The 112883-nt window shown below is 58.8% G+C and carries 121 protein-coding genes and 2 tRNA genes (2 of these 123 cut by a window edge); 62 read left to right on the forward strand and 61 right to left on the reverse strand.

Going from position 1 to position 112883, the window contains the following annotated elements; translation table 11 throughout:
• From Q7U39_17070 to Q7U39_17080, 3 genes are all read right to left on the reverse strand, one after another.
• Positions 1–1028, reverse strand: the 5' portion of a protein-coding gene (locus tag Q7U39_17070) for a restriction endonuclease subunit S (protein ID MDO9119672.1). The gene continues 394 nt to the left of window position 1, outside the view; only the first 1028 of its 1422 coding nucleotides appear in the window; the start codon lies at positions 1026–1028; the stop codon falls past the left edge of the window.
• A gap of 1 nt (position 1029) precedes the next feature.
• Positions 1030–2826, reverse strand: a complete 1797-nt coding sequence (locus tag Q7U39_17075) for a DUF262 domain-containing protein (GenBank protein ID MDO9119673.1) — start codon at positions 2824–2826, stop codon at positions 1030–1032.
• A 244-nt stretch (positions 2827–3070) separates the two neighbouring features.
• Entirely contained in the window at positions 3071–5365 is a 2295-nt protein-coding gene (locus Q7U39_17080) for a class I SAM-dependent DNA methyltransferase (GenBank protein ID MDO9119674.1), read from the reverse strand.
• Between the two features lie 406 nt (positions 5366–5771).
• Between Q7U39_17080 and Q7U39_17085 the strand changes: the two genes are divergently transcribed.
• From Q7U39_17085 to Q7U39_17120, 8 genes are all read left to right on the forward strand, one after another.
• Positions 5772–6065, forward strand: coding sequence for a helix-turn-helix domain-containing protein (locus Q7U39_17085; protein MDO9119675.1), 294 nt, complete (start codon positions 5772–5774; stop codon positions 6063–6065).
• On the forward strand, positions 6062–7099 hold the full coding sequence (locus Q7U39_17090; protein MDO9119676.1) for a replication initiation factor domain-containing protein: 1038 nt from the start codon (positions 6062–6064) through the stop codon (positions 7097–7099). Before Q7U39_17085 ends, Q7U39_17090 begins: the two co-directional genes overlap by 4 nt.
• 129 nt (positions 7100–7228) lie before the next feature.
• The gene (locus Q7U39_17095) at positions 7229–7528 is read left to right on the forward strand and encodes a hypothetical protein (protein MDO9119677.1); all 300 of its coding nucleotides are present in this window, start codon (positions 7229–7231) and stop codon (positions 7526–7528) included.
• Positions 7529–7578: 50 nt separating this feature from the next.
• The gene (locus tag Q7U39_17100) at positions 7579–8859 is read left to right on the forward strand and encodes a hypothetical protein (GenBank protein MDO9119678.1); all 1281 of its coding nucleotides are present in this window, start codon (positions 7579–7581) and stop codon (positions 8857–8859) included.
• Positions 8859–9134 (forward strand): DUF2523 family protein, encoded by a 276-nt coding sequence (locus tag Q7U39_17105; GenBank protein ID MDO9119679.1) that lies wholly within the window; start codon positions 8859–8861, stop codon positions 9132–9134. Before Q7U39_17100 ends, Q7U39_17105 begins: the two co-directional genes overlap by 1 nt.
• Positions 9131–10264 (forward strand): zonular occludens toxin domain-containing protein, encoded by a 1134-nt coding sequence (locus tag Q7U39_17110; GenBank protein MDO9119680.1) that lies wholly within the window; start codon positions 9131–9133, stop codon positions 10262–10264. Before Q7U39_17105 ends, Q7U39_17110 begins: the two co-directional genes overlap by 4 nt.
• A 154-nt stretch (positions 10265–10418) precedes the next feature.
• The gene (locus tag Q7U39_17115) at positions 10419–10628 is read left to right on the forward strand and encodes a hypothetical protein (GenBank protein ID MDO9119681.1); all 210 of its coding nucleotides are present in this window, start codon (positions 10419–10421) and stop codon (positions 10626–10628) included.
• 68 nt (positions 10629–10696) lie between these two features.
• A complete protein-coding gene (locus tag Q7U39_17120; protein ID MDO9119682.1) occupies positions 10697–10840 on the forward strand; it encodes a hypothetical protein in 144 nt (47 codons plus the stop codon).
• Between the two features lie 25 nt (positions 10841–10865).
• Here Q7U39_17120 and Q7U39_17125 read toward each other — a convergent pair whose 3' ends face one another.
• Positions 10866–11375: a JAB domain-containing protein gene (locus Q7U39_17125; protein MDO9119683.1), complete on the reverse strand. Its 510-nt coding sequence runs from the start codon at positions 11373–11375 to the stop codon at positions 10866–10868.
• A 267-nt stretch (positions 11376–11642) separates the two neighbouring features.
• Here Q7U39_17125 and Q7U39_17130 point away from each other — a divergent pair, with 267 nt between their 5' ends.
• Positions 11643–11969, forward strand: coding sequence for a helix-turn-helix domain-containing protein (locus Q7U39_17130; GenBank protein MDO9119684.1), 327 nt, complete (start codon positions 11643–11645; stop codon positions 11967–11969).
• On the forward strand, positions 11947–13044 hold the full coding sequence (locus Q7U39_17135) for a tyrosine-type recombinase/integrase (GenBank protein ID MDO9119685.1): 1098 nt from the start codon (positions 11947–11949) through the stop codon (positions 13042–13044). The genes Q7U39_17130 and Q7U39_17135 overlap by 23 nt, the downstream gene beginning before the upstream one ends.
• Positions 13045–13051: 7 nt before the next feature.
• Here the strand turns inward: Q7U39_17135 and Q7U39_17140 are convergent.
• Positions 13052–13127 (reverse strand) — tRNA-Lys (locus Q7U39_17140).
• Between the two features lie 74 nt (positions 13128–13201).
• Entirely contained in the window at positions 13202–14515 is a 1314-nt protein-coding gene (locus Q7U39_17145) for an adenylosuccinate synthase (GenBank protein ID MDO9119686.1), read from the reverse strand.
• 299 nt (positions 14516–14814) lie between these two features.
• Between Q7U39_17145 and Q7U39_17150 the strand changes: the two genes are divergently transcribed.
• Positions 14815–14890, forward strand: a tRNA-Ala gene (locus Q7U39_17150).
• Positions 14891–14989: 99 nt separating this feature from the next.
• The gene (locus Q7U39_17155; protein MDO9119687.1) at positions 14990–16834 is read left to right on the forward strand and encodes an ABC-F family ATP-binding cassette domain-containing protein; all 1845 of its coding nucleotides are present in this window, start codon (positions 14990–14992) and stop codon (positions 16832–16834) included.
• Positions 16835–16904: 70 nt separating this feature from the next.
• Here the strand turns inward: Q7U39_17155 and Q7U39_17160 are convergent, their stop codons facing one another.
• Positions 16905–17294: a PilZ domain-containing protein gene (locus Q7U39_17160; protein ID MDO9119688.1), complete on the reverse strand. Its 390-nt coding sequence runs from the start codon at positions 17292–17294 to the stop codon at positions 16905–16907.
• Positions 17295–17343: 49 nt separating this feature from the next.
• On the reverse strand, positions 17344–18639 hold the full coding sequence (locus Q7U39_17165) for a replication-associated recombination protein A (protein ID MDO9119689.1): 1296 nt from the start codon (positions 18637–18639) through the stop codon (positions 17344–17346).
• 111 nt (positions 18640–18750) lie between these two features.
• Here Q7U39_17165 and Q7U39_17170 point away from each other — a divergent pair, with 111 nt between their 5' ends.
• Complete coding sequence (locus Q7U39_17170) at positions 18751–19545, forward strand: alpha/beta fold hydrolase (GenBank protein MDO9119690.1); 795 nt, start codon at positions 18751–18753, stop codon at positions 19543–19545.
• 22 nt (positions 19546–19567) lie between these two features.
• Here Q7U39_17170 and folE read toward each other — a convergent pair whose 3' ends face one another.
• The 9 genes from folE to Q7U39_17215 all read right to left on the reverse strand — a co-directional run bounded on the left by folE (position 19568) and on the right by Q7U39_17215 (position 28295).
• Complete coding sequence (folE, locus tag Q7U39_17175) at positions 19568–20212, reverse strand: GTP cyclohydrolase I FolE (GenBank protein ID MDO9119691.1); 645 nt, start codon at positions 20210–20212, stop codon at positions 19568–19570.
• Between the two features lie 9 nt (positions 20213–20221).
• Positions 20222–20653: a 6-carboxytetrahydropterin synthase gene (locus Q7U39_17180; protein ID MDO9119692.1), complete on the reverse strand. Its 432-nt coding sequence runs from the start codon at positions 20651–20653 to the stop codon at positions 20222–20224.
• A gap of 122 nt (positions 20654–20775) precedes the next feature.
• Positions 20776–21096: an iron-sulfur cluster insertion protein ErpA gene (gene erpA, locus Q7U39_17185; GenBank protein ID MDO9119693.1), complete on the reverse strand. Its 321-nt coding sequence runs from the start codon at positions 21094–21096 to the stop codon at positions 20776–20778.
• Between the two features lie 64 nt (positions 21097–21160).
• A complete protein-coding gene (locus Q7U39_17190; protein ID MDO9119694.1) occupies positions 21161–21523 on the reverse strand; it encodes a 2Fe-2S iron-sulfur cluster-binding protein in 363 nt (120 codons plus the stop codon).
• A gap of 9 nt (positions 21524–21532) precedes the next feature.
• A complete protein-coding gene (gene nuoF, locus Q7U39_17195) occupies positions 21533–22825 on the reverse strand; it encodes an NADH-quinone oxidoreductase subunit NuoF (protein MDO9119695.1) in 1293 nt (430 codons plus the stop codon).
• A 225-nt stretch (positions 22826–23050) separates the two neighbouring features.
• Complete coding sequence (locus Q7U39_17200; GenBank protein ID MDO9119696.1) at positions 23051–23638, reverse strand: urate hydroxylase PuuD; 588 nt, start codon at positions 23636–23638, stop codon at positions 23051–23053.
• Positions 23639–23735: 97 nt separating this feature from the next.
• A complete protein-coding gene (gene mdh / locus Q7U39_17205; protein MDO9119697.1) occupies positions 23736–24674 on the reverse strand; it encodes a malate dehydrogenase in 939 nt (312 codons plus the stop codon).
• Positions 24675–24844: 170 nt separating this feature from the next.
• The gene (locus Q7U39_17210) at positions 24845–25255 is read right to left on the reverse strand and encodes a hypothetical protein (GenBank protein MDO9119698.1); all 411 of its coding nucleotides are present in this window, start codon (positions 25253–25255) and stop codon (positions 24845–24847) included.
• A 4-nt stretch (positions 25256–25259) separates the two neighbouring features.
• Positions 25260–28295, reverse strand: coding sequence for a VWA domain-containing protein (locus Q7U39_17215; GenBank protein ID MDO9119699.1), 3036 nt, complete (start codon positions 28293–28295; stop codon positions 25260–25262).
• 115 nt (positions 28296–28410) lie between these two features.
• Between Q7U39_17215 and Q7U39_17220 the strand changes: the two genes are divergently transcribed.
• Together Q7U39_17220 and Q7U39_17225 are read left to right on the forward strand one after the other, a co-directional pair.
• Positions 28411–28842 carry a ferredoxin-thioredoxin reductase catalytic domain-containing protein gene (locus Q7U39_17220; protein ID MDO9119700.1) on the forward strand — a complete coding sequence of 144 codons (432 nt, stop codon included), beginning with the start codon at positions 28411–28413 and terminating at the stop codon, positions 28840–28842.
• Complete coding sequence (locus Q7U39_17225) at positions 28839–29456, forward strand: hypothetical protein (GenBank protein ID MDO9119701.1); 618 nt, start codon at positions 28839–28841, stop codon at positions 29454–29456. Before Q7U39_17220 ends, Q7U39_17225 begins: the two co-directional genes overlap by 4 nt.
• Positions 29457–29689: 233 nt before the next feature.
• Here Q7U39_17225 and Q7U39_17230 read toward each other — a convergent pair whose 3' ends face one another.
• From Q7U39_17230 to Q7U39_17255, 6 genes are all read right to left on the reverse strand, one after another.
• Positions 29690–30124: a hypothetical protein gene (locus Q7U39_17230; protein ID MDO9119702.1), complete on the reverse strand. Its 435-nt coding sequence runs from the start codon at positions 30122–30124 to the stop codon at positions 29690–29692.
• Between the two features lie 207 nt (positions 30125–30331).
• A complete protein-coding gene (locus Q7U39_17235) occupies positions 30332–30766 on the reverse strand; it encodes a glycine zipper family protein (GenBank protein ID MDO9119703.1) in 435 nt (144 codons plus the stop codon).
• Positions 30763–31083, reverse strand: coding sequence for a DUF167 family protein (locus Q7U39_17240; protein MDO9119704.1), 321 nt, complete (start codon positions 31081–31083; stop codon positions 30763–30765). The genes Q7U39_17235 and Q7U39_17240 overlap by 4 nt, the downstream gene beginning before the upstream one ends.
• Before the next feature lie 27 nt (positions 31084–31110).
• Positions 31111–31929 (reverse strand): CbbQ/NirQ/NorQ/GpvN family protein, encoded by an 819-nt coding sequence (locus Q7U39_17245; protein MDO9119705.1) that lies wholly within the window; start codon positions 31927–31929, stop codon positions 31111–31113.
• Positions 31930–32026: 97 nt separating this feature from the next.
• The gene (locus Q7U39_17250; GenBank protein ID MDO9119706.1) at positions 32027–35137 is read right to left on the reverse strand and encodes a PAS domain S-box protein; all 3111 of its coding nucleotides are present in this window, start codon (positions 35135–35137) and stop codon (positions 32027–32029) included.
• A complete protein-coding gene (locus Q7U39_17255; GenBank protein MDO9119707.1) occupies positions 35134–36633 on the reverse strand; it encodes a phosphatidylglycerol lysyltransferase domain-containing protein in 1500 nt (499 codons plus the stop codon). The genes Q7U39_17250 and Q7U39_17255 overlap by 4 nt, the downstream gene beginning before the upstream one ends.
• A 225-nt stretch (positions 36634–36858) precedes the next feature.
• Between Q7U39_17255 and Q7U39_17260 the strand changes: the two genes are divergently transcribed.
• The 9 genes from Q7U39_17260 (at position 36859) to Q7U39_17300 (ending at position 44245) form a co-directional block, all read left to right on the forward strand.
• Complete coding sequence (locus tag Q7U39_17260; protein ID MDO9119708.1) at positions 36859–38307, forward strand: hypothetical protein; 1449 nt, start codon at positions 36859–36861, stop codon at positions 38305–38307.
• Positions 38308–38380: 73 nt separating this feature from the next.
• Entirely contained in the window at positions 38381–38626 is a 246-nt protein-coding gene (locus tag Q7U39_17265) for a glutathione S-transferase N-terminal domain-containing protein (protein ID MDO9119709.1), read from the forward strand.
• Between the two features lie 90 nt (positions 38627–38716).
• Positions 38717–39904 (forward strand): KamA family radical SAM protein, encoded by a 1188-nt coding sequence (locus Q7U39_17270; protein ID MDO9119710.1) that lies wholly within the window; start codon positions 38717–38719, stop codon positions 39902–39904.
• Positions 39901–41055 (forward strand): 2'-deoxycytidine 5'-triphosphate deaminase, encoded by a 1155-nt coding sequence (locus Q7U39_17275; GenBank protein ID MDO9119711.1) that lies wholly within the window; start codon positions 39901–39903, stop codon positions 41053–41055. Before Q7U39_17270 ends, Q7U39_17275 begins: the two co-directional genes overlap by 4 nt.
• Before the next feature lie 2 nt (positions 41056–41057).
• The gene (locus Q7U39_17280; GenBank protein ID MDO9119712.1) at positions 41058–41462 is read left to right on the forward strand and encodes a hypothetical protein; all 405 of its coding nucleotides are present in this window, start codon (positions 41058–41060) and stop codon (positions 41460–41462) included.
• A gap of 6 nt (positions 41463–41468) precedes the next feature.
• Positions 41469–42161 carry a TIGR04283 family arsenosugar biosynthesis glycosyltransferase gene (locus Q7U39_17285; protein ID MDO9119713.1) on the forward strand — a complete coding sequence of 231 codons (693 nt, stop codon included), beginning with the start codon at positions 41469–41471 and terminating at the stop codon, positions 42159–42161.
• Positions 42162–42164: 3 nt separating this feature from the next.
• Positions 42165–42929: a TIGR04282 family arsenosugar biosynthesis glycosyltransferase gene (locus tag Q7U39_17290; protein MDO9119714.1), complete on the forward strand. Its 765-nt coding sequence runs from the start codon at positions 42165–42167 to the stop codon at positions 42927–42929.
• Positions 42930–42956: 27 nt separating this feature from the next.
• On the forward strand, positions 42957–43691 hold the full coding sequence (locus Q7U39_17295; protein ID MDO9119715.1) for an SDR family oxidoreductase: 735 nt from the start codon (positions 42957–42959) through the stop codon (positions 43689–43691).
• Positions 43692–43840: 149 nt separating this feature from the next.
• On the forward strand, positions 43841–44245 hold the full coding sequence (locus Q7U39_17300; protein MDO9119716.1) for a hypothetical protein: 405 nt from the start codon (positions 43841–43843) through the stop codon (positions 44243–44245).
• Positions 44246–44344: 99 nt separating this feature from the next.
• Here Q7U39_17300 and Q7U39_17305 read toward each other — a convergent pair whose 3' ends face one another.
• Together Q7U39_17305 and Q7U39_17310 are read right to left on the reverse strand one after the other, a co-directional pair.
• Complete coding sequence (locus Q7U39_17305) at positions 44345–44668, reverse strand: glutaredoxin domain-containing protein (GenBank protein ID MDO9119717.1); 324 nt, start codon at positions 44666–44668, stop codon at positions 44345–44347.
• 9 nt (positions 44669–44677) lie between these two features.
• Positions 44678–44917 carry a BolA family protein gene (locus tag Q7U39_17310; GenBank protein ID MDO9119718.1) on the reverse strand — a complete coding sequence of 80 codons (240 nt, stop codon included), beginning with the start codon at positions 44915–44917 and terminating at the stop codon, positions 44678–44680.
• Positions 44918–45552: 635 nt separating this feature from the next.
• On the opposite strand from Q7U39_17310, the gene Q7U39_17315 reads away from it, so the two are divergent.
• From Q7U39_17315 to Q7U39_17330, 4 genes are all read left to right on the forward strand, one after another.
• Positions 45553–45987, forward strand: a complete 435-nt coding sequence (locus Q7U39_17315) for a response regulator (protein ID MDO9119719.1) — start codon at positions 45553–45555, stop codon at positions 45985–45987.
• Between the two features lie 95 nt (positions 45988–46082).
• Positions 46083–47129, forward strand: a complete 1047-nt coding sequence (locus Q7U39_17320; protein MDO9119720.1) for an ATP-binding protein — start codon at positions 46083–46085, stop codon at positions 47127–47129.
• A gap of 5 nt (positions 47130–47134) precedes the next feature.
• Positions 47135–49648 carry an ATP-binding protein gene (locus Q7U39_17325; GenBank protein ID MDO9119721.1) on the forward strand — a complete coding sequence of 838 codons (2514 nt, stop codon included), beginning with the start codon at positions 47135–47137 and terminating at the stop codon, positions 49646–49648.
• Positions 49600–50193, forward strand: a complete 594-nt coding sequence (locus Q7U39_17330; protein MDO9119722.1) for a DUF3365 domain-containing protein — start codon at positions 49600–49602, stop codon at positions 50191–50193. The genes Q7U39_17325 and Q7U39_17330 overlap by 49 nt, the downstream gene beginning before the upstream one ends.
• A 40-nt stretch (positions 50194–50233) precedes the next feature.
• Here the strand turns inward: Q7U39_17330 and Q7U39_17335 are convergent, their stop codons facing one another.
• From Q7U39_17335 to Q7U39_17345, 3 genes are all read right to left on the reverse strand, one after another.
• Entirely contained in the window at positions 50234–51331 is a 1098-nt protein-coding gene (locus tag Q7U39_17335; protein MDO9119723.1) for an AI-2E family transporter, read from the reverse strand.
• 132 nt (positions 51332–51463) lie between these two features.
• A complete protein-coding gene (locus Q7U39_17340; protein ID MDO9119724.1) occupies positions 51464–51907 on the reverse strand; it encodes a polymer-forming cytoskeletal protein in 444 nt (147 codons plus the stop codon).
• A 119-nt stretch (positions 51908–52026) separates the two neighbouring features.
• Entirely contained in the window at positions 52027–54318 is a 2292-nt protein-coding gene (locus tag Q7U39_17345) for a PBP1A family penicillin-binding protein (GenBank protein MDO9119725.1), read from the reverse strand.
• Between the two features lie 251 nt (positions 54319–54569).
• Between Q7U39_17345 and Q7U39_17350 the strand changes: the two genes are divergently transcribed.
• The 3 genes from Q7U39_17350 (at position 54570) to Q7U39_17360 (ending at position 57213) form a co-directional block, all read left to right on the forward strand.
• Positions 54570–54827 carry a hypothetical protein gene (locus Q7U39_17350; GenBank protein MDO9119726.1) on the forward strand — a complete coding sequence of 86 codons (258 nt, stop codon included), beginning with the start codon at positions 54570–54572 and terminating at the stop codon, positions 54825–54827.
• A gap of 39 nt (positions 54828–54866) precedes the next feature.
• The gene (locus Q7U39_17355; protein ID MDO9119727.1) at positions 54867–55229 is read left to right on the forward strand and encodes a response regulator; all 363 of its coding nucleotides are present in this window, start codon (positions 54867–54869) and stop codon (positions 55227–55229) included.
• 148 nt (positions 55230–55377) lie between these two features.
• A complete protein-coding gene (locus Q7U39_17360; protein MDO9119728.1) occupies positions 55378–57213 on the forward strand; it encodes an ABC-F family ATP-binding cassette domain-containing protein in 1836 nt (611 codons plus the stop codon).
• On the opposite strand, the gene Q7U39_17365 is transcribed toward Q7U39_17360, so the two are convergent.
• Together Q7U39_17365 and Q7U39_17370 are read right to left on the reverse strand one after the other, a co-directional pair.
• Positions 57210–58649 (reverse strand): sodium:solute symporter family protein, encoded by a 1440-nt coding sequence (locus Q7U39_17365; GenBank protein MDO9119729.1) that lies wholly within the window; start codon positions 58647–58649, stop codon positions 57210–57212. The genes Q7U39_17360 and Q7U39_17365 overlap by 4 nt on opposite strands.
• A gap of 91 nt (positions 58650–58740) precedes the next feature.
• Complete coding sequence (locus Q7U39_17370) at positions 58741–59115, reverse strand: hypothetical protein (protein MDO9119730.1); 375 nt, start codon at positions 59113–59115, stop codon at positions 58741–58743.
• Between the two features lie 396 nt (positions 59116–59511).
• Here Q7U39_17370 and Q7U39_17375 point away from each other — a divergent pair, with 396 nt between their 5' ends.
• Positions 59512–60624 carry a HEAT repeat domain-containing protein gene (locus Q7U39_17375; protein ID MDO9119731.1) on the forward strand — a complete coding sequence of 371 codons (1113 nt, stop codon included), beginning with the start codon at positions 59512–59514 and terminating at the stop codon, positions 60622–60624.
• A gap of 8 nt (positions 60625–60632) precedes the next feature.
• Here the strand turns inward: Q7U39_17375 and Q7U39_17380 are convergent, their stop codons facing one another.
• From Q7U39_17380 to Q7U39_17425, 10 genes are all read right to left on the reverse strand, one after another.
• The gene (locus tag Q7U39_17380) at positions 60633–61046 is read right to left on the reverse strand and encodes a DUF5069 domain-containing protein (GenBank protein MDO9119732.1); all 414 of its coding nucleotides are present in this window, start codon (positions 61044–61046) and stop codon (positions 60633–60635) included.
• Between the two features lies 1 nt (position 61047).
• Positions 61048–61635: a DNA-3-methyladenine glycosylase I gene (locus tag Q7U39_17385; GenBank protein MDO9119733.1), complete on the reverse strand. Its 588-nt coding sequence runs from the start codon at positions 61633–61635 to the stop codon at positions 61048–61050.
• Between the two features lie 28 nt (positions 61636–61663).
• Positions 61664–62095, reverse strand: a complete 432-nt coding sequence (locus Q7U39_17390; GenBank protein ID MDO9119734.1) for a hypothetical protein — start codon at positions 62093–62095, stop codon at positions 61664–61666.
• Complete coding sequence (locus Q7U39_17395; GenBank protein MDO9119735.1) at positions 62092–62565, reverse strand: GNAT family N-acetyltransferase; 474 nt, start codon at positions 62563–62565, stop codon at positions 62092–62094. The genes Q7U39_17390 and Q7U39_17395 overlap by 4 nt, the downstream gene beginning before the upstream one ends.
• 3 nt (positions 62566–62568) lie before the next feature.
• On the reverse strand, positions 62569–63099 hold the full coding sequence (locus Q7U39_17400; GenBank protein ID MDO9119736.1) for an alpha/beta hydrolase: 531 nt from the start codon (positions 63097–63099) through the stop codon (positions 62569–62571).
• Positions 63100–63109: 10 nt separating this feature from the next.
• Complete coding sequence (locus Q7U39_17405) at positions 63110–63910, reverse strand: class I SAM-dependent methyltransferase (protein ID MDO9119737.1); 801 nt, start codon at positions 63908–63910, stop codon at positions 63110–63112.
• Positions 63911–63932: 22 nt separating this feature from the next.
• Positions 63933–64301, reverse strand: a complete 369-nt coding sequence (locus Q7U39_17410; GenBank protein ID MDO9119738.1) for a hypothetical protein — start codon at positions 64299–64301, stop codon at positions 63933–63935.
• A gap of 2 nt (positions 64302–64303) precedes the next feature.
• Entirely contained in the window at positions 64304–64462 is a 159-nt protein-coding gene (locus Q7U39_17415; protein ID MDO9119739.1) for a hypothetical protein, read from the reverse strand.
• 25 nt (positions 64463–64487) lie between these two features.
• Positions 64488–64829 (reverse strand): hypothetical protein, encoded by a 342-nt coding sequence (locus Q7U39_17420; GenBank protein ID MDO9119740.1) that lies wholly within the window; start codon positions 64827–64829, stop codon positions 64488–64490.
• A gap of 81 nt (positions 64830–64910) precedes the next feature.
• Complete coding sequence (locus tag Q7U39_17425; GenBank protein ID MDO9119741.1) at positions 64911–66515, reverse strand: peptide chain release factor 3; 1605 nt, start codon at positions 66513–66515, stop codon at positions 64911–64913.
• Between the two features lie 111 nt (positions 66516–66626).
• Between Q7U39_17425 and Q7U39_17430 the strand changes: the two genes are divergently transcribed.
• Positions 66627–67409: a carbon-nitrogen hydrolase family protein gene (locus tag Q7U39_17430; protein MDO9119742.1), complete on the forward strand. Its 783-nt coding sequence runs from the start codon at positions 66627–66629 to the stop codon at positions 67407–67409.
• Between the two features lie 66 nt (positions 67410–67475).
• Here the strand turns inward: Q7U39_17430 and Q7U39_17435 are convergent, their stop codons facing one another.
• The gene (locus tag Q7U39_17435) at positions 67476–69083 is read right to left on the reverse strand and encodes a Na+/H+ antiporter (protein MDO9119743.1); all 1608 of its coding nucleotides are present in this window, start codon (positions 69081–69083) and stop codon (positions 67476–67478) included.
• Between the two features lie 152 nt (positions 69084–69235).
• Positions 69236–69616: a PilZ domain-containing protein gene (locus tag Q7U39_17440; protein ID MDO9119744.1), complete on the reverse strand. Its 381-nt coding sequence runs from the start codon at positions 69614–69616 to the stop codon at positions 69236–69238.
• 329 nt (positions 69617–69945) lie between these two features.
• Here Q7U39_17440 and Q7U39_17445 point away from each other — a divergent pair, with 329 nt between their 5' ends.
• The 19 genes from Q7U39_17445 (at position 69946) to hflC (ending at position 84120) form a co-directional block, all read left to right on the forward strand.
• Positions 69946–70302 carry a YciI family protein gene (locus Q7U39_17445; protein MDO9119745.1) on the forward strand — a complete coding sequence of 119 codons (357 nt, stop codon included), beginning with the start codon at positions 69946–69948 and terminating at the stop codon, positions 70300–70302.
• 12 nt (positions 70303–70314) lie between these two features.
• Positions 70315–71517 carry an RNA polymerase sigma factor gene (locus tag Q7U39_17450; protein ID MDO9119746.1) on the forward strand — a complete coding sequence of 401 codons (1203 nt, stop codon included), beginning with the start codon at positions 70315–70317 and terminating at the stop codon, positions 71515–71517.
• A 114-nt stretch (positions 71518–71631) separates the two neighbouring features.
• Positions 71632–72003 (forward strand): YciI family protein, encoded by a 372-nt coding sequence (locus tag Q7U39_17455; GenBank protein MDO9119747.1) that lies wholly within the window; start codon positions 71632–71634, stop codon positions 72001–72003.
• A 160-nt stretch (positions 72004–72163) separates the two neighbouring features.
• Positions 72164–72655 carry a VOC family protein gene (locus Q7U39_17460; GenBank protein ID MDO9119748.1) on the forward strand — a complete coding sequence of 164 codons (492 nt, stop codon included), beginning with the start codon at positions 72164–72166 and terminating at the stop codon, positions 72653–72655.
• Positions 72656–72704: 49 nt separating this feature from the next.
• Positions 72705–73130: a YciI family protein gene (locus Q7U39_17465; protein ID MDO9119749.1), complete on the forward strand. Its 426-nt coding sequence runs from the start codon at positions 72705–72707 to the stop codon at positions 73128–73130.
• 9 nt (positions 73131–73139) lie between these two features.
• Complete coding sequence (locus tag Q7U39_17470; GenBank protein MDO9119750.1) at positions 73140–73667, forward strand: SRPBCC family protein; 528 nt, start codon at positions 73140–73142, stop codon at positions 73665–73667.
• Between the two features lie 15 nt (positions 73668–73682).
• Entirely contained in the window at positions 73683–74285 is a 603-nt protein-coding gene (locus tag Q7U39_17475) for a DUF1579 domain-containing protein (GenBank protein MDO9119751.1), read from the forward strand.
• 72 nt (positions 74286–74357) lie between these two features.
• On the forward strand, positions 74358–74792 hold the full coding sequence (locus Q7U39_17480) for a hypothetical protein (protein MDO9119752.1): 435 nt from the start codon (positions 74358–74360) through the stop codon (positions 74790–74792).
• A 20-nt stretch (positions 74793–74812) separates the two neighbouring features.
• Positions 74813–75970 carry a sialidase family protein gene (locus Q7U39_17485; GenBank protein MDO9119753.1) on the forward strand — a complete coding sequence of 386 codons (1158 nt, stop codon included), beginning with the start codon at positions 74813–74815 and terminating at the stop codon, positions 75968–75970.
• On the forward strand, positions 75967–76227 hold the full coding sequence (locus Q7U39_17490) for a MoaD/ThiS family protein (protein MDO9119754.1): 261 nt from the start codon (positions 75967–75969) through the stop codon (positions 76225–76227). The genes Q7U39_17485 and Q7U39_17490 overlap by 4 nt, the downstream gene beginning before the upstream one ends.
• 17 nt (positions 76228–76244) lie before the next feature.
• Positions 76245–77102 carry a methyltransferase domain-containing protein gene (locus Q7U39_17495; GenBank protein ID MDO9119755.1) on the forward strand — a complete coding sequence of 286 codons (858 nt, stop codon included), beginning with the start codon at positions 76245–76247 and terminating at the stop codon, positions 77100–77102.
• Positions 77103–77109: 7 nt separating this feature from the next.
• Positions 77110–77502 (forward strand): TfoX/Sxy family protein, encoded by a 393-nt coding sequence (locus Q7U39_17500; protein MDO9119756.1) that lies wholly within the window; start codon positions 77110–77112, stop codon positions 77500–77502.
• Between the two features lie 264 nt (positions 77503–77766).
• Positions 77767–78099, forward strand: coding sequence for a hypothetical protein (locus Q7U39_17505; GenBank protein ID MDO9119757.1), 333 nt, complete (start codon positions 77767–77769; stop codon positions 78097–78099).
• 16 nt (positions 78100–78115) lie between these two features.
• Complete coding sequence (locus Q7U39_17510) at positions 78116–78520, forward strand: DUF2784 domain-containing protein (protein ID MDO9119758.1); 405 nt, start codon at positions 78116–78118, stop codon at positions 78518–78520.
• Between the two features lie 212 nt (positions 78521–78732).
• A complete protein-coding gene (locus Q7U39_17515; protein MDO9119759.1) occupies positions 78733–79656 on the forward strand; it encodes a cytochrome P460 family protein in 924 nt (307 codons plus the stop codon).
• Between the two features lie 191 nt (positions 79657–79847).
• Positions 79848–81035 carry a methyltransferase domain-containing protein gene (locus Q7U39_17520; protein ID MDO9119760.1) on the forward strand — a complete coding sequence of 396 codons (1188 nt, stop codon included), beginning with the start codon at positions 79848–79850 and terminating at the stop codon, positions 81033–81035.
• Positions 81036–81040: 5 nt separating this feature from the next.
• Positions 81041–82081 (forward strand): arsenosugar biosynthesis radical SAM protein ArsS, encoded by a 1041-nt coding sequence (arsS, locus tag Q7U39_17525; protein ID MDO9119761.1) that lies wholly within the window; start codon positions 81041–81043, stop codon positions 82079–82081.
• A gap of 105 nt (positions 82082–82186) precedes the next feature.
• Positions 82187–83263: an FtsH protease activity modulator HflK gene (hflK, locus tag Q7U39_17530; GenBank protein ID MDO9119762.1), complete on the forward strand. Its 1077-nt coding sequence runs from the start codon at positions 82187–82189 to the stop codon at positions 83261–83263.
• Positions 83260–84120 carry a protease modulator HflC gene (gene hflC / locus Q7U39_17535; GenBank protein ID MDO9119763.1) on the forward strand — a complete coding sequence of 287 codons (861 nt, stop codon included), beginning with the start codon at positions 83260–83262 and terminating at the stop codon, positions 84118–84120. Before hflK ends, hflC begins: the two co-directional genes overlap by 4 nt.
• A gap of 6 nt (positions 84121–84126) precedes the next feature.
• Here the strand turns inward: hflC and Q7U39_17540 are convergent, their stop codons facing one another.
• The 3 genes from Q7U39_17540 to cutA all read right to left on the reverse strand — a co-directional run bounded on the left by Q7U39_17540 (position 84127) and on the right by cutA (position 87462).
• On the reverse strand, positions 84127–85809 hold the full coding sequence (locus tag Q7U39_17540) for a formate--tetrahydrofolate ligase (protein MDO9119764.1): 1683 nt from the start codon (positions 85807–85809) through the stop codon (positions 84127–84129).
• A 156-nt stretch (positions 85810–85965) separates the two neighbouring features.
• Positions 85966–86997, reverse strand: a complete 1032-nt coding sequence (locus Q7U39_17545) for a peptidoglycan DD-metalloendopeptidase family protein (GenBank protein ID MDO9119765.1) — start codon at positions 86995–86997, stop codon at positions 85966–85968.
• 129 nt (positions 86998–87126) lie between these two features.
• Positions 87127–87462 (reverse strand): divalent-cation tolerance protein CutA, encoded by a 336-nt coding sequence (gene cutA / locus Q7U39_17550; protein MDO9119766.1) that lies wholly within the window; start codon positions 87460–87462, stop codon positions 87127–87129.
• A 398-nt stretch (positions 87463–87860) separates the two neighbouring features.
• Between cutA and Q7U39_17555 the strand changes: the two genes are divergently transcribed.
• The gene (locus Q7U39_17555; GenBank protein ID MDO9119767.1) at positions 87861–88181 is read left to right on the forward strand and encodes a rhodanese-like domain-containing protein; all 321 of its coding nucleotides are present in this window, start codon (positions 87861–87863) and stop codon (positions 88179–88181) included.
• An 84-nt stretch (positions 88182–88265) separates the two neighbouring features.
• Here Q7U39_17555 and Q7U39_17560 read toward each other — a convergent pair whose 3' ends face one another.
• The 9 genes from Q7U39_17560 to Q7U39_17600 all read right to left on the reverse strand — a co-directional run bounded on the left by Q7U39_17560 (position 88266) and on the right by Q7U39_17600 (position 97531).
• A complete protein-coding gene (locus Q7U39_17560) occupies positions 88266–89189 on the reverse strand; it encodes an SDR family oxidoreductase (GenBank protein ID MDO9119768.1) in 924 nt (307 codons plus the stop codon).
• A 16-nt stretch (positions 89190–89205) separates the two neighbouring features.
• Positions 89206–90003 carry a TlyA family RNA methyltransferase gene (locus tag Q7U39_17565; GenBank protein ID MDO9119769.1) on the reverse strand — a complete coding sequence of 266 codons (798 nt, stop codon included), beginning with the start codon at positions 90001–90003 and terminating at the stop codon, positions 89206–89208.
• Positions 90004–90056: 53 nt separating this feature from the next.
• The gene (locus Q7U39_17570; GenBank protein ID MDO9119770.1) at positions 90057–90311 is read right to left on the reverse strand and encodes an exodeoxyribonuclease VII small subunit; all 255 of its coding nucleotides are present in this window, start codon (positions 90309–90311) and stop codon (positions 90057–90059) included.
• Positions 90312–90365: 54 nt separating this feature from the next.
• Positions 90366–91676, reverse strand: coding sequence for an exodeoxyribonuclease VII large subunit (gene xseA / locus Q7U39_17575; GenBank protein MDO9119771.1), 1311 nt, complete (start codon positions 91674–91676; stop codon positions 90366–90368).
• An 85-nt stretch (positions 91677–91761) separates the two neighbouring features.
• Positions 91762–92541, reverse strand: coding sequence for a TIGR00282 family metallophosphoesterase (locus Q7U39_17580; protein MDO9119772.1), 780 nt, complete (start codon positions 92539–92541; stop codon positions 91762–91764).
• The gene (gene rny / locus Q7U39_17585; protein ID MDO9119773.1) at positions 92538–94157 is read right to left on the reverse strand and encodes a ribonuclease Y; all 1620 of its coding nucleotides are present in this window, start codon (positions 94155–94157) and stop codon (positions 92538–92540) included. The genes Q7U39_17580 and rny overlap by 4 nt, the downstream gene beginning before the upstream one ends.
• Positions 94158–94659: 502 nt before the next feature.
• The gene (locus Q7U39_17590) at positions 94660–94956 is read right to left on the reverse strand and encodes a cell division protein ZapA (protein MDO9119774.1); all 297 of its coding nucleotides are present in this window, start codon (positions 94954–94956) and stop codon (positions 94660–94662) included.
• Complete coding sequence (locus tag Q7U39_17595) at positions 94949–95203, reverse strand: hypothetical protein (GenBank protein ID MDO9119775.1); 255 nt, start codon at positions 95201–95203, stop codon at positions 94949–94951. Before Q7U39_17595 ends, Q7U39_17590 begins: the two co-directional genes overlap by 8 nt.
• Before the next feature lie 63 nt (positions 95204–95266).
• Positions 95267–97531, reverse strand: a complete 2265-nt coding sequence (locus tag Q7U39_17600; protein ID MDO9119776.1) for a transglycosylase SLT domain-containing protein — start codon at positions 97529–97531, stop codon at positions 95267–95269.
• Between the two features lie 140 nt (positions 97532–97671).
• On the opposite strand from Q7U39_17600, the gene rlmN reads away from it, so the two are divergent.
• From rlmN to larE, 4 genes are read left to right on the forward strand one after another with little or no spacing between them, the layout of a single operon-like run.
• The gene (gene rlmN / locus Q7U39_17605) at positions 97672–98760 is read left to right on the forward strand and encodes a 23S rRNA (adenine(2503)-C(2))-methyltransferase RlmN (protein ID MDO9119777.1); all 1089 of its coding nucleotides are present in this window, start codon (positions 97672–97674) and stop codon (positions 98758–98760) included.
• Between the two features lie 25 nt (positions 98761–98785).
• Entirely contained in the window at positions 98786–100159 is a 1374-nt protein-coding gene (locus tag Q7U39_17610) for a pitrilysin family protein (GenBank protein ID MDO9119778.1), read from the forward strand.
• A 2-nt stretch (positions 100160–100161) separates the two neighbouring features.
• Positions 100162–101538, forward strand: a complete 1377-nt coding sequence (locus Q7U39_17615; GenBank protein MDO9119779.1) for a pitrilysin family protein — start codon at positions 100162–100164, stop codon at positions 101536–101538.
• Between the two features lie 24 nt (positions 101539–101562).
• Positions 101563–102390: an ATP-dependent sacrificial sulfur transferase LarE gene (gene larE, locus Q7U39_17620; protein MDO9119780.1), complete on the forward strand. Its 828-nt coding sequence runs from the start codon at positions 101563–101565 to the stop codon at positions 102388–102390.
• Positions 102391–102406: 16 nt separating this feature from the next.
• On the opposite strand, the gene atpF is transcribed toward larE, so the two are convergent.
• The 4 genes from atpF to Q7U39_17640 form a co-directional block, all read right to left on the reverse strand.
• Positions 102407–102910, reverse strand: coding sequence for a F0F1 ATP synthase subunit B (atpF, locus tag Q7U39_17625; protein MDO9119781.1), 504 nt, complete (start codon positions 102908–102910; stop codon positions 102407–102409).
• Between the two features lie 74 nt (positions 102911–102984).
• A complete protein-coding gene (atpE, locus tag Q7U39_17630; protein MDO9119782.1) occupies positions 102985–103215 on the reverse strand; it encodes an ATP synthase F0 subunit C in 231 nt (76 codons plus the stop codon).
• 36 nt (positions 103216–103251) lie between these two features.
• A complete protein-coding gene (locus Q7U39_17635; GenBank protein MDO9119783.1) occupies positions 103252–104001 on the reverse strand; it encodes a F0F1 ATP synthase subunit A in 750 nt (249 codons plus the stop codon).
• Positions 104002–104003: 2 nt separating this feature from the next.
• Positions 104004–104249, reverse strand: coding sequence for an AtpZ/AtpI family protein (locus Q7U39_17640; GenBank protein ID MDO9119784.1), 246 nt, complete (start codon positions 104247–104249; stop codon positions 104004–104006).
• A gap of 174 nt (positions 104250–104423) precedes the next feature.
• Here Q7U39_17640 and Q7U39_17645 point away from each other — a divergent pair, with 174 nt between their 5' ends.
• The 3 genes from Q7U39_17645 to Q7U39_17655 all read left to right on the forward strand — a co-directional run bounded on the left by Q7U39_17645 (position 104424) and on the right by Q7U39_17655 (position 107607).
• Positions 104424–105902, forward strand: coding sequence for an anthranilate synthase component I family protein (locus Q7U39_17645; GenBank protein ID MDO9119785.1), 1479 nt, complete (start codon positions 104424–104426; stop codon positions 105900–105902).
• An 8-nt stretch (positions 105903–105910) separates the two neighbouring features.
• Positions 105911–106792 (forward strand): aminotransferase class IV, encoded by an 882-nt coding sequence (locus Q7U39_17650; GenBank protein ID MDO9119786.1) that lies wholly within the window; start codon positions 105911–105913, stop codon positions 106790–106792.
• Between the two features lie 143 nt (positions 106793–106935).
• Complete coding sequence (locus Q7U39_17655; GenBank protein ID MDO9119787.1) at positions 106936–107607, forward strand: lytic transglycosylase domain-containing protein; 672 nt, start codon at positions 106936–106938, stop codon at positions 107605–107607.
• Here the strand turns inward: Q7U39_17655 and nadB are convergent.
• Positions 107513–109201 (reverse strand): L-aspartate oxidase, encoded by a 1689-nt coding sequence (gene nadB, locus Q7U39_17660; GenBank protein ID MDO9119788.1) that lies wholly within the window; start codon positions 109199–109201, stop codon positions 107513–107515. The genes Q7U39_17655 and nadB overlap by 95 nt on opposite strands.
• Entirely contained in the window at positions 109198–109725 is a 528-nt protein-coding gene (locus Q7U39_17665; GenBank protein ID MDO9119789.1) for a hypothetical protein, read from the reverse strand. The genes nadB and Q7U39_17665 overlap by 4 nt, the downstream gene beginning before the upstream one ends.
• A gap of 286 nt (positions 109726–110011) precedes the next feature.
• Between Q7U39_17665 and Q7U39_17670 the strand changes: the two genes are divergently transcribed.
• Positions 110012–110230, forward strand: a complete 219-nt coding sequence (locus Q7U39_17670; protein MDO9119790.1) for a hypothetical protein — start codon at positions 110012–110014, stop codon at positions 110228–110230.
• Between the two features lie 111 nt (positions 110231–110341).
• Positions 110342–112072 carry an ABC transporter ATP-binding protein gene (locus Q7U39_17675; protein MDO9119791.1) on the forward strand — a complete coding sequence of 577 codons (1731 nt, stop codon included), beginning with the start codon at positions 110342–110344 and terminating at the stop codon, positions 112070–112072.
• 44 nt (positions 112073–112116) lie between these two features.
• On the opposite strand, the gene dinB is transcribed toward Q7U39_17675, so the two are convergent.
• A protein-coding gene (dinB, locus tag Q7U39_17680) for a DNA polymerase IV (GenBank protein ID MDO9119792.1) crosses the window boundary here: on the reverse strand, positions 112117–112883 show its 3' portion. 313 nt of this gene lie beyond the right edge of the window; only the last 767 of its 1080 coding nucleotides appear in the window; its start codon lies off the right edge, out of view; the stop codon is at positions 112117–112119.

Genomic DNA, 112883 nt, shown 5'->3' on the forward strand with positions numbered 1-112883 from the left:
GGAACGGACCGCTCCGGCCGTAGCCGAATCAACGCGGTGTGCTGGTTAACGTACGCCTCGCCAAGACCATCCGAAACAACTCCCACCGCCCCAATCTGGGCGGTGATAGAAAGCAGCAGGTCATTAGGCCTCGCTCGTGTTCTCTCTCCCTCCGCTCCAGTGGGCGGTGTCACGTAGCTGATGTGCTTCAGTCGCAGGTCGATCGAGGTAGTCGAGATGTTCCCAATTCGCAGGAAGACGAACCCATCGTCTGCATAATAGCGAGCCCATCCACGGGAGCCACTCGTAACGAACCGACAAAGGGACTTGAGCCTCCGCACCTCCCAATGCTGCGGAATGTCGCCGAGCCAGGGGATGCCGGAGGGCTTGAGGGGGGCGGAGGGGTCGAGGCCGCGGGTGACGGCGCGATGGATGATGGCCTGCTTCTGCTCGTTGAGCAGCGCGATCACCTTCCGCTTCGCCAAGATCGCTCGCTCCAGCCGCCCGTTCGCCCAGTCCAGAAACCGCACAATCGCCGTCTGCTCTTCGGGCGAGGGGACGAGCACGGGAATCTCTCGCATCCCAGGGATAGACAAATCCCACTGACCGACACGCACACCATCGGAAGCCTGTCCAAAGTGTGCGACGTAGGGTTTGCTGCGAAGCAACCTCTGACCAAAAGCGTGGTTGGCGATACGGAAGTCGAAGACATAGTAGGCTGGGCTGACGATGCCATCGCATGGTGCGATCCCCATTGAGCCCTGCCACGCCTTCATCTTGTTGATCACGAGATTGCCGGCACGAGCCACCTTGTAGTTGCTCAGGTCGTCAGGGATAACATTGTGATTCTCATCTACATCCGTGAGTGAGCGAACAAACACACCTTTCTCCCGAGCAACCGACAACAGCGGTAAGTCGGCCCGATTGCGTTCTGCTCGCTTCGAGATGAGCGAACGGAGGTTTCTCACCTCCCACTTCGCCGGGACAACGCCAAGCCACTTTGATCCCGACTCCTTGTATTCCGAATACGGCTTGAGGTTAGCGATCATCTCAGAGTGCCTCGAACCAGGTTTTAATTTTTTGCGCCATCAGCTTGCGACGCTCCTCCAGGAAGTTGTCATAGACAGGAATCTTATCCTCAAGCATTGACGTCGGAATACAGTGCATATCGAGATTCGCACGAAGATCTTTCCCTTCGGTAATCCCGCCATACTTCTTTTTCCCACCCTCGCACTGCTTGACTAGTTCCCGAAAGTACTGGTCTGGAGGGGTGTCGCTAATGGCAATGTTGATCTCGCTCTGCGCCAACACGAAGTTCGCGATCTGGTTGTATCGCCCCTTCGAGAGACCCTGCTTCTTGAGATAATTGCGCGGATAAATATGGTGCACATCACTGCGGTTCATCAGAAGGGCCTGTACCGTGATGTCACGCGACAGGAATCCCTTGTCGCCCAGTTTGGCTTGCGCCGCCTTATAAGCAAGAAAGTAAGGACTCTGGCCGGAAGAGGTATCCATGAGTTGCGGCAGCATGCCAGTCCAAAAGCTCGCAGGCAGTTCCGTTTCGATAACAGAATTGGCATAGGCAACCAAGCCGCGTGCCTCGACCTGACGGATATCGACATCGAAGGCCGTCTCTGGACTGCCGCTGTAGCGTCCGCGCAGGATGGACATCACATACCACCGGCCTACCAATCTTTCTAAATCGGCAGCGGGCAAGCCATCAGCCCGGCCGCGAAGATAAAGAATGTAGGCAAAATTGACGGCGTTCTGCCCGCCGAACAGATCGCTCGTGACAAAGCCAGCTGAACGCAGGATCATCGTAAAACGGTCAAAATGCGTTTTGTTGATGAAGCGCAAAATCCCCTGCTTGAGCCGCGCGAACGATGCCTCGGCAATCGCGTCCTCATACTGCCGGGTCTCGAAGTTGCGCCCTGAAAGGAGCGCCACGAGGTCCGCTAGCTTTCCGCGTCCGAACTCCGCGGTGAACGCCACACGTAGCATGTCAGTATAGGTGGGGTCGTAAATGTCGTCGTTCACATCTTTGAGCCACCGCATCTGCTGGAAGAACTCGGAGGCCGCGAACGCTTTGTCACCCTTTTCAATACGTCCGAGGAAATCCGGCGCAACAGCAAGATGGCAGAAATAGTCGATCGCCTTGCGCAGCATGTTACCGCCGTACGTCTCGTTGGCGGCGATCTTCGACATGGCAAAATCGGCCTGCGATAACTCGGCTCCGGCGGAGTTCACGCGGATGAAAATCTCAGTGACGGTTTCGATGTCGAGGTCTTCGGCGAGTTCGATCAAGCCGACATGATTATTGATAATCTTGCCGAGCCGTTGGAGCACCTTGCCCACCTGTTTGCGGTCGGCAGTAGGGTTCTTCGCAACATAGTCTTCCGTCAGCTCAATTAAGTCGGCTTCTGGTGCGAACACCGCAGCGACATCCTCGATCCAAGCAACGTCTTTGCGAATGGCAGGATTCGCAACCTCGAACTTCTCAGTTTGCGGATGAAAGGCGATCCGGATGCGGACGGTTTCATAGTCTTTGGTCAACACTTCCCGCCCGAGCAAACCCGCCATAAGTGCTGTGACTCGCTGTTGTCCATCGATAAGAATGCGCTTGCCTGCCGATGAGGTGCCGTCCTTGAGCTTAACCGTAGGGTTTCGCCACGCGATCAGGTAGCCAACGGGATATCCTTGATACAGTGAGTCGAGCAAATTACGCACCTTCGTCGGCTCCCACACGAACGGACGCTGAATTTCAGGGATTGCAATCTCGCCAGACTTGACCCATGTGAGCAGTGTCTCAATGGGATGGGGCGTGACCGAATAGCGTTGTGTGGACATCTATTTCCTCGCCTTTACAGATCGTCCCTCTGTTTCCATTAGACCGGAGAACCGCTTCCAACCAATTCGTTTCTTGTTGATGGAGTTGCCTTTTGGCAGCCACTCAATGTTGCCCTTACTGATTAGCAAGGTCCCTAGTTTCTCGCCATTCCGCTTCACCGTGATTGCGAGGTCCTTATGACCAATCACTTTGGTGTCGACTCTCGCACGGACTTGGTGTTGAGCCATACCCCCTCCTCAGGAATCATTTGCCAATGATCTCAGAAAGTAGTCCTTCTGTTTCCTTTTCCAGCGCGAGGATGTCAGCTTGAATTTCTTCTAGCGTGCGCAGTGGCTGCGGCTTGTAAAAGTGCCGCGTAAAGCTAACCTCGTAGCCGATCTTGGTGGCGTCCTCCTTGATCCAGGCATCGGACGTATAGGGCAGCACCTCGCGTCGGATAAAGGCTTCAATGCCGCCGTCCTCTAAGAGCGGCACCTGCTCGGTATCGCGCAGATCGGAGTCGGGCTCGTATTCGACAATGGCGGGCTTGCCGTCCACCGTGGCATCGAACAGACCGTGAAGCGGATCAGCTTTGGCCTTGCCTGCCTTGTGGACTTTGGCGACGACGGGAGGCGCGGTTTCGACGCGCCAACTCACGGCCTTGAAGATCTGCTTGAGGTCGGCGGCGGCGAGTTTAATGTCGGCCTTCTTGAGCGCAGCCTCGACACGGTCGCGGAAGACGTTGTGGTCCTCAAAGAGCTGATCGCCCAACGCCTCGCGTAGCTTCGTGGCGACTTCGACCAGGCGGCCATCGCGCTCCCAGGTTTTGGAATCGAGCAGTTTCTTTTTCTTCTTCTCGGGCAGCCCCTTCTTCGTTCCGCCGCCCTCTTCATCATCACCATCTTCCTCGTCGCTGCCCCACTCGGCCAGACGCTTCTCCAGCTTTGTCGAGATTTTAGAGAATTTTGTGAAGAGAGAGTCGCCGAACTCCTCGTAGAGTGTGGCACGGAGATCTTCATCGCCGGCTGCAAATCTCAGCGTCTCGATGGCCTTGAGCGTGAGCTGGCTGTGCAGACGAAGCGGGCGCTCGACGGTGACCTTCCAGTAGCCGAAGGCGGCGTTGGGGAAGATCTTCGACTCTGGCGTCTCCTTGAAGTCGAGGAAAGTGCGGCTAATGCGCTCGATGTCCTCGGCCGAGAGTTCGCAGTTCTTCTTGCCGAGGTTCTTGCGCAGCGGCTTGAACCACTGAGTCGCGTCGATAAGGTGCACCTGTCCCTTTCGATGGGCAGGCTTTTTGTTCGACAGCACCCAGATGTAAGTGGCTATGCCGGTATTGTAGAAGAGATTGAGCGGCAGCGCGACGATGGCTTCGAGCCAATCGTTTTCGATGATCCAGCGGCGGATGTTGCTCTCGCCCTGGCCGGCATCGCCTGTGAAGAGCGACGAGCCGTTGTGAACTTCGGCAATGCGGCTGCCGAGCGCGGACTTGGCATTCATCTTTGACGCCATGTTGGCCAGAAAGAGCATCTGGCCGTCGCTAGAGCGTGTGACGAGCGACAGCTCCTCGCCCTTGTGCATCACTTTGAAGCGAGGGTCACGCATGCCGTCCTTACCGCCCATCGCTTCGAGATCCTTCTTCCAGCTCTTGCCATAGGGCGGATTGGAGAGCATGAAGTCGAACTCCTGCGCCTGGAATGCGTCGTGCGAAAGCGTGGACCATTCCGCGCCGCCGAAGATGTGGTCGGCACTCTCACCCTCGCCTTTGAGAAGCATATCCGCCTTGCAGACAGCGTATGTCTCGGGATTGATCTCCTGCCCATAGAGCAAACAGGTGATCTGCTGCTTGCGCTTCTTGCCGATTGCCGTGAGCGTCTCTTCCCCCACGGTGAGCATGCCGCCGGTGCCACAGGCGCAGTCGTAAAGCAGATACGTGCCAGACTTAAGCTGGTTCTCGATCGGCAGGAACACGAGGTTTGCCATCAAATGCACAGCATCACGCGGAGTCCAGTGCTGTCCAGCTTCCTCGTTGTTGTCTTCATTGAACTTGAGGACCAACTCCTCGAATACCGTGCCCATCGCATGGTTGTCGATACCGGCCGGGGAGAGATCGATGTCGGGATCGAGGAACTTGTTGATGAGCGTGGCTAGAGCATCACCTTTAGACAGCGTTTTCAGCTGATTGTGAAACTTGAAATTCTCGAGGATGTCCTGAACGTTTTGCGAGAAGCCGTTAAGATAGTCCTCGAAGTCCGCGAGTAGCTGCTGCTGGTTTCCTCGGGACTTGAGATCGCGCAGAGTGAACTTCGATGTGTTGTAAAAAGCCTGGCCAGCAGCCTCGCAGAGCGCCGCACGCTGCTCGGTGATGCGTGCCTTATCAAGCATCTTCTTGGTGTCCAGCACCTTTTGCTTGGTCGGCTCGAGCACCGCGTCCATGCGCCGGATGACGCACATCGGCAAGATCACGTCCGGGTACTTGCCCCGCTTGAACAAATCGCGGAGGACATCATCGGCGATACCCCAGATAAACGAGACGATCTTGTTATGAGTTGCTTGGTCCACTAGGGGGTGCACTCCTTTACTATCATCGGGTTACAACTGGTAATCGCAGCCGAGAATACCTCTTTCAACGCGAGAAAGCACCCCACCTTGAGAGGGGAAATATGACAGAAGGAACCCTTCAGAACCATCGGGCCGGTGTGCCTGGATAGGTTGCTTTATATAGAGCAATTTTTCGGCACCTTTTTCTCCATTTTTTGGCAACACGGTCTGAGCGCTGTCTCGTGTTCACCCGTCTCGTCTAATTCGTGTTCCTATTGTGTCTGCATTGAACTTGCATCCCTCTCCGCCGCCGTTGCGTCAACTGCCCTAAACTGCCGCAAGCTGCCGCAAACTGCCTGATTCCCTTCACCCGCTCCAGACGGTACGGTGAGCACCGTCACGAGCTTCACCGGAAGGAGACTGTCACATGAAGCGCACGTTGTTATCCGTCAAGGAGCTGGCTCAGGAGTTGGGCATCAGTCCGGACTCGGTGTACCGCGCCTATCGGTCGGGAGAAATCCCGGGGGCACAAATCGCTCGGACGATCCGCTTCAACTTGGCGCAGGTCTGTCGGGCTATGGAGAAGCGGGCCAAGGCTATGCCGAACAGTCACTGTACGAAGCGCGCGACCGGCGGCGTGAGCCGACGGCGCGGCGCGACCAGCCCCCGTACAGTAAAACGGGGGCGGAATTTCCAAGATACCCCGAGGAGGAATCAATGAGTCTCTGGACCTGTGTGATCGGCTGGTTTCGCTTTACGGTGCCCGATGCCACCGTCGATGAAATTATTGCTCTCATCGGTGGGGAGTGGATCAAGGATCAGAAGGGCTTCCAGGGCTATACCCAAGCCTGGCTCTCCCGAGGCCATACCGGGGGGCTCGGCCGGATTGGCACCGGAGCCAAACGGGCTCCACGAGAAGTGCACGTGGATCTGTCGCAAGAACTCATCAGTGGCTGGACCTATGACCAGTTCAAACGCGTGGCTACGTGGGTTATTTCGAAACAAGGCCACTTTGGTCGAATTGACGTGGCTCTGGATGATCGCACGGGCGTGATCGATATCGATCGGATCTATGCGTCGGTCGTGGCAGGTAACTGCGTGTCGCACTTTCGGAAATCGCGGTTGATCTCAGGCCATGAGCTTGGTTCAGGCTCCGACACCGGCAAAACCATCGGTCTGGGGTCTCGGCAGTCGGATACCTATCTGCGGATCTACGACAAAGCGGCGGAGCAACGCGCCAAAGACAAACCTGTGGAAGGGGCGTGGATTCGGTGGGAAATGGAGTGGAAAGCGGAACGGGCGGCGGCTGTCGGGATGGCTCTCTCGGGCCTCGATCAGGACTCGTTTCAGAAATACATCGTCGGGGTGTTCCGGAGTGCCGTGGATTTCCGCGACTGCACGCGTGACGACGATCCGAAAGATCGCTACTACGCGCCACTCTTGGATTGGTGGCAGGTCCTCACCGAAGGCATGCAGCGCGCGAAGCTCGAAATTGCGAAGTCCGTGAAGAAGATCGAAGACGTGAAGCGGTGGGCAGAAAAGAGTCTCTCTCCCATGTTGGGACTGTTGTGTGCTCATCCGGAAGCGGGCGAACGCTGGTTAGTCAAAACAATTGTCGAGGGAGTCGAACGATGGCGCGCCAAACATCTGGCCCTCTTAACGAGCGGTCGAGAAGCCCAGAAGGCCAAGAAGAAGATCCGGTGGTGGAATCCCAGAGACGGATTCTCTGCGGCGTATGCCACACCGGGTATCTGAAGCTCTACATGTGCGGGCCGCGGTTGCGTGGCCGGTGTCGGAGTTGTCAGGCGGTCTGGGTGTTTTTGTGGTCCTGCTTCAAGCGGGGCTGGTTTCAGTGGTCCAACTAATCACAGGGAGGAGTCGATCATGTCGAAGTTCGTGGCCAATTGTGTGGTGATGGGGGTGAAGGCAAGACCGAGTCAGGATGGGAAACGCATCTTTCGGAACGCCGTGCTCTATTTCGAGGAAGACACGACCACGCTCGAAGCGAGTGTCTCCGATGAGCACGAGGCGCTCTACAGGCTGATGGACGCCAACAAGATGAAGCTGGCGCACGTGACCATCAATCTGCGGGAGTACAAGGGGCAACGCTTTCTGGATGTGACGGGGTATCAACCGATCACTGGGGCGGCCTCGGCTCCTGGCAAGGAGACTGCCAAGGCGTAAGAGGATGAGGCAATGGTCTGGACTGTCTTAACTGTCTCGGAGCAACTCACGTGGGCGATGTTTTTCGTCTGTACATTCCTGGTTGGCCTGTCTGTCGGGCGGCGCTAAGCCTCTCGGCATACCTGGGGTTCATCGCGGTGCTGGGGATCATGCTCTGTGTGACCCCGGCACAGGCCTTGGTTTCGACGACGGGCCATGCTCGGATTGCCTCGCAATCGGCGATGAATGCCCTGAACGTGGCCAAACGGTCGCTCGCCGTGCAATCCATTGGGTCGGCCATTGCCAGTTCAGGGTCCGGGGCCTCGGTCGCTGCTCGTATTGTCGCTAGTGGAGTGGGATGGCCGGCTATTGGGATCGCGGCAGGACTCGTGGTCGCGCAGTACTTCTGGAATCAGCAGCAAGTGGCCGACATCAAGAGTCAGGCGGGTGATCCTGGTCCGGTGTCGGCTGGGGCGAATCCGATGCCGGCCGGCACCATCATTCAACCCTGCCCAGGCACGGCCGGCTGTCTCCCGAACACCGATCAGAAACTCACGGCTCCCTCACCGCAACCGCCGCCCAGCCCGGGCTGCTCGTCGCAAATCTTTACCTCGTCTCCGCTGCCCGCTGGCTGGGCCGGCTGGTACTCGGAACCGGGTGTGCCCAATACCTGTGTGGCCTATCACAACATCGGGCAACCGAATCCCGCGACGCAAGCCCCGGCCAGTCCCCCGACGCCCCAAGACATCACGGACTACCTCGGGGGCTTGCCGGCCAGTGATCCGAACAGCGTGGAATCGAACTTCGATCAGGTGGGGGCCGGCGTGTCGCCCACCTCGGCTGAGACGGTCGTGGAGTTTCCGATCAATTCCACCGAACTACAAACCCAAGTGGTCCCGGCGTCCTCTGTATCACCGACCGATACCGTGCTGGATCCCTCGGCAGAACCAGAGGCAGGGCCAGTGAGCACCACGGAAACGCAGACTTCGACCACCACGACCACCACGACGACGAATCCCGATGGGTCAACGACGACACAAGAAGACACAACGACTGTATCTGAATGTTCTGCCCGGCAGCACGATAGTCGGACGTTAGGCACGATTCTCCAAACCCATATCGAGAACTGGAGAGGGTCGGGGATTGCGGGGGCCTTGTCCACGCTCCAGCTGCTCACCTGGCCCAGCGCCTCGCCCACGTACACCTTAAATAGTGGCCTGCTGGGCACCTTCTCGTTCGATTTCACGGCCTGGAACGGGATCTTGCTCGCGCTGCGCTCGTTAATCATTGCCGGGGCGTCCTTCGCGGCCTATCGGATCATCTTTGTCGGCGGATCAGCGGGGGCAGACTAATGGCGGCCATTCTGAATGCCATTCTGTGCTGGCTGCGCGACTTCTTCGGCACCTTGAACGATATCGTGCTGGACAGTTGGGACTCGGTCTTAGGACCGGCCGATACCATCCTGGCCTCGCTTGGCACCGGCTCACTCTCGACGCCACTGATTCCCGATCAATACGCCTGGTTGCTCGGGGCCACGGGCATGGCGCAAGCCCTGGCGATTGTGGCCGGGGCGATGCTGACACGCTTTGTCCTGCAATCGGTGCCATTTGTGCGGTGGGGATCATGATCGAAATGCTCGAAGGCGTCCCAGGGTCAGGCAAGTCGTACCACGCGGTGGCCGAAAAACTGGTGCCGTGGTTGCGGGCTGGCCGGCGGTTGTATGTCGCCATCGACGGCATTTATCTGGACCGGCTCGCGGCCTTTGAGAACCGAACTATTGAGGACCTGCACAAACAACTGACCTGTTGGGTGACGAAAGACGACGTGTTGGAGGGTCTTCTGACGGTCGAACCCGGCGCGGCCGTCTTGATTGATGAAGCGCAAACGATCTTTCGGTCGAAGGAAAAGCTCTCGCCCGAGTTGCTTCGCTGGCTCGAAACGCATCGGCACCGGGGGAACGATGTGGTGCTGATGGTGCAAGCGGCCGCGCAATGTACGTTAGGTGTCTTACGGTTGGTCGAAGTCACCACGAAGTTCCGACGGCTGGATCGGTTCGGGTTGAAGGGGCGCTATCAAGCGATGGTCCGGGGGAATCCGGAAGAAACCGAGACGATCCGGATGTACACCGGTCGGTATCAGCCAGCGCTCTATGCCTATTACTCGTCGTACTCCAGCGCGGCAGTGCGGGAGCAGACGCGAACTGGCTCCATCTTCAAATCGCCCACGGTGGTGCTCGGGGTGCTTGGCTTGTGTCTCGCAGGAGCCTGGTTTGCCGGGGGGCGGTGGCTGTCCGCAGGACCCGTCGCATCGGCGCCTCGTCCTTCCGTCGTCGCGGTCGAGATCCCGCGCGCGCCTCTTCGAGCAAGCGCCTCAGAAATGATTCCTGCTTCCGATCCTGACGACGTGGTGCCCGAACCGGTGCGAATCGTCGGCGGGATGGAATTTGACGAGGATGCAGAAAACTCGTGGCGGTGGATTTCAGACACGGGAGAGATCTTCACGGAAGACGAACTGCTGGTCCGCACCAACTTTCATGTCGAATCCGTCTGGGTGCATGGGACCAGAAGAGTCCAGGGATCCGGCGTGATCTGGGGCGGGAGACCGGCACCAATCCAAGAATCCACCGGCCTGGCGTCGGCGGTGCCAGCAGAGCTGCGGACCATTCCAACCGGGCCCGCGCTAGGAGGATCTGAGTCACTCTCGTTTGTGAATCCGAATGCGAAAGATTTGCTCGTGACGCCACCGGATCTCAGATAGGCAGCGCAGAGAGGAGAGGTACACGCGGATGGATCAAGCGGCACTCGATACAGTCGTCTACTTTGCCGGCGCGTTTTTCCTGGGTGGTTTTACGGTGGGGCTGATTGTGAAGTTTCTGATGGGGCAACTTTAACCAGAAAGGAGGTGATGACCAATGTTGAAGAAACTGTCTTGGGGCCTGGCGGCCTTGAGTGCGGTCCTGCTGAACGCCGGAGTCTCAATGGCTCAGGTGTTCCCGGTGGATGCGGCGACCACGACTACGATTACCAGCGTGAAAGCTGACATCGTAGCCTGGGGCGTGGTGTTCATCGGCGTCGCGTTGACGATTTTCGCGTACAAGCGCGTAAAGTCGCTGGTGCGGTAGGGGCACAGTGAGAGTGGCTCCTGCAACGCGTGGCAGGGGCTGCTCGTCTGAATCAGAAGGAGGCAGCCATGGCCTGGGCGACAGTGGCCACGGATTTACATCAATTAGGGACAGTGCTCTCGGCGGATCTCATCGGGTGGGGCGCGGCCGTCATTGGAGTGGCGCTCACGGCCTCAGCGGTCGTGTGGGTCTTACGGTTGATCCGGGCCTAGGCGAGACCCGGATCGATTCCCGACCTCAGCCGCCGGGCCAGCCTTGATCGGCGAAGCTGTAATAGCTCTCTCCAAGAATGAGATGGTCGAGGAGCATGATCCCCAGCAGCTCGGCTCCTGCTCGCAGCCGTGTCGTCAGCGCGAGGTCTTCCCGGCTCGGCATCACGTCTCCGGACGGATGATTATGGGCACAGAGCCAGGCGGCGGCATTCATCAGAATGAGCGGTTTCAGGACTTCTCGGGGATGGACGATGGAGAGTGAGAGCGAGCCGATGGACACGATATTGATCCCGATCAGGCGATGTTTCGCATCCAGGCCACAGACGACGAACTGCTCCCGGTCCAGGCCGTCAAAGCAGGGCCTGAGGACGGCGGCGGCTTCGGTCGAGGTGTGGATCGGCATCGACGACAGGGAACCCGAGTCCTCACACACCAGGGCGACACGATACCGAGGCACCCGATACGGCAACGCTGGCCGACCGGCCTTCACCAGCCGTTTCGGCTTGACTGGAATCTGTTCTGAGTCTTGATTCATCCGAATCCTCCTTGAAAAATTGTTGTCCCACCCCGCACAAACCAGGGGGGTGGGACAGACAAGGAGGAGGAGGGCACAGCGCTCTCGCGGCGGGCAGGCCTGGACGGGCGGAGGCCCCACGGGAGGGAACCCGGGAAGGCCTGATCCGCTGCTCGGTGGCGATGGCCCGCCCACCACTGGGGGCCCAGTCTTTGACCGAGGCCGGCGGCCACGCGGGCACATCTGGGGGGAGCGGGGGTGTCGAAGACTCCCCCGATTAGGTTGTCGATGCTGTTAACGGTCAAAGATCTCTCTGAACAACTGCGAATTAAGCCAGGGACGCTCTATTGCTGGGCTGCACAGGGCAAGATCCCCTGCCGGAAGATCCATGGGTTAGTACGGTTCGATTCCCTTGAGATTGACCGTTGGTTATCCGCCTTCTCGCCCCTACCGTCCGTGCCCGCCCCTGTAGGGCAACGGAAGCCCGACCACTCAGACGTGGACAGACTGATTGCGAGCGCAAAACGCGAGGTCTATACTTCCCGCCACGGGGAAACCAGACCGAGATCAAGCCTCATCGGGAAGGAGGAGCATGATGGGGCTCGTGAAGCGTAAACACGTCTGGTGGATGAGTTTCATGTATCAAGGACAACAGGTCCGCCGTAGCACAGGGACGACGGACAAACGGTTGGCGGAAGCGATTTTGTGCAAGGTAAAGGTCCAAATCACCGAAGGCCGGTTCTTCGAAACACGTGAGGAACAGGACCGGACCTTTCGAGAAATGATGGATCGTTACCTGAAAGAGCGTGCGGTGCTAAAGGCTCCGAAGAGCTATGTGCGAGACGTCACAGCCTTGAACCATCTCCTGCCGGTGTTTGGAGATAAGGTGCTCGCCATGATCACGCCGAAGATACTCGCGGGCTATAAGGCCCAACGGCGAATCGAACGAGCGGCTCCGGCGACGATCAACAAGGAGCTACAGCTCGTGCGTCATGCGTTCAATCTGGCGATGCGTGAATGGGAGTGGTGCCGGGAGAACCCCATGCACCGAGTCTCTATGGAGCCTGTGCGGAATGAAGTGGACCGCTGGCTGACGGCCAATGAAGAAGAACGCCTACTCGGCTCTGCTTCACCCTGGCTCAGAGAGATTATGGGATTCGCGTTGAATACAGGGATGCGCCAAGGGGAAATCCTAAACCTGCAATGGCAGGACGTGGATTTTGCGCGAGGCACGCTGATGGTGATGAAGAGCAAGAACGGCACGCGCCGCACCATTCCCCTGAATGCGACGGTGTACGAACTGCTCGCCGCGAAACAAGCGGTGACAGGAGCTACCTGCGGACCCGTCTTCAAAACTCCGCTGGGCAATGAACTCCAAGTTCGTTACCTGGTTCGTGAATTCTGTGAAGCGCGTGATCGGGCGGGAATTCCAGACTTCCGCTTTCACGATATGCGACACACATTCGCAACGCGACTCGTGCAGCGTGGAGTGGATTTGTACAAGGTACAACGGCTGCTCGGGCACAAGACCAGCACCATGACGCAACGCTACGCACATCATTCGCCGGAGAGTCTACGAGACGGCGTCAATGTCTTGGATGGGCCGCAACCGCAGCGGTTTAGCACAAATTTAGCACAAGGGGCTTTGGAGGCTGCTTCTGAGAGGGTAGAGACTCTCAGAAGTACTTGATTTACCGTGGTGAGCCGGCTGGGACTCGAACCCAGGGCCCTCGCCTTAAAAGGGCGATGCTCTACCAACTGAGCTACCGGCTCACGATGCGAAATGCTGTCATCCAACCAAGCGATTGTCAACCCCTGAAGAGTCCAAGGATCGCCAATCCGGCTGACTAGGAACGTGGTCGTCGGCGGGAACACTTCAGCGGATTACGCAGTATGATGGTTTCGGTGCGCTTGGATCCGGTCGAGATCATATCGATGCGACAGCCTGCCAGCTCTTCGATGCGTGCCAGGTAGCGCTTGGCTTCAGCCGGGAGCTGTTTGTACGTGGTCGCCCCGGTCGTCGAAGCCGTCCAGCCTTTCACCCGTTGATAGACCGGCTCGCACTGCATGAGCGCATCCAGGTCCGACGGCATTTCCTTGTAGAGGATACCCCCGTGTCTATACCCCACGCATAATTTTAATTCCTTACAACCGTCCAGCACATCCAATTTCGTCACTGCGAGCGACGTCAAGCCGTTTACCTGGGCGGCATGACGCACCACCACCGCGTCGTACCAACCGCATCGCCGCGCGCGCCCGGTGGTCGAACCAAACTCACGCCCGCGCTCCTGAAGGCCTTGACCCACGGCGTCGGTCAACTCCGTCGGAAACGGTCCGCTTCCGACCCGAGTCGTATAGGCTTTGGCGATTCCCATCACCGCATCGATCATCGTCGGCCCCACACCAGTCCCGGTGCAGGCCCCGCCGGCGGCAGAACTGGAGGACGTGACAAAGGGATAGGTTCCAAAGTCGACGTCCAAGTGGGTGCCCTGCGCCCCTTCAAACAAGACCGTCTTATCCTTGTTGATCGCCCGATTCAACAGCGTCGTCGTATCGACGATATAGCTCTTCAGGCGTTCCGCATAGCCCATGTATTGATCGAAGACCTTGTCGACCTGAAACGTCTCGACTTTATAGAGCCGCTCCAAAAACCAATTCATTTCGACGAGATTTTCTTCCAGCTTTTTTCTGAACAACGCCGGATTCAACAAATCGCCCATGCGAATCCCGACGCGGGCCATTTTATCAGCATAGGAGGGCCCGATCCCGCGACCGGTTGTGCCGATCTTGCGCGAGCCCTTTGACTGCTCGGATGCCCGATCAATGGCCTTATGGTAAGGCAGAATCATATGCGCCCGTTGGCTGACGGCAAAATTCTTCCCAAAAGCAATACCCAACGGTTGGAGCCGATCCATCTCTTCAATCAACGCACCTGGATCGACGACCACGCCGTTTCCAATGACACACGTCGTCCCGCGATAGAGAATCCCCGATGGAATCAGATGGAAAATATAGGTCCCGCGCTCGTTGATGACCGTATGTCCCGCATTCGAGCCGCCCTGATAGCGCACGACAATATTGGCATCTTTCGCCAAAATATCGACGATCTTGCCCTTACCTTCATCGCCCCATTGGGCGCCAATTATGACGAGATTTCCCATACCACCACTTCCTCTCAGCCCGTTCAATCACGAAAAAATGGCTCTGACCCGATGGGGAGATCAGAGCCGCGGGGGCCCATCGTAGGTACCGCCCATCCGTTTGTCAAGCCGATCCCCGCCTAAAACACCCAGAAAAACACCTTACCCCCACTCCAGGCACTTCTGCATCAACACCGTTCCCTACCCCGGTGGCCGTCGGTTCCAGCCGTCGCCCATGTTTCGCTTTCTTGACTGGGTGGGACCTGCGTGTTAGCATGCCGGAACTTCTCGCGGAGTACGTATCTCTAGACCAACGGTGTGGGGCTGTAGCGCAGTTGGGAGCGCGCGTGAATGGCATTCACGAGGTCGCCGGTTCAATCCCGGCCAGCTCCACCAAACCAACCCTCGGTTGAACCGCGCCCTCTAGATCGTTGAATGCATTTGCGCGCGGGTCACTACTTCTCATTCATCTCTCTATCTGATTGAACAATAGCCATGCTACAAATCGAATCAGTCCATAAACAATACTCCACGAGAATTCTGCTTGAGGGCGCATCGGCCCACCTTCGCCCGGGTTCCCGAGTGGGATTAGTTGGACCGAATGGGGCCGGCAAAACCACGCTCTTTCGAATGATCCTCGGGGAAGAATCTCCGGACAAAGGCACTATCCGCAAGCGTCCGCGGCTCCGCATCGGGTACCTGCCGCAGGAGCTCGAAACGATCATCGGCAAAAATGTGCTGGATGCGACCCATCGCGATCTCTACCCCGAACACGAGGCAGAGCGGATCCTCATGGGATTGGGATTTTCTGAAATCGATTTCACCCGGCAGGTCGAAAAGCTCTCCGGGGGCTATCGCATGCGAGTCGCCTTAGCCCATCTGCTGCTCACCAACCCTGACGTCCTTATGCTCGACGAACCGACCAACCACCTGGACAAACCGACCCAACGCTGGTTCGAGCAATTCCTTCTGGACTCGGAAATGACGCTGTTGCTCATCAGCCACGACACCGCATTCCTTGATCGTGTCGTCACCCACACCTGGGATCTCCGGCACCATAAGATCGAAGAATATCGCGGCAACTACACCGCCTTCCAACGTCTCAAGGCGGAGCGGGATGCCCAGCGTGAGGCCGCTGCGGGACGCCAGGCGAAAGAAGTCGCACGGGTTCAAACCTTCGTGGATCGTTTCCGCTACCAGGCCAACAAAGCCAGCCAGGTTCAATCGCGCATCAAGCAGCTTGAGAAGGTCAAGATGATCGAAGTGAAGCGCGATCCGAAGCGGGTGAAGTTCAAATTCCCCCTCCCCGCGGCGAGCGGGCGGCAAGTCCTTGAGTTGGATGGCGCGGCCAAGCGCTATGGGGAAAAAGTAGTCTACGAACGGGTTGATTGCTCGATCGAACGCGGGCAACGCGTTGCGCTGGTGGGAGAAAACGGAGCCGGGAAAAGCACGTTACTCAAGATGCTCGCGGGAGCGCTGGAGCCGGATAAAGGCAAGAGAACGGTCGGCCATGGCGTGACGTTGCACTACTTCGCCCAGCACCAGGCCGAGACCTTGAATCCAGAACATTCGATTCTCCAATCCCTCTCGGAAGTGTCCCATCAAGCGGAGATGAACTTCCTCCGCGGGATCGCCGGCGCCTTTCTCTTTACCGGTGACGATCAAAAAAAACCGATCAAGGCGCTGAGCGGAGGGGAACGCAACCGCGTTGCGCTTGCACGCATGCTGGTCGAGCCGGCCAACACGTTGTTACTCGATGAGCCGACCAACCATCTCGACCCGGCGTCGGTCGACATGCTCACCGATGCCCTCTCGGATTTCCCCGGCACGATCATCTTTATTTCGCACGACCCGACGTTTCTGACGAGAGTCTGCACACGCGTCATTGAGATCGAAGAAGGCAAGGCCCGCAGCTTTACCGGTGACTACGAGTATTACTTGTGGAAGAAAGCGCAGGAAATCGACTCTATTAAGGAATCAAGCGACGACTTAAAGGGAGCGGATCGCGGGAAAAACGCCGGACCAACCAGAGCCATGGCGTCGCAGGCTCCAGCCAAGTCCTCAGCCGGAGACCGTCGGGATTTGAACAAAACCCAAGCCCGGCTGGAAAAGCAGGTCACACGCGCCGAAGCCGACATCGCCGAGTGTGAGTCGAAAATTAGAGCGCGAGACCTTGAGCTGGCCGATCCCTCGCTCTACAAAGAGAAGTCTACCGCCTGGAGCGATCTCCAGATCGAGTATGACGGGTGGAAGAAGGACCTTGTGCGGCTCACCGCCCGATGGGAGACCTTGTCAGCCGAGCTGGAAGACGTGAAGCAGAAGCTCACGGCCTTCGCCTAGCAGAGTCCAGAAAACACCACGCATAGTTTTGAACGATGGGAAGCTAAACCGGAAGGCCCTGCATCTTCAGCTACACAGAAGATCTAATTGTTTCTTCGAGGTAGTAGAAGAGCCAGCGGTTCTTGTCTTTGGTCACCAGGTCGTCCCACACCACCCCCGTCAAAAATCCTTTTTCCCAATCCTTTACCCAGGCGACTGTTCCCTCCAGCTTTTCCTGCTGGTCGGCGCCGTCTGAGTCTAAGAATGCGAGAGACACGGTCACTCGCTCATTGATGGGGAAACGATCCTTGGTGTGCAGGCCGGCGCCGATCTTATTCACATTGTCGAGCACAGCCGTACTGGCGCGGCCACCGCTTTTGGGGGCAATGAGAGCAGAACCCACCAAGGTCGCACGGACGAACTTGCGTCGCTCACTGGCGACCGCGGCTGCAACTGATTGCTTCGACTCTCCGCGCTTCATAGGTCCTAAGTATAACCGATTAGAAAACTTTGTAAACCACCTAAAATCCTTATGGGCGAGGCTTCGGCCGATAGTACTGCCGTTCTTTCAAAACGTCGGGGAGATGCGCCTGATCGACCTTGGCCTGGGGATCATCATGGACGTATCGATACCCTTTCCCATATCCAATCCCCTTCATGAGCGAAGTCACGGCATTCCGCAAATGCAACGGGACCCCAAGATTTCCATGGACTTGAGCATCCTCCTTGGCCTCCAATAAGCCGATATAGGACGCATTGTCCTTCGGTGCAGACGCCAGATAGGTCGTCCCATGAGCGAGATTGATTTGGGCCTCTGGAAGTCCGATAAATTGCACGGCCTGAGCTACGGCATTGGCCACCAAAAGTCCCATGGGATCGGCATTCCCGACGTCCTCCGAAGCAAAAATGACCATGCGGCGTGCGATGAATTTCGGATCCTCTCCAGCCTCCAACATTCGCGCAAGCCAATAGAGCGCCCCGTTCGGATCGGAATCGCGCAGGCTTTTGATGTAGGCGGAAATGACGTTGTAATGCTCCTCTCCCGCCTTGTCGTACCGGAGCACCTGTTTATTCAGCGCGACGGTCAGCAACGCCTCGTCAATGCATCTCGTTCCATCCGCGCCGACAGGCGCCTGCGTCACCACGAACTCGGCAGCCGTCAATAACGCGCGCGCATCGCCGTTGCCGAATGCGACCAGGCGCTGCCGCGCTCCAGGCGACAGACGGGCTTTCAACTGCCCCAGGCCAATTTCTGAGTCGGTGAGTGCCCGGTCAAGAATCTGGCCCAACGCTTCGTCGGACAGCGACTTGAGCACAACCAGGATCGAGCGCGACATCAGCGGGCTGATCACTTCAAATGAGGGATTCTCCGTCGTCGCCCCAACCAGAATCACCGTACCCCGTTCGACGTGGGGAAGAAAGGCGTCCTGTTGGGCTTTGTTGAAGCGATGGATTTCGTCGACGAAGAGGACCGTCTTCTGCTGCTGCAACGCGAGCCGATGTTCGGCCGCCTTGATGATCTCGCGCAGTTCAGGAATGCCGCCCGTCACTGCTGAGAATGCCACGAAATGCGCTTTCGTGTGGCGGGCGATGAGATGTGCCAGCGTGGTCTTGCCGGATCCAGGCGGGCCCCAGAAGATCACCGATGACAGACGATCGGACTCGATGGCCTTGCGCAGCGGCCGATCCTGCCCGACGATCTCATCCTGCCCGGCAAAGTCGGCAAACTCCCGCGGACGCATCCGTTCCGCCAGCGGGGCTTCCGCCTTCCTGCCAGACTGGGGAGCAGCAAACAAGTCTGGCTCTGGATCACGCGGGGTCGGCATCGATGGCTCCTGGAAATGGGAGGATTGTATACGCCATATGCCTTGATCGCAAACGGCCCCTTGACCAGCAACACCGTCGATGCTACGAAGAGCCCAACCTCGGAGAGACTTGTGCACACAACAGTGAACGGCATCACCTTGGCTTATAGCGACTCAGGCGCCGGCGTTCCAATTGTCCTCCTGCATGCCTTTCCGCTGAACCGCACCATGTGGGCTGAGCAGGAAGCCGCTCTGTCTTCGCAGTTTCGTGTGATCACAATCGATCTGCGTGGACACGGCGAATCCGATGCACCGCTGTGGCACTACAGCTTCGATCAGGCTGCCGACGATGTCCGTGCATTGCTGGACCATCTATCCATCACGCAAGCCCTGTTCGTGGGACTGTCGATGGGCGGCTATGTCCTCTTGGCGTTCTACCGAAAGTATGCGGACCGGGTAAAAGGAATGGTACTGGCTGACACGAAGGCACAAGCCGATACGCCCGAAGGTAAAGCGGGGCGCTTCCAGATGGCACAGATCGCTTATAAGCAGGGATCACCCGCCATTGCGGACATCATGATCCAGAAGCTCTTGAGTCCTGCGACGATTCAGTCGAAACCTGAGATTGTTCAGCGAATCAGAACGATGATCGAAGGGAACCAGATCAGCGGAATTGCGGGAGATTTGATGGCGATGGCCGAGCGACCGGACTCAGTGCCGTTATTGAAGCAGATCACCTGCCCCACCCAGATCATCGTTGGCGAACTGGATCAGGCGACCCCGCCGGCTGATGCGAAATTCATGGCCGAGCAAATTCCCCAAGCCAGGCTGGCCATCATCCCGGGAGCCGCGCACCTGGCAAACATCGAACAGCCGGGAAAGTTTACCCGTCTTATTGAAGAATTTGGCTCAGAACTGAAGACGTAGCTGACGGTTACTCTCCCAAGATCTAGCCTGAGGCGCCGCCACCGCTGCGGCGGATGAGCTTCAGGAACTCCAGCCTGGTCTGCTGCTGGGTCCGGAACGCGCCGAGCATAGAACTGCTGACGGCGACCGTGTTCTGTTTTTCCACCCCACGCATCATCATGCACAAGTGACGGGCTTCGACAACCACGCCCACGCCATGCGCGTTGAGCTTGGTCTTGAGGGTCTCCGCAATCTGCACGGTAAGCCGTTCTTGCACTTGAAGCCGGCGCGCGAAGGTATCGACAATGCGGGGAATCTTGCTAAGGCCAACCACTTTCTTGTTGGGCAAATACCCCACATGTACCTTGCCATAAAAGGGCAACAGGTGGTGTTCGCACATGCTGTAGAAATCAATGTCTTTCACGATGACCATTTCATCGTACTCAATCGGAAAGAGCGCCCCGTTCAAGAGGTGGTCGATGTCACGGTGATACCCCTGCGTCATGAACGCGAGCGCCTTGGCCACGCGCTCGGGAGTCTTGAGCAATCCGTTACGGCCCGGGTTCTCCCCAAGCGCCAACAAGGTCTCGGTGACGAGTGCCTGCAGCACGCCCAGATCTGCCGGTCGTTCCGCCCCACCCTCATGCTCAACCGGCTTCCGCCGTTGGATCGCTGCTCGCTTGGCCATAATGTCTCCCTAGGATCTCGCCGCAACCGAGGCCGACCCCGTGTATTCGAAATAATTGTCCCTCGTCTCGATGACGGCGACTTTCTTCAGTTGCCCTTCCGGAATTTCCGCGACGAGCAAATCCCAGATCAGTAACACCAGATTTTCCCCTGTCGTTGTCTGCGTAGCAAATCCGGGGTCCTGGTTCAGATCCCGATGATCGAATCGGCTCACAATCCGGTCGGCGACGATCCGATCAAGCCCATCGATGCCCATCGATCGCCCGCTCTGCGCGGCACCGGGACTCCCGATCGTCACAAGCACCACATAATTATGCCCGTGCCCGTTGGGATTGTTGCACTTGCCGAAGACCACCCGGTTTTCTTCAACCGATAAATGGTCGGTGTGCAACCGATGTGCGGCGCAGAATCGATACCGCCTGGTGATGCTGCCCTGTCCCATGCCATCCACACTGACATCGATGAAAAAAACGAAGCCAGGATTCCCCTCACGGGCAACCCTGGCTTCGCACTATCTGAGCACTGTAGGCAGAGTGCGCGTCCTCTTCCTTCCGGTCAATCCGCTTAGGCGCTGAAGGAGCTACCGCAGCCGCAGGTCGTCTTGGCTTGCGGATTCTTGATCGAGAATCCTGAGCCCTGAACGCTGTCGACATAATCGACTTCGGCGCCCTGCAAGAGTGGGGCACTCTGGGAATCCATGATGACCTTCACATCACCTTTTTCCACGACGGTGTCGTCTTCGCCCATCTTGGACTCAAACGCCATCCCATATTGATAGCCATGGCATCCGCCGCCGCGGACATAGACGCGAAGGCCGACCACATCCTTCTCTTCTGCCATGAGCTCTCGGATCTTCTGTTCTGCAACTGCTGAAATAGTAACCATTGTCTTCCTCCTGTATCTCCAGATCCGCAACCTGCGATCCGGGTTGGCTTAGTGTAACACCTCTCTACCGAATATCAACTCCCTGCGCCTCTGATTGTATGGCTGAAGGCTCCTCAAACTTAGGATCCGCAAACTTGGACTCCGGAACCCGCACGACGACATCGCCCAACACTCTCGCCTGACAGCCCAGTCGATGCCATGGTTCACTCAAGTTTTCCCGATCCAGCAAATCCTGCTCGTCGAAGTCGATCTCGGACAGCTGATCACGGCCGGACTGCACCTCAACCCGGCAGGTCGTGCAGGACGCATTGCCCCCGCAATCGTGATTCAGCGAGAACCCCAACTCCTTGGCGGCATCCAGTAAGGTCAGGTTTCTGGTCACCGTGCCGCTTTTCCCTTGGGGATGGATGAAAGTCACGCGCGGCATAATCGAACCTTATACCCCCACCGGCGACGGCTTGAACGGACAACGCTGCAACCGGAGATGCTCTTCGTACTCTTTCTGGAACAACTTCACGCTACTCTGCACCAGGACCGCGGCACCGGTCACCAGGGTGCAGTAGCCGGTCCCCTTCACGAAACCGCAGAGCTGCAACAGGCTATCCATATCTTTTTGCGTACCCTGGCCCTCTTCGATCTTCGCCATCAATGTGGCCAGATTGTTCGTCCCCATCCGGCAAGGCGGACATTGCCCGCAGCTCTCACCCTTGAAAAAATTCGAGTATTTCAGCGTCGCCGCCACCATGCAGGTCGCATCGTCGATCACAATCGTTCCCGCACTGCCCAATCCTGTTCCAGCTTTCTTGAGCGAATCGAAGTCCATCTGCAAATCAAGCTGATCGGCCGTGACCATCGAGAAGGCCGGGCCACCGGGGAATACGGCCTTGATCTGCCGACCGCCCTTGACGCCGCCGCCGCACTTCTCGATCAGTTCACGGATGGTCACGCCCATCGGCATTTCATAGACCCCCGGGCGATTCACCGATCCGCTCAGCGAGAACATCATCGTACCGGGACATTTCTCCGTTCCAACCTGCGTAAACCAGGATGCGCCCTTATACAGAATCCGCGGGATGTTACAGAGCGTCTCCACATTGTTCACTAATGTCGGCTTCCCGTAGAGGCCGAAATCCGTGGGATAAAACGGTGGTTTCTGACGGGGCATGGCCGGACGGCCTTGCATCGACTCCAACATCGCGGTTTCTTCACCGGCCACATAGCTCCCGTGGCCTTCGAATACCTGCAGTTCGACGTCGTACCCCTTCCCCAGCACATTCTTCCCTACCAGCCCTCGCGCCTTGGCCTCAGCCAACGCCTTCTTCAGGTTCTCCCGTTCTTCTTCGTATTCGTGGTTCACATAAATGAATGCGGCTTTGGCTTGAACGGTATGGGCGGCAATCAGGCACCCTTCGATCAATTGGTGGGGAAGCGTCTTGAGTAAGTATCGATCCTTGAACGTTCCCGGCTCATGCTCACCGGCATTACAGACAAAATAGTGTTCCTTCACTCGATGATTGAGAACCTTGTCCCATTTGACCCCGGTCGGGAATCCGGCGCCGCCCCGGCCTCGCAGCCCGGCCTTCTTCAACTCGGCCACGACATCGTCGGCCTTGAAGCCGTCGACACACCGCTTCCACGCCTCATAGCCTCCCACCTTGAGATATCCTTCGATCTCCCAGGGTGCGCCCTCAAGCTTCTGGACTAGACGGGGTTCAGTCGCAATGGACATAGACGTTCCTTCGAAAAAATCCGCGAGTTTAGAAGTCGTACTATACGGCTGACTACGCGTCTCCGTCAAGGCAACTCATGGGGAATAGGCCTGAATCTCAAGCAGTTAGGGCAAGGGCCCTATGGTCTTGGTAGGCATGTAGGGCAATCGGGGGAGGGGTTCCGACAAGAGAGATCCATTTCGCCGGCCGGGCTTTCCCGGACCGGCGACTTGGCGAAAACCAAACTACTTGAGATGGCTGCCGGCCCCCATGAAAAACAGCATGGGAATCGACAACATGAAGTTCACCCGGGATGCGAGGAGGGCCGTCCTCCCCCATTGCGCCATTTCAGCCGGCGGCGGGGTCCCCTGCGCCGCTGCCGTCACGGCTGCGATGATTTTTTTCTGGTTCGGCCAGATGATCGCATGGACATTGGCCATCATAATGAGACCCAGCAGTCCGCCGATTCCCAGCGCAATGGCGCCGGTGCCGCCTTTGGCGTACATATACCCGTACAGCCCGATGCCCGCCAGCACGGTGACCGATGCCCCATGGCGGAACCAGTTGAGCGCCGCCGGCATGAGCTTCGGAATCACGATATTTTTCGTGGGGCCATCGAGGCTCTTAAGGAACCCGGCGTTGATCAGGTTAAAGAAATACAAGATCCCGATCCAGGTGATGCCCGCGAGGAAGTGCACCCAGCGCATAATTATCCCGATCCAATCGACTTCACCTGCGCCGACCCCGGACATACCGAGAAACACCCCTATCAAAACGACGGCCAGCGCGAATCCCGCACCGATCGTCTGCATCGGATCTTCAAGAAATTTCATAGTTCCCTCTCCTCACACGGTTTATTATTCGACTGCACGTGATGCTGCAGCCCCTTCACAGTCGTCACGCCACCGGCACAATACCGGCACACTGACACTACGCCATCAATCGATCCACATTCGCGCACAGCTCCCGCACCGCCGTCGCAGAAGCCTCCAATGCCGCCCGCTCATCCGCCGTCAACTCGTACTCAATGACCTGCTCGGCCCCGCCTCTGCCTAACTTCACAGGCACCCCGACAATGACATTCTTCAACCCGTATTCGCCCTCGCACAACACCGCGGACGGTAGCACCCGCTTCTGGTCCTGCATGATCGCGTCGACCATATCGACTGCTGACGCAGAGGGTGCATAGAAGGCACTGCCGGTCTTCAGCAGCCCCACAATCTCAGCCCCGCCCTCGCGCGTGCGTTTGACGATCGCATCAAGCCGGTCCTTAGGGATGAGCTCCGACACGGGCTTGCCTTTGACCGTGGTGTATCGGGGTAGCGGCACCATCGTATCACCGTGCCCGCCCAGCACCATCGCTTCGACATCAGGTCCCGGCACATTCAATTCGTTCGCGATAAACGTGCGCATGCGCGCCGAATCGAGCACGCCGGCCATGCCGATCACCCGGGACTTGGGGAACTTGCTGACCTTCAAGGCCACATGTACCATCGCGTCCAAGGGGTTGGTCACCAACAACAAAATCACCTCGGGCGAACGGGCGATGAGCTCTTTCACCACCGACTGCACGATCTTGGCGTTGGTGGTCAGCAGTTCGTCTCGGCTCATGCCAGGCTTCCGCGCGATCCCCGATGTGATCACCGCCACCGAAGAGCCGGCTGTTTCCTCATAGCCGTTGGTCCCGATCACGCGGGTGCTATAGCCGCACACCGGCCCGGCCTGTGCCATATCCAAAGCTTTTCCTTGCGGAACGCCTTCGACGATGTCGACAAGCACCACATCATAACGATCCCGCTCGGCCAACCGTTGCGCCGCCGTCCCACCCACATTGCCCGCACCCACCACCGTAACCTTCGGTCGCCCCATCTTCACACCTCAGCTCCTAAGTCTTGGCCCCTTCTCTCTCCACTCCCCATGCTTCTTGACGGGTTCACTGCATCCTTCCCTGTGCGCATGCACCGAGCGCCGCCCGCACCAGTTCGTCCATCCATCAATCCCGCGCGCGTGTCACGAGCACGACGGATGCGCTGAACCTGTCAATGCCCTCCCTCGTGCTCTGTCCAACCCGCCACCTTGAAATTGATCGTGCACACAAAATTATCCCCGTCATAGAAATTGACCTTGATCTTCTTCTTGCCGTAGGTCGCCGACAGGAACGCTTCAGGATCGTCCACCAGGGCCTGATACCCGCCTGCCGGATACTCGCCCAGGTCGTGAAAGACCACGATCATCCCGACCTTGACCTCTTGAAGAATCTTGACCCAACAGCGCGGATAGACCTCCCAGAATTTGGCGTCGATCATGTCCTTGGTGGGCTCCTGACGATCCTCACCAGGAACCACCGGCTGGCCGAACTTCGCCAGCCGACGGACATAGGGATATTGATGCCCCGTAAACAATTTATAGAGCCACGGCGGAACCGCGGGTCGCGCAGATGTATCGGACATAGGCCTACGTCGTCAATCGTTGATAAATTCGTGGTAACCGGGCCGGCAAAGACTCCACCCGGTCGATCACGGCAAACCGTACATCGCCATACATACGCCGAACATACGCATCGGCCTCCCGGTCGATCGTGACACAGAAGGGATCGATCCCGGCCTGACGCGCCTCACGGAGGGCGGCCTTGGTATCCTCGAGCGAATAGTCGTCTTTGTAGTCCCCGTCCAAAGGACGGCCGTCACTGACCAGGACCAGTAATTTCGTCCTGGCCTCACAGGCTCGCAGCTTCGCTGTCGCATGGCGGATAGCCGCGCCGTCACGGTTCTGCTGCCTCGGCACCAAACCGCCCAGCCGATGTGCTGTTGCCCGCCCCAAGGGCTCGTCGAACTCTTTCACAATCGAGAACTCGACCTGCGCCCGCCCCTGTCCGGAATAGGCATACACCCCGTACTGGTCACCGACCGCCTCCAGCGCTTCGCACAGAAGTACCAGACTTTCCTTCTCGATGTCGATCACCCGCCGCCCGCTGTCGAGTTGCCGGCTGGTTGACCCGCTGACATCCACAAGAAATGCCACGGCTACATCGCGCTCTTTCTTCTCATGCCGGACGTAGATACGATCGCTGCCTTCCATGCCGGCCTGCTGCTCCGCAACCCGACGGACCAGCGCATCGATATCCAAATCCTCGCCGTCGGCCTGCGCCGCCGTACGCCGGAATGCCGGGGGACGGAGACCTTCAAAAAACCGGCGGAGCGACTTAACCGCGCTTCGATGCGTCGAGAGCGCCGCCTCGACGGCCTCATCCGACCCGGATTCAGCCGGCTGCTCCACTACCTGACACCACTGCACACGATAGTCCTGGATCGTCACATCCCATTCCGGATACCGGATCCGTTTCGCCCCAGGACCGCCGGCCTCTTCCAATGGCCGTTCCTCTACCGGCAACGCGAGCAGCTCATCCACAACCGCGGGTAGCGCACGTCCGCCGCCCATCACGTCGCTCATTGTCTCGTGCCGTTCACCGCCTGAACGCTGCTGGCCGCCTTGCTCCTTGGACCCACCGCCGCCGCTGGCCACACGTTCGCCGGGAGCCTGCCCCTCGGCATCTGTATCCTTTTGCCCCGGCGCCTGATCCCGCGAAATGAACTCGGGATTCATCTCTCCCCGGTACACCCAATTGGTCATCGGACGATAGGGATCGCCGGTTTCTTCGGACCCCGTCGGCCCCACGCCCATTTCTTCCGCAACTTCCTGAACCGGATCACCCTGAATCATTTCAGCCTTGGGCGCTAACAGCTCCTCCATACGGACATACACCGCATGGACAAGACGCACGGTATCCCCCGCGGACGACCCCGGCGCCAACACCGGAGCGCACATCGACCAGAGCGACGCCACTTCTCCCTGGACCGCCCGAGGCACCGCCGATTCAACTGATTCGCCAGTCGAGAGCCGCAGGAGACAATCGACGAGCAGTTCCTTCACCGTCAGTCCGTGCGCCGGATCGCGCGGGGTCACCGCCTCGCCCGCGACACGCTGAAGATCCCGTTGAAGGCCGGGATATTCCCGCTGCAAATGGGCCTCGACCCGCGCATCCTCCAGGACAGTCCACAGATCTTGAATCAAACGCGGGTGCGGATAGAGCCGAAACAACGCAGCCAGCGACGCCGGGTACTGCGGGCCGCGCCCATACCGGTCACAGACGGCCGTCACGACATCCTGAAGCAAGTCCAGGGTGAGACGATAGGTCCCGAACTCGATATGCCCCGCCTCATGCGCCGCCATCACCAGATAGAGCCGTACATTCTCATCGTAGGACTGATATTTCCTGAGCAGCGCTGGAAGCGCGATGGTCCTCCCATCGGCACTGACCGTGGCGCGAGCCGGAATATCCGTCACCGTCTCCGGCAGGGCCTGAATCTGTACGTCCGACCCGCAGAGCCCTTGCACAAATAATTTGACCGTCCTGGCGACTTGCCGCAACGGCACACCGCTTAAGGCCTGCTCTACCGACGCCAGCGCCCGCTGCGACTCCAACCCGAAATACGCCCGAGCGCCATCGATACTATAGGCGAGCACTTCCATGCCGGCTTTGAACCAGTTCTCAAATCGCGTAACCGCTTCGGCTGAAGCTCCGATCATGCCCACGATCTCCGGAGCGCGCCGCAGATACGCCAGCGTCGTCGCCGCATCCCGTTCAGCAATCAATCCCCCGTACTGCACCACTTTGAGTTGCCACTCGACCGAGGACAAGGTCCGCAGTAATGCCGGCGCTTCCGCAAGCCAGGCAATCGCCGACTCCGGCGACTGTTCCGCGATCAACGCGCCGAGCGACAAGACTTTCGGGCGCAGCGCCGGCTGCTCCAAATCACCGAGGATCGCAGGGCTGGTCCGGAGAAACTCCAACGTCCCCAGATAGTCGGGGTTCCCGATCGCATTCGGCTGAATCAGCTTCATCCCGAACCCGACCCACTGTCGCACCTCACTCAGCGGCAGGACCGGCGCGATGGCGGCGAGCTGCCGGATATACTCCAGCCCCACCACCACATCGACCTGCGTCAACTCCACCCCGATTTCAAGCCACGGCGGTAACTGCTCCGCGGGAATCACGTCGAGAAGCAGCGGCGCCGTCCGGAGATATTCCAAAGTCACATTGGCATCTTGTTCGGCCAGTTCGGCCCCGACCGCGAGAATCACGCTGCGGGCCGCCGGCTGGTCCACCACCCCCAGAATGCGCGGGCTTTCCTTAAAATACTTCAAGGCAGACGCACCGGAGGATTCGACCAGGACAATCCCAAGATTGAGCCAGGGCAGAACCGGCGCAAGACCGGCACGGCGCGCTAATTCGGGCAGCGCCTCGACCGCAGCGCATCCGACCTTTTCAGACACATCGGTCAGTTCCTCCAAGAGTGACAGGACCGCCGCCACCGGCTCCGGCTTGCCGCCGAGTGCGCTCAATTGAGCGACCAGCTGCTCAGCCGAGGCCTGCCCCAGGTCGCCGCTCAACCGATTGATCAACTCTGTGGTCGCGTGAGAATCCGCCATCGCCCGTTTATCCGGATTGCTGCCAATTTTGCGAAGTGGTGGATTGTAAAGGACGCCCTGGCGCTTGTAAACTAGCGATTCCTGCTCCGGACGCACCGATCTGAAGGGAGACAGCATGGCCGAGCCCAAGCAAGAGAGCCTCGAGAAGATGTGGAAATACGTCAAGGGGTTTGCCGAAAAGAGCGGCACCGCGATGCATCCCACTCCTGCCGTCACCGAAGCCGTCGTGAAAGGGCTGGCGATGCATATCGATGAGCTGGGGAAGCCCCTCTGCCCCTGTAATTTTTACAAGGACAAGCAGGCCGAAGCCAAACTCCGCCGATGGATGTGCGCCTGCGATGAAATGCAGATCTATAAATACTGCCACTGCCTCCTGTTTGTGCGGGAAGACGGCATGCCGATTACCGAATATCTCCCAGAAGGCCATGAGGGACGGGACATCTACGGGCTCATCACCGATCCGACCCCCGACAAAGGCCGCGCCTTGAAACATAAGGCTGTCGCAGCACCTGCGCCTCCCGACGAACCCGCGCCTGCGTCCAAATGACCACCGTACGACCAGGCCAGCGTCTCTCGCTCGGGGTAGCGGTGCTGTTTCTGGCCAGCGGCATCTGGCTGAGTCACGGGGCTGCCGTGGAATCGAACCCCACAGCTCCTCCGGCATTCAATGAAAAGGAATTTTCCGCCTATAAACAAAAAGGCCATGGCACATTGGCAGGCCAAGCTTTCCTCGGGGCCTCGTCAGGGAAAGCCGTCACACAGGCCGGTGTACCGGTTCATCTCATTCCTCTTACGAGATACACACGCTATTGGTTCGACCACAGCGTAAGAGCTACCACCTGTTCGTCACCGAGTGATCCGGTGGCAACCGATGCCACAGCGGTAACACGCCAGCCCTTGAATTGCGCCCACGAAGCCCTCCGGCAACTGGAGCAGGATAAACGCATCCTCCCCTATCTCCGCACCACCAGAGCCAATCCGACCGGCCACTTCTGGTTCACCAAAATTCCGGCCGGCCGCTACTACATCGTCAGTGCGATCGAGGGGAGTTCACAAAAAGAAGACGGACCGGCAGGAATCGCATGGCTGAATATAGATCTTGAGGCTGGAGAAAAAGCGACCAATCTCGTCGTCACCGACTGTAAATCCAGCCTGTGCTAGTAAAGATTCCCCCGCGCTATCCACGATCCTGCGTTTGCAGATATTTCTTCGCTCTTTTCACTCTCTAGATTCCGTTGGCGATTGGTTTCACTGCGCGCATTGTCCGAGCACCCCAATCACTCACTATAGGCCTAGGCAGGGGGGAGTTGTTTCTATTGCGCGCATCCAACGAGGGTCTTCTGAGACCGCGCGTTGGGCGAGCACGAAACAACCCCGATGCCTAGGCCTCCCCCTCACTCCCATCCGCTGACATCATAGCCTTTCTCAATAAGACAGTGCACGACGGAGTCGGCATAGGCCGGATCAGGATTCGCCGGTTTGTATGCGCCAGCGGCCAGTCCGGTGATGAAACCCAATCCGCCGCCGGCTGCCGCGCCGATCGCAACACCCACACCGCCTCCGATCAAGCCGGCTGAAGCCCCGCCGACCGCCCCGACGATCAATCCCAACACCCCGCCGCTGGCGATACTCCCAGAGCGGTTCACTCCGGATTTCAACCCGGCCCGTTCCGCTCTGTCCTGACAGGCTGAAATATCCTGTTCCGCCCCTTCCTTCCCACTCAATTGCAGATGCTTGTTTGAGCGCAACACCGGCCCCGGTGCCACACAGGCCCCAAAACTCAGCAGCAGTATCACTGCAACATATGTCCGCCACAATCGATTCGACACAGCTAGCACCCTCCGATTTCTGCTCTTCTCTTTTCCTTCTCCGGATGAATCGGTGGGTCTCTGACTGCGCACATCGTCCGAGCACCACCTTTCTCCATTTCATGCCTGGGCCTCAGGGTTGTTTTTATTGCGCGCATCCAACGAGGGTCTTCTGAGACCACGCGTTGGGCGAGCACGAAACAACCCTGAGGCTCAGGCCCCTCCCCATCACTGCCACCCCGTCACCTCGTAGCCCTTTTCCTGAAGGCACCGATTGACGAAATTCGTGTAGGCCTGATTCGGCTGTGGAGAACCGGCGAACACGTAAAAGACCCCCGTGAGAAGTCCCCAGACCGCTCCGCTCGCCGCGCCAATAATCGATCCCTTCCCGGCCGCACCGGAAATGGCGCCGCCGACGGCGCCACTCGCAGCCCCCACGCCCGCTCCAACCACCGTACCCGTCGCCACGCGGCTTCCCTTCCCGCTCGCTTCTTCCGCGCCGGCAGACTCCGCCAGTTGTCTGCATGCATCGATGTCCTGTTCCGCCACCTCCTTGCCGACCGACTGCAAATGCGGATTGGGATACAAGACCGGCTTCGCGCTCGAACAAGCCGACGTCGCCACACAGAGCGCACCAACGAAAGACACCGCCCATCTGTTCATGAGGCCACGGATCCTTTCCCTGCGATCAGGCCCAATCGCGCCAGCACATCCGCCGCCTTCAGCGTTGTGCACAGCACCCGTTTGTGCCGCCCTCCGGCCCCGGCATGAATCACCAGCGCGGACGGCGGCACATTGAGCTGCTTTGCGAGGAGCGCAAGCAAGGCCTCGTTCGCCCTGCCATCAATCGGGGGCGCCGCGACACGAATCTTGAGGGCATCACCATGCAGACCGACACACTCGGACTTCGACGCCTTCGGTTGGACCTGAATCGTGATGATCGCGCCGCCCTTGGTATCCTGCACGATCGGATGAGTCATGCGCGTATGAAGTCGTGGCGGCGTGGACTAGAAAATGGCTTTGACCAGTTCGTGAATGCTGCGCTGCATATCCCCGTCGTCAGTAATAGGGCGGGCAATGGCGACATCGCAAGCCTGCTCGGGTGTGACGCCCTGCTTGATCAACGTTCCGGCATAGATCAGCAACCGGGTGCTCACGCCCTCTTCCAATCCATGGTTCTTGAGGTTGCGGACTTTGCCGCCGAGCTTCACCAGTTTCTCGGCAATCTCGCGGCTGATCCCTGATTCTCGCTCGACCACGGTGGTCTCAATGGCCGCGGAGGGATAGTCAAACTCGATCGCCATGAACCGCTGCTTGGTACTTTGCTTCAAATCCTTCAGCACGCTCTGGTAGCCGGGGTTGTAGGAAATCACGAGCATGAAATCATCGGCCGCCTCAATGATCTGGCCCTTTTTCTCGATCGGCAACACTCGTCTATCATCGCTGAGCGGATGGATGATCACGGTGGTGTCTTTCCGCGCTTCAACCACTTCATCGAGATACACAATCGCGCCATGCTTCACGCCGACCGTCAACGGGCCATCCACCCACACTGTTTCCTGACCCTTCAACAAATAGCGCCCGACCAGATCAGATGCCGTAAGGTCTTCGTGGCAAGCGACCGTAATCAACGGTCGGCCCAACTTATGCGCCATGTGCTGCACGAATCGGGTCTTCCCGCATCCGGTCGGCCCCTTCAGCATCACCGGCATTTTGCTCTTGGCGGCAATCGTGAACAAGCCGACTTCGCCACGCACTTCCGCATAGAACGGTTCCCGGTCAATGCGAAAAGCCTGAATATCGAGTTCGCGTCCTGGCTGACTCATAGCTGATCCATCCTACTGTGAAGTATTTTGGGGCACGATAAACGGAACCGAGGGGGAAGATCAAGCCAGCCACCCACCGTGCGAACAGCATGTCCGGCTAGGCGACTTTGACGCCGTCTAACACTTCGCGGACCTTCTGAACCAACACATTCGGCGTAAACGGCTTCTGAAGAAACGCGGTGTCCCGCTTGATTCCGCCTTGCGCAAATACCGGATGATCAGGGTACCCCGACATATACAGCACTTTGATTTCCGGCCGGACCGACGTGAGTTTTTCAGCCACTTCCGGCCCGCTCATCTGCGGCATCACGACATCGGTCAGCAAGAGATGAATCGGGCCGAGATGCCGGGTGCCGGTCAGCAGGGCTTCGATGCCGTGGCGGGCCTCGAGCACCGTATAGCCATGCAGCCGCAACGTCTCATGGACCAACCCCCTCACCGCCGGCTCATCCTCGACAAGGAGAATGGTCTCGCGTCCATGCACGCGGTCGGCATTCACGGGCGCGGTTTGGCCGGTCTGCGTTGTCCCATCCACTCGCGGGAAGAAAATCTTAAACGTCGTCCCTTTGTCGATCTTGCTCTCGACCCCGATCGTGCCCCCGCTTTGCTTCACAATCCCATAGACCGTCGACAGCCCCAGTCCCGTGCCTTTCCCCTTGGCCTTGGTGGTGAAAAACGGTTCGAAGAGGTGCGACTGCGTCTCCTCGCTCATCCCCTGCCCGGTATCTTTTACGGCCAAGAGCACATAGTCGCCGGGTTCCAGCGGCATCGTCTCCCGGCGTGGGCCCTTGCCGATCGACACGTTTCGCGTTTCGACGGTCAAACGGCCTCCGGTCGGCATCGCATCGCGGGCATTCACCGCCAGATTCATCACAATCTGTTCGATCTGCCCCGGATCAGCCTTGATGGCCCCTAACCCCTGATCAAGCTCGGAACAGAGCTCAATGATATCCTCGCCCAGCAGACGCCGCAGCATCCCGTCCATATTCGTGACGATCGCGTTCAGATCGACGACTTTCGTCGCAACAAACTGGCGGCGGCTGAACGCCAGCAGTTGACTCGTCAGACCGGCCGCACGATCCGCAGCTTTTTTGACCTCTTCCATTTCACGCTTGGCCGGATCGCTGGCTGCCAAGCGACCCAAAATCAGTTCGCTGTACCCTCGAATCACCGTCAGCAGATTGTTGAAGTCATGCGCGACGCCACCGGCGAGTCGCCCCACCGCCTCCATCTTCTGCGATTGCCGAAGTTGCGCCTCGGTCTGTTGCAGCGCGTCTTCCGCCTTGGTGCGCTCTCCAAACTGGCCGATTTTAAGTCCGATGTCCGTCACCATTTTCAGCAGCTCGTCGTCCGGTTCCCGCACATACCGGCTGAAGAACTCGATCACGCCCTCGATCTCGCCGGCGACGCGAATCGGGAACCCGAACCCTCCGTGCAACCCGACCTGCGCCGCCACATCGGCCCGAAGAAACTGAGGGTCGAGTGCCACATCCGCAATCCAACAAGGCTGACCGCTCGCCCAGATCCGCCCCGGCAACCCTTCCCCTGACGCAAACGACTGATGCCACGCCGCCAAGGCGAACGCGTCGCCCTGGAATGTCGGAGCCTGCCATTGATCCAGGCAGCGAAGCACCCCGGTCTGCCGATCAAACCGCCAAAAGACGCCAAGATCCCACTCCAGGCTTTCGCCGACGGCTTGAACGATTTTCGGAACGGCTTCTTCCAGCGTCGAGGACTCGGACAAGACCCGAGTCACCGCATATTGCGACGCCAACCGCCGCTCGGCCTTCCGCCGATCGGTGATATCGCGAACAAATGCGCTGAAGATATAGGCTTCGCCGATCCGGGCCGGAGATACGGACAATTCCACCGGGAACTCCCGGCCATCATGATGCCGTGCCGTGATCTCGATCCGGCGATTGAGCACCGGCCCGACGCCGGTCCGGAGAAACTCCCGCAGCCCGTGGTTATGCGCCGCGCGGTCGCGTTCGGGAATGACCGTCTCCGACAAGATCCGCCCCAGCACTTCATCGCGAGACCAGCCGAAAATCGCCGTCGCCTGGGCATTCCAATCGGTGATGACGCCCGCCGCATCGATGGTGATTACCCCGTCGAGCGCGGTATCGACAATGGCGCGATTGCGCTCCTGGCTCTGCAGCAGCGCGGCTTCAGCCGCACGCGCCCAGGCGCTCTCCTGTTGGGCTTGGCGATACTCTGCCCGCAGCCGCACGGTCGACCACAACAGCAACGCCAGCAGCGGGAACCAGATGACCAGCGCCGCACCGCCGACCTTCCAGAGCACGACGGAGCGTATCGGCGCCAGAATCGCGTCACGATCGATCCGCACCAGCACCGTCCAGCCCAGACCGGGAAATTCTCCATAGCCCTTCGTCACCGCGTAGCCCGTCACCACTTGCACATGCCGACGGAGATGCTCCTCGATCACATAGCCCGGCTCCCCCGCCTGACTCAGTTTTGCTGAGGGCAGCCCCAGCTCAAGCAGATTGACCTTCTCTTGTAGCGGAACCTTCGAGTCGACGAAGACCTCGCCGGACTTCGCGAGCATCTGATACTCAATCGCCCCACCAAACCCTTCGCGGCGTTGCAGCGACCGGATCGTCCGTGTCGTCACATCTTCCAACACCGGCACCGCCACCCGCGTCGTGACCACCCCCAGAAACGTCCCCTCGGCATCCAGAATGGGAACCGTGAAGGCCACCGTTTCCACTCCCTGATCGGCCTCATGGCTCCCAACATCTCCGACGACCGCCTGCCTGGTCTCATGGGCGCTCCGAAACCATGCGCTCTGGCTGTAATCCTGCCCGATGAGAGACGACTCGGTGGCCGCAATCATCACTCCTTGCTGATTCGTGACCCCAAGCCAGTGATACATCGGCGCATAGGCTGTCTTTACCCACGTGAGGTAGCTGACCAGATACTGTCGATCCGATGATCGAATCGCGAAGGCACGGGCCAGCATGTGCACATCGCCATAGCGCTCAAACAACAACCGGTCCAACTTGTCCGACACTTCCGCCGCCGCGAGCGTCAACTGTTCTCCCGAGGCCCAGACCAGTCGCCGTTCGACATACCGGAGCAGCACCGCCCCGATGCCGACCGCGAGGATCGTGACCAAGACGATCAGAAACGGAAGCCACCCGTAACGGCGTGAGGAACGGGCAAGTGGTGAGGCGACAGGAAAGCTCATGGCTGCAGCGGACTCGCAATCCAACTCTTGATCATGGCCACGGGATGATACGCCTGCTTGGCGGCTCTGAGACCGGGAAGACCGGCATCGTCCATGGCATTGATATACTCGACGCCGCCGTGGTGCGCGGCGCGACAGGTCTCGCGAAACAGATACTGCGCCAGACCGGGCACGGATCGGTCGGCGACTTCGACCAGCACCGCGAACGTGTCGGGCGCAAGCCGATAGCCAAACGTATAACCCACCACCTGATCCTCCACACAGGCCACGGTGCCGGCAAGCCCCAGCCGATCACCCAGCGCCCAGATCAGTGCATGGGCCGCTTCGGCATCCTCTAAGAGATAGCGTCCCATTGTATCCAGCGTTCCCTCTCGCTTCTGCGAGACCCATCGACGGAACAAGTTACGGCACGCGGGCTGATCGGCCACCGTGTGCGGACGAAGTGTCACCGACGCTGTTCGTTCAACCCGATTGCAGAGCGCCCGTTGCGATTTATAGGAATCTCCGGCGAGCTGCACCAGCGGGTCGGTCCGGTACAGATAGTCCGGAGACTTCTCCGCCCACTGCAACGGACTGCCAGCGAGACGCGCCTTCTGATGATCCGTGACGTTCTCGATCCGGCTGACTGGAGAACCATTGTTCCATCGATGCAAATCGGCTAACCCCTCCCCCACCGATGCTTCAAGCGGTTTCGGCCCAAGTGGGGGCAGCGGCATAAACCATCCATCGGGAGAATGAGCGAACAGGAAGAATACACCGTCCCGCTCCATCCACCAATAAGGTAGTGTCGTAGCCCATATATAGTGATACACAAACGCGGAGGCCGCTAGTGCCTCATGGCCTAGACATTCGGACCGCTCCAACGCCTGCGTCATCCGGAGCACATCCTCCAATAGAAGCGGACGGAGACGCCGGTCCGGCTGATGAAGACGCAGGCGGGCCGTCACCTCCGGCAATGAGGCGAGCACGACTACATCCTCTTGAAAGCGACCGATTAAACGCGGATTGCTCGCAAGAAGCCGGAGCGTGGTTTCCTGCCGAAGGAGCGCCTGAACCAGCCCGGCATGCTGGCGAATCTCTCCGGGAACCGCCTCCCGCATGAAGGGGCACTTGGTATCCCACCCGAGCTCGACCTCGGTACCGGCTTCGTTCCACATCAACGCCAACGGATAGAGCTGGCAATCGAGCGGCCGGTGGTCATAGATGCCACAGCGTGAGGTTGCGGGATCGAAGGCCGGACACAGATACCCTTCGCTCTCGGCGTCTTTGACGAGCGCAATTTGAGATCCGACGGGATCCGCAAACAACGCGGGCGACAGTCCCTGTGCCACCGCAGCCCCGATTTCATCCCGCGTAAAGTAGGGGCGAAGAAAACTGTCCGATTCAGGAAACCGGCAACAGACATCGCATTGCACACATACGGAACCGGGAACCAATTGTGGCAGTGGATCGGACAGGGTCACTCGTGAATTGGACTCCAGCTGAACGAACGCCATGACGGCCCATCATACGATGGGCTCGCCCATCGAGCAAGGAACGATCACTCGACCGCACATTCCATAGCCCCTCAGAATCCCCCTCTGCAGCAATCTATCGCGCAGGCAACGAACGTCCTGCCAGCACGAACGCCCCCTTGTCCGCCCCTGCCCCCCGTGGTAGCATCGCCAGCACACGTCCTCGACATCCGAAGCTCGCACAACACCCCACTAAGGAACAGCCCTTTGGCTCATACACCGTCACCCTGTTCGTCCCTGGCGCCGGACCTCGCCATCCGCCGCTGTGCCGACATACGCACACAGCTGGAAACCGCCGGCCTCTTTGCCTCGGCGACCGCACCGCAGGCGACGAATTCCTGGCGTGTCAGCCCTTGCCCGCTCTTTCTCTCATCAGAGCAGATGGCCTTCTTCACCAAACTAGGCCCCCAGCTCCTGACTTTCTACCGGGCTCAAAACCGCCTCTACCTCGAAAGCGCGAGGGGGACCCAGCCGAAATGGGTCGCGCAGTATCTCGACCAAGGCAAACCCGAAGCCTTGATTGCCTATAGCCGGATGAAGCGCTTTCGGGATGAGCTGCCGGCAGTGATTCGACCGGATGTGATTCCGACCCAAGACGGCATGGTCATCACCGAGCTGGACTCAGTCCCCGGCGGGATCGGTCTGACCGCCTGCCTGTCGTCCATCTATAGCGGACTCGACGACCGGCCTCTGCCGCTCATCGGCGGGCGCGACGGCATGGTGCGGGGATTCGCCGCCATGCTGACAGCAATCCAGCGAGAACGGACCGGCTGCATCGCCATCGTCGCCTCGGAAGAGGCCAAAGAATATCGGCCGGAAATGACCTGGCTGGCGGCCCGACTACGCGAGCAAGGCGTGCCCGCCTACTGCGTCGAGCCGCGGGATGTGCGATTCACGGAAGACGGATTGCGGGTTCGGATAGAAACGGGGGAAAACCCCATCGCCGTGCTCTATCGCTTTTACGAGCTCTTCGATCTCTTGAACATCCCGAAAGCCGAATTGATCCAGTACGCCGCCAAAAAAGAGTTGGTGGCGGTCACCCCGCCCTATAAGCCGGCCTTGGAAGAGAAGTCGGCCTTTGCGCTCCTGCACCACCCGGTACTCAGACCATTCTGGGAAAAGGAACTCGGCGAAGCCACCCTGCTGGACCTCACAACCATTATGCCTCGCACCTGGCTGCTCGACCCGGCGCCGATTCCGCCGTCCGCCACGATTCCCGGATTGCGCATGGGCGACCGCGCCGTCACCAATTGGCGTGATCTCGCCGCCGCCACGCAGAAGGAACGGCATTATGTGATCAAGCCGTCGGGGTTTTCCGAGCTGGCCTGGGGCAGCCGGGGCGTCTCGGTCGGGCACGATCTTCCGCAAGCCGAATGGGCCGCCGCAATCGATCAGGCTCTCGCGTCGTTTCCGACGACGCCCTATATTCTTCAGGAATTCCACAAAGGCCGCATCTACGAACTCGACTACTGGGATCCGGCGGCCAACCAGCTGGTACGGATGAACGGCCGCGCGCGCCTGTCTCCCTATTATTTTGTGGCGGACGGCAAAGCCGAATTGGCCGGGATCCTGGCCACCATCTGCTCGGCGGAAAAGAAAATCATCCACGGGATGAAAGATGCCATCATGGTCCCCTGCGCGCTGCAACCGTCATGACGTAAGCCCCACTCTCCTTTCCCCAAATGCCTCATTCCACTTTTACTGTTTTCCATGGTAGCCTAAGGCCATCATGGCGCTAACGCTCTATCACGTCGACTGGTGTCCCGACTGCGAAGTCGTGCGGGACAAACTCTCGGAGCTGGACGTCGCATACACCGACATCATCGTGCCGGATATCCGTCCGATGCGAAAGGTGGTTCATGAAATCTCAGGCCAGTATTATGTGCCCGTCCTGACCGACGGGGACATCGTCTTAACCGAGACACACGACATCTTGGCCCACCTCGACACTCACTATGCCAAGACATCCTCGTAGGCCCATCAAGAATCCCTACGTTCCCGCACGATCGGCGACAGGGTGTGCCCACCCTTGTCGCGAGTGGTTTCATCTCTTACACAGGAGGCCATGACGCCCGTGGAGGAATGGAGACGCATACTCGCTGAGAGCATCGTGAAGCCGAAAGATCTGGCTGACCGATTCGGACTCGACGAGAAGGAAATAGAAGCCATCGTCGGTCCGTATCCCATGCGGATCACCCCGACCGTCCTCGGGACGATGAAGGAAAAAGGCGACGCCATCTGGAAACAGGTGGTTCCCGAGATCGCGGAGCTGGACGATATCGACGCGGAGGACGACCCGCTCGAAGAAGACCTGATGAGTCCGGTCCCTCACCTCGTCCACCGGTACCCCGACCGTGTCCTCCTCATGGTCACCAATCAGTGTCCGATCTACTGCCGCTTCTGCACCAGAAAACGGCTGGTGGGAAAGCCCGGCTTTCTGAAGAAGGGCGAACTGGACCGTGCCATCGCCTATTTGCGCGAACATACCGAAGTGCGGGACGTCATTCTTTCAGGCGGCGATCCCCTCCTGCTACCCGACTATCTCCTCGAACGGATCTTTAAAGCGTTGCGGAGTATCCCGCATCTGGAATTGATTCGCATCGGCTCGCGGGTCCCCGGGACCTTGCCGGAACGCATTACTCCGAAGCTGTGCGAATTGGTAAAGAAATACCACCCGATCTATATGAACCTGCACTTCAACCATCCGGATGAACTCACGCCGGCGGTGAAAGCTGCCTGCGGCATGCTCGCGGATGCCGGGGTGCCGCTCGGCGCGCAGACCGTTCTATTGAAAGGGGTGAACGATGACCCCGAGGTGATGAAGCGCCTCGTCCATCAGCTGCTCCTGGCCCGCGTCAAGCCGTACTACCTCTATCAAGCGGATCTGACCAAGGGCACCAACCATTTCCGCACGTCGGTCGAGACCGGCCTGAACATCATCAAGGCCCTCCAAGGCCACACCAGCGGAATGGCGGTCCCGCACTTCGTGATCGATGCGCCCGGTGGTGGGGGGAAAATTCCGCTCCTCCCCAGCGACTACCTGGTGCATCTGGATGAAGACGGCGCCGTACTGCAGAATTACGAGAACAAGACGTTCCACTATCCGCAACCGAAACAGGGGCACGGACGCGAGTTGCCGATGGTCGGTGCGCGGACCGGCTTCGACTACGAAGCAAGCGAAAACAGTTACCCCGATCGCGACGGGTTCTCTTCGTGGGGCAACAGTTGCGGGGGAGATACGGACGAGCTGTGAGCAAGACACCGACCCAGGGCATTCTTCCCTATCAGGACATCAAGCAACTGATTGCCACCGGTGCCCTCACGGCATCCCCCGCGATCGAAGACCGGCAGATCCAACCCGCCAGTCTCGACTTGCGCCTGGGGCGCAAAGCCTATCGGCTCATCAGCAGCTTTCTGCCGGAACTCTCCCCGATATCCTCCCGACTCGACGTCCTCGACTTCTATCAATCGGATCTCGTCATGTACGAGATGGATTTGACGGAGGGAGCCATCCTGGAAAAGGGGCACGTCTATCTGGTGCCGCTGCTGGAACAGCTGAAGCTCCCCAAAACCCTGCGCGCCCGGGCGAACCCGAAAAGCACGACCGGACGGCTCGACGTCTTCACCCGCGTCGTCACGGATTTGAATGCGGGCTTCGACGAAATCAGAGCCGGCTACCATGGCCCATTGTTTCTCGAAGTCGTGCCTCGCTCCTTCGCCATTAAAGTCCGAACCGGACAGTCGCTGAATCAGATCCGGTTCGTGCGCGGCGAAGCGACCGTCAGCGACGCGGCGTTGCAGACGCTGCACAGCAAATCCCCGCTGCTTTATCACAATAGCCCGACCAGGAAAGCGCTGGGGCAGCGCGAGTTCCGCGCCGAGCGCGGACTCTTCCTGCGCATCGACCTGAAGGGCGACGACCGGACAGACTCGGGCATCATCGGCTATCGGGCCAAGAAGAATAGCCACGTCATCGATCTGGCCAAAGTCGGGCACTATACCGCCGCGGATTTCTGGGAGCCGCTCTACCGCCATCGACATGACAGCCTCCTCCTGGAGCCGGAAGAGTTTTACATCCTCGCCTCCAAGGAACGCATCCGTGTGCCGGCCGGATACGCCGCCGAGATGGTCGCGTATGAAGCGGCCTGCGGAGAACTGCGCACCCACTATGCCGGATTCTTCGACCCGGGCTTCGGTTATGGAGCGAAAGGGGAAATCAAAGGAACGCAGGTGGTGCTGGAAGTCCGCCCCCACGATGTGCCGTTCCTGATCCACGACGGGCAGACCTTTTTTAAGGTTGTATATGACCGCATGCTCGACGTACCCTCTCAGCTCTACGGCACCACGTTGGGGTCCTCGTATCAAGGGCAGGCGCTCACACTCAGCAAACATTTCAAAGTGTAACTATGGCACCAACAGACCTTCCGACAAAAGATCCCGCTCCGGCTTCGTCGCCGGGCCACGTAGACGGCGAGACGAGCGAAGACAAGCAACTTAGCGTCGCCGGGATGATGACCGGCACCGCCCTGATCTTCATCGGCTTTCTGAATGTCTTTTTGTCGATCAGCGGCGGCTTTGAAATCAATGCCGTCCCCCTCCTGATCTACTTCGGCGGAATCGCCGTGTGGGCCAACGCGGTGATTGAGAACCCTACCTGGCGCTATAGCGTCATGATCTGCGCGATCGCGATCGGATTGGGCTTCTTTCACTATGGCGAAGTGCTCTTCTGGCACAAACAGGTCGTCTTCTGGACCACCGTCGTCGTCGTCATGTACTTCATGTTCCGAGAGCCGAAGACACCGGACAGATAAACCTCGATGATGATTTCCGTCATCATCCCCACCCTGAACGAATCTTCAACCATCGCTCGCACGCTCACCCGCACTGTCGCCCTGGGATTCGACGACATCATCGTCAGCGACGGCGGCAGCACCGACCCCACCATTCCCATGGTCCAAGCCTGTTGCGCCAGGGTGCCCGCCGTACGGCTGGTCACCGCGCCGACCGGCCGCGCCCGCCAATTGAACGAAGGCGTGAAGGCCTGCCGCAGCGACGTGATCCTGTTTCTCCATGCCGACACGGAGCTACCCCCGACTGCCAAGACCGTCATAGAGTCAGCATTGGGCAATCCCCGCTGTGTCGGAGGCCGGTTCGATGTCCGTTTCGATCAACCGTCCCGCTGGGGCGCCGTCATCAGCTGGTTCATGAACCGACGCTCACGGCTCACCGGCATCGCCACCGGCGACCAAGCGATCTTCGTCCGCCGTCAAACCTTTGAACAGATGGGCGGGTTTCCGGATATCCCGCTGATGGAAGATATCGAGTTCAGCCGACGCTTGAAACGCCTGGGGCCGACCGCCGCGCTCACGGATCGCGTCACGACCTCGTTTCGCCGTTGGGAGAAAAACGGGCCCCTGCGCACAATTCTCTTGATGTGGACGCTGCGCTTCCTGTATTGGCTGGGAGTCAGTCCTACTCGTCTCAACCACTGGTATCGTGTAGTCCGATAAGCTATGAGCAAACCAACGCCCAAGTCGTCGCAGCCTCCGACATCCAAGCCACAACCGGCCGCCCTGGTCATCTTCGCGAAAGCACCCGTACCGGGCCAGGTCAAGACGCGTCTCTGTCCTCCGTTGACGCCGGACGAAGCCGCCACCCTGCACGGCAGCTTCGTCATCGACATGCTCGAACGCACCAAAGTCGCCACGACAAAATTGAAGTTACCCGTCGATCGCTATCTGGCTTGCGCGCCCTCATCCACACTGGTCTTCTTTCAAATTATGGAAGAACGGCACAGCGTAAAGCTGATCGATCAAGTAGGCGACGATCTGGGCGCGCGCATGCAGCAGGCGTTCGCAACCCTCTTCGGGAAGAGCTATCAACGCGTCTTCATCGTCGGCACCGATGTCCCGTCGCTGCCGCTCGACCATTACAAGCAGGCCTTGGCTCTGCTGGATGCCCACGACATCGTATTGGGACCGGCCCTCGACGGCGGCTACTACTTGATCGGCCTCAAACAGCCGAGACCGGAACTCTTTGCCGGCATCGCCTGGTCGACAGATGGCGTGCTCGCTGCCACGCAGGGGAAAGCCGCCGGTCTCGGCTTAAAGATAGCGCTCCTGCCTTCGTGGCGCGATGTCGACACCATCGACGACCTTCAGGCATTGATCGACGCCAGCGCCGCGGACGCAAAGAAACCGAAAAATGAACAGGCCTTTTCAGCACGCACGGCCGGCGCGCTGCAGCATCTCGCCAAGGGCCTGCGGACGAAAACATAACCACCGCACTCACCACGGACATCGACCATGAATACACGCGTGGCACTCATCACCGGCGGAGCCAAGGGCATCGGGCGTGGGATCGCGCTCGACCTGGCAGCGCAGCATTGGAAGATCGCCATCTGCTACCGCACCAGTGAAGCCGAGGCGCAAAAGACTGCACTGGCTATTACGGAGCGCGGCGGACAGGCGCTGGCCATTCGCTGCGACGTGTCAGACCCGGTTGCGGCGAAGAGTCTCGCGGCGCAGGTCGAACAGAAGTGGGGCCAAATTGACGTCCTCATTAACGGCGCAGGTCCCTACCATCGCGTGAATCTGTTCGAAGAAACGGTCGAGGGGTGGAACGAGATGTTCGATGGCAATCTCCATCCCATCTTCTATCTGGCCAAAGCGGTTGCGCCAGGGATGAAAGCCCGTAAATCCGGCCACATCATCAACTTCAGCATGGCCAACGCCGATCAGATGATCTCGCAGCCTGACGTCACCGCGCATTACATCGCCAAGGCCGGCGTGCTCATCCTCACCCGGACGCTGGCCAAGCTGCTCGCGCCCCACGGGATCACTGTGAATGCCGTCTCACCGGGATTCATCGATTCCGGTAGCGCCCCGCCGGAAGAACTGGCCGGGATGACAAAACGGATTCCGGCAGGCTATATCGGCACCATCGACGACACCGTCGCAGCCGTGCGATACTTACTGAGTGAAGAGGCGCGCTACGTAAACGGGGCTAATATTCAGATCAGCGGGGCATGGGGAATATAGGGGAACGGGACTGTACCCGTGGCGCTTTCTTGCTCACTGAACGCGCACCCGGAACAATCGAAATTTTAGACTACGGGCGGTGCTCGCTCAATGTGCGCAGGGAAACCGCCACGGGCACAGTCCCTGAGAGAGGGGGGAGACTAGAAGAAATGAAAACCGATCAAGAACGCGATGCCCATCATCGATTCGTCCAAGCACTCCAGCATGAGCATCTGACCTGCTCCAAGCCAGGTTGTGGCGGAGCGATGGATATCGTCGACCTCACTCCGCATAACGCTCGTATCAAGACCTATGAAGCCACGTGCGAGCGCTGCCACTTGGTCGAAAAGATTACGGGTAAGGAAGAACATCAGCCGGCGTGGGACGTGGCCTCGATTACCATGATGGCCGAAGTCCATCTCCTCCACGACCAACCCACTTGCCCCTTCGACGATACGCCCATCACGTTTATCTCCATGCCCAATCCACGACGCAAGGCCCGTTACCGCCTCGCCTGCTTTTTCTGCGGCCGCCACACTGAAATGAACTGGCCGCCGCCGGAAGCAAAGGGATAGCTCCCCTCTCTCGCACGAAACCGACAAAAGAAAGCCGGCGGGTACTCAGATAAGCACCCGCCGGCTTGCTGTTGTCTCTGCTCCCGCTAGGGATATGCGCTACTTCCCGAACGCCTTCTTCAGCAGCGGCTCCATCTCGCCCTTCTTTTCCATCGGATCGAGAATGTCGGTGTCGCCGTAGAACGTCCCGTCGATGAACACTTTGGGCAGCGTCGGCCAATTGGTCATCTTCGTGAGGGCTTCCCGCTTGGTCGGCTGGGAGAGCACATCGATCAGTTCATACGGGTATCCGTACTTCTCAAAAAACTGCATCGTCTCCCGTGTGAATCCGCACATCGGCATGGTCTTCGTCCCCTTGCCGTAGATCAGAATCTTATGCGCTTTCACTTCCTTCTGGATCTCATCTTCTATCGGTTCGGCCATCGTATCCTCCTATGCTTCGTCTTTAGTGCGAGCCGTCAACTCCAGCGCGTGAATACGCCCATCCTTCAACGGCACATCCAGCGCCTGATAGATGAGCCGGTGCCGATCCAGAAGATTCTTCTCCCGAAACGCCTCCGACACCACTATCACTTTCAAATGGTCCATCGTCCCAGTGCGATCGGTGACCGTCACCGCCGCATCCGGCATACTCTTCCGAACGTAATCAGTCAGCACTTCCGGTGTAATCATGCACGGCCTCCGTCTGTTCGCCTGAGGATACCCGAGGCCTGACAGGAAACGCAATTCGCATAGCCCGGCGCCCATCCATACACGGCACAACACAGATCCCTGCCCATGCCAATGACCACCTCAGCGAATCAAATCGCATCCAGGGTGGATTGGTTTGGATGTCTCCCAATCGGAAGTCCTGCAACTCACCAGATATCTTCGATCTCCGCGAAACCTCCGAGATCGCGACCGTTTCCCGCCACAAACAACAACTATCTTCACCGGTACAGTCCTTGCGGTAGGGCTGATCGAGGCCGATGACATTCGCAGGAGGGTACATGTATCTCATGATGTTCCTTTGGACCACGGTCACTCTCATCGCCACGATCGCCTTCCTTCGGCGCATGTGGTGACCCATGGCGATGAATGCCCCCACAACAATACCGTTACACCTGGTGCCTATGAACCAACGGTGGTGGTGGATATCCACCAACAAAAGTCAGGGCAATAGGTTGAGCGCTCGCAATTCATTCATTTGCAGAGGGTTTTCATCGCTTCATGCGCGGCATCGGGATTGCTCACTGACCACAGCAGGAGAGCGACCATGAACCAGACGGCCCCAACCCATTCCATCACCCACCATCAAGGAGGCTTCCATGTCTGAATTTAAATCAGGGTTCTTTGTCGGAGGAGATGCCTGCAACGGACGAGTCCTAGTCGTGGACGACGAGCCAGACATCCGCAAAGTCGTAAAGATGACGTTGCAGAAAGCGGGCTATGACGTGCTGGAGGCCGAGAACGGCGAGAAAGCCATTGAGACTATCAATAGCGGAGAAAACCGGCTGCTGCTCGACGTAATGGTGTGCGATATCCGTATGCCAAAGGTCAACGGGATCGAAGCGATTGCGTACTTCCGGCAAAATTACCCCCGCGTGCCCCTGATCGTCCTGACCGGATTCCCCGACACCGACATGGCTACGTCGTTACTCAGGCAAGGCGTGGTCGACTATCTGGTGAAACCCGTTGAAGGAGAAAAGCTGAAAGCCTCCGTCGCCCGTGCCATGGAGCAGCGTGAACTGGCGCCCTTATGAACTCGTCAGCGCCGCAGGTATCTACGCAGGATCCGGAGGGGAGGGCCGGTGTACGGTCCTCCCCGGCCTCGCGAGACAAGGATGCTCTCAACCCTATGACGACCACCCACCCCACAGACGTGACACCCACCAAAGTCGCCATTCTGGGAGCAGGCCGGGGCGGTACCGCGCTCCTCGATCTGCTCCACCAAATTCCGGCCATCGAGATCATCGGCATCACCGATTGTAACCCCGGAGCACCCGGCCTGCAGCGGGCCCGTGAACTGCGCGTGCCGGTGGTACCCCACATCACCGAGCTCATCCAGAACCATGGCGTGCAACTGATTCTTGATGTGACCGGCGACCCCGCCTTAGGAGCAACGCTCCGCAGTGACGCCCGGCCTGATGCAGACGTGCTGAGTGGCTCCGCCTCCCGTATTCTCTGGGAACTCGTTCAACATGAATCGGCCTTGCAGGCGGAATTGCTGCATGCGGAAAAGCTGGCCGGCATCGGCTCCTTTGCCGCCGGCATCGCCCACGATATCAACAACCCGTTGCAATTGATTCTGGGGCTCGCGGAAAACCTGGCCGAAGAAACGGATCTCGAAATCATCCACACACAGGCGGCGGACATTATCGCGGCCGTCAAGCGTACCACAGCCATCTGCCGCGACCTCACGGCCTACGGCCGACGCTCCGCCTCTCACAACCATAGTTTGATCCCTCTCAACAACAAACTCGATGAGGCGCTGAGGATCGCCCGCTATGCCGTCGGCTTCCACGACATCGATATCGTCAAACAGTATGCCTCCGACGCGGCAGCCACCGGACATCCCGACGAACTGCTCCATGTCTTCGTCAACCTCATCACTAACGCCATTCAGGCCATGGAGCGCGGCGGCACGTTAACACTTCGAACGACGATTGAGCAGGACCACGTGGCGATTCAGGTCGCCGATACAGGCTGCGGCATTCCCCCGGAGCTCTTCAACGAGATCTTCGAACCATTTTTCACCACCAAACCTCCCGGAAAAGGTACCGGCCTGGGCCTGTATAATATCAAGCATGTGATTCACCAGATGCACGGCACCATTGCCGTGACCAGCGACGTCGGCATCGGCAGCACCTTTACTATCACCTTGCCACGAACAGCACAGACGTGACCCCCATGACGACACCAAGGCCGGCACGCCCGCCACACGCACCGCGCGAGACCCGATGGGGGCTGAAAGCCAAACTGATCCTCTCGATGCTCTTCGTCGGTATCGTCCCGCTCGTCATCGGACTGGGCATGGCCTTCTGGCAGGGGTCGCAAGAAATCCGCGACGTCAACGGCGAAAGTTTTAAGGCGCTCGCAACCGAGGCCGCTCGCAAACTCGACCTCGTCACCGCTGAAGAAGTGGCCCGTACCTCCCGCATCGCGAATGACCCCGCAATCATTCAGGAGCTGGAACGACGCCGGGACGGCACCTCGGCATTGCCCCCTGGATTGGGAAACCTCTCCGACGCCGAGCAGGCCGCACATTGGGCAGCACGCGACCCGGCCATGGTCAAGGCCGTCACTGAGAATCTGATGGCCGGGCTTTTGCGTGAGTATTACTCCGGCGCCCACAGCGAACCTGATCACCTCCTGCCGCAAGTCATGCGCTCGGCCACGAAGATACTGTTCCTGACCGATAGCCATGGCACCCTTGTCGCCGCGATGAAGGCCAAACCGGACTACCGCCATGCCGACACTCTCTGGTGGAAGGGTGCCTTCAATAACGGAGCGGGGAAACTGTTTATCGAGGATGTCCACTTTCATACCCAGGCCGATACGTATGCGTTCACCATTTCCATCCCTGTCATGGACAGCCTCCACTACGAAGTTGTCGGCGTGCTGCATCGCGTAATCGATGCCAAAGAGTTTTTCTCCCCCTCCACCCATCCCATCCGGTTCGGGAAAACCGGGCATGTGATGCTGATCGATAGCCGGGGCATCGTGATGAGCTGCCCGATCCTCCCAACCGGCGTCTCACTATCCGACCAGAGCCTGATTCCCCTCATCACCCCGCTCCAGCCAGGCTGGACCCAGGCAGCGAGCGACGGACACGGAGGCAAGACGACGTCGATCATCGGCTTCGCGCCCCTGCCTGAGACCAGCCGCGCGACGAACGGATCGCTGAGCGGCGGCTCCTGGCATACCTTTGTCTGGCAATCGTCCGATGAACTGTTTGCACCGATCCAACATCTCTTTACCTGGATGACCGTCTTTGGCGGCGTCGCCGTCGTGCTCCTCGCGGTGCTGGGCTACGTCGCCGCCAGCCGCATCGTCACGCCGGTCCGTGCGCTGCAACAGGCCGCCCAGGCAATTGGACGCGGTGAACTCCAAACCGCCATCGACATTCGCACCGGCGACGAACTGGAGGATCTGGCCGACGAATTCACCCGCATGAACGCTCAACTGGAAGCCGCATTTGCCGGCTTGACCGACCAAGTGACCTTGAAAACGCAAGAAGTGGATTACCTCCGGCAGTCCACCGATCAGATCCTGGATGCGGTCCCGACGCCCATCGTCCTGGTCGATGCCGGTGAATCCGTCCACTACGTGAATCAGGCCGCTCGTGAGGCCTTCCACCTCGCGCCCGACGCGACGCCGCCGCTGTCACTGTTCACCGTACTTCCGCTCGACGCCGCCAGCCAAACCAAACTACGCCAAGAATTTTCCGGGGACGCATCCGGAGCGCCGGATGCAGCCGCACCGGTTCGAAACAAAGCCCCGCGGGATCCCCTGGCTCAAGCCGACGGCAACGAGGGGGGCCGTGACCGGGCGGAGCTCCGGATTGGCTCACGGACGTATCATTATCTGTGGTTCCGCCTGCCCAGCCGCCCGGGAGAAGAACCGCACAGCGGGCTTGTGCTCCGCGACATCACCGATGACAGCCGCATGCAAGACCAACTCATTCAAGCCGAGAAATCCGGCAGCCTCGGCGTACTGACCGCCGGCATCGGACATGAATTGAATAATCCATTGTTCGGGATCCTGGGCCTGGGAGAAGCCATTCAGGATGAAACCGATCTCACCCGCGCCCGATCGCACGCCCGCGATATCGTCACCCAAGGGCGCCGGATGGCCGCCATCATCCGGGACTTCACCGGCATCACCGCTCGGGACACCTCAGCCCAGCGCATTCCGGTGTGCGTGGAATCCACGATCGAGCACGCGCTCGCCGCCATGCAGACCGCCGCCGACCTGACTCAGATAGCCATCCAAAAGACCTTCGCCGGAGAGACCATGGTCATGGCCATCCCCGACCAACTCCAGCAAGCCATAATGAATCTCTTGATGAATGCCGTTCAGGCGATGAAGGGCGTCGGCGCCTTGACCATCGTCACCACGCAGACGGATCAACTGGTCACAGCCAGGATCACGGACAGCGGCCCTGGGATTGCCCCGCAATACCTCGCAAGAATCTTCGACCCGTTCTTTACGACCAAAGGACAAGGGGAAGGTTCGGGATTGGGCCTGACCGTCGCCCGGCGCATCATCAGGAAATTCGGCGGAGAGTTGCGGATCGAGAGCCGCGTGGGAGAGGGCACGACCTGTCTCGTCACACTGCCGAGGATCCGCAATCAGCCACCTGAGGAGGGCACATGCATCGCTTCGTCACCACGCTCGGAACCACAGCCGTCACGCTCCTAGTCGCGGGGCTCTTGCTCGCGCCCATTCCGCCGCTGGCGAAAGAACCGCCGATCCTGCCGGGCATCTCGCCGGAAAAGGTCGCAGACTATGTGCATGCCATCATCCAGGCCGACCGAACTATTTACACCACGCTCGTAGTGACCCGGATGCAGGAAAAGCACATCGTCAAGGCCACCGAACATTGGGAACAAGACAACGCCCTGCCGCTCCCCGCCCAGTTCCTGCAACACTCCGGAAAGATGGTTGCCGAAAGCGGACGGGGCATCCGTTATCGCCTCATCGGCCTTTCCCCGATTTATCAACGGAACGCCCCGGCGACGGATTTCGAACGGAATGCCCTTGTCGCGTTGACCGCACAACCGGATCGCCCCGTCACCGGCATTGTGTCGAGCGGAAAGAAACCATTCTTTCAAGCCATCTATCCGGACCGCGCGGTCTCCGCGGCCTGCGTGTCATGCCACAACAACCACCCGCTGAGCCCCAAGCGGGACTTCAAAGCGAACGACGTCATGGGAGCCATCGCCATCACGATTCCGTTGGACTAACTGCCGGAGCGGGAGATGAACCGACGCGAGGGTGCGGACGTCAGGAGGATGGAGGGGCGCTCTGTGCCACAGCGGCATCGGGAACGAAATACTCTTCCCGATAAATCTGGATCGCCGTCATGAAGAGGCTAATGATGATCGGACCGACAAACAATCCCAGCAATCCGTATAGTCCGAGACCGCCGAGCACGGAGAGCACCAGCAGCAGCACCGGAATCTGGACATCCTGCCCAATGAGCCACGGCCGGAGAAACTGATCGACCATCGAGACCACGCCGACGCCCCAGGCCAACATGCCCAGCGCTTTTCCCATGGCACCGATGGCGAAGAAATACACCACCACCGGCCCCCAGACCAAGGCCGTGCCGCCGAAAGGAATCGGCGCCAGCACGATCGTCAGCGCCGTCAACACCATCGGGAACGGCACACTCAACACGAGATACGCCAACCCGGCCAGCACGCCCTGCACCAGCGCGGTGACCAGCATGCCCTTCACGACCGCCCGGACCGTTTGATCGAGCCGCGTGAGAATTTTCTGTTTATGCGACTCGTCCATGGGGACGAGCTCGTACAGCGAGTCCATCCAGCGTTCGCCGTCTTTGAACAGGAAAAAGAGCACCATCAGCATGATGAAAAAGTTGCTGACGAGGACCACGGCATTCTTCAGGAGATCCCCCATCTGACTCACCAAAAACTGGCTCAGCCATTTGGCTCCCGACACCACGGCGTCCTCCATCGGCACCAGCTGCCCATTGCCGCCCGCCACCAACGAACGCAGCCAGCTGCCGATCACCGGTACCGCCGCCAGCCGCTCAGGTAACTGCTGAACGCCCCCGGCGACAATCCACTCATGGATAGTCTGCTCCACCGCCACCGCTTCCCGCACCAAGACCACACTCATCAAGACCACCGGAACCACCACCACCGTTAGCACCCCGACGGTCAAACAAGCGGCAAACAACGTATCGCGCCCGCTCATCAGCGCCGTCAATCGGCGATGCAATGGAAACACCCAATGGGCCAGCAACGCCGCCCACAGGGCCGGGAAGAGGAAGGGCTGTAAGATCAGTCCGATCTGATAGAGCAACAGCGCCAGAAGAGCGAAGAAGACGACCGTAAAAAGTTGTGGACGAGTCATAGGCAGTCGGAGAAGAAGCGCGTGATGGCCACGTTGATAGCAGATCCGTCAGACGTTGTCACGGAAGCGGTGAAGGCTCACAGTATGTGGCACGAGAGAGTGCAATACGGACAGGACGTTTTCAGCAGCCGATCAGAGGTCCGGCTTTTTCCCCAGAACCGCGACGGGGCGATTGCGATTGCCATTCATGTCCCGGACCGCACCCGGCAACCGCGGGACATCCTCCGGCCACGTCGTCACACCCATGTCACTGACACCCTGAAACTTCGCGCCTTCTTCCATCGAGAAGATCGGCGCATGGACTTCACCCATAATGATACCGGTCTTGAGCAATTGCACCCGATCGCTGGCGGTAATCGTCGCCTTGATGCGCCCGCTGCTGATCAATATACCGGCCGTAATCGTTCCCTTCACCACACCATCTTCTCCGACAATGACTTGGCCCTTGGTGTAGATATCCCCTTCCAGGCGACCGTCAATACGCACCGTGCCATCAACACGAATCTCGCCCTTGAGCTCCACCCCTTTGGCCAACAACGTGATATTCCCGTCGTCCATATACCCGCTCTTTTTCATAGTTGCTCCCTATTGGCGAACACTCGCCACTCAGGATACCCCAGGGGGGAAGAGGCACCTAGCAGTTTGTCAAAACAGGGCACATGAGAGCCGACCGGCCACTGGCCATCAACGAGCCACTAGGATAATCCGAGCCGGTGCTTCACTCGCTCCCACAGTCCTCCGCCATGAATCTCGCAATACACGCTCGGTTCCGTCCCTTCCAGAAACACCTCCGTCACCCGCTCAGGACACTGCGCCGTCGCCAACTGGCCCGTGCGCGGGTCGATCGCTCGTGAAATGATCCCGCTCGGGATGGGAAAATCGGGAGAATCGGCAGGAATGAGCCGGCGCGCCACGTCCACCCAGATCGGCAAGGCGGCCTGTGAGCCGGTCAGGCGAATCGCCCGTTCGTCGTCAAATCCAACCCAAACGCCGATCACCAACTCCGGTGTGTAGCCGACGAACCAGGCATCGCGATACCCGTCCGTGGTGCCGGTCTTCCCGGCAACCGGACCCCGCAATCCCCAGGCTCTCGCTTTCGATCCGGTTCCCCGATCCAGCACGCCCTTCAACAGTGACGTCGCCAGGTACGCCCCCTGCGCCGACACCGCCTGATGCCGGTCCACCATCGGGCTCCAGACTGTCTCTCCGGAGTCACGGACCAGATTGGTGAGGGCGACGGGCTTCACCACCACACCCGCATTCGCCAGGCCGCCATATGCCGCCGTGATTTCGAGAAGCGAGACCGAGGCGCTCCCGAGCGCGACCGAGAGATTGTCGGGCAACGCTCCCTGAAGGCCGAATCCCCGCAACAGCCGGTTGATCGATCCGATCCCCAATCGATGCGCCGTGCGCACCGCCGGCACATTCAGCGACTGTTCGAGCGCCGCCCGCACCGTGACCTGTCCATGAAACTGGCGGTCGTAGTTCTGCGGCGACCAGGGTCCGGTCCCGGACTCGAAACTCACCGGCTCATCGGCCAACATCGTCGCCGGGGTGATCCCTGTACTCCCCTCAGCGCGAGCCGCCTCAAACGCCGCAAGATACACAAAGGGTTTGAACAAGGACCCTGCCTGCCGGTGCGCCTGCGCCGCCCGATTGAATTGACTTGTACGATACTCGCGCCCCCCGACCATCGCGCGGAGATGGCCGGTTCGCGCTTCGAGCACTACGAGAGCGCCCTGCAGCGGCGTCTCGCCCTCGCGCAACGCCGGGTACTGCTGCTCCAGCTTGGCCAGCCCTTTGTGCAGAGCATCAGTCGCGAGTTGCTGCATGTACGGATCGAGCGTCGAATAGATCCGGGCGCCTTCGGGAATGCCCATCCCGGTTCCCGCCTCCACCTGCCGCAGCAGATAGTCGACAAAATACGGGGCGTCCGCCACGACATCCTCTGGCAATGACACCTGGACCGGCCGATTCACCGCCTCCTTCCACGCGTCTTCGGTCAGCACCCCCTCATCGCGCAACCGGCGGAGCACCACATTCCGGCGATGGGTCGCATGCTCCAGATTTTTTGTCGGAGAGTAGGTGTTCGGCCCCTTGATCATTCCGCCGATCAGCGCCACTTCCTCGATCGAGAGGGCATCCAGGGGTTTCCCGAAATATCGATGCGCCGCTTCGCCGACGCCATAGATCGACACCGAGCCGGCTTGCCCGAGATAGATCTCATTGAGATAACTTTCGAGGATCTCTTCCTTGCGGTACTTCCATTCCATGACAAACGCCGCCACCACCTCGCGCAGCTTTCGTCCCAGGGTCCGTTGCGGTGAATAAAACAGATTCTTGGCCAGCTGCTGGGTAATCGTGCTCCCGCCCTGCACCACACCGCCGCGCGTCACATTCGCCCACAGCGCCCGGCCGATGGCAACGGGATCGACACCATAGTGGGAAAAGAACCGCCGGTCTTCCACCGCCAAAACCGTCTTGATGACCAAGGCAGGAATCTGATTGTAGGGCACCCACTCCCGCACCTGCCGCGACCCGCCACGCATGCCGCTCAGCAAGGGCGCTTCCAAAGCCACAAACGGAAGCGACTCCCGCTCCTGCATGGACATCACATTCGTGATCACGCCGTCTTTCAGTTCCACATGCACACGCCGGGGGGGCTGATGGCTCTCCTCCTGCGCATGCAGGTACAGATCGATGACATCCTGCGACGCCAGATAGTCGCCGGGCCCCTGCACGTCCGAGACAGCGCGATAACCCAGCCGATGCAACCGGTCGAACACCCCGGTCTCGACCACCGGCTCTCCCGGCTTCAGCAAATGCGGCGCACCAAAGATCAAGAGGGGTGGATGTTCATCGCTCTTGGGGAGGGCAATGGATGCAGCCAACAGGGCTCCGTAGCCCGCCACGGCCACCATCGCCGCACAGACCAAAGCCACCATTCCACCCATCAGCCATTTCAGTACGCGACCGACTCTCGGCATGCCCCATCCCTTTCCACACCCAGCATACCCGAGGCCCATCGGAGAAGCGATCACGGTATCACGGCATAGACTTCAGCCCCCTGGGCGCGTTTTAGACCGACCTATCCCCGCTCCAGCGGCCAATCGTAGAATCTGTCGCCGTAGCGCCCCCCCCTTCCGAGGTAACCCTTCCTGGTCTTACGCTTTCCAGCAATCCCGGTATCCTCTTAATCAAGACAGACGTGCTTCACCCCCAACCGAGGAGACCGACCATGAGCTGTTCACGTTGCTGCGGACTGATGGTGAAAGATAATTTGATGGATTTTGACGGCACGTCCGGTCATATGTGGATGAGTGCCATGCGCTGTATGAACTGCGGGCATGTCCATGACCCAGTCATGGAGCAGAATCGTCGTAGCATACAAGCCTCGCGACCAACCCCGGTGCTGGTCGCAGTCGGAGACGAGGCCGACTATCACGATGACGAGGTGCATCTGGGAATCGAATCGATCGTGGCCCAAGCGGCCTGATCTCAGACAGGGCACCAGCTAGAAACTTGAGGAGCGGCCGTGGCATCCATTCTAGTCATCGACGACGATGAGGCATTGCGGCTCCTGCTGCGGGAGATGCTGGAGGCCGACGGCCACGCGGTCCGTGAAGCCGCCAACGGACGTGAAGGGCTGGCCCTCTACCGGGCACAGCCGGCCGATCTGGTCATTACCGATATTTTGATGCCGGAGCAGGACGGGATGGAAGTGATTCTGGAACTCACCAGGGAATTTCTCGACGCCCGCGTCATCGCCATGACCGGCGCGTCGGGGGAGCAAAACTTCCTCAGCGTCGCCAAGCTCTTCGGGGCCCGCCATATTCTGGAGAAGCCCTTTGGGGCCGATCAAATTCGCCGCCTGGTGGACTACACGCTGGCTCACTAACTTTATCTTTGCCCGCTTCGCTCTACACCTAGTAAGAGACACCCTTCCCTTGATAGACTGGATACCGATGAGCTTGTCTGCCAGGTAGAATCCTCTCCAGACGACGACACCTGACATCTTTACCAATCCGGATACAGATCGACGATCTATGCCACCTATTATGCTCCTGAGTTGTGAGTCCATCAGCAAGAGCTATGGCGTGAAGCCCCTCTTTTCCGACCTGTCCATCGGCCTGGCCGAGGGGGATCGCGTCGGACTCATCGGTCCGAACGGGTCCGGGAAGTCTACCCTGCTGAAGATTCTCGCCGGCATCGAGGACCCTGACGACGGCACCCGCTCACTGCGCCGCCACGTCCGCCTGAGTTATGTCCCGCAGGAATCCACCTTTCCTCCCGACCTCACCGTGGAAGAAGTCTTAGCGCAAACCCTGCGCGAGGAAGGACTGGACCCGCACCAAGAGAGCGGCCGCATCGCCCGCGCCTTGAGCCTGGGAGAATTCCCTGACTCCGACCAGCACGTGCGAACCCTCTCCGGCGGATGGAAGAAGCGCCTGGCGATTGCCCGGTCCCTCTTGATGGAGCCGGACGTGCTGATGATGGACGAACCGACGAACCATTTGGACGTCGAGGGCATTCTCTGGCTCGAACGCCTGTTGAAATCCGAAACCCGCGCCTACCTGGTAATCAGCCACGACCGGCGCTTCCTCGAATCCGTGGCGGAACGGATGATCGAACTCAATCGAATTTATCCGCAGGGCGTCTTCGAAGCCACCGGACACTACAGCGATTTCCTGGAAGCGCGCGAGGCCAATCTCGCCGCCCAGGCGAATGAACATGCCACCCTCGCCAATAAAGTACGGCGCGAAGTCGAATGGCTTCGCCGAGGGCCGAAGGCGCGCACGACCAAAGCCAAAGCCCGTATCGACGCAGCCGGAGCCCTGATTAGCGACCTAGCGGACCGCGACGGCCGCCGTGAACTGGCCCCGGCCGGAATCGACTTCACCGCCTCCGGGCGCAAATCCAAACAATTGATCGTCGCCCAGCAGTTAGGCAAGAAGCTGGGATCCCGGCAGATCGTCAAGGATCTCGAACTCATCCTTGGGCCCGGTCAACGGCTCGGCTTGCTCGGCCCGAACGGCAGCGGGAAATCCACGCTGATGAAACTGCTGGCGGGCACGTTGAAGCCCGATACCGGCACGGTCACCCGCGCCGACAAGCTTCGGATCGTCACCTTCGAGCAGCATCGCGAGTCACTGGACCAGCACGTATCCCTCCGCCGATCCCTCGCGCCCGCCGGCGGCGATTCCGTCATCTATCAGGATCGTTCGATCCATCTCGTCTCCTGGGCCAAGCGGTTTCTCTTTCGGCCCGAACAGCTCGACCTGCCCGTGTCACGGCTCTCCGGCGGCGAACAGGCCCGGCTCTTGATCGCGCGGCTCATGTTGCAGCCGGCCGATGTGCTCATGCTGGACGAACCGACGAATGATCTGGATATCCCGACGCTCGATGTGTTGGAAGAAAATCTTCTGGAGTTTCCTGGCGCGCTGATCCTCGTGACCCATGACCGGTGGTTGCTCGATCGCGTCTCCACCATGATGCTGGCGCTGGATGGAACAGGCAACGCCGAATGGTTCGCCGACTTTGCCCAATGGGAAGCGGCCCAGGAGCGAGGGACCTCCGGCTCTCCAGGCCCCGTGCCCACTCGCGCCGCGAACAACAACGGCCCCAAGCCGAAACAGACCCGCAAAGGGCTCTCGCATGCGGAACAAAAAGAATGGGACAAGATCGAAGGCTTGATCGTCAAAGCGGAAGCCGCCGTGACCGCTTGCCAAGCCGCCACGGAAGATCCTGCTGTCACATCCGATGCCACGATGTTGCAAGCCCGGTACACCGCGTTGGCCGAAGCCCAGACCAATGTCGAGCGCCTCTATGCCCGCTGGACGGAACTGGAAGAGAAGCGCACGCAGGCAATGCAGCCGTCTTAGGACGGTCCTGCCGCTTGTTGCTCTGTCGTAACCGGCAGCACTTGAGGCGCCAGCGATCCTACGGCCATTCCGATTGCGGCCGCCAGCAGCCCGACCAACTGCGGCGGCCACACGGCATCGGCTGAACTGAACCCTTCGAACCCCAACCAGCTCACAAGCCCTCCCGCAATGGCGACGATCGCGCCCTGCGTTGTGGCCTTCGACCAATAGAGTCCGGCCAGCAACGGGATGAACGCGACCACGAGCGTGACCTTGTACGTGCTCACCACCAGTTTATAGATGCTGGCGTCCGACCAGAGCGCAATGGCCAACACCGCCGCGGCAAAGGCGATCAACACCGTCCGCATCATCCGCAACAACTCCGCATCGTTCAATCGAGCCATCATCGGCTTGAAGACGTTTTCACTGAGCGCCACGGACGGCGCCAGCAGCGTCGCGCTGGAACAGCTCATCACCGCCGACAAGACGGCTCCAAAGAACACGATCTGCGCCGCGATCGGCGTATGTTCCAGAATCAGCGTCGGCAAAACCAGCTGTGAGTCGGTTTCCAGCAAGGCCAGAAAGCGCGCCGGATCGACAAGCGTGGCGGCATAGGCCAGAAACATCGGGATAAAGCAGAACGCGAAGTACAACGTCCCGCCCAGAAGAGACCCGCGCACCGCCGTTGCTTCATCCTTCGCCGACGTGATCCGCTGAAACACATCCTGCTGCGGGATCGACCCGAACATCATCGTCACCCACGCACCAAGAAACGGAATCCAGGCATTGAGGCTGGCTGGTGGAAAGAAATCCAGCTTCCCGGCGGCGGCCGCATGCGCAACAACCGTCCCGACTCCTCCCGCCAGTCCGCTGACGATCGAACCGATATACAGCAGGCCGCCCATGATGACGGTGATTTGCACAAAGTCCAGAATGGCGACTGAGAACATGCCGCCGAAGGTCGTGTAGGTCAGGACGATCAAGGCCCCGGCGATCATGCCCAGAGACTGGCTGATCCCCCCTGCCGTGACCACGTTCAACACCAGGCCCAGCACCTTGAACTGCGCCGCCACCCAACCAAGATAAGACGCCACGACCGCCAGCGTGCATAAGACTTCGACCGTGCGGCTATAGCGAAGACGGTAGAAGTCTCCGACGGTCAGGAGATTCATCCGGTAAAATCGCGGCGCAAAAAACAATCCGGCGAGAATGAGACAGAGGCTGGATCCAAAGGGATCGGCCACAACACCCCGAAGGCCTTCCTTCACAAAGGTCGCGGAAATGCCGAGCACGGCCTCGGCGCCGAACCAGGTGGCGAAGACCGTCGCGGTCACCACCGGCAGCGGCAGGCTCCGACCGGCTACCGCAAAATCCTTCGTATTCTGCACACGCGTGGCCGCGTAGAGACCGATCCCGACGGAACACAGCAGATAGAGCGCGACAAATCCGACCAACATGCGCGCAGGATAAAATCATCGCCGGCGGCAATCAATCGTTATTTGCGGCGTGGTCGGGAGAATCTCTCCGAGGAAGATGTGAAACTCTTCGCTACAAGGGCAAGCCCGAGGTCAACCGGCACCCCACTAAAAATAGATCGCCTTGAGGCCCGATTTGCATCGGTCGCGTCCACCGCACGTCATATACCATTGTGGAGCGCCACCAGCCCAGTTTTGCACTATGGACCTCAATCCGCTGATTTGGCCGCAGAGCTTGTCCCATCAGCAGCAACATCCCGTGCGCGCTGCGGTTCAGCGTAAACACCTGGCCCTGTTGAACTCCTGCCGCACCAGATTCACCTGGTGCGACGATTTCATATGAGCAGGAGTGACAATCCTCAATCCTGGGTTCCTCCCGACGATTGATCACCGGTGCCAGGCCTCCCTGCTCATTGACCAGTTTTCTTGAAGGGGCACGATTTTGCATAATCCGATCTTCTCTCCTTATGCCTGATGGGACACATTCATAGTGAGGAGAGCAAGGGCCGTACCGACGAGGCGTTATCCAAACATTCTGCAGCACTTCCTTGATTTTCTTGTTCCTCGAAAAGATCCTCCTCATTGATCCCTACCAAACTCGAAGGGAAAGAAGGACAGTAGACGCTGGGGATAACTACGTATCCCATTCAGACTGTAGAGATAATGCCGCTGTAGCCATTCCCCTACAGTCGTACGATCGCCTCAACTGAGAACGGCCATAAACTCTCCGTCTCCTGTCGGACGTGACGGAAGACTTCCCCCGCTCACTCAGCCTATGAGACAATCCCGCCACATTCATTCACTCCGACCTTCCATTCGCACCACAAGGAGCGCACGCATCATCATGAGCCTTCATCTCTTCGCCGTCAGACGCCTTCGAATAGCGCTTACTCTCCTCTTCTTTGGATCGATCATTGCCGTAAGCGTTCCGGACATAACTCAGGCACGCAAGGAGTTGCTGACGGCCGAAGAAAAGGACCTCCTGCATCGGGCCGAACAGATCCATCTGGAGACCTTAGCCCTGAGCAGCCATGGTCCCCTTGATGCCGGCGGCATCACGAAGGCGGTTGCAACGCGGTTCGAACGATTGGGGTACCGCATCGTCACCGATGGCAGTCAGCCTCATGAAGTGACCGTCAAGGTCAAGTGCGAGGAACTCAAAACCTGGGAAGGGACAGGCCGCTCCGGTGGCGACGCCGACATGGTCGACGCCGCCGTACGACTCTGGAAAGGACCCGCTTGCCAGCTCACCTATCGCTTCGGCACCCGCTCAGGCGACTGGCGGCACGAAGTCCGGACACCGTTCAGCAACCCCCAAGAGGCGGCGAAGAACGCTGAGCAAGCCGATGCCGGCGTCTATGCCATCATGAAGCTGATTGAGCAATTACAGATGGATCATTTCCCCTTCTTGCTCGCTGCCGAATGGGGACAGTCTTCGCGATTAGTGCAAGCTCTCGACGCACCCGGCACGACGCTGCCACAGAAACAGATAGTGATCGGGTTGTTAGGCGACATGCTGGCGGTCGATGCCATTCCCCGACTGACCGCAGCACTGAAAGACTCCGATCAGACTGTGGTTCAAGCGGCCGCAACCGCGCTGGGAACCATCGGCCATGAAGATGGTATTCCTGCGCTGCTTGGACTCTTCAACACGGGCACGCCCGACCAACATCGCGCCGCTGCCACTGGCCTGGGCCGCCTCGCACCGTTACATCCCGGCAGCGCCATTGTTCCCACCTTCATCGCCGCGCTGCCCGGAGAGCCCATCACAAATCAAATCATCCTGGTCAGAGCCTTGGGCAAGACAACCGACCGGCAGGTCCTCGGACCGCTGAAGACATTGCATCGGTCGATATTGAAGCAGGCGCGCTCCGACAGCAGTCCGGAGACAAAGGAGCTGCTGGCCACCCTCGGGATTGCCCTCGACGGCTTCGACGGCGTGCATACGGAAGAGTAGCGCTGAGGTTAGCGTTCGTCCTGCTCGATCGCTTCGAAGAGGCTGTTGACGGGAGAGAGAACCGACTTCGGATAGAAGAACCACTTCACAACATGTCGAATGAGATAGCCGGGATGCCCCTTGGCCCCCAACAGTGTCGCGCGGCGATTCCACTCGGCAATGCGCTCCGGGCGTGCCTCAGGAAGCGAGAGAAACCATTTCGACAACGCCTCGTTATCCCCTGACCGGCGAACCGCCACGAGAAACTGGGGGGCCGTCAGGCCGAAGTGACGGAGAAACGCGCCATCAATGCCAGGCCGGCTGCCGAAGGCGACTCGAGAGGTCAATGGAAGCTGCTGACCGAGAAACCGCCTGGCTTTCTCGGCGAACCGCGGCAACCAGACACAGCCGGCCAGTTGGTCTTGAGGACGAGGGAGTGGCATCTTATGTAGACCTAGGAACTGTTGGCTTTTTTGATATTGCGAAACAGGCAACCAGATGATCGTTCACCATCCCGATCGCCTGCATATAGGCGTAGATGATCGTGCTCCCGACAAACCGGAAGCCGCGCTTCTTCAGGTCTTTCGACAAGGTATCGCTCACCGCATTCGTGGCGGGCACATCCTTCATCCGTTTCCACCGATTGACGATCGGCTCACCCCCAACGAATGACCAGACATAGGCATCGAACGAACCGAATTCTTTCTGCACCGCGAGAAAGGCCTGCGCGTTCGTCACCGCCGACTCGATCTTGAGGCGATTGCGGATAATGTCGGGATTTTTCATCAGCGACGCTTTCATACGCAACGTGAAACAGGCCACTTTCTTCGGATCGAATCCCGCAAACGCCTTACGATACCCGGCACGCTTTTTCAGGACCGTGTCCCACGTCAGCCCCGCTTGCGCCCCTTCCAACAGCAGCATCTCAAAATGCTTCCTATCGCGATGAACCGGCCTACCCCACTCCTGATCGTGATAACGAACCATGTGCGGCTTCTCGCCGGCCCAGCTGCAACGGATCTTGTTGTTCATCTCGACGCTCCCTCTCCTCAGAGTCCGGTCACTTGCTTCGTCCGGTATTCGCGCCTGCGACCTTGATCGACCACTTCGGTTTCATTCGTCCGAAATCCGTGCGGGCATGGCGGCGCAACGTCTGTTTGGAATCAAATACCACCGGGCCTTGAGGACTCCGCCAGAATACCACCCAATGCCAATAGGCCGTTCCCCGTTCGCGATGCCACTTGATCGCGAGCAGCGCAACAGCCGGCAACGATGTCCAGGAAACAAACGGCACCTCTCTGCTTGCCGCGCGAATGCGAAAGTGCTTCATGAGATGGCGCACCGGCTGCGTCTCGGACCAGAGCCGTGGATCGTCAGCAACGATTCCCAACCGGTTTGCCGCTTGCTTGGCTTGCGCGTAGCTCACTCCCGCCAAGGTCGCCACGCTGGCGATACCGCAACCGGTCCGTTCACGTTGCACCACCGGCTTCACTGCAACTCCAGTTTCAGTTTCCGTCCGCCGGAGATGCTGAACCCCTCGCGCTGATAGAACGCCAGCGTCCGGTCGAACTCCGGCAAGGGTGGAGTCGTGACTTCCAGCCGCCGCCATCCGCGTGCCTGCCCGAGCAGCCTGGCCTGTTGCAGCAATGCGGCCCCTACTCCCTGTGAACGACACGTCGGCCGGACATAGAATTCGGGAATCGTCCCGTACGCACCCTCCGTGTAGAGCGCGTAACTCTGATACAGGGCGAGAAATCCGATCGGCACGTCGCCGTCACGGGCCAGCAGTACCGCATAACAGCCGTCTCGCAACCAGACCCTTGCTCGCGCTTCCGTGTCGGCCTGATGAAAGTTGAACACCTTATCGCTGACCGCCGCCATAATCTCGTGGAGCAGCTCCCCTACCAGCGTGGCGACGATAGCTGCATCTTCCGGCTGAGCCTGCGTAATCTGAATCGGCATCCGCTACCCCACGAACTCCTGAAAGAGGGCATACCCTTCAGGCCAATCGCCGATCCCGCTGTCGGCATTAATGTGTCCGACCTCGCCGACATCGACAAACCGGCTGCCCCAGGCAGTCGCACAAGCACGGGCATGGCCGATGGACCCGAACGAATCATTCGTACTCGCCACGACCAGCGCGGGAAAGGGCAGACGGTGCATCGGCACCGGCATAAACCCTTTGGCTGTAGCAGGGAAACTGGGGCAGGCCGGTTCGGGAATCGCAACGAGGAGCGCGCCCTTGACCGGCGCCCGTGACGGCCCGGCCCAATGAGCCACAAGCAAACAGGCCAGACTATGGGCGACCAAGATGGGAGGAGCCGCGCAGCGCTGCACCGCCATATCGAGCGTACGCACCCACTCCCGGCAATCCGGCGCATCCCATTGGCCCAGATCGACCCGCCGCCATGCCGGATGGCGCTCTTCCCACAAGGTCTGCCAATGCCCAGGGCCGGAATTGCCGAACCCCGGCAAGACTAACACAGGAATCTCCATCACCCCACACTCACTCGGCCTGCTTCTGGCCGGTGACGGCAACCGTTGCATAGTAGACGGCCCGGCTCTGCGGATCTTCGGCACATTCACCGTAGTGCTGAAGATCCGCCTCGCTCACGACGCCCGTCGCCAGATACTTCTCCCGCAACTGTTGGGCGGACATTGCCATCATCTTCGCCAAACCCGAGCCGCCGGCAGACACCGGCGCATCGTTCTCCATAGCCAGCTGGGAAAGTCCCCGTGCTTGCAAGAGAGGCAACAGCGTGAGTCCCAGCGCGTAATCCATCCCGCGGCTTTCGTACATGCGATGAATCGACTGATTGATGTGCCGCATCGCCGCGAGTTGCGCAGCCGTTCCGACAATGCCCCGCGAGGCAGAGAAATCCGGCTCTTCCAGCACAATCCATCCGCCCGGCTTCAGCGCGGCCAGCATCCGGGACAGGGCGATCTCATAGTCCGGCAGATGAATGAGCACATAGCGCGCATGCACGAGATCGAATGATCCCTGGGGCAACGAGGCGGTACGAATATCCCCTTGCTGAACCTCAATATGCGCCGGACGTTGCGCCGTCAAAAATTTGGTCGAGAGATCGAGCGCGACGACATGCCCCGAAGGCCCGACTCTCTCACCCATCCACTGCATCAATGAGCCGGCGCCCGGTCCCACTTCCAGGCAACGCCACCCGGTCGCAAGACCGGTCGCATACAGGCGGCGGCAACTGGCCGGATCGAACTCCCGTTCAATCGCCTGCAACCGCGTGAGTTCCAGTTGATCTTCGGCCGACGTAAAGACGTAGTCAGGTTGGCTCATATCCGGGTACCCCTACGATGTACTACTCCAGCTTCTTGAAGCAGTCCGCCCCCGCCACCGCCCGCAAGCGGCGACAGGTCATCACCCGGGTCGAACCCGGCACGTCGTTCTTGATGACCACGACGTAGGACTCACCCCCGGTGCATTCCACATCCCAGAAGACATTTCCCTTGGCGTCCTCACCTTGGAAGAACGTGCGCGCGACAGTGCGACAGCTATGGCCGCCGCTTTCGACGAACACCGCCAGGGCTTCGCTCCGCTCTACCTCAGACATCGCCGCAAGCCGATCCTGCGCCGGATTGGCCCAGAGAGGCAGGGGCCCCGCCTCCCACGCCAGCGCGAGCAACGCCGCAAACACACGGCCACCCCGCCGCCTAAACGTCAGCCCCATGGCTAGTTTCCCCTCCAGAAGGACTTCCCACAGACCACACAGATTTCAGCGCTCGTATCGGAGCCGAGATAGAATTCTTTCTCCCGGACATCGTGCGGGCAGGGCGGATGCTCTTTCCTCGCCCAGGCCTCTCGCAACGCTTCGGCATCGTCCGCTTCCATCAATCGCCTCACGCCTTACACACTATTAAGGCCGCGCTTCACTGCCCCCTAGCAGACACTCTATGACGGTGTTCGCATCGCCGATGGGATCGGCCGTAAAGGGAGACCGGTGCTTCTGGGTGACGGTCGTCGTCAATCGTTCGGCCGCCTGCCGGACAGATAGTGGAAACGCGAGGTCTTGTTGGATTCTGCGCAGGTGAGCCATGGCATCCCCTGACCATGATAGAGACGCCTGCTGTCCCAGCCACGCTTCGTCGGCTAACGCGACCGCCCGCCGCGCGCACACTCTTGCTTTGCCGGCGTTGCCGGAATTCCAGGCAGCGACGGCTCCGACAAGTTCTCGTGTGATGGAGATCGGCCACGCCATAGAACATACCCGGTGAAGGCAGCAGAGAGAAGGGGGAGCCGTCGCCGGCTCTCGACCGGTCTCGGCCACCACCTCGCTGCGCTACCCCATATCGCGGAGCGTATGGTCAGGGTTGCGATCGCGGGCGATGGTCTTCATGACTTGGTCGCCGAAGAGCACCACCACACGCCCGCGTTGATCCTTCACCACCATGGACGCCGACGGCGCTTTGAAGGTCGCGGGATCTCCGCCCAACCAGGCACTGCATGAAAACGGAAGCGCATCCAGGATCGTTTCCACGCGATACTCGTGGCGCAGCCGGTATTGCAGCACGTCGAACTGCAGCCGGCCCACCGCCGCGACCAGCGAGTCCAGGTCGTTGAGGCTCCGCATGATCTGGACCGTGCCTTCTTGCGCCATCTGCTCCATCCCCTTGTCGAAGGCTTTTCGCTTGCCGACATCGGTCGGACGAAGCCGCGCGAAGATTTCCGGCTGGAACTGCGGCAGCGGTTTGAAGTTGAATCCGCCCGTCACCGAAATCGTGTCGCCGATGGCGAAGAGCCCGGGATTGATGATGCCGATGATGTCGCCTGGATAGGCCTCCTCCACCGTGCTCCGTTCCTGCGCGACCAGACTGTGCGGGCGCGAAAGGCGCACCTCTCGATTCAGTCGATGATGGGTCACCATCATGTCCCGTTCGAATCGCCCCGAACAGACCCGGAGGAACGCGGTGCTGTCCCGATGCTTGGGATTCATGTTCGCCTGCAGCTTGAACACATAGGCGCTGAAGGGAGTCTCGACCGGATCGATGGTGCATTCGCTGCCATCCTCACGGTCGGCCAGCCGGGCGCTGGGACAGGGCGCAAGCGTCACGAAGGCGTCGAGGAAACTTTCGATCCCGAAGTTCGTGAGCGCGGACGCAAAAAACACCGGCGTCACGTCGCCGTTCAGAAACTGCTCGCGCGAAAACGGATTGCCGGCGATCTCGAGCAACTCCAGGTCGTGCTGCACCGGCTCCATAACGTCCGGAGGAACACGGCCGCTGCGTTCGAGGTCGGCTAAGAGCATATTCGCCACATCGACCTTCGTCGCGCCGCCATGCGCCGTCTTGCTGAACAGCTGGACGCGATGATCGGCCCGCGTCACGATCCCGACGAAATCGCTGCCGGAGCCGATCGGCCAGTTGACCGGACTTGCGTGAATATTAAGAGCCTGTTCCACTTCGGTCATCAGATCGAGCGGCGGACGTCCCGGCAAGTCCATTTTATTGATCAGCGTCAGGACGGGAATCCGCCGCAAGCGGCAGACGTCAAACAGCTTGCGCGTCTGCGTCTCTACCCCTTTGGCCGCATCGATAACCATGATCGCGCTGTCGGCCGCCGTCAGCGTTCGATAGGTGTCTTCGGAAAAGTCCTGGTGGCCCGGCGTATCGAGCAAATTGATGATCGCATCCTTATACGGGAACTGCATGGCCGAGGCGGTGATGGAAATACCGCGCTCCTGCTCCATGCCCATCCAATCGGAAGCGGCGGTCTTGCCACCCTTGCGGCCGCGGACCATGCCCGCCGTCCGAATGAGCCCGGAATAGAGCAGCAGCTTTTCCGTGAGCGTCGTCTTGCCCGCGTCCGGATGGCTGATGATTGCAAAGGTCCTGCGGCGCGCCGTTGCCGCGGCCAATTCTCCCTGACGTGTCTGGTCGATAGCCATAATGGGTGCGCAGCATATCACACCGCTACCGACGGCCAACAGTCATCGACCAGGAGAAATCGACCGCCTCGCCGCTCGCGACGGCCACGCCAACCCTGTATGATGCCGCCCATGGCCGCATCTTCGCTTCGCATCGCGTTTCTGCATCTGGCGCCGATTCCCGGCGATCTCGCCGGCAATCGACGGCTGATCGACACCGCCATCATGCAGGCAGCACAGGCGGGGGCCAACTGGATCCTGACCCCTGAACTCGCGGTCTGTGGGTATAGTTTTGTGGATCGGATCGGTACCGACTGGATCGCGCCCCAGCCGGATGAGTGGATGACGCAGATGGGCCGCCTCGCATCGCGACTGCGGATCACGTTGTTCCTCGCTGTGCCGGAACAGGACCTTCGCACGAAGCAGTTGCACAATTCGCTGTTCGTGATCACCCCGGACGGCAGGCTCTCCGGCACTCACCGAAAGATCAACTCGCTGCGCGTGGGATCGGAAGCCTGGTCGACGCCAGGCACAGAGGCGATCCCGATTCCAGCCGCCCCGCTCGACAAAGTCGGGCTGCTCATTTGCGCCGATGCGTATTCTCCAGGCATCGCCGACAGCTTGCGCCGACAGGGCGCGCGGATGCTGGTATCCGCCGCCGCCTGGGCACCCGGCTTTCATGGCCCCAACGGCGAATGGGAGCGCTGCACGCGCGACACGGGGCTGCCGCTGTTCGTCTGCAACCGGACCGGGCCGGACCTCACCATGGATTTCACGAAAGCCGAGAGTGTCGTGGTGCAGGACGGAACGCGACGGCTTTCCATGAGCGCGGTACGCTCAACGATCTTTCTGATCGAATGGGACCTGCTCGGGCAGGACCTGGCAGCGCCGTCGTATCAACGCATCGAGCTGTAAGCGATCGATCCGTCTCTCTTTACCGGAAGAGGGGCCGCCCATCCAACCGATACAAATCGCGGCTCCTCACTGCGGCACACGGCGCTCGCCGATACCCGCGCGCAACGCTTCGACATCGAGTTCATGTTCGAGCCGATGCAACACCTCGTCGCTGATCGTCCCGTCGTTCCGCAATTGAATCAATGCCAGCCGTTCGGCGGTCAACGTGTCGTGCCGCAACTGCCTGAATCGTTCACCGGCCTCGGACGAACAGTCCGCATCGATGGGACCGGATCCGGCAAACCGCTGAAGCTGGCGGCTGTAATGAACCCTTAAACGCTCGATCTGCTCTATCCACAGGCCGTCTCCCGCCGCTAATCCGTCCAACCGTCCCAATGCGGCGAAAGCCGCCTGCTCACGTGCGAGCATTTCTTCCCGCTCAAGGCCGCGATCCTCCTTAAGCTGTAACGCACGGATGATCGGCGTGAGCGAAAGTCCCTGCAACACGAGCGTCGCAAGAATTACGGCGAAGCTGATCAGGATGATCTCCGCGCGAAACGGGAACGGCATTCCCGCCGCCGTCGTCACCGGCAAGGCCAGCGCGGCCGCCAGCGTGACAATCCCGCGCATCCCGGTCCAGGCTGTGACGAAAATATGCGGCCAAGGCGGCATCGGATCCCGAGCCCGCAACGTCGCGCTGATCAGGCGTGGCAACGCCGCCGCCGCCGGGACCCAGGCGAGACGCACGACAATCGCCGTCAGACTGACCGCCGCGCCGGCCATCAAAACTGTGCCGAACCGGTCGACCGGGATGGCGGTACGCAAGGCTCCGAGTTGGAGCCCGATCAATATGAAAATGAACCCATTCAACACGAAGATCAGCAGGTCCCACACCGCCCGCGCCTGCAGGCGCGTCACAGGAGCGACCGCCGCGCTGAAATGCTGCCGCACGTGCAGCCCTCCGGCCACACAGGCCAGCACCGCCGAGGCGTGCGTCACTTCGCCCAACACCCACGCCACATAGGGAGCGAGCAACGTGATGGCGATCTCCGAGAAACTGTCGGTCGTCGCGCGGAGCGCCCAACGCGACACCATCCCGACGGCGACCCCGATCGCCACGCCCCCGACTGCAGCCAGGACAAATTGCAGGAGCGTGTCGCCCAGCACGAAACTCCCGCCGACCGCGGCCCCGACAGCCGCGCGATAGAGCACCAGTGCCGTCGCGTCGTTCACCAGGCTTTCACCTTCTAAAATCGTCACCACGCGACGGGGAATGCGCAGACGCTTCCCGATGGCGGTAGCCGACACCGCATCCGGCGGGGAAACGATGGCGCCTAAGGCAATGGCTTCCGCCCATCCGAGGCCCGGCAGCACCGCGCGGGCGACCGCCGCAACCGCCGCGGTCGTGGCCAACACCAGGCCCACCGCCAGCCATGAAATCGGACGGAGGTTCTCCTTAAACTCCCGCCAGGAGGTAAAGTAGGCCGCCGCCCAGAGGATGGGCGGAAGGAACACAAGGAAGACCAGATCAGGACTGAGCGTGACCGTGGGAATCCCCGGGATCAAGCCGAGGATCAATCCACCGATGACCAATAAGATGGGATAGGGAACGACGAGTTTCTGTGCGACGGTGGTCAACAACAGCACCACCGCCAGCAACAAGATGATTATCTCGAGCTGATGCAGACCGTCCATCGCAGGCCTTTCGCAATTTCCTGGAACGCAGGACCTGTGCGCAGGCTACTGAGGGAAGGCGGGAGAGTCAACTGAATCGGGCCGCCGCACCCCCGTCTTTCGGCCGGACGCGGGTGAGGGACCGTCAGCGGAACATCGAACAGCTAGAGCGATCACGCAACTGATTGAACTTGCGAGGAGAGAAACCGCTGGAGTCTGATGGCCGCGGTGGACGTCAGATGCATGAACTCAAGTCCAAATGTATTGTCCTTTGCCCATCGAACCGTCGCCCGCTCAACCGCCAACGGAGCCACCTGTTTCGGCAAGCGCAGCAGCACCGTGACCTGATCGCCCGGATTCATCGGAGCTTCGCTCGTAACTCGGGCGCCTTTGAGCGACACATCGTACACCACGCCGAGGCCGGCCCGTTTTTTCGCAAACCAGCGCGGCCGCGCCTTCTCCGCCAACGCACAGGAAAAGGGAACCGGAACGCGCATCCGCGTATGTTCACGGATATCAAGAAACAACTCATCGGGCATCGTGGCAGACTTCATCGGGCATCCTTTCGTTCAACTCACTGTGCCGACTGTACACAACTGCGATCGGTTCGAGAACGAAATTGTATGTTTGTGCAGATTTCTACTTACCCTTTTACTGGACACACCCAGGTTGTTCTTCCTGCGCTCCTCAGGCACGATACCGGGACTGGACATTCGCCAACACGTCAATGGGTTCGTGGCCATGCGTATACGAAGAAGCAGAGAAACGCTCCCCGCTTTTTATGTGATAGCCCATTGTCGATTTCTGGTTTGCAGAACGACTATCCAACAGAGGCAGGTATCCGGCCCTGCGACATGCCACCTGTAACCCATTGGAGCACACCATGAAATACCTCTGTCTGGTCTATGTCGAAGAGAAGATCCTCCATGCCTTGCCAAACCATGAGCGGGTCGCCCTCTCGGACGAATCGATGGCCTACTGCGACCGGTTACAGAAGGTCGGCCAGCTGCTGGCGGCCTCCCCGCTCCATCCGGTCGAAACCGCCACAACCGTGCGGGTCCGCGAGGGGAAGGCCACGACGACCGACGGGCCGTTTGCCGAAACGAAAGAACAGCTGGGCGGCTTTCTCATGCTCGATGTGCCGGATCTGAACGACGCGATCCGCATTGCCACGCATTTCCCCGCCGCCCGTTATGGCAGCGTGGAAGTCCGTCCGATGAAGGAACTCGGCTGCGCATAATCGGCCTCCGCCATGAGCGATGACGCAACCACACTGGTCCGCACAAAAGCCGAGGAGGTGTACCGGTCCGAGTCGCGCCGGGTCCTCGCGACGCTCATCCGGCTGCTTAAGGATTTCGATCTGGCCGAAGAAGCCCTCCACGAGGCCTTCGCGGCGGCCATGGAGCAATGGACGCGCGACGGCATTCCCGCCAACCCCCGCGCCTGGCTCGTCTCCACCGGCCGATTTAAAGCGATTGACGGTTTACGACGGCGCGCCCGTTACGATGCCTCGCTCAACGAGCTGGCCAAAGACATGGAAGACGCGACCGGTGAGGCGACCGAACGAGAGGAGGACGGCATTGAAGACGACCGGCTACGGTTGATCTTCACCTGCTGCCATCCGGCGCTCAAGCCCGAGGCCCAACTGGCGCTGACGTTGCGTGAAGTCTGCGGCCTCACGACCGAAGAGGTCGCCCGCGCCTTTCTCTCCTCCCCTACGACGTTGGCCCAGCGGATCGTCCGCGCCAAGGCGAAAATCCGCGACGCACGGATTCCCTACGAAGTGCCTCCGCCCACCGAACGGCCGGACCGGCTGGATTCGGTCCTGCAGGTCATCTATCTCGTCTTCAACGAGGGATATTCTGCCTCCTCCGGCGCCTCGCTCACGCGAGCCGACCTCTCGGGCGAGGCGATCCGCTTGGGCAGACTACTACTGGAACTGTTGCCGGAACCGGAAGTCATGGGCCTGCTCGCGCTGATGCTGCTGCACGAATCGCGACGCCAAGCACGTACATCTTCCGAGGGAGAGATTGTGCTTCTGGACCAGCAGGACCGGTCGCGCTGGGATCGAGCCCTGATTGCGGAAGGCATCGCACTCATTGAACGGGCGCTCACCTCGCGGCGGTTCGGCCCCTACACCCTGCAAGCGGCGATCGCCGCCGTCCATGCCGAAGCGTCGAGCGCAGCTGCAACCGATTGGGCTCAAATCGTCGCCCTCTATGACTTATTGATGCGCGCGGCCCCCTCTTCGATCATTGAGCTCAATCGTGCGGTGGCCCTGGCGATGCGGGACGGCCCCGCCGCAGGCCTCGCGCTGGTGGACACCATCCTGGCGCGTGGCGAGCTGGGGGACTACCATTTGATCCACGCCACCAGGGCCGATTTCTGCCGGCGCTTGGGGCAGGCAGCGGACGCCCGCACCTCCTACGAACGGGCCCTCGCCCTAACAAAATAGGAGCCAGAACGGCGGTTTCTTGAGAAACGGCTGGCCGAGCTGGATTAACCGGAGTGCCTCTTGTCGATTTCGGACGCCGGGAACGACTAGAAGGTGAAAGGGAGAGGAGCGGCCATGAAATACCTGTTGTTAGTGCACCACAATGAAGAATCATTCAGCAAGATGAGTGAGGAGACCCGGCAAAGCATGCTGGCCGAATCGATCCAACTCTGTCACCAGCTGCATGGGAAGGGACAATATGTGCATGCCTCGCCGCTCCAACCCGTCGCTACCGCCACGGTTGTCCAGGTGCGTGACGGGAAACGGTCGGTCACGGACGGACCGTTCATCGAAACCCGCGAGCAACTCGCCGGCTATTTCCTGGTCGACGCACAGGATTTGGACGAGGCGATCGACGTCGCAGGACGGATTCCAGGCGCACGGATCGGAGCGGTGGAAGTCCGACCGCTTCGGGAGATCGCGGGGTTGCCCGGTGAACGTTCGTGAAGCGTATCTTGCCGAGAACAAAGCAGTTTCAGCGAAGAACGAAAAGCGGGGAATGAAGGACAATTCCGGCATGTCGATTTCGAGCGGTCTCGTTCGACTATACAACAGAGTCTGACGCGCAAGCCTACTCGGTCGGTTCAGCAGAAGGGAACGCAACGCTATGCATATGCAAAAGATCACGCCCTGTTTGTGGTTCGATGACCAAGCCGAAGAGGCGGCGCGGTTTTATACGTCGATCTTCAAGAACTCCAGGATCGGACACGTGACCCGCTATGGCGAGGCCGGTGCCGGGGTTTCGGGAAGACCGAAAGGCTCGGTCATGACCGTGACATTTGAAATAGAGGGGCAGGAATTCATGGCCTTAAACGGCGGCCCGCGCTTTCCATTCACCGAGGCGGTATCGTTCATGGTGAAATGCGAGACACAGCATGACATCGACGAGATGTGGAGCAAACTCTCCGAAGGCGGAGAGGAAGGCCCCTGTGGCTGGCTGAAAGACAAGTATGGCCTGTCATGGCAAATCGTCGTGCCTGAATGGGACGAGATGTTGCGGGACAAGGATTCCACTAAATCCGAACGGGTGATGCAGGCCATCCTGCACATGAGCAAACCCGATCTAAAGGCGATCAAGCGAGCGTATGACGGGACATAAACCAACCACCGAATACGCATGAGCCACTTGCGGAAAAGGAAACATCACCATGCGATTCATGATTATGATCAAAGCCACGAAGGATTCGGAAGCCGGAGTGATGCCGAGTGAACAACTCCTCACTGAGATGGGCCGGTTCAACGAAGAGTTGGTGAAGGCCGGCGTGCTACTGGCCGGCGAAGGACTCCAGCCAAGCTCGAAAGGCTCGCGCGTGAAATTTTCAGGAGAGAAGCGGACGGTGATCGACGGTCCCTTCGCCGAAACGAAGGAGCTGATTGCCGGCTATTGGTTGTGGCAGGTGAAGTCGAAGGAAGAGGCGATCGAGTGGGTCAAACGCTGCCCCAATCCCATGCCGGGAGAATCCGAGATCGAAATTCGTCAAGTATTTGAGGCCGACGACTTCGGCGCCGAGTTCACCCCAGAGTTGAGAGAGCAAGAAGACCGAGTACGAGCGCAGGCAGCGCACAACAAGTAGGAGGGAGTCATGCTGAAGACCATCGCTCTGCTCGCCATAACTTTGATGGCTGCCATCCTCATCTATGCCGCGACAAAGCCTGATACCTTCCGCGTCCAGCGAGCGGCGACCATCATGGCGGCGCCGGAGAAAGTCTTTGGGCTCATCAGCGATCTACATCAGTGGGCCGCCTGGTCGCCCTGGGAGAAGATGGACCCGGCGATGAAGAGGACCTATAGCGGCGCTCCCCAAGGGACGGGCGCCGCGCTCGAATGGGACGGCAATACCGATGTCGGCACGGGACGCATGGAGATCGTCAGCGCGGTTCCTTCATCGCGGGTCGTGTTCAAACTCGACTTTCTGAAACCGTTTGAAGCCCACAACCAGGCCGAATTCACCCTGGAAGGTGGAGGAACTGCCACAACCGTGACCTGGGCCATGCATGGCCCTCAACCGTACATGATGAAAGTCATGGATGTGGTGATGGGCATGGACAAGATGGTCGGAAAAGACTTTGAAACCGGCTTGGCCAATCTGAAACAATTGGCTGAGCAATAAACCAAGGAGGCCGCTATGCGTATCATGAAACTCGCCATCACAACTCTGTGCATACTGCTTACCATCTCGCCGGCCTTGGCCAAGGACAAGAAAGCGGAGAAAAAGATGCACCAGCAGGCCATGATGGAACTCTGGCAGAAGCTGGCCCAGCCCGGTGAACCGCATAAATTGTTCGCCGGCCTGGCCGGCAGCTGGACTACCACGACCAAGGAATGGATGGAGCCGGGCAAGCCGCCGACGGAATCGACCGGCACGGCGGAGATGAAGATGCTGCTCGACGGGCGCTTTCTCTATCAGGAGTACAACGCTCAGATGATGGGGCAGCCCTTCTCCGGCATCGGGATCGATGGCTACGACAACGTGACCAAGAAGTACGTGACGGCCTGGATCGATACGATGGGCACCGGGATCTTCATGATGGAGGGCACGGCCGGCGCCGACGGCAAGACCATCACGCTGAAGGGCTCACACCCCGAACCGGGCGGCGGCAAGATGTCGCATCGGGCCGTCTGGAAGATTCAGGATGCCAACAACCAAACATTCGAGATGTATGGAACGCACGGCCATGGCGGCAAAGAAATGAAGTTTCTGGAGATCGTCTACACCCGGAAACCATAACGGGACACATTGACCTCACATGGGCAACGTGGTTGACTACGCACGCAACACCATCACTTAGGGAGGCCTCATATGCAACGCACGATTGCCCTGTTGGGTTTGGCTCTGATGCTGACCACGCTGAGCGGCTGCAGCTATCTCTTCTATCCGCGCGCCGGGGACTACGCGACGCAGGCCAAAGGCGCCAGCGGCGTCGAGACGATGATCAATCTCACGAATATGATGGAGGCCACGGCCGCCAAAGCCAAAGGCGGTAAGGGCGCGGACAACGCATTCGACGATCTCCACAACCAGCTCCATGCGCTGATGGATTCGTTCTGCGGCGTCACCAAGGAACAGGCCAAGACCCCGGCCTACGACCTGGCATTGACCCACAAGAAGGAACTCGGTGCCGTGTTCGGGCGTCTCTGGAAGTTCAAGGATGACCAACCACAGCGTGACCAGCACCTCGATCTGCTGAGTGCCGAACTAAAAGAATTGCGGGAGACGTTGCAAACCATAAAATAATCCGACGACGGAGGCCGGTCATGACACGCTCGACGACAACAGCCGGCAGCGGGGTCGTCACCCTGCTGATCGGCACCAGGAAAGGCGCGTTTACCCTCAAGAGCGACCGGGCGAGACGCATCTGGAAAGTCTCGCCCCCCAGATTCCTCGGCCACATCATTCACCACGTCGTAGCCGATCCGCGGGACCGGCGCACGATCTTGATGGCGGCCAGTACCGGCCATCTGGGACCCACGGTGTTTCGCTCCACCGATGCCGGAAAGACGTGGAAGGAATCCGCCGCGCCGCCGGCGTTTCCCAAAATTTCGGAGAGTGAGAAGGGCCGCTCGGTCGGCCACGTCTTTTGGCTGACGCCCTGTCATGCCAACGAGCCGAACGTGTGGTACGCCGGTACTTCGCCGCAGGGCCTGTTCCGGTCCGACGATGGAGGCGCCACCTGGAAGCCGTTCTCCTCCATCAACGATGATCCGCAGTACCGCGAGTGGATGGGCTCCGTGCAGGACGGCACACCCGACGGCCCGAAGCTGCACTCGATCATCGTAGACCCGCGCGATCCACGACATCTCTATTTCGCGATGTCCGGCGGCGGCGTGCATGAATCCGTCGACGGCGGAAAGACCTTCTTGCCGCTGATCCAGGGGCTCGACGTGGTGGAGGGATTCAGCCCCTCTGTCGTGACCTACCACGATCCCCACTGCGTGCGGCTCTGCCCGAGCAATCCGGATCGGCTCTATCAGCAAAATCATTGCGGCATCTACCGGCTGGATCGGCCCTCCAATACCTGGGTGCGAATCGGCAGAAACATGCCAAAGAAAGTCGGCGACGTCGGATTCCCCATGGTCGTCCATCCGCACAATGCGGACCAGGCCTGGGTCTTTCCGATGGACGGGGCGACGGTCTGGCCGCGTGTGAGTCCGGAGGGAAAACCGGCGGCCTATGTCACGCGCAACGCCGGGAAAAGCTGGACGCGCCAGGACAAGGGCTTCCCGCGATCGAATGCCTGGTGGACGGTGAAGCGTCAGGCGATGGCCAACGATACCCACGACTCCGTTGGATTGTATGTGGGCACCACGCAGGGCGAGATCTGGGCGAGCCGGAACGAGGGCGCGACCTGGACCTGTATCGCGCGGCATCTGCCGGAAATCTATTCAGTGGAAGCCGCAGTACTCGGACGATGAGGATCCACATCCCCAGCGCCTTGCGGTCCTATACGAAACAGAAGGGTGAGGTGGAGGCTGAGGGCCGGACACTGGCGGAGATGGTGTCGGCATTGGATCAGCGCTATCCTGGAATTCGATTCCGCATCATCACGGAGCAGGATACGATCAGGCCGCACATCAGAATCTTTGTGAACGACGTGCAACTCCAGGACTTGTCCACGCCCCTCAGCAAGACCGATACTGTGTACATCGTCTGCGCCCTCAGCGGCGGATAATCGCGAGAGGAGAGATTATGCCAACCCCCGACAACGCTAAGCTCATCGAAGGTCAACGTCAGGATTGGAACCGCGTCGCCGGTGGATGGGAAAAGTGGGACCGCCTGTTCGACGAACAGATGGCCTTTTTGAATCATCGACTCGTCGCCGATGCCCGGCTTCATGCAGGGATGAATGTTCTGGATCTCGGCTCCGGCACCGGCTACCCCGCCTTACTGGGCGCACAAACCGTCGGAGTGACCGGACGTGTCACCGGAATGGATCTCGCGGAAGAGATGCTGGCCGCCGCGGATCGAAAGGCCGCACGCCTCAGCCTGACCAATGTCTCGTTCAAAACCGGCAACGTGACGAGTCTCCCCTTTGAACCGAACTCCTTCGACGCCATCACCAGCCGCTTTTGCCTCATGTTCCTCCCGGAGATTCCGAAGGCCGCATCGGAAATTGCACGGGTGCTCAAACCGGGAAGCTGGGTCGCAGCGGCTGTCTGGTCCGCGCCGGAGAAAAATCCTTCGATCGGGCTCTCAATGGCCGCTATCAAACAAGTGATCGAACTGCCGCCGCCGGATCCGACCGCGCCGGGCATCTTCCGCTTGGCCAGACCGGGTGATCTCGCCGGGATGTTCCAGCAGGCCGGACTGGTCGATGTGACGGATCACGAGTTCCTGGCGGAATGGTCCTATGCCTCGGCTGACGAGTATTACACCAGCCTGATGGAAATCGCCGCTCCAGTACAGAATCTGATGGCCAAGCTGACCGACGCGCAGAAGGAGGACGTGAAACAGCGCAACACCCAAGCCGCGTCCAATTACACACGCGCCGGTCGGATTGTCTTCCCGATGGCGGTGCGAATTGTCGCGGGACGCAAACCGATCTGATTCTCCCATGGCACCCAAGCACGACGGCTTCAAGGATTTTGTGCTGGACCAGTTGGCTGACCTCCGGGGTCTGACCTGTCGGGCCATGTTCGGCGGCTATGGGCTCCGCTATCGCGAGACCTTCTTCGGCATCATTCACAAGGGCCGGCTGTATTTCAAAGTCACACCGGAGACGGCCGAATCCTACCGTGCCTTAGGAACGAAACCCTTTCGCGTGACCTCCAAGATGACGCTCGCAACCTACTATGAAGTGCCTGCCGACATTCTTGAGGATGCCGCGCTCTTGGCTGAGTGGGCTGAGACCGCCAGTACCGTTCAGCGTCCTAAACCGGCGCGACGGCGCGCCGCGTCCAAGACCCGCAACTCCAGCCCAGCTCGAATAACCCGCGCCCGTTCATAGTCGACGGATCGGGCGAGCCCATAGCCGCCGGCTTGATGGGGACTTATAATGGTCCCAATGTCAGCCGGGATCAGTTCAATATTTTCCTCTTTGCGCCTTGTCCAGGCACACATGGTCCATCATGTCCTGCTCCTGACAGCCTGCGTGCTTCTATTACACGGCAATGGATCATTGGGAGCGGAGCCATCGCCTGCCCCCCTGCTCTGGCGTACGGTTCCGACCGTCAGTCCATCCGATCAACCCCTCCCTCCGAGGAAACCGTCGATGCTTCGCGAACGAGACATCGCCTTCGATGAGCTCCTGGTGAAAACGTTGAAAGATGCCGCAGCCAGGCCGCTCCCACCGATCGCGGTCGAGCTGTTCGACCTCGGGCGGTATGAGTTGGATGTGGTGTCCACCCTCTCGCGGATCAACGACACAAGCTTCATACGCGGGCAGCTGAAGCCTCAAGACTCCGGCGATTTTTCCCTCGTCCTCAACGGCGCCACCATGACAGGCACCGTTCACCTCGGGCCGCGCGTCTTCCAAATCGAGTCGCTCGGCAACGGACGTCACCGTTTGATCGAGATCGATCCGGAGCAAGAGTCGAAAGAGTAACGAGCGTGGAACCCCTATGCTGGCATGGCCGAACAACGCCCTCCTTCTGGCCGACGCGGTCCTCCTCCTACATCTCGCCTTTGTTCTCTTCGTCCTGTTCGGCGGCTTGCTGGCACTGAAGTGGCGGAACACCATCTGGGTCCATTTGCCCGCCGCAGCCTGGGGGGCCGTCATCGAGTTCAGCGGCTGGATCTGCCCGCTGACCCCGTTGGAAAATTGGTTGCGCGAAAGGGGCGGCGGATCGGGCTATGACGGTGACTTTGTCGGACGCTATCTGCTCATGCTCCTCTACCCGGATCATCTCACCCGCACCGGACAATTCGTCCTGGGAGTCGTCGTGATGACGCTCAATCTGATGGTGTATGGGTGGCTGTGGAAACGCGGCCATCTGATGAATTCCCACAAAGGTTCATCCGACTGAAGGAGACGGTCGGGAACGCAAGCATTACGAGCCTCACCTGAATTTGGATGCCTCTCCACGCTGAGATTCTCTGATTCATCTGCCGTCCAGCCCTCTTTCGCTAAAAAGTACTCCGTCAACACATCCGCCATTTTTATTTCCTCGTAAGACAAGACGACAGCGGGATGATTCGTTCATGCCCCAGACTATTCCAACTAGGGAGGAGACCTGCCATGAGACAACCAATCGCATCCTATCTCACCATCGGCGCACTACTGTTGACCGTAGGCGGCTGTAACACCGTGGAACCATCAGGCGGCAAGATGACGGCCGATAAATCACTCTACGACCGGCTGGGCGGGAAACCCGCGATCACCGCCGTCGTCGAAGATTTCGTCGGACGGGTCGCCGCCGATAGCCGCATCAACGGCAGATTTGCCACGGCCAATATTCCTCGCCTCAAGATGCTGCTGGTCGAGCAGATCTGCCAGGCCTCCGGCGGTCCCTGCACCTATACGGGTCGCGATATGAAGACGACTCATGCGGGGATGGGACTGACCGGGGATGATTTCGACGCGCTGGTCGGCGATCTGGTTGCCACACTCAATAAATTCAAAGTCGGTGATCGCGAGAAGAACGAACTGCTTGGCGCGCTCGGCCCGATGAAGAAAGACATCGTCGCGTCGCCGATGGCCATGGCCGGCCCTGACGGCACGCTCCCGCTCCCTGCCGACTACAAATCCTGGCCCAAGTTCCTGACGGACATTCCGAAAGGCGAAGCCAAACAGGTCCGCGACATCTACATCAACCCGACCGGCGCCCGCACTTCAGCCGGACAGCACTTTCCGAACGGCACAGTCATGGTGATGGAAATCTACAAAGCCAAGATGGATGGCGACAAACTCATGACCGGCATGGACGGCAAACCGGTGAAGGGCGATTTGGCGAAGGTGTTTGTGATGGGGAAGGAACAGGGCTGGGGCGATAAGCTGCCCGAGAATCTGAAGAACGGCGATTGGGCCTATGCCGCCTACGACGCCTCCAGCAAACCGCTGATGGAAGATTTCACCAAGTGCCGCGCCTGCCACACCCCGCTGGCACAAAAAGATTTCGTCCACCGCTACGACGAATATTTCCAAACTCGAGGACGGATGTAACGCGCATATCGAGGGAGCAGCCAATGGAGGCTGCTCCCAAACCCGCGATGTAAGAAAATCGAGGGCTGCCCGACTTACTCCCGGATTTCCCTGAAGCCGCACCCTTGCCTTCACAGCGTGGTTGACGCACGTCCATAAGAGTTGATACATGGAAGACTTGGACCGACCCTTATTTCGACCAAGAGGCCGCCATGCCGATAGATGAAATCGAGAAAAAAGTCAGTGACCGTTATGCCAAGGCCGCCAGCACGGGAGAGCAGATGTGCTGCCCGACCAGTTATGACATGGCGAACCTCAAATCGTTCATCCCTGAAGAGGTCCTCAAGATTTCGTATGGTTGTGGAACTCCGGCCGGACTGAACACGGTGAGTGCCGGAGAGACGGTCTTGGACATCGGCTCGGGCGGCGGGATCGACTGTTTTGAAGCCTCGCGGCTTGTTGGCCCGACCGGGCGAGTGATCGGCATCGACATGACCGATACGATGCTGGAGATCGCCCGCAAAAATGCGGTCGTGGTCGCCACCAACCTCGGCTATCCCGCGTCCAATGTCGAGTTCCGCAAGGGGATGGCCGACGTGATGCCGGTCACCGACGACACCATCGACCTGATTATTTCGAACTGCGTGATCAACCTGGCTCCCGACAAGCGGAAGGTCTTTCGCGAGATGTTTCGCGTCGCCAAGCCTGGCGGGCGGTTCACGATTTCCGACATCGTCGCCGACCAGCCGGTGCCGCAATACCTGGTGCATGATGCGGAGAAATGGGGCGACTGTTTATCGGGCGCGCTGCCGCTGACTGACTATATGGCCGGGATGACGGAGGCCGGTTTTGTCGGCCTGCATCTGATCAAGTCGTCCCCCTGGCAGCGGATCGACGGCATTCATTTCTTCTCCGTCACCTTGACCGGCTACAAGCTTCCCGCTGAAACTTCGACCCGCCCGGCGCGCTACGCCACGCTTCGCGGCCCCTTCAGCCGCGTGGTGGATGAGCAAGGCACCACTTACATGCGCGGGATCCCCCAACCGCTCACTCCGGAGCTGGCCGTCCTGCTGAGCAGGCCACCCTTCGCCGCGCTGTTCGTATTCTCCGACGCTCCCCTGTGGCTCAACCGCGAGGATCCGCGATGGACCGCCGTGTTTCCTGAACAGGTTCCCTGTACCTGGAAAGGCGACTATGCCCTGTTGGCTGGCCCGTTCCTGGAAGCCTGTGACGACGATCAACACCGATACCGACGCGGCGAGCCAGTCGAAATCTGCTCGAAGACGCTCGCAGTCCTTGAGACAGAGGGTTATGCGCCACACTTTGCTATTCTCAACCGCGCCAGCCATCCTGTTGATGGGGCTGCGGTGAACTGCGCCCCGGCTGGCGGGTGCTGCTAAAGACGATGGCGCTTACCCTCTTAGGCCGTCACAATCCCCTTGCCTCTTCCACCGAGCAGCTGCGTATTCTCGACGAGACGGCCGGCGTTACTCCGTTTGCAACCCGTCTTACGCAGGCCGGATTGCCTTCACTTCAGGCCTCCGGAATCACGGTCTTCCAAATCAACGTCGGCAAACTTTGCAACCAGACCTGCCGCCACTGTCACGTGGATGCGGGACCCGATCGCACGGAGAGCATGTCGCGGGAAACGGCGGAACTCTGCATCGCCGCGCTAGCCCAGACCGATATTCCCACCGTCGACATTACCGGCGGGGCGCCGGAACTGAATCCGAATTTTCGGTGGTTGGTCGAGCAAGCCCGCGCGCTGGGACGTCATGTGATGGATCGCTGCAATTTGTCGGTGCTGCAAATCCCCTCCCAGTCCGACCTCGCGGAATTTCTCGCCATGCACCGCGTGGAGGTCGTCGCCTCTTTGCCCTACTATCGGGCGAGTCAGACCGACGCCCAACGCGGCGAAGGCATCTTCGACAAATCCATCTATGCCCTTCGACTCTTGAATCGGCTCGGTTATGGACGAGAGGGAAGCGGGCTGCTGCTCAATCTGGTGCATAATCCGGTGGGCGCGTTCCTGCCGCCGAAGCAGGATGCGATCGAAGCCCAATTCAGGAAGGAACTTCGCGCCAAGCATGGCGTAGAGTTCAATCACCTCTACACAATCACCAACATGCCGGTGAGCCGATTTCTTGAGTTCCTGGTCGAGAGCGGCAACTATGCCGGCTACATGGAGCGGCTGGCCAATGCCTTCAATCCGGCTGCCGCGACAGGAGTCATGTGCCGCTATACGCTCTCGGTAAGCTGGGACGGGACACTCTACGACTGCGATTTCAACCAGATGCTGGAGCTGCCGGTGGATCACGGGGCGCCTGGCCACATTCGCGACTTTGATCCGGCCCTCCTCAATCAGCGACGGATCGTCACCCGCAACCATTGCTATGGCTGCACGGCCGGATCCGGCTCCTCGTGCGGCGGATCCGTAGCATCGTAATCTCACAAGAACTCTCCGCACTCCCCTTTTCTCATATGAGATCACACGCGACATCCCGACAAGGCCTCAGCCTGGCGGTTGCGTTGCAGGATCCACTCTGTTAGGGTGACGCCTGATCACGACAATCCACTATCCTCCAAAAATCTTATGGTCTGGAATCCTAACGATCCCTGGAATAAAAAGAACGACAACCTCGACGAGGCGTTAAAACAGGCGCAGTCGCACTTGCAAGGGCTCATTCCGTCCGGTGGGATGAAAAGCCTGCTGCTCGTGGGATTGCTGGTCTTTGTCGCCTGGCAGAGTGCGTTTATCGTCGCGCCTGATGAAGAAGGCGTCGTCAAGCGATTCGGCATCCCCGTTCGCACGGTTGGCCCCGGCCCGCACGTCAAGATCCCCCTGGTCGAATCGGTCCTGCAGCCAAAAGTTGAAAAGCTTCACCGTATTGAAGTGGGATTCCGTACGGATCGGCAGGGGCGCCAGCAAATGCTCGCGCAAGAAGCCTTGATGCTCACCGGCGACATGAATATTCTCGCCATCGAATTCATCGTCCAATACAAGATCAAAGAGTCAGCAAATTATCTCTTCAACGTCGCAGAAATTCATGAGACGATCGGCAAAGCCGCCGAGGCCGCCATGCGGGAAGTGGTCGGGAAGGGTAAGATCGACGAGGCCTTGACGACCGGCAAGGCTCAAATCCAGCAGGATACCATGGTCCTTCTCCAGTCTCTTCTCGACCAGTATCAGTGCGGCGTCCAGGTCGCAGCCATCCAACTCCAGGATGTCAGTCCTCCCGAAGCCGTCGCGGCTGCGTTCAAAGACGTGACCAACGCCAAGGAAGATCGGGAGAAACTGATTAACCAGTCGCAAAGCTACCGCAACGACATTCTCCCCAAAGCCAAAGGCGAAGCGGCGCAGGTCGTGAACCAGGCCAAGGGCTACGCCCAGGCGCGACTGAATCGCGCACAGGGAGAAGCCAACCGGTTCGTCGCCACGCTCAAGGAATACAACCAAGCCAAAGATATCATCAGCAAGCGACTCTATATCGAAACGATGGAAGAAATTTTGCCCAACATCGACAAAGTGATCATCGACGGGAAAGGCGGAGAGCGCGTCCTCCCCTACCTCCCGCTCGATCGACTCAAATCGCGCACCAACGCTTCCACGGAGGAGCAGAAACCATGACGAAGCAAGGCCTGACTATCGCAGTGCTCGTCGTTGTCGGAGGTCTGTTTTTACTCGGGGCTTCACCGCTCTTCATCGTCGATATCACCCAGAATGCGATCGTGGTCGAACTCGGAAAGCCGAAACGCAATCTCACCGAGCCGGGGCTCTACGTCAAAGTGCCGTTTATTCAAGAGGTCACCTACTTCGATAAGCGATTGCTGGACTATGACTCAGAGGCACAAGATGTGATCACGCAGGATAAGAAGACCCTTCTTCTTGATAACTACGCCAAATGGCGGATTGTCGACCCCCTCAAGGTCTACCAGAGCTTCCAAACCCAGCGTGGCGCGCTGCAACGGCTCAACGACATTATCTATTCTGAACTCCGGGTCGAACTTGGGCGCCATGAACTCCTGGAAATCGTCGCGGATCACCGAGCCGATCTTATGAAAATCGTGACTCAACGGTCACATGAGAAGGCCTCTGCCTATGGGATCGAGATTCAAGATGTGAGGATCAAGCGCGCCGACCTTCCCGAGCAGAATGAGAAGGCCGTGTTCGCCCGTATGCAAGCTGAGCGGGAACGGCAAGCGAAGCAATACCGCGCAGAAGGCGCAGAAGAAGCGCAAAAGATCCGGTCTGAAGCGGAAAAAGATCGCGAGATCATTCTCGCCCAGGCATATAAGGAGTCTGAAGAATTACGGGGAGCCGGAGATGCGAAGGCTTTCAAGGTCTACGCCGATGCCTACCGGCAAGATCCGAAGTTCTTTGAATTCACCCGTTCGATGGAAGCCTACAAGAAAACGTTCAAAGATAAGTCGACCTTGGTGATGAGCCCTGATTCAGAGTTCTTCCGCTATCTGAAACAACGCTAAGCCCCGCTACGAAAGCCCGACGATTTCACCGCTTACCGGATCCAGGTCAACCCGTTCGCCAGCCGGTTTCTTCGGTAAACCCGGCATGAGCTGAATCCCAGAGCAGACCGCGGTCACGAACCCGGCCCCCGCAAGAATGCGCAATTCCTTGATCGGAACCGTAAAGCCCACAGGTCTTCCCTTCAGCGCCGGATCATGCGACAAGGACAACGGTGTCTTTGCCATACAAACGGGGAGCTCCCCAAATCCTAGAGACTCGGCCGCATCAATCTGACGCTCCGCCTCAGGCTCAAAACTGACTCCCGCTGCCCCATACATCTTCGTGGCGATCGTTTCGATCTTCTTTCTAATTGGCCACTTCACATCGTAGAGATGAGTAAAGTTCGCGGGCTGTTCCACTGCACGAACCACCGCATCGGCCAGTCGTTCAGCGCCTCGCCCTCCATCAGCCCAATGAGTCGAGACTGCGGCATCGATCGCGCCAACTTCCCGAGACCGGTTCCGCACCCACTCCAATTCGGCAGGAAGGTCGTCTTTAAACGCGTTCACCGCAACAACGACCGGGATGCCGTGAGCGCGCGCGTTGGCGATATGTTGTTCCAGATTCGCAAAGCCCTTCTCCAGAGCTGGCATGTTGGGCCCGGTCAATCCAGAGGGTAACGGCGCACCTGCTTTGGCGACTCCTCCGCCGCCATGCAGCTTCAGGGCTCGTAAGGTCGCCACCACGACAGCGGCCGCAGGCTTGAACCCTGACACGCGACACTTAATGTTGAAAAATTTTTCGGCACCCAGGTCACTCCCGAACCCGGCCTCTGTGACGACGTAATCTGCACACCTGAGAGCCACGGCATCGGACAGAATGGAGCAATTACCGTGGGCGATATTGCCGAACGGACCGGTGTGCACAAACGCCGGCGTTCCTTCCAAGGTCTGCACCAGGTTAGGCAGCAAGGCATCCTTCAATAAAACCGCCATCGCCCCAGCACAACCCAGTTCCTCTGCAGTTCCGACGGCACCGGATTGCTTCAATCCCACCATGATCCGGCCAAGCCGTTGGCGGAGGTCCGCTTGACTCGACGCCAAGGCCAACACGGCCATTATCTCAGAAGCCTCGGTAATCACAAACTGGCCCCTATGCCGCTGCGTCTCTTCCCCTACCATTACCTGGCGGAGCGCCCGGTCGCTGACTCCCACTGTTCTAGGCCAGGTGATTCGCTCTATATCAAAGCCACGTTCGTTGCCGTGAAAGAGATGATTGTCCAGGAAGGCGGAAAGGAGATTGTGGCTCGCAGCAACCGCATGGGCATCACCGGTAAAATGTAGATTGATCTCCTCCATGGGCAGCACCTGAGCATGGCCGCCCCCGGTACCCCCACCCTTGATTCCAAATACCGGACCAAGGGAGGGCTGCCGAAGGGTCACTGCCGCACGCTTACCTAATCGTGAGAGCCCCATAGCCAGCCCAATCGATGTCGTCGTCTTTCCTTCGCCAAGAGGAGTTGGGTTAATCGCTGTCACCAAAATATACCGCCCTAACGGGCGAGCCTTGAGGCGACCCAACGAACGCAATGAGATTTTTGCCTTGTTTGACCCGAATATTGCGATTTCGTTGGCTTGGAGACCCAGTTGTTCAGCAATATCGAGAATGGGTCGAGGTCGAACGGATCGGGCAAGTTGGAGGTCAGTCACAATACCCCTGTCAAAATTCGATGTGAACGAAGGATGTAGTGCGTAACGTACACCACGCCTCTACGGGGAGGCTAGAGGGGGAAGACCAGAAAAAAGACGGGCTTGCGGTTTCCCACGAGCCCGTCATAGAAGACAATATATAGAGCCAGAAAAGGCCTACTCAAGAATATACTTGTTGGGGTCAAGCGCCTGCCCGTTGACCTTAACCATGTAGTGAAGATGCGGGCCAGTTGCCAAACCAGTGCTTCCCACTAACCCCACCACATCACCACGCTTCACCCGCTGCCCCTCCTTGACGAGGGATTTTGCCAGGTGACCATAAACCGTTTCAATCCCAAATCCATGGTCGAGTCGCACTAAATTGCCGAGCTTCGGATCAAATCCGACTGATGTTACTCTGCCTTGCGCTGGAGCCTGCACTGGGGCGTTGGCCGCAGCTCCAATATCAAGCCCATCATGCCACGCTGGCTTCTCCGTGAAGGGAGAAATACGAGGCCCAAAGCCAGAAGTCACCCAGCCCTTGACCGGCCAAATTGAAGGGGTAGCAGCCCATCGTGATGACCGCTGTTCAGCAGCCTGAGACAATTCGTTGAGAATCTGCTCCTGGCTGGTCGCTTCCCTAGACAACCACTCAAGTCCATCTTTAACAGAGGCAACCGCAGCTTCAGTATCTTTTTCACCTATGAGTGGTGCCGTCTGGCCAATTCCAACGACAGACATCGCCCCATTATTGTTGGATAACGATGCGGCCTCATCTGATCCCTTTCCATTCGCCGAACCAGGAACCAGACTTCCTTCAGGCAAAGGGGTCTCTTCTCCACCTCGACCGTTGGCCATGTCACCGGACTTTGGAACTTCAATACCCAACATGACCCTGAGTCGTTGATTTACCTCTTTCATTGCCCCAATTCTCTTTTTCAAGTCATCAACCGCGGAAGAGAATGCCGCGGTCTGTTCCCGGGCGCTCATAGCCTCCGAGCGGAACGCGGAAAGCTCCCAGACTTCCCCAGTCCTGATGACATAGTGGGAGACAACAAGAAGATCGGCAATGATAACAATACATCCAACTATCAATAGCTTACGAACGAATTTCCTCGGAAAGCTAAAACGAAGGGGTTTTGCCGTAGAGCCACGGAAAATTACGACCGTGTAGGCGTCACTGCTTTCCTGGTTTTGCGTTTGCCCCATGATATTCACTCCCTCAATCTTGGGAGACCCTGACTCAGCTAGATACCGTCGCAGTCTACCCGTCTCTTCCTGAAGGGTCAACCCTTTTGATAGTAATGAAATCCGAGCTCGCCCACGTCTCTCACACCACTACTTATTGGCTACTTCTCTCGTTACCCACTCTGTATATTGTGATGATCCACAAATCAACGGAATGGCAATTACTTCAGGCAGTTCATAAGGATGCAGCTGCTTTATCTTCTGCTCGAGCTTTCGGTATCGGAGCCTTGTGGTCTTCATGACTAACATGGCCTCTTTCTCCTGAACTAGCTTGCCCTTCCACTGGTACATTGACCGAATCCCAGGAATGACATTCACACAAGCGGCCAAGCGAGAAGTCAAAACTGCTCTTGAGATCCGACTTCCTTCCTTCAGGCCAGGAACCGTCACAAAAACTACAATTATCTCACTCTTTGCAATCGGCATACTTAATCTCAAGAAGGGCTACTGAGTCATAACCAAACCATCAACTATTCAAACTTGAACCGTTATGGTCAACTGATCTAACATCACTGCTTAATAACGCAACTTCTATACCCCTACAACTATCGCCAGGCTATTCATGTATTCAATAAAATCAATATGTTACAATCTCTCTGCCTACTCATCTACGCACCACATATCGATAAAGTGTAATAACTGAAACAGGCTGTCCACATTCTTGACAAAGAAGTCAAAAATTTGTCGCTTTCCCCCAGACCGACAACTTGGCCAATTCGATAACAATAGCCCATAATGATTGTTTACACTCAATTGCTCATGAATTTGACAGCCATTTCGAGAGTCCCTTATGATGCAATCCTTAGTTCAAGAGGAGGATTTTGATGAGTTATTCCATTGGAGTGAAAGAACTGAAGACCAGACTCGATAAGGGCGATAAACTCGTTCTCCTGGACGTAAGGGAACCATGGGAGCATGCCTTGGCAAAACTGGAAGGGTCAATACTCATCCCCTTGGGCACACTACCCCAGGCTCTGACTAAGCTGGATAAAAACACGGAGATCATCGCCTATTGCCATCACGGCATGCGAAGTGCCGACGCTACAGGCTTCTTGGTTCAGCAGGGGTTTGCTAACGTAAAAAACCTAGTAGGCGGAATAGATGCCTGGTCGATTCAGGTAGATAACGCAGTTCCGCGCTACTAAAAGAAACCGCAGTCAGGCTTGCCAAATCTCCCACTGTGCATCAGGGCATTGCGATGCGGGAAGCGGATCATCTGAAGCTTCCCGCTAGCTCATCTTTTCCCTAAAAAATGCTACGGTTCGCTTCAACCCGTCAGGGAGATCCACCTTCATCTCCCAACCAAGCGCTTGTCGAATTTTAGCAGGATCGACAAGGCTCCTTAGTTGCTCCCCCTTTTTAGCGGGTCCATGCACTTCTTTTGATGTAGCGCCCGTCAAAGTTGCCAGCAACCTGAACAACTCATTGATGGACGTCTCAACGCCTGTACCGACGTTGTAAACCCCCTGAGTCTCCTGCCCCATTGCGGCAAGATTCGCCTCGGCTACATCGTCCACGAACACGAAATCTCTCGTCTGGCGCCCGTTCCCGTTGATGATGGGCTGCTCATTGTTCAACATCTTTTGGATAAAGATGGCCACAACGCCCGCCTCGCCCTCCGGATCCTGCCTTGGCCCATACACGTTGGCGTACCGCAGACTGACCGTTTGAATACCGCTGGTACGCTGGAAGTACGACAAGTAATGCTCCCCGCACAACTTACTGATTCCGTATGGCGAGAGCGGGTTCGTTGGATGGCTCTCCGGAGCAGGAAACATATCTTGCTCGCCGTAAATGGCCCCGCCCGAAGAGGAAAACACCACCTTCCTCGCTCCATGCTGAACCGCCTGATGCACCACATTCATCGTACCGAGAATATTTACCTGCGCGTCAAATACAGGGTCCGCAACAGAGTTTCTCACGCTCACCTGGGCGGCCAAGTGGATGACAACATTGGGCCGCTCATTTCGAAAGACCCGCTCCAACCGTGAGCTCTGAATATCTAATTTATACAGATTCGCCGCACGATTCACATTCTTCCGCTTTCCCGTGGAAAGATTATCCACGACGACAACGTCGTGCCCTTCCTCTACCAGGCGATCGACCACGTGCGAACCAATGAACCCGGCACCACCTGTCACTAAGACCTTCATGCAGTCCTCCAACGCTTCACACGCCACCACTCAAATCTGACTCTTTCTTAGCATAAACGTTTTTATTAAACTCGAAAATACTAAGAAACTCGAGGTTCCCCTTCTTCCCGCGGATCGGAGAATCAAGAGTCGCCTTCTGAGTTAGTCCAAGCCCTTCAGCACAAGCCAGAATCCGTTGCAGCACGGCCTGCCGCTGCGCCTCATCACGAACGATTCCCCCGCGACCAACCTGCCCCTTTCCCACTTCGAATTGCGGTTTCACAAGAGCGACTACGATCGCCCCCGGCAGAAGAAACTGGATGATGGGAGGGAGAACCATGGTCAGTGAGATAAACGATACGTCGATGACCACGAGAGAGATCGGCTCAGGGATGAGCGTTCGATCCACATAGCGAATGTTCGTCCGCTCATGCAAAATGACCCGCGGGTCTTGGCGAAGACGCCAGTCAAACTGTCCATATCCAACGTCCACGGCATACACCCGCGCCGCGCCGCGTTGCAGCAAACAATCGGTGAATCCTCCCGTAGAACATCCGACATCAAGGCAAACGGCTCCCTGCGCGTCAATGGCACAGGCCTCAAGAGCGCCAATAAGCTTCTCCCCACCCCGGCTCACGAACCGAGTCCCATGAGCAACTACGTCAATCGCCGAATCAAGCAGAACTAACTTTGCAGGCTTATCGGAAAGAACTCCATCAAGTCGAACTTCTCCGGCAAGTATCATCCGAACCGCCACATCCCGACTTTGAGCAAGCCCTCGCGCGACCAGCACTCGGTCGAGCCGATCTTTCACCGGGCGTACTTGATTGACCATGGTTGAATACGTAAGCGGACTATGTGTGAACCATCCGAACGGGTGCAGAGCGCCTATGGCTCAAGAGAAGCCTCGTCAGCATCATCGTCGAGAGAAAATGCCCGTAACTGTTTCTTCCCGTTTGTATCCTGAACCAGCACCTCCACTTTCCGTTCAGCTTCTTCCAGCACTTTCAAACAATTTTTCGAGAGGCGTATTCCTTCTTCAAAGATCTTGAGCGACTCATCCAGCGAAAGATCGCCATGCTCCAATTGCCCCACAATCGCTTCCAACCGAGCCATCGCTTGTTCAAACTTCACTGCCGCCACAGTCAACTCCTCATGATCCAGTATTGATTAAGTATAGCGGCTCCTCTGTCGATTTTAAATCAGAGAATCCGGCACTCCTGCTTTCACGACACACAGCAATCGTCCATCGATCAGCTTCGCCTGCAGCTCTTCCCCAACGCTTACATCACCCACGCCCCGAATCACATCACCGGTGCGTGCATGCTGGAGTACGCTATAGCCTCGCCCCAATGTCGCCAAGGGGCTCAGTGCGTGCAAGCGAGCGGCGCACGATTGGACCCGCTGCGTATGAGTCTCCACGATTCCGCGAGTACCCTGATGGAGCCGTGCCGCCAGTTGCGGAATAACGGCCAGTCCATGACGCACACGGGCGTACGGGCTCCCGGCCATTAGTCCCTGGTTAGCACGAACCATTCTAGCCTGCCCAGCCTGCAGCACCAGACGAACTGCCGTCGACATCTCGTATACCGTCGCATCAACCCGCTGGATCTCTTCCTGCACTCGAATACGCACCGCGCCAATTTGATGGGTCGCCAATCGCAACCGCTGACGCTCTTCCTCCATCCGCCGACCCATCACTTGCTGAAGCCGAGCCGACAATTCAGCCAACCTGCTTACAATTTGAGCCAACACAGGCGCCACCGCTTCTGCAGCAGCCGATGGTGTCGGCGCGCGAAGGTCAGCAGCAAAGTCTGCCAGCGTCACATCTGTTTCATGCCCGACGGCGGAGACGACCGGAACTCGCGATGCGGCAATCGCCCGCACCACGACCTCCTCATTGAAGCTCCAGAGATCCTCAAGCGAACCACCTCCGCGCCCAACGATCATCACCTCTACCAAGCCGGACTCGCTGAGCAGCCGGATGGCGGCCGCAACCTGTTCGGCCGAACCCTCACCTTGCACCTGGACGGGAACAATAATGATGTGCAGCGTAGGACAACGGCGATGCAACACCGTCAACATATCGCGAATTACCGCACCGCTCAGTGACGTCACCAGGCCCACCGTCCGAGGCAACTCAGGAAGCGGCCGCTTGCGGACCTCGTCAAACAACCCCTCTTCCGCAAGCCGCGTTCTTAGTTGTTCAAAGGCCAACTGCAGGGCCCCGCGTCCCTTGGGCTCGACATAGTCCACAATGATCTGGTATTCCCCGCGCGGTTCGTACACCGTCACTCGCCCACGGGCGACGACCTGGAGTCCATCCTCAAGCGAGAATCGTAGCCGCGTCGCAGTCGTCCTGAAGAGGACGGCGCGAATCTGGCTTGACTCGTCTTTGAGCGTGCAATAGAGGTGACCGGAGGCAGGAGCGCGGAGGTTCGACACTTCCCCTTCCAGCCACACCTCGGTAAAACTGGATTCGAGCGTGGACCGAACAAGGCGGGTCAATTCCGAGACAGTATGAACCTGCCTGACCGAGGAGGCTGGAGAGGAGAGCGACGTAGGTATTCTGAAGCCCGTGGTGAGATCTCCCTTAGTCGATGACTCGGATCCGTTCGATCGCAATCGCCTTTCCGAGTTGCGCATCCACCTCGATCAGCACTGCGCAAAAAACAGTGGGCCCGGAAGCAACTTCAAATCGCTTCGGCATCCCGGTGAGAAACTTCTCAATGGCGAGCTCTTTTTTAACTCCGATCACACCATGCAAGGGACCGGTCATGCCGATATCCGTCAGATAGGCCGTGCCCTTCGGCAGAATCTGTTCGTCGGCGGTTTGCACGTGTGTGTGCGTACCGACCACCGCCACCACCTCTCCGTCGAGATAATGTCCCATCGCCATCTTTTCCGACGTCGCCTCGGCATGCATGTCGACCAGCACCGCTGCCGCTTCCCGTTTCAGCTTCGCCACTTCCCGCTTGGCCACTTGGAATGGACAATCGAGCGTCGGCATATAGGCCCGCCCCATCAGCTGGAGCACCGCCAACTTTTCACCCCCGGGTGTTTCAACGACGTAACTGCCGTTGCCCGGCACTCCGGCCGGATAGTTGGCCGGACGCAAGAGACGCGGCTCACGCGGGAAATACTCGAGAATTTCCTTCTTGTCCCAGGCATGATTTCCGGTCGTGATGACGGACAGGCCCATCTCGAAGAGTTCTTCCGCCAGTTCCGGGGTAATTCCGAACCCGCCGGCCACATTTTCCCCGTTCCCAATGACGACATCCACCTGCCGCTGCGAGACCACGCGCGGCACCATACGCCCCACGGCCCGGCGCCCCGGCTCTCCCATGATGTCGCCGATGTAGAGAATTTTCACTTCGCATACTCCACATACCGACTCTCTCGAATCACGGTCACCCGGATCTGTCCGGGATAGGTCAGCTCCTGCTCGATCTTCTTCGCCAAGTCTCGTGACAACTGGAACGATTCCGTGTCAGTAATATCTTCCTGCCGCACAATCACGCGAATTTCACGCCCCGCCTGAATCGCGTACGCCTTTTGGACGCCTTTATACGCGGTAGCAAGCGCCTCCAGCTTCTCCAGCCGCTTCACGTATGACTCCAACGCTTCGCGTCGTGCGCCGGGCCGCGCAGCAGATAGCGCTTCGGCAGCCGCGACTAACACGCTCTCCGGACAGATCGGCTCCACCTGCTCATGGTGGCCCGCGATCGCATTGACGATCTTCGCAGACTCACCGTACTTCTTGGCGATCTCCGCGCCGAGCATCGCATGCGGCCCTTCCTCCTCATGACTGACCGCCTTGCCGATGTCATGAAGCAACGCCCCGCGACGCGCCAACTTCACGTCGAGCCCCAGCTCCGACGCCATGATTCCGCAAATATACGCGGCCTCACGGGCATGATACAGATTGTTCTGCCCATAGCTCGTCCGGTACTTCAACCGCCCTAATACTTTGATCAGTTCTGGATGGAAATCAGAAAGGCCCAGTTCAAAAATGATCTTTTCGGCTTCTTCGTACATCAACTTATCGATATCAACCTTCACCTTTTCGACAATTTCCTCGATACGCGTCGGATGGATCCGTCCATCATGCATCAATCGCTCAAGCGACACTTTGGCGATTTCACGCCGCAACGGATCGAACCCTGAGATGATCACCGCTTCCGGCGTTTCATCAATGATCAGATCGATGCCCGTCGCCGCCTCGATCGCCCGGATATTCCGCCCTTCCCGACCGATGATCCGGCCTTTCATCGCGTCATTGGGAATCTGGACCACAGAGATCGTGGATTCGGCCACGTAGTCGCGCACGACGCGCTGAATCGAGCTGGTAATAATCTCGCGGGCTTCCCGTTCGGAATTCTCACGCGCCTCTTCCAATGTCCGCTTGGCAAACCCGGCCGCCTCGAGGCGGGCCTGACTTTCCATTTCAACCATCAATTGCTTCTTGGCCTCATCACCCGTCATCCCGGCCACTCGTTCGAGCGCCTCGCGATGCTCACGCTCAACCTTGGCGCAGGCCGCTTCTTTCTTGGCGAGTCCTTCTTCACGCCGCGCAAACTCTTGATCCCGCTTCTGCGTGTCCGCTTCTCGCTTCTCGATCGCCGCAAGCTTCCGATCCAAATTCTCTTCACGTTGAACAAGCCGTTTTTCCGTCACAGCTAACTCAGCAAACCGGACCTTCTGCTCTTTCTCCAAATCGGTCTTGGCTTGGAAGATCAGATCCTTCGACTCGAGCTTGGCTTCCTTGATCAGCGTTTCGGCCTCACGCTGGGCGTTTTGGGTAATTTGCTTCGCTTGATCTTCCGCTTCCGTTCGTTTGGCTGTAGCGAGCTGACGACGAACCGCTTCAAGCAGTCCGGCACCGATCAGAGCCCCGATGAGTCCACAGAGTATGTAGGCAACGAGTGAGGTAGAAATGGGAGCACCCCCTTCATGGAGAAAACAGGCCAGATCGCCTATTCTCTGCAATCTGTTAGCAATGCAGCGCTATGCGAGGGTGGAGCGAAAACGAGGAAGGCCTAAACCGGGAACACGATCATCCCAAACGCGATCGCACACGGGAACCAGAAGATCGACCACCTGTGTATCTGTATCCACTCCCATCCGGCCGAGACTCTCGAACCCACACTCTCATTCTCTGCCGACGAGGGATCACTGCAAGCACAGGCTGAACGTGCAACTCACGACCGACAGCGCGCGACACACCCACAACCATGTCCACACACCGATCTACGATCGTCCACACGAACCGCCGAACGGGGATCACCCACAAGGTGAGCATCCACCGTACTAGGACTGCATACACAGATACACCGCTGTTCTCTTGTGCGTTGATCATTCGACTATCTCGATCACACATTCTGTTCTGGATGACGTTCCTGGAAACCGATTCCTCATCACTCGACACACGCATAACGTAAAGACACTAGACCCACGATAACAAAGGCCTTTTCCGAAAGCAAGGTGAAACTCACCTGAAGAATGAAATCGGCATCTGCTCCTCGATGGATTCCATCAACGTCTCCATCCGGCGATCGACATCGGCCTCGCCTTGGGTCCGCTTCTTTTCCGACTCGAAGAATTGATGGGCCAGATTGATAGCCGTCAAGACCGCCAGCTTGGAGGGCGTCGCGGTCTTCATCCCCTCAGCCAACGTCCGCATGTGCTCATCCACGAAGCTCGCAAGCCGGCGAATATACACATCATCCGCCTCCCCACGAATAGAATACCGCTGGCCATAAATTTCCACATCAATGGTCTTAGTCAAGAGCCACCTCCTTGGAATCGTCCAAACATTCCAACAAATCGATCTCACCCATCACTCGCTCAATACGCGCCTTGATGTCCACCCGCTCCTGCTCCCACTGCCGATTCATGTCGTCTTGTGAGGAGAGGCGCTGGCGCGTCGCCTTCAGCTCATCCTCTAACAACGCATTCTTTTTCTTGAATTCTTGAACAAGTTTCACCAGCTCACGAATCCGGCTTTCCAATGCATCGAGACGATCCAACGCCATGCTCAAAATCTCCCAATAAACCCAATAGATTGTGGGGCACTATAAAAACTTCACTACATCTTGTCAAGAAACCGGACCTGCGCTGCCAGCCAATCGAAGATATTCTTTAAAGCTCCGCAAGACCCGCTTCACATACTGACGCGTTTCCTGAAATGGGATCAGTTCGACAAATTCATCCTGGCTGCGCCCGCGATGCTGGTCCGCCCAATTCCCGACGACAATCGGGCCCGCGTTGTAGGCGGCAATCGTGTGAACCACGTTCCCGGAGAACTGGGCCAACAATTGCTCGACATACCGGGCCCCGATCCGCACATTCGTCTCCTGATCAAAGAGATCTTCCCGGGTTACCGCAGGAAAATGATGCCGCTGCGCGACCTGATTCGCCGTGGCCGGCATGACCTGCATCAATCCGATTGCACCCACTCGAGACACCGCCCGCACATCGTACTGACTCTCCTCCCGGATGATGGCCGCAACTAAGTAGGGATTCACGCCATTCAATCCCTGCGTCTTGATCGTCGGGATCAAACCGGTGGGATACGCCACACTCCAGAGACCAGGGGCCACCGTTCCACCGGTGCGCTCCAATTTTTCGCGGAACCGGGCACGGGCTAAACGCAGCGCGTGATTATACGCTCCCACCTCGTTCAACCGCATTGAGAGCGTCATCAAGACATCCGGGTCACGAGTATATTGCTCGGTGAGAGCGGCCAGTTCACGCGCCGCATCGGCTTCAAGCCCCAACATCTTCAGCTCCAATGCTCGACGATAGGCTGGCTGCTGCTCCACCTCGGCGAATTTCATCAACGAAGGCGCGACGACCTCGGTCGTGGGTGATTCTGCCGCCGCCGGCGGCGCAGTCTGGCCTCCAATGTCAACCACCGCATCAGGCGCCTGCTCCCTGGCCAACTGGCAGTAGTACGTGAACGGATACTGCCGGCACAATTGCGCGTAGACATCGCGGGCTCGGCCGTTCTGTGTTTGCGTCAGAGAACGGGCGATCCAATAGAGCGCCTGGGGCTCATAATCGCTATCGCGTTGATCGACGATATGTTGCCAGACCTCGATAGCCTCTTTGTACCGAGCCGTTCGGTAGAGGGCCCACCCGACGCGCCAGGACGCTTCCGCCCGCTGAGTCGCCGGCTCTCCCGCCTTTGCCACCAACCGATACTTGGTAATCGCTTCATTGAACTGTTTCTGATCTTCCAGCCAAATCCCGGCAAAGATATTGATCTGTCCCTTCTGCTCCGCCGATAGTGACAGCTTGTCCAGGGACCGGCTCAGCTCCAGCAGCTTCGCCCCCGCCGCCTGTCGCAGATAGACTCGCGCCAGCCAGACCGTAGCTTCATCGGACTCCGCCACGTGCTCCGCCATGAGCGCTCGAAACGTCTCGCGAGCCGGATCGTATTGCTTCAACCGTACCTGCGCGACTCCGAGCTTGAGCTTCGCACTTCCGCGATGTGCCGAGCCCTGCTCCATCGCTAAAAACCTTTTGAGCTCCTCAATCGCTTCCGTATGCAATGCCTGGCCGAGAAACGCCTGCGCCCGATTGAAATGATCTTCCGAGGAGGCCGTCCAGGGTTCCCCGCCAAGATTCGTGAGGAGCAGCGCTTCCGCCTCTTTCGCTTCCGGCGCATAGGCAAACCGGACCCAGAGTTGCTTGAGTGTCGTCCGTCCCTCAGCAATTTGGCCGGCACGAAGATAACAGGCTGCCATCCGCAGCCACGCTCGCGGCACGAGAGGATCTTTGTCTTTCTCGTTGTTCGCGACCGCTTTCGCCAGCCAGCCCAGCGCCTCTGGACAGCTCGCCGCTTGATACCAGGCTTCTCCCGCTCGGAGCGCCACGAGACTGCTCAAATTGGAATCCGGCACCGCCTGAACCACACTTTCAAACAGTCCCGCCGCCTCCTTTGCATCGCCCAGATGCAACGTCGCCTCACCCGTCCATAAGCGCAGGTAATCATCCAGCACCGGAAGGTCGCGTTGCCCCGCCCGTAAAAACGGTATGGCCGCTGCGGGATTTCGCTCGACTAACAACACCCCGGACAATACCCCCGCGCGCTTTGCCCAGATCGAACCAGGAAACCGCTCCGTGATTAAGCGCAATCGCTCCAATTTGAGTGCCGAAACTTGATCTTTAGTGAGTTGGTTCCCCAAGCGCTCCTTAGGCTGGGCGGCAGCAAGAAAACACTCTTCCGCAGATTCGCAGGACCCGGCAGCGGAGAGATCTCCATTACTCACTTGCGACGCCAGCGCCCGGTCAGCAGAAGGCCCTAACAGGGCAACGATCACGGAGGAAATGAGTACCAAGTGAGATGCGGTCTTCATAGCCAAATGTAGTAACACATTATAGACCGCAGGGGTAGGAGGGGCAGCGCATGATTAGGAAGCTTTGGACGAACAGATGCTGCCGATGCCCTACACCCTGTGATACTCTGCTATTTTATAATTGAGATAGGCGTCTTTCGATGACTGCTCCTTCGCGCCCACAGACAAACTTACTGAGTCTGACCGAGACCCAGATGGCCACGCTTGTTCGCGAGTTCGGCTGGCCAGGGTATCGGACCGGGCAGATTCTGCGCTGGCTCTATCAGCGCCGGGCTCGCACCATCGCTCAGATGACCGATCTCTCGCAGAACGATCGTGAGAAACTGGCAACCGTCGCAACGATTCAGCGCACTCAGAACTGCACCGTGCTCCAATCGTCCGACGGCACGCGCAAACTACTCCTGACCTTGGACGATGACCTTCGCATTGAAACGGTGCTCATCCCCGATGAAGACCGGCTGACGCTCTGCGTCTCAACACAGGTCGGCTGCATGCTGGACTGCGGCTTCTGCCTGACCGGCACGATGGGGTTGAAGCGTAATCTCAAAGCACATGAAATCGTCGATCAGGTACTGACCGCTCAGGATCAACTCACCGGCGAAGAACGGCTCACCAACCTTGTGTTCATGGGCATGGGCGAACCGCTGGCGAATAGTGAGGCGCTGTCCGCCGCAATCCGGTGCCTGACAAACAAATCATGGGGACTGGGCTGGTCGCCGCGTCGCATTACGGTTTCGACCGCGGGACTTGCCACCCGGCTGAAAGATGCGGCCGCGCTGGGAGTGAATCTGGCGATTTCTTTGAACGGCACGACAGAGGAACAGCGGCAACGGTTGATGCCGGCAGCCAGTCAGATCGCCTCGCTCAAGACCCTTATGGCCGCCTGCAGGCGATATCCGCTCCCTCCCATGCGGCGGTTGACGTTTGAATACGTCTTGCTCGCCGGGGCAAACGACAGCGATGACGATGCCCGGCGCCTCGTGAAGCTGCTCGCAGGCATCCGGTGTAAAGTGAACCTGATTCCGTTCAACGAGTTTCCCGGAAACGCCTTCCACCGCCCAACCGATGATCGCATTTTCACGTTCCAGGCCATACTGACCCGCGCCGGCATCGACGCGTTCATTCGCAAAAGCCGGGGGCGCGACGTACTGGGAGCTTGCGGCCAATTGGGCAATATTCCGGCCGGACAGGTCTCGGTTGCCTTGACACAAATCGAATCCCGTTGTTAGCATGCCTCGTGCGACTCACCCAATTATGAAGTCACAACACCACCGTCACCGATCAATCCTGTTCACCGTACTCACTCTCTGCCTGTGGGCAGACACGATCTACGCCGCTGAGCCACACGAATATCTCTTGTCCAATGGAATGAAAGTCCTGCTCGTGGAGGTCCCGAAGGCCCCCGTCGCGACCGTACAGGTCTGGTACAAAGTGGGTTCGCGCAACGAAGTGATGGGCCGAGCCGGGCTGTCCCATATGCTCGAACACATGATGTTCAAAGGCACGGCGAAGTATCCAAAGGGCTCCTTTTCCCGGATCATCCGGAAAAACGGCGGTGTCGATAACGCCTTTACCAGCCAGGATTTTACCGCCTACTTTGAGAACCTCGCAGCCGATCGCGTCGAGCTCGCTTTGGAAATGGAAGCGGATCGGATGCAGGGACTGATCCTCGACAACAACGAGTTTCAAACCGAGCGCGAAGTTGTGAAGGAAGAACGCCGGCTGCGCACGGAAGACGATCCCCAAGGGGCTCTAGTCGAGGCGCTCTTCGCGCAGGCCTATTTCAGCCACCCCTACCACTGGCCGGTCATCGGTTGGTTCGCCGACTTAGATGCCATGTCGCTGGACGATTTGCAGCGCCACTACGACACCTACTATTCGCCGAATAATGCCACGCTGATCGTGGTGGGTGATATCAAGGCAGACTCTTTACTCCCGACCATCAAGCACCTCTTCGAACCGATTCCCAAGGGTCCGAGTCCGAAGGCCACGCTGGCGGTCGAGCCGGAGCAGCGCGGCGAACGGCGTTTTCTCTTAAAACGTGAGGCGCAAGTCCCCTTCGTCATGCTGGGGTTCCGCGTGCCGAACTATTCCAGCGACGACTCCTACGCCCTGGACATTCTGGAGTCGATCCTGTCGCATGGAAAAAGTTCGCGCCTCTATCAGAGCCTCGTCTACGATCAAAAGAACTCCCTGGCCGTCGGGGCCGAATACAGCCTGATGCAGACCGATCCCAGCCTCTTCTACTTCTATGCCCTGGTGAATCCTGGCGCCAAAGTGGAGTCGGTCGAGGACGCGCTGTATCGCGAAATCACCCGACTCCAGAACGAGCCGCCGACCGAATTGGAACTGCAGCGGGCGAAAAATCAGGTGGAAGCCTCCCACGTATTTGAACAGGATTCGAACTTTCGATACGCCATGTTGCTGGGTCAATCAGAATCCATCGGAGCCGGCTGGCGGCGAGTCGATCAATTTTTAGAGCGCATCCGCGCGGTCACCGCCAAAGACATTCAACGAGTGGCCAAGCAATACCTGAATCCCGACAACCGGACAGTCGGCATTCTGATTCCTCAACCGCCTAAAGCGGCAGAGCCCCAACCGACCGCCGCACATGCCGGAAAGCCCTGATCATGATGGCCACGACTGCATCAAAAGGACTATTCACTCGGGTGAGCCAATGGCGTCGTACAAGTGCACTGCTGCTCACGACCGCCCTCTTCCCCCTCGCTACGACCCTCTATGCGGCTGACATCACGCCGATAAAATTCACCACGCCGAACGGGATGACCGTCCTGGTTCTGGAGCAGCACTTTCTCCCGATCGTGGAGATTCATGCCCTGGTCAAGACCGGATCGGCCTACGACCCTCCTGAGAAAGCCGGCGTCGCGAATCTCGTCGCCAGTCTTTTGGATGAGGGAACTACCAGCCGATCCTCGAAACAACTGGCAGAGCAAATCGATTTCATCGGCGGCTCACTGGAAGCGAAAGCCGGAGAGGACTTCACGACCGCCTCAGCGCGCGTACTGAAAAAAGATATCGACCTAGGCTTTGCGCTCCTCGCCGATGTGTTGATGCATCCCGCCTTCCCCAAGCACGAATTCGAGCGGGTGCGCTCACAGATCCTGGGAGAAATTTCCAGCGACAACGACGATCCCGGCCATGTGGCGATGAAGGCTTTCAACCAGCTGGTCTTTCACAATCATCCCTATCGATGGCCAGCACAAGGCACCGAAGACACCGTGGGCAAGATTACGCTGACGGACGTCCAGAGCTTCTATGCGAAGGAATATCTCCCCAATCAGGTGATTCTGACCATCGTGGGGGATCTTTCCGTCGAACAAGCTACGGCCCTTGTGCAAAACCATTTCGGCTCATGGAAGAAGGGCAACCCCCAGACCCGCACGACAAAGAAACCGGCAGCGGTGGAGAAGAAGGCGGTTCAGCTCATTGAGAAGGACTTGACTCAATCCACGATTGTCCTCGGCCACGGGGGCATTAGCCGGAATAACCCCGACTACTACGCCGTCACCGTCATGAACCATATTCTGGGGGCCGGAGGGTTTTCGTCCCGGCTCATGGACTCGATCCGCGACAAGCAGGGACTTGCCTACGGAATCATGAGCCACTACGACGCGCGCATGCTCCCCGGCTCGTTCTGGGTAAATCTTCAAACGAGAACCGAAGCCACGAACCAGGCTATTGCAGGCGTGCTGACGGAAATCAAAGGGATCCGCGACAGCCCGGTCAGCGACCAGGAGCTATCGGAAGCAAAGTCATTCCTCATGGGCAGCTTTCCGCTCCGCCTCGACTCAACCGCCAAGCTGGCCCAGGTGCTGGCGCAGGTTGAGTACTACGGACTGGGATTCGAATATTTCAGCCAGTACCCGAAATGGATCGAGCGCGTCACGAAAGACGACGTCCTTCGCGTGGCGAAACAATACCTCGACCCGCAGCACTATGCGCTCGTCGTGGTTGGCAACGTGGCCAAAGCCAAGGTCCGCCAGTAACAGACTCCCCGGCACTGTGCCGCTATGCAACCTCATCCGCTCGAACACAAGCTTCTGCATCTGCGCAAGATCATTGCGGCCATGGATTCCGTCCTGGTCGCCTATTCAGGCGGGATCGACAGCACATTCGTCCTGAAAGTCGCCCACGACGAACTCGGAGATTCCACCGTGGGTATCACGGCTATTTCACCGACCTTTCCAGCGATCGAACTGGAAACAGCCACCCGCGTCGCGAAGGAAATCGGCGCGCGCCATGAGTTGGTGCAGACCGACCAGTTGACAATCCCTGCTTTTACCGAGAACGATGCCGATCGCTGTTTTCATTGTAAGACCGACCTCTACCAATTGCTGGGCACGCTGAGAGAAACGCATGCGTCGGCTGTCATCGTGGACGGAACCAATCTCGACGATCTGGGCGATGATCGTCCCGGCCTCAAGGCCGCACGCGAATGGGGCGTTCGCAGCCCGCTGCTGGAAGCTGGGCTTACCAAATCAGACATTCGATGGCTTGCGAAAGACTTGGGGCTCTCGAACTGGGACAAGCCAGCTGCCGCCTGTCTGTCCTCACGCATTCCCCGGGGCGTCACGATCACCAGAGAAAAACTCAGTCGGGTGGAGCAGGCCGAAGAGGTCCTGTTTGCAGAGGGGTTCCGGCATTGCCGTGTGCGCGATCACGGCGAAATCGCCAGAATTGAAGTCGGTCAGAATGAACTGGCTCGACTGCTCGAGGGAGAACGAGGGACGAGAATCAGCCGACGCGTGAAGGAACTCGGCTTCCGGTTTGTGACGATTGACTTGGAAGGGTATCGGCCGGGCGGGGTGAGTATAGACCCACCGCGCCCGGCCAAGTAGAGCAAACCAAACTTGATTAGGAGTGCGACTTCGAGAGGGCGCTGAGCGCTTCGTCGGCAAACTTCCGGTGATCGGCATCCGTGAGGCTGCGCTGCACCACCTTCTCCGCCACCATCAACGCCAACTCCGTGGTCTGATTGCGGATGTCCTGCACGGCCTTCCGCCGCTCATGATCGATCTCGCGCGTGGCCTCGCCCTTGATGCGCTCCGCTTCCGTGCTCATCCGCTGTTCGTTTTCATCCAGCAGACGCTGTGCCCGCTCCTGGGCTGCCGCCAGAATGGCTTCGGCTTCCTTCGCCGCTGCACTGAGCTTCGCCTCATAGGTCTTCAGCGCACGCTCAGACTCTGCGCGGTGACGTTCAGCCTGGTCGAGGCTGTCCTTGATCTTCTTCTCCCGTTCTTCGAGGACGCTCAGGATGCCGGGAAAGGCAAACTTATAGAGCACGAAGAACAGAATCCCGAAGGACAGAATCTCCCAAAAAATCAGCGACGAGAAAAAACTCGATTCAAACTGCGGCATTGTTCACTCCCAACAAGTTGAGGTTGAGGCTGAGCGCCCAGGTGCCACACCGCAGGCTCGGCCTATCCCCGTCCTTACTTGCGAAGCCCCATGATGATGAACGCGATGACGAGCCCGTAGAGCGCGATGGCTTCCACGAGCGCGAACCCGATCCACATGTACTTACCAACGCGAGCTTCCGCTTCAGGCTGGCGGGCCACGGCTTCAATCATCTTGCCGAAGATGTACCCGATTCCGACACCGGCACCGGCAAAACCCGCCGCCGCCAATCCCATACCCAACAATGCTGCTGCTGCTGAATCCATTGTGTCCTACTCCTCCCTTGTCTGGCTGACACGCGATCAATGCGCGTGGTCATCATGGCCGTGCAGATGGAATGCGTCGCCCAAATAGACGCACGTCAACACGGTAAAAATATAGGCTTGAATAAATGCAATGCCGACTTCCAACCCGTTCATTGCAATCGTAAACACAAACGGCAACCAGCCGATCAACAGCCCGCCGCTGATCGCCAAACCAAAGAGCACCCCGAGAATGACGTGTCCGGCCGTCATATTGGCAAACAATCGAACGGCCAACGAAATCGGCCGGGCTAACTGGCTGATCAATTCGATAGGAATCATCAACGGCAAGAGCCATCCCGGCGTACCCGGCGGCACGAGAATCCCCAAGAACTTGGCGCCGTGCAGCAGAAACCCCATGACAAGACTCAGCCCGTACACCACACAGGCAAACACCGCCGTCACGACGATCTGACTCGTGACCGTATAGGAACCGGGAATCAGCCCGATGAGATTACAGAAAAGAATAAAGAGGAACAACGTGGCAATGAGCGGGAAAAACCGCATCCCGTCTTTCCCCATCGTATCCAGGATGATGCCCCGGATGAAATCCACCAGCATCTCCGCCAGGCTCTGCAATTTGCCCGGCACTAGCTGCCGCGCCGCCCCTGCCTTGAGCATCAAAAACGCGACCAGCGCCACCACGACCCACATGATGATGACCGCTTTGTTAATGGAGATATCGATCCCACCAACAGAGAGAGGAATGTAGTTATGCAGTTCAAACGGATGAAGCGGACTTTCTTCCACGGCTACCCTTTGCTTTCTGTATCAGGCGGTGAACCTGGCCACCGCATGGCCGACCGGTATGCGTTCCGTATGCCGGCGATCACTCCGAGCACCAACCCCACCACCATCCCCCAGGGAGTGGAATCAAGGAGGTAGGTATCCAACACCCAGCCCAACCCGCCTCCGACGATCAACGAAGCTAGCAGGTCGGTTCCAATCCGAACCGCCTGGCCGAGCCCCGCATAAAACGGACCTTGAGAAGGGGGCATTCCATTACTCACCGGTTAGTGCTCAGACAAGAATCTGAATGAGTACTCAACCGATTGCGAGCGCGCAATTCAAGCAGAATCCTCATTGAAATGTCAAGCCGTTAGAGACTCTGTCTCTCGCGAAAGCGCTACGGTATAGTATGCCAACCAAAACCGGTCGGACTTTCTGAATTCATGGCAACGACACGACCATCCCCCACAGCCTTTCTGCATGGAGCCCCGCAACCCTTGAGCCTAAGCCGGCGAGGCTTGGCCCCCAGCCCGTTCGAGCTGTATGCCCGCGTCGCCTCAAGCCAACAGGCCTCGTTTCTCTTTGAAAGCGGCAAAAGTCCGTCAACCAGCGGACGCTACTCCTTCTTCGCAACCAATCCCTACCAAGTCTTTTCGGGCACGCGAAACGACTGGACTAACCGTTCAGCCGATGGGCACATACAAACCGGCCAGAACCCGTTCGGAACTCTTACGCGCCTGATGCAACAATCAGTCATCTCCCGCCCCCCTGGAACACCGCCATTTTTCGGCGGAGCCGCGGGTTATTTGAGCTACGATCTGGTGCGGCAATTCGAGTCATTGCCGAACCATGCCGACGACGATCGGCATTTTCCAGATTTGGAGTTCGCCTTTTATGATCTTGTCGCGGCGTTTGATCATACCTCGGGCGAATGGCATTTCATGTTCTGCCCCCCGCTCGAACGATTCCTCGGAGAGACCCGAGAGCAGCTCTACCGGGAGGGTTGCGATAGACTCGCCGCGCTGGAAGCGCACGTATCCACGTCTCAGCCCCACCTACAGCCGGCGGATTCCTTAGCGCCTGTCAGCTTTCACCCACAGCAATCCCGGGACTCCTATATGGACCGAGTCCGGCGCTGCCAGGAATATATCGCCGCCGGTGATTTGTATCAGGCCAATCTCTCCCATCGCTTTTCGGTCACAAGCGACAGTTTCACGAAGCAGGCAGGACTCGCGACAGAGCTCCAAACCTATGCACGCTTGCGCCGCATGAACCCGTCCCCGTTCTCCGGCCTGTTGCGCACCGGGGACACCAGCATAATCAGCACATCACCGGAACGGTTAGTTCGCCTGGAGGGCCGTTCAGCCGATACTCGACCAATCGCCGGCACCCGGCGGCGAGGCTTGGACGACTCCGACGATCGTCGCCTGCAGAAAGAACTCCTGGATAACGAGAAGGAGCGCGCCGAACATTTGATGCTCGTTGATCTGGAACGAAACGACCTGGGGCGCGTGTGTGAGTTCGGCTCCGTCCACGTCGACGAATTCATGTCCATCGAGCAATATTCCCATGTCAGCCATCTGGTGTCGCATATCTCTGGGCAACTGCGGGCCGAGGTCACAGGCTTCGATCTATTGAGAGCCGTCTTCCCGGGCGGCACCATTACCGGCGTGCCCAAGATTCGCTGCATGGAAATCATCGACGAGCTGGAACCGTTACGGAGAGGCCCCTATACCGGGTCGATGGGCTATCTAAGCTGGAGCGGGGATCTCGACTTCAACATTATCATTCGCACATTGGTACTCCTTGAAGGACAGGGCTCCCTCCAAGTCGGAGCGGGGATTGTGGCGGACTCGGATCCCGCCAAAGAATATGAGGAGACGATGCACAAAGCACAGGCTTTTCTGAGCGCCTTGTCGTAGCATGCACTATGTGGATATTTCTCAACGATCGATTCGTCCCGGAACAGGATGCGACAATCTCCGTCTTCGATCATGGCTTTCTGTATGGGGACGGCGTCTATGAAACGATCCGCTCTTACGGGAGCCGGATTTTCATGCGAGATCACCATCTGTCGCGCTTACAGCGTTCTGCCGACGCCATCGGCCTGACAATCCCCATTCCGTTGAGCGAGTGGCCGCACCTCTTGCATGAAGCGATGGACCGCAATCAACTGGGAACTGAGGAGACCGACGCCTATCTCCGAATTACCGTGTCCCGCGGCGCGGGAGAGATCGGGCTCGATCCGGCCCTCTGTCCGACACCCACTGTCGTCATCATGGCCAAACCGCTCCATCCGCCCGCTACTGAGTTGTACCAGCGCGGCGTGTCACTCATTGTTGCCCGCACGAGACGCAACCTGCAAAGCGCGCTCTCCCCGCAGATCAAGGCCACCAACTTCCTGAACAACATTCTGGCGAAACGCGAGGCGATTGCCGCACAGGTCTTCGACGCGCTCTTTCTGAATTGGGAAGGCCTTCTCACCGAATGCACCGTGAGTAATCTATTCTTTGCAACGCAAGGCCAGCTGTACACCCCATCCATCGACTGCGGTCTTTTGGATGGCATTACGAGATCGATTCTGTTGCAGATGGCGGAAGAGCTGAAGATTCCCGTGTGCGAAGGGCAATTCACTCCGGAAGAGCTGCTGCATGCCGACGAATGTTTCCTGACGAATACCAGCATGGAAGTCATGCCGGTCGTTTCAGTCAACCAGCAACCCATTGGGCAGGGCATCCCAGGGCCCTTGACCCGTCAATTACACCGTCATTTTATCGACAATCGAAGTCGCTATTTAGAACCGCTCGACTAACCTCTTCCGATCAAACCATTGCTTTTATTGCAGTACCCTCATGACAAGAAAGGGGCACAAGACGTGCAGATCCTTGACACCCAGGTGCAGGCTGCTATCGTTTGACCATGCCAAACACAACAAGAGCGCGAAGGAACGACCAATTGAAAACCTCTCAACTACTTCTCGGAACGGCCCTCGTGGGGGCTCACTGGCTACTTTCAGGGCTTCCGGCAGCACAGGCCGAGATCTACCAATACATCGATGCCAACGGGACCATCTCGCTGACCAATGTGCCGACCGACCTACGCTACCGGCGGATCACCTCGCAGCCAAACAGGCTCCATCCCGTCCTGTCAGAGCGGGAGCTCGAACCGATGATCAGCCGGTATTCCCGACAGCACCAATTACACCCTGCCCTCATCCGGGCGGTCATTAAAGCGGAATCAGGGTTCGACCCCATGGCGGTGTCACGAGCCGGCGCCATTGGCCTGATGCAACTGATGCCACAAACAGCCGTCCGCCTCGAAGTGCGGGACCTCTATGATCCTGAAGATAATATTGGGGGAGGGACGAAATATCTCCGCCAACTGCTGGATCGATTCCGAGGGAACCTTCCCTTGGCACTTGCAGCCTACAATGCCGGGGAACATACCGTGGATCGCTATCGTGGACTCCCACCGATCGACGAAACCCGCCAATACGTCCGCAAAGTCATTCGCTATTACCGGACGTTTCTGATTAAGGACGGCGCGATGACCGGGCACGTGATCGCTGCTGCCGAATCTGCAGCGCCACAACCACTCCCCGCTTCTTTGCCGGCCTCGGTTCAGTAGGATCACTGGCGATCCGCAACTGACTGTGCTGCTTCCAGCCTGGCCGTTTCGACTCGGGGCAATCTGAGCGAAAATGCGCTCCGACGCTGTTCTCACGCCATAATGCGGCTTCCGCGACACAATGCGCGACCTGCACCATGTTCTTAACTTCCAGCTCAGCCCTCGTCGTAGAGAACCTGGCGACGAGCTGTGTCCAGCGGGACAATTGAGCCGTGGCGCGAATGAGCGACTCACGCGACCGAATCACCCCGACCTGCCCCCACATCGTCCGGCGGAGCGAGCTCCTGAGCTTCTCTACATCTTCTAGCGTCGCCTCTCCTGCGGGCTGAAGTATCTCTGCGTGCGAAGACAGCTCGGGGAATTCTTGCCCCTGAGCAAACGCAATTGCCGTGACACCAGCCCGCATCCCAAAGACCAGTCCCTCCAACAGCGAATTGCTCGCCAGGCGATTAGCCCCGTGCACGCCGCTACAGGCCACCTCGCCGGCCGCGAACAATCCCGGCAGCGTGGTGGCCCCATTCACGTCGGTCCACACTCCGCCCATCATGTAGTGGGCGCTGGGCGAAACAGGAATCCACTCTTCAGTGATATCGATATCTGATCGCAAACAGGTCGCATAGATCGTCGGGAATCGACGCTTGATGAAATCGGCTCCCAGATGTGTGACGTCGAGATACACATGCCGAGCGCGCGTCGCCGCCATCTCGGCCCAGATCGCCCGCGATACGATATCCCGCGGAGCAAGGGCCCCGAGCGGGTGGTATCTCTGCATAAACAACTCGCCCTTATTATTACGCAACTGCCCGCCTTCTCCGCGCATAGCTTCGGACAAGAGGAACGGCGGACTGGAAGGGAGATAGAGCGAGGTCGGATGAAACTGGACGAATTCCATATCCTGCAGCATGGCTCCTGCCCGAAACGCCATCGCCATGCCATCGCCGGTAGCGTTGGGAGGGTTCGTCGTCCGGGCGTAAATCTGTCCGGCGCCGCCCGTGGATAACACGACGGCTTTCGCGGGAATAATGAATTGCCTCGACGATGATTCATCGAGCACGACCGCCCCGCAGCAACGCCCCTCCTCCACCACCAGATCAACTGTAAAGTGATAGTCGAGCCGCTGGATGCGCTTCTGCCGCGCGACCTGCGCCATCAGGGCTCGCACCATTTCGTTGCCCGTGGCATCTCCGCGTGCGCGCAAAATGCGGCTTCGGCTATGCGCCGCTTCTCGAGCAAAGGCAAACTTTCCATCCGTCTTGTCGAATTTGGCGCCCCACCGGATTAATTCCTGAATCCGCGCCGGCCCTTCCTCCACCAGCACCCGAACCGCCTCGGGGCGACACAGCCCGTGGCCGGCCTTCAACGTATCGGTCCGGTGAATCGCGACATCGTCCTCTTCACTGAGCGCCACCGCCACGCCCCCTTGCGCATAGATCGAATTACTCTGCAGCGGATGCCCCTTTGTCAGCATGATGACACGGCCTTCCCGGCTCAACTCCAGGGCCGCGCGCAACCCGGCCACGCCGCTCCCGATGACCAGAAAGTCGGCTTTAGGGAGAGCGGATCTTTTCCGCGACTGAGTTGCTGACTGTTTCATTGGGGCAGCGGTTTCTGCGGGACTGCGGGAAGGTCGGATAAAGCCTGGCGCACCTTCATTCCAAACGGCAAATCACCTTGCACGCCACGAAGAAGAATCGATTGTTTGCCCACCCACTGCAGGCGAGCATGTCCACGCTGACGGATACCGGCGTCGTCGGGATTTTTCTTCCACACCCCCTGCCAATGCACATACACGTCAATATTTTCTCCGTCGATCATGATGCGCTCGGTTTTAAAGTCCAGCTGAATGGATTGAAACAATTCGAAATCCTGCGCGGCCTCCGCTTGGATTTGCTCCAACGACTCCGCAGGCAACATTACATCCTGAAACGCAGACCGGTCTCGATGCTGATACGCTTCCCGTAACGCTTCCACCGCACGATCGATGCGGGTAAAACGCTCATGATCCTCAGGATACTGGAGCGTCTTCGATGAGCAGGCCACGCCTGTCAGCAATATCGCCACGCCGCACCAACGGAGCACGCGCAAGCGAAACCGTGAGGCCGGATGATTCGTATTCATAGAGTTGCAGTATAGGAACGTCCCGTGGATCGGTCAAGGCGCGGGGCCGCTGTCGACCCGACGGGAAACCAGATCACCACAATCATTCACGGCCAGTCACCGGCTGGCTTGCTTTTTGTCCAAAATGTCTCTAGACTCGCCCGTCTTTGGAGATTCATTGCATGTCGAGCGTGTTAAAAAAGCGGCGGAAAAAAATGCGCAAACACAAGTACAAGAAGTTGCGCAGACGCCAAAAATTCTTACGTCGTAAGAGCTAGCTCACCCCGTTCACCGGGAGGAGGACATTGTGCCGGAAGGCAAGAAGGTTCGCATCCGCGTCCGTACGGTGAATTGCACCTACGTGGGGGACTTTCTCGTTCCGCCAATGCGCCATCGCGTCTCGGATGCGATCAACGAGGAAGTGCGGCTCTTTATCAGCCTGACGGACGTGGTCATCAACGATACGGATCGTTCTGACTATGTGGCCCTCAACAAGAACCTGATCGAGTCCATCGCACAGCTCTAGCGCCTTGTCTTTCGCCCACTCTCGGGTGCATCCCGTCGACCCAGATCCCTATCAGTATGGGGACAGCACAGGGGGATAGGGTGCCGCTCTTACACCGAAACTCCCGGACACATGTCGCCCTTTAGACGATTTCTTCCATTTGTACGCCCGTACCTGTCGCGCATGATCGTGGCGGGACTCCTTGTGATGGGAGTGGCCGCCATCAACCTCGCCTTGCTGCGCCTGGCCGGCACACTCTGGGACGTCATTACCGTCCAGCACGATCGCGATCGCATGACGGAATTGATCGGGCTGTTCATCGGCCTGGTCCTTCTGCAAGGCCTCTGTTCGATGGGGCACAGCTACCTGACCACCTGGATCTCCCAGCGAGTCGTCGCCGACTTCCGCACCCATCTCTTTGCGCATCTCCAAAACCTCGCGGTCAGCTTCTTCGCGAAGAGGCGAACGGGGGAATTGCTCTCCCGCCTGATGAACGATGTCACCGTCATTCAATCCATCGTCACCGAGACACCGATCGACACCGCCAAGCAGCTGGTCACCTTCATCGGCGGCATCGGATTCTTGCTGGCGATGAATTGGCGGCTGTGCCTCCTCATCCTGCTCCTGCTTCCGCTCTTGGTGCTCGTCGCCAAATTTTTTGGCCGCAAGCTGAAGTCCCTCTCGACCTCGATCCAGGATCAAACCGCCGCGCTCAGCACCCTATTGGAAGAGGTCATTTCGGGTATCCGCATCGTGAAGTCCTTCGTGCAAACCAAGCGGGAAGAAGGCCGTTTCTTGACCCAGGTCCAGCTAGGCTTGACTCTCTCACTCAAACGAGCCGGCATCATGGCCCTCTTCGTTCCCGTCATCAGCCTGCTGACATTTTCAGCTGCCGCGGCCGTCTTGTGGTACGGCGGCACCCAAGTCATTGAAGGCACCGTGACACCGGGCGATCTCTTCGCCTTCGTCCTCTTCGCGGGCATCCTGATCGGGCCCTTCAGTTCGGCGGCTCGAGTGTTTGCGCAAATCAAGGAGGCCCAGGGCGCCACCCAGCGTGTATTTGAAATCCTCGACGCCGAAGCAGACATCCGAGATGTCCCAAATGCGCACGTCCTCTCCGCAGTGAAAGGCCACGTGCGCGCCGAGCAGGTCAGCTTCAGTTATGACCCTCGCACCCCAGTGTTGTCGCATCTGTCATTCGAAGCGCAACCGGGCGAGCTCGTCGCCTTTGTCGGGCCGACGGGAGCCGGCAAAACCACCGTCATCAATCTGCTCCATCGTTTCTACGACCCTATCGAAGGCCGCATCACCGTGGACGGGCACGACCTGAAGGAGGTCACGGTGGATAGTTGGTACCGGCAGGTCGCGCTCGTCCCGCAAGAAACCATCCTCTTCGGCGGGACCATTCTCGACAACATTCGTTATGGGAACCCCGATGCGAGCGAGGCGGCGGTGCAGGAGGCGAGCAAGGCTGCGCACGCGCACGAATTTATTTCGGCCTTCCCGGACAAATACCTGACCGTGGTGGGCGAGAAGGGAATCAACCTGTCAGGCGGCCAACGGCAGCGTATTGCCATCGCCCGGGCAATTCTCAAAAACCCGCGCGTCCTGCTGCTCGATGAAGCCACCTCATCGCTCGACACCGAATCAGAACGGCTGGTCCAGGAAGCGCTGGAACGACTGATGGAGGGACGGACGACGTTTGTCGTCGCGCATCGACTCTCCACGATTCAGCGTGCGGACCGTATCCTTGTCCTGGATAAGGGACGAGTCGTGGAAGAAGGCACCCACGCCCAACTCCTTGAGCGCAAAGGGTTCTATCACTACCTCTACACCATCAGATTCGCCGAACAGACATCCTAGCCACGAACAGCTTCTCGTTATCCCGTCACGGCCATCTCTGCTACTTACTGCAGCTTCTCCACCCGCACGCCTAAGAGCCGGATCCGTTGACGTCGCGGATTCTCCCGTCGATCGAGAAACGGGAGCAGCAACTTCAGCAGTTCGCGACGCACCCCCGGCCCATCCTGTACCGGATCGGCAAAGGTATGGGCCCTGGTGACCGTGGTGAAATCTGCAAACCGCACAATTATGGCGACCGTCCGACAGGCGTCGAATCCCTCCTGCGCCAGTCGCGTAAACACGCCGTCACGTAACTGGGAGAGTCGCTCCACGAGAACCTGTGAGTCCAGCGTATCCTCATCAAAGGTCTCTTGTTCACTGATCGATTTCGGCTCGCCATGCTCCTCCACCGGCGAGTCATCTTGCGCGCGGATCTTGGCATACCATTCCAGCCCCCGCTTCCCGAACCGCGCGTCCATGTCAGCCAGGCTGAGCCGTTTCAGCTCTGCGACGACACGGATCTGCTGCGCGGCCAGCATCGATTCGGTCTTCGGCCCGATTCCCGGAATCGCCCGAACCGATAGCGGCGCAAGAAACGCTTCCGCCTCAGCCTCAGTGACCACCGTAAACCCATCCGGCTTCTGAACACCTGACGCGATCTTCGCGATCATTTTATTAGGCCCGATCCCGACCGATGCCGTCAGTCGTTCTTCGGCGAGAATCGCTCCCTTGATCGAGCGGCATAACTCCGCCGCAGCCTCGAAAGAGCCGGTGCCGGATAGATCCCCATACGCCTCATCGATGCTTGCCTGCTCAAGCACAGGAATCGCGC

The sequence above is a fragment of the Nitrospira sp. genome, assembly GCA_030653545.1.
GTDB lineage: Bacteria > Nitrospirota > Nitrospiria > Nitrospirales > Nitrospiraceae > Nitrospira_D.

What these genes read in the sequence shown, in the direction of transcription:
- Q7U39_17075 (MDO9119673.1), bottom strand. Translation starts at nt 2,826, where the DNA reads ATGTCCACACAACGCTATTCGGTCACGCCCCATCCCATTGAGACACTG.
- Q7U39_17085 (MDO9119675.1), top strand. Translation starts at nt 5,772, where the DNA reads ATGAAGCGCACGTTGTTATCCGTCAAGGAGCTGGCTCAGGAGTTGGGC.
- Q7U39_17090 (MDO9119676.1), top strand. Translation starts at nt 6,062, where the DNA reads ATGAGTCTCTGGACCTGTGTGATCGGCTGGTTTCGCTTTACGGTGCCC.
- Q7U39_17095 (MDO9119677.1), top strand. Translation starts at nt 7,229, where the DNA reads ATGTCGAAGTTCGTGGCCAATTGTGTGGTGATGGGGGTGAAGGCAAGA.
- Q7U39_17105 (MDO9119679.1), top strand. Translation starts at nt 8,859, where the DNA reads ATGGCGGCCATTCTGAATGCCATTCTGTGCTGGCTGCGCGACTTCTTC.
- Q7U39_17110 (MDO9119680.1), top strand. Translation starts at nt 9,131, where the DNA reads ATGATCGAAATGCTCGAAGGCGTCCCAGGGTCAGGCAAGTCGTACCAC.
- Q7U39_17115 (MDO9119681.1), top strand. Translation starts at nt 10,419, where the DNA reads ATGTTGAAGAAACTGTCTTGGGGCCTGGCGGCCTTGAGTGCGGTCCTG.
- Q7U39_17120 (MDO9119682.1), top strand. Translation starts at nt 10,697, where the DNA reads ATGGCCTGGGCGACAGTGGCCACGGATTTACATCAATTAGGGACAGTG.
- Q7U39_17125 (MDO9119683.1), bottom strand. Translation starts at nt 11,375, where the DNA reads ATGAATCAAGACTCAGAACAGATTCCAGTCAAGCCGAAACGGCTGGTG.
- Q7U39_17130 (MDO9119684.1), top strand. Translation starts at nt 11,643, where the DNA reads ATGCTGTTAACGGTCAAAGATCTCTCTGAACAACTGCGAATTAAGCCA.
- Q7U39_17135 (MDO9119685.1), top strand. Translation starts at nt 11,947, where the DNA reads ATGATGGGGCTCGTGAAGCGTAAACACGTCTGGTGGATGAGTTTCATG.
- Q7U39_17145 (MDO9119686.1), bottom strand. Translation starts at nt 14,515, where the DNA reads ATGGGAAATCTCGTCATAATTGGCGCCCAATGGGGCGATGAAGGTAAG.
- Q7U39_17155 (MDO9119687.1), top strand. Translation starts at nt 14,990, where the DNA reads ATGCTACAAATCGAATCAGTCCATAAACAATACTCCACGAGAATTCTG.
- Q7U39_17160 (MDO9119688.1), bottom strand. Translation starts at nt 17,294, where the DNA reads ATGAAGCGCGGAGAGTCGAAGCAATCAGTTGCAGCCGCGGTCGCCAGT.
- Q7U39_17165 (MDO9119689.1), bottom strand. Translation starts at nt 18,639, where the DNA reads ATGCCGACCCCGCGTGATCCAGAGCCAGACTTGTTTGCTGCTCCCCAG.
- folE (MDO9119691.1), bottom strand. Translation starts at nt 20,212, where the DNA reads ATGGCCAAGCGAGCAGCGATCCAACGGCGGAAGCCGGTTGAGCATGAG.
- Q7U39_17180 (MDO9119692.1), bottom strand. Translation starts at nt 20,653, where the DNA reads ATGGGACAGGGCAGCATCACCAGGCGGTATCGATTCTGCGCCGCACAT.
- erpA (MDO9119693.1), bottom strand. Translation starts at nt 21,096, where the DNA reads ATGGTTACTATTTCAGCAGTTGCAGAACAGAAGATCCGAGAGCTCATG.
- Q7U39_17190 (MDO9119694.1), bottom strand. Translation starts at nt 21,523, where the DNA reads ATGCCGCGCGTGACTTTCATCCATCCCCAAGGGAAAAGCGGCACGGTG.
- nuoF (MDO9119695.1), bottom strand. Translation starts at nt 22,825, where the DNA reads ATGTCCATTGCGACTGAACCCCGTCTAGTCCAGAAGCTTGAGGGCGCA.
- Q7U39_17200 (MDO9119696.1), bottom strand. Translation starts at nt 23,638, where the DNA reads ATGAAATTTCTTGAAGATCCGATGCAGACGATCGGTGCGGGATTCGCG.
- mdh (MDO9119697.1), bottom strand. Translation starts at nt 24,674, where the DNA reads ATGGGGCGACCGAAGGTTACGGTGGTGGGTGCGGGCAATGTGGGTGGG.
- Q7U39_17210 (MDO9119698.1), bottom strand. Translation starts at nt 25,255, where the DNA reads ATGTCCGATACATCTGCGCGACCCGCGGTTCCGCCGTGGCTCTATAAA.
- Q7U39_17215 (MDO9119699.1), bottom strand. Translation starts at nt 28,295, where the DNA reads ATGGCGGATTCTCACGCGACCACAGAGTTGATCAATCGGTTGAGCGGC.
- Q7U39_17220 (MDO9119700.1), top strand. Translation starts at nt 28,411, where the DNA reads ATGGCCGAGCCCAAGCAAGAGAGCCTCGAGAAGATGTGGAAATACGTC.
- Q7U39_17225 (MDO9119701.1), top strand. Translation starts at nt 28,839, where the DNA reads ATGACCACCGTACGACCAGGCCAGCGTCTCTCGCTCGGGGTAGCGGTG.
- Q7U39_17235 (MDO9119703.1), bottom strand. Translation starts at nt 30,766, where the DNA reads ATGAACAGATGGGCGGTGTCTTTCGTTGGTGCGCTCTGTGTGGCGACG.
- Q7U39_17240 (MDO9119704.1), bottom strand. Translation starts at nt 31,083, where the DNA reads ATGACTCATCCGATCGTGCAGGATACCAAGGGCGGCGCGATCATCACG.
- Q7U39_17245 (MDO9119705.1), bottom strand. Translation starts at nt 31,929, where the DNA reads ATGAGTCAGCCAGGACGCGAACTCGATATTCAGGCTTTTCGCATTGAC.
- Q7U39_17250 (MDO9119706.1), bottom strand. Translation starts at nt 35,137, where the DNA reads ATGAGCTTTCCTGTCGCCTCACCACTTGCCCGTTCCTCACGCCGTTAC.
- Q7U39_17255 (MDO9119707.1), bottom strand. Translation starts at nt 36,633, where the DNA reads ATGGCGTTCGTTCAGCTGGAGTCCAATTCACGAGTGACCCTGTCCGAT.
- Q7U39_17265 (MDO9119709.1), top strand. Translation starts at nt 38,381, where the DNA reads ATGGCGCTAACGCTCTATCACGTCGACTGGTGTCCCGACTGCGAAGTC.
- Q7U39_17270 (MDO9119710.1), top strand. Translation starts at nt 38,717, where the DNA reads ATGACGCCCGTGGAGGAATGGAGACGCATACTCGCTGAGAGCATCGTG.
- Q7U39_17280 (MDO9119712.1), top strand. Translation starts at nt 41,058, where the DNA reads ATGGCACCAACAGACCTTCCGACAAAAGATCCCGCTCCGGCTTCGTCG.
- Q7U39_17285 (MDO9119713.1), top strand. Translation starts at nt 41,469, where the DNA reads ATGATGATTTCCGTCATCATCCCCACCCTGAACGAATCTTCAACCATC.
- Q7U39_17290 (MDO9119714.1), top strand. Translation starts at nt 42,165, where the DNA reads ATGAGCAAACCAACGCCCAAGTCGTCGCAGCCTCCGACATCCAAGCCA.
- Q7U39_17295 (MDO9119715.1), top strand. Translation starts at nt 42,957, where the DNA reads ATGAATACACGCGTGGCACTCATCACCGGCGGAGCCAAGGGCATCGGG.
- Q7U39_17300 (MDO9119716.1), top strand. Translation starts at nt 43,841, where the DNA reads ATGAAAACCGATCAAGAACGCGATGCCCATCATCGATTCGTCCAAGCA.
- Q7U39_17305 (MDO9119717.1), bottom strand. Translation starts at nt 44,668, where the DNA reads ATGGCCGAACCGATAGAAGATGAGATCCAGAAGGAAGTGAAAGCGCAT.
- Q7U39_17310 (MDO9119718.1), bottom strand. Translation starts at nt 44,917, where the DNA reads ATGATTACACCGGAAGTGCTGACTGATTACGTTCGGAAGAGTATGCCG.
- Q7U39_17315 (MDO9119719.1), top strand. Translation starts at nt 45,553, where the DNA reads ATGTCTGAATTTAAATCAGGGTTCTTTGTCGGAGGAGATGCCTGCAAC.
- Q7U39_17320 (MDO9119720.1), top strand. Translation starts at nt 46,083, where the DNA reads ATGACGACCACCCACCCCACAGACGTGACACCCACCAAAGTCGCCATT.
- Q7U39_17325 (MDO9119721.1), top strand. Translation starts at nt 47,135, where the DNA reads ATGACGACACCAAGGCCGGCACGCCCGCCACACGCACCGCGCGAGACC.
- Q7U39_17330 (MDO9119722.1), top strand. Translation starts at nt 49,600, where the DNA reads ATGCATCGCTTCGTCACCACGCTCGGAACCACAGCCGTCACGCTCCTA.
- Q7U39_17335 (MDO9119723.1), bottom strand. Translation starts at nt 51,331, where the DNA reads ATGACTCGTCCACAACTTTTTACGGTCGTCTTCTTCGCTCTTCTGGCG.
- Q7U39_17340 (MDO9119724.1), bottom strand. Translation starts at nt 51,907, where the DNA reads ATGAAAAAGAGCGGGTATATGGACGACGGGAATATCACGTTGTTGGCC.
- Q7U39_17345 (MDO9119725.1), bottom strand. Translation starts at nt 54,318, where the DNA reads ATGCCGAGAGTCGGTCGCGTACTGAAATGGCTGATGGGTGGAATGGTG.
- Q7U39_17350 (MDO9119726.1), top strand. Translation starts at nt 54,570, where the DNA reads ATGAGCTGTTCACGTTGCTGCGGACTGATGGTGAAAGATAATTTGATG.
- Q7U39_17360 (MDO9119728.1), top strand. Translation starts at nt 55,378, where the DNA reads ATGCCACCTATTATGCTCCTGAGTTGTGAGTCCATCAGCAAGAGCTAT.
- Q7U39_17365 (MDO9119729.1), bottom strand. Translation starts at nt 58,649, where the DNA reads ATGTTGGTCGGATTTGTCGCGCTCTATCTGCTGTGTTCCGTCGGGATC.
- Q7U39_17370 (MDO9119730.1), bottom strand. Translation starts at nt 59,115, where the DNA reads ATGCAAAATCGTGCCCCTTCAAGAAAACTGGTCAATGAGCAGGGAGGC.
- Q7U39_17375 (MDO9119731.1), top strand. Translation starts at nt 59,512, where the DNA reads ATGAGCCTTCATCTCTTCGCCGTCAGACGCCTTCGAATAGCGCTTACT.
- Q7U39_17380 (MDO9119732.1), bottom strand. Translation starts at nt 61,046, where the DNA reads ATGCCACTCCCTCGTCCTCAAGACCAACTGGCCGGCTGTGTCTGGTTG.
- Q7U39_17385 (MDO9119733.1), bottom strand. Translation starts at nt 61,635, where the DNA reads ATGAACAACAAGATCCGTTGCAGCTGGGCCGGCGAGAAGCCGCACATG.
- Q7U39_17395 (MDO9119735.1), bottom strand. Translation starts at nt 62,565, where the DNA reads ATGCCGATTCAGATTACGCAGGCTCAGCCGGAAGATGCAGCTATCGTC.
- Q7U39_17400 (MDO9119736.1), bottom strand. Translation starts at nt 63,099, where the DNA reads ATGGAGATTCCTGTGTTAGTCTTGCCGGGGTTCGGCAATTCCGGCCCT.
- Q7U39_17405 (MDO9119737.1), bottom strand. Translation starts at nt 63,910, where the DNA reads ATGAGCCAACCTGACTACGTCTTTACGTCGGCCGAAGATCAACTGGAA.
- Q7U39_17410 (MDO9119738.1), bottom strand. Translation starts at nt 64,301, where the DNA reads ATGGGGCTGACGTTTAGGCGGCGGGGTGGCCGTGTGTTTGCGGCGTTG.
- Q7U39_17415 (MDO9119739.1), bottom strand. Translation starts at nt 64,462, where the DNA reads ATGGAAGCGGACGATGCCGAAGCGTTGCGAGAGGCCTGGGCGAGGAAA.
- Q7U39_17420 (MDO9119740.1), bottom strand. Translation starts at nt 64,829, where the DNA reads ATGGCGTGGCCGATCTCCATCACACGAGAACTTGTCGGAGCCGTCGCT.
- Q7U39_17425 (MDO9119741.1), bottom strand. Translation starts at nt 66,515, where the DNA reads ATGGCTATCGACCAGACACGTCAGGGAGAATTGGCCGCGGCAACGGCG.
- Q7U39_17430 (MDO9119742.1), top strand. Translation starts at nt 66,627, where the DNA reads ATGGCCGCATCTTCGCTTCGCATCGCGTTTCTGCATCTGGCGCCGATT.
- Q7U39_17435 (MDO9119743.1), bottom strand. Translation starts at nt 69,083, where the DNA reads ATGGACGGTCTGCATCAGCTCGAGATAATCATCTTGTTGCTGGCGGTG.
- Q7U39_17440 (MDO9119744.1), bottom strand. Translation starts at nt 69,616, where the DNA reads ATGAAGTCTGCCACGATGCCCGATGAGTTGTTTCTTGATATCCGTGAA.
- Q7U39_17445 (MDO9119745.1), top strand. Translation starts at nt 69,946, where the DNA reads ATGAAATACCTCTGTCTGGTCTATGTCGAAGAGAAGATCCTCCATGCC.
- Q7U39_17450 (MDO9119746.1), top strand. Translation starts at nt 70,315, where the DNA reads ATGAGCGATGACGCAACCACACTGGTCCGCACAAAAGCCGAGGAGGTG.
- Q7U39_17455 (MDO9119747.1), top strand. Translation starts at nt 71,632, where the DNA reads ATGAAATACCTGTTGTTAGTGCACCACAATGAAGAATCATTCAGCAAG.
- Q7U39_17460 (MDO9119748.1), top strand. Translation starts at nt 72,164, where the DNA reads ATGCATATGCAAAAGATCACGCCCTGTTTGTGGTTCGATGACCAAGCC.
- Q7U39_17465 (MDO9119749.1), top strand. Translation starts at nt 72,705, where the DNA reads ATGCGATTCATGATTATGATCAAAGCCACGAAGGATTCGGAAGCCGGA.
- Q7U39_17470 (MDO9119750.1), top strand. Translation starts at nt 73,140, where the DNA reads ATGCTGAAGACCATCGCTCTGCTCGCCATAACTTTGATGGCTGCCATC.
- Q7U39_17475 (MDO9119751.1), top strand. Translation starts at nt 73,683, where the DNA reads ATGCGTATCATGAAACTCGCCATCACAACTCTGTGCATACTGCTTACC.
- Q7U39_17480 (MDO9119752.1), top strand. Translation starts at nt 74,358, where the DNA reads ATGCAACGCACGATTGCCCTGTTGGGTTTGGCTCTGATGCTGACCACG.
- Q7U39_17485 (MDO9119753.1), top strand. Translation starts at nt 74,813, where the DNA reads ATGACACGCTCGACGACAACAGCCGGCAGCGGGGTCGTCACCCTGCTG.
- Q7U39_17490 (MDO9119754.1), top strand. Translation starts at nt 75,967, where the DNA reads ATGAGGATCCACATCCCCAGCGCCTTGCGGTCCTATACGAAACAGAAG.
- Q7U39_17495 (MDO9119755.1), top strand. Translation starts at nt 76,245, where the DNA reads ATGCCAACCCCCGACAACGCTAAGCTCATCGAAGGTCAACGTCAGGAT.
- Q7U39_17500 (MDO9119756.1), top strand. Translation starts at nt 77,110, where the DNA reads ATGGCACCCAAGCACGACGGCTTCAAGGATTTTGTGCTGGACCAGTTG.
- Q7U39_17505 (MDO9119757.1), top strand. Translation starts at nt 77,767, where the DNA reads ATGCTTCGCGAACGAGACATCGCCTTCGATGAGCTCCTGGTGAAAACG.
- Q7U39_17510 (MDO9119758.1), top strand. Translation starts at nt 78,116, where the DNA reads ATGCTGGCATGGCCGAACAACGCCCTCCTTCTGGCCGACGCGGTCCTC.
- Q7U39_17515 (MDO9119759.1), top strand. Translation starts at nt 78,733, where the DNA reads ATGAGACAACCAATCGCATCCTATCTCACCATCGGCGCACTACTGTTG.
- Q7U39_17520 (MDO9119760.1), top strand. Translation starts at nt 79,848, where the DNA reads ATGCCGATAGATGAAATCGAGAAAAAAGTCAGTGACCGTTATGCCAAG.
- arsS (MDO9119761.1), top strand. Translation starts at nt 81,041, where the DNA reads ATGGCGCTTACCCTCTTAGGCCGTCACAATCCCCTTGCCTCTTCCACC.
- hflC (MDO9119763.1), top strand. Translation starts at nt 83,260, where the DNA reads ATGACGAAGCAAGGCCTGACTATCGCAGTGCTCGTCGTTGTCGGAGGT.
- Q7U39_17545 (MDO9119765.1), bottom strand. Translation starts at nt 86,997, where the DNA reads ATGGGGCAAACGCAAAACCAGGAAAGCAGTGACGCCTACACGGTCGTA.
- cutA (MDO9119766.1), bottom strand. Translation starts at nt 87,462, where the DNA reads ATGCCGATTGCAAAGAGTGAGATAATTGTAGTTTTTGTGACGGTTCCT.
- Q7U39_17555 (MDO9119767.1), top strand. Translation starts at nt 87,861, where the DNA reads ATGAGTTATTCCATTGGAGTGAAAGAACTGAAGACCAGACTCGATAAG.
- Q7U39_17560 (MDO9119768.1), bottom strand. Translation starts at nt 89,189, where the DNA reads ATGAAGGTCTTAGTGACAGGTGGTGCCGGGTTCATTGGTTCGCACGTG.
- Q7U39_17565 (MDO9119769.1), bottom strand. Translation starts at nt 90,003, where the DNA reads ATGGTCAATCAAGTACGCCCGGTGAAAGATCGGCTCGACCGAGTGCTG.
- Q7U39_17595 (MDO9119775.1), bottom strand. Translation starts at nt 95,203, where the DNA reads ATGGCGTTGGATCGTCTCGATGCATTGGAAAGCCGGATTCGTGAGCTG.
- Q7U39_17600 (MDO9119776.1), bottom strand. Translation starts at nt 97,531, where the DNA reads ATGAAGACCGCATCTCACTTGGTACTCATTTCCTCCGTGATCGTTGCC.
- rlmN (MDO9119777.1), top strand. Translation starts at nt 97,672, where the DNA reads ATGACTGCTCCTTCGCGCCCACAGACAAACTTACTGAGTCTGACCGAG.
- Q7U39_17610 (MDO9119778.1), top strand. Translation starts at nt 98,786, where the DNA reads ATGAAGTCACAACACCACCGTCACCGATCAATCCTGTTCACCGTACTC.
- Q7U39_17615 (MDO9119779.1), top strand. Translation starts at nt 100,162, where the DNA reads ATGATGGCCACGACTGCATCAAAAGGACTATTCACTCGGGTGAGCCAA.
- larE (MDO9119780.1), top strand. Translation starts at nt 101,563, where the DNA reads ATGCAACCTCATCCGCTCGAACACAAGCTTCTGCATCTGCGCAAGATC.
- atpF (MDO9119781.1), bottom strand. Translation starts at nt 102,910, where the DNA reads ATGCCGCAGTTTGAATCGAGTTTTTTCTCGTCGCTGATTTTTTGGGAG.
- atpE (MDO9119782.1), bottom strand. Translation starts at nt 103,215, where the DNA reads ATGGATTCAGCAGCAGCAGCATTGTTGGGTATGGGATTGGCGGCGGCG.
- Q7U39_17640 (MDO9119784.1), bottom strand. Translation starts at nt 104,249, where the DNA reads ATGCCCCCTTCTCAAGGTCCGTTTTATGCGGGGCTCGGCCAGGCGGTT.
- Q7U39_17645 (MDO9119785.1), top strand. Translation starts at nt 104,424, where the DNA reads ATGGCAACGACACGACCATCCCCCACAGCCTTTCTGCATGGAGCCCCG.
- Q7U39_17650 (MDO9119786.1), top strand. Translation starts at nt 105,911, where the DNA reads ATGTGGATATTTCTCAACGATCGATTCGTCCCGGAACAGGATGCGACA.
- nadB (MDO9119788.1), bottom strand. Translation starts at nt 109,201, where the DNA reads ATGAAACAGTCAGCAACTCAGTCGCGGAAAAGATCCGCTCTCCCTAAA.
- Q7U39_17665 (MDO9119789.1), bottom strand. Translation starts at nt 109,725, where the DNA reads ATGAATACGAATCATCCGGCCTCACGGTTTCGCTTGCGCGTGCTCCGT.
- Q7U39_17675 (MDO9119791.1), top strand. Translation starts at nt 110,342, where the DNA reads ATGTCGCCCTTTAGACGATTTCTTCCATTTGTACGCCCGTACCTGTCG.